Raw genomic sequence first — 109,357 nt, 5'->3', positions numbered from 1 at the left:
CACCACTGCCTGGGTGGAGGGCGGCTCGATCCAGGGGCCGCCTGGCCCGGCTGGCGGAGCGGGCCCGCGTGGCACCGGCTGGTTCGTCGGCACCGGTGCTCCGCCTGCCGTGATCGAGGGCTCACTTCCCGGCGACCTGTACCTCGACATGGCGACGGGCGATGTGTACTCCCTGGGCGAGGCGCCTGCTGGGATCCCGATCGGCGATCTGCCGGCACTCGGTGGCGCGTTTGAGGGCGGCTTCTACGCCGGCCTGTGGTCTGACAGCGCCGACGGCATCGCGACCCATGCACTGGTCGTGGCGCCGAAGTCTGGCGGCCAAACGTCCCTGGTCTGGCGCACCACCAACACCGCTGGCAGCGGCTACGCCAGCGAGTTCGACGGCTTCACCAATACCGAGGCCGCGCTGGCGGCCGGCGCTGCCCTCTACCCGGCAGCGGCCTGGGCGCGGGGGCTGGCGATCGGCGGCTACGACGACTGGTACGTGCCGTCGCGCTACGAGCTCATCGCGCTCTACCGCCAGTTCAAGCCCGGCGATGCGAGCGAGGCCTTCAACTCCGAGGAGCCGGGTGATGGCGTGAACCCCCACATGGTTCCGCCTGCTGGTGAATACGGCGCTGGAGGGTTCTTTGACTCCAACCCCAGCCAGACCAGCGTTCTCGCCTTCCGCGATGGCCAGGTGCAGGCCTTTGATGCTGCCACCTACGCCAGCTCCACGCAGGCCCCGACGGCGACCCAGATCCGCGGTGTGTTCTTCGACAACGGGATGCTGTTGGCCGGCAACAAGAACGTCTCCAGGCCGACCCGTGCGATCCGCCGGGTGGCTGTGATCCCTTGAGGCCCAGCTGATGGCGATGTGGGTTGAGAGGACGGCCAGCGCTCGCCGGCAGCAGCAGCTGACAGCAACCGTGGCGGCCGGGCCGGCGGTGACTCCCCTGCAGTTCACTGCCCTGGGCAGCGCCGGGCTGCTGCTGGAGGTGGCCTGCAGCGTGCCGGGCTGGCTGAGCTTCTACGTCTCGGATGCGGCCCGGCTGCTGGATGCCGGCCGGCCGATGGAGCAGGACCCGCAGCCCAGCTCCGGGGTGGTGGCCGATCTGCTGTTCACCGCAGGAGTGCCCCAGCTGCTGTTGCCGCCAGGGATCAGCTGGGCCAGCGCTGAGCTGGTCCCCAGCCCCCTGCTGCTGGCACTGCTGAGAACCACGCTCGCGGTGCCGGCCGAGGCCTCTTTGAGCGTCGATGCCCTGGTGCTGGCGGCCTGATGGCGATCACCTTCCGCGACCTGAGCCGCCGGGGCGATCTGGGCGATCCCCTCTACCCCCTGCTGATGGAGGTGCACGGCCACCTGCTCACCTGGATGGCGGCGGCCAATCTCCAGAACCCCCAGCAGCTGCTCGAGGTGGTGGTGGCCCCGGACGCGCAGGAGGGAGTGATCGGCTGGACGATCCGCGCCACCCTCGATGTGGAGGTCGAGGGTGCCCCGCTGCAGTTCATGCTCCAGTGGCTCACCTCCCTCTCGGCCCAGACCATCCGCCAGGCGGTGGGCCTGGCCAGCACCTGGGATCCAGAAGCCGGCTACGGCGCCCCCCACGGCCTGGTTGACGGGCCGCTCAACCAGTTCCGCACCGCCCGCTTCTACAGCTCCCTGCCGGTGATCGCCTATGCGGGCTGGAGCCTGGATCCGGGCCAGGAGTTCTTCTGCTTCTGCTTCAACCGCAGCACCGACACCCGCGGCCGCGGGATGGTGCTCTACATCGCCAAGGATGCGAACACCGGGCACTGGACCCTCTGCAGTGATCTGTTCGCGGGCAGCGATCACTCCGCCCACCTGCGGGAGATCTGCCTGTTCATTGGCTGGGCGGCCTCGATCCAGCAGTGGCGCACGGCGATGCAGCTCTACCGCTACAGCGGCGGCACGCTGCACGCCCTGCTGCCGCGCCCGCACTGGGTGCTGAACGCCGTTCACAGCACGGACCCGGCGCTGCTGAGCCCCCGCGTGATCCTCCCGCTGCTGCCGCCGCTGCCGCTTGCCAGCTACACCCGCACCTACAACGTGGGCGTGGTGCTGCGCACGGCGGATGGCGCCGAGTGGGTGCTGGTGAGCAACACCGGCCTGGCCCTCCGCTACAGGGACGGTTCTCCGGCGCTGCCATGACCCGCGTTCAGTGCACCCGGGGATGGCCTCTGCTCGAGTGGGACTGGTGCACGAACGCGCCTGATTCGGCTGGCTTCATGCTCGATCAACGCTTTGCGGCCTGGGCCGCTGCGGTGAATACCAACCCGGGCAAGGAGCAGCACCAGATCGAGGTGATCCGCGATCACAGCAGCTCCACGGATGGGCTGCGCCATGGCTTCGTGTGGAAGCTCGGCCACCCGGATTCAGCCCAGGTCTTTGGTTTCCACAACATCACGGCAGAGCCCAATCGCTTCTCATCGGGCCGTTACTTCGCGCGCTTCTGGAGTGACTACACCAACGACACCAGCAATGGTGGCTATGGGTCTGTGAGCACTGGCAACACGAATGCCTGTCTGCAGCATTGGGGGCAGAACATGACGCTGCATCTCAACTACGGCCCATCGGTTGATACCGACATTCGGATCATTGCCGAGGACGATCCGGGCGCTGAATTCTTCCTGCTGTGCATCTACCAAACGGCGGAGGTGCTCATCGTGCTGGTGCATTGGAGCGAGGCGCTGCAGGCCTGGGTGTCGCATCGGATGCAGCGCGGCAACAGCAGCGTCCAGTCCTCCTCCGTTCGCAATGGAGTCGTGACTGTCAATCCTGCGGTTCTCACCCTGTTCGACCAGCTCCAGTCGACGGAGCTGGGAGCCTGCAACTACCTGATGCACCCCGGCTACCTCCGCTTTGGGTTCAGCGCCAATGTCTTGAACACAATCTCTCCGCTCTACAGCCGTTGGCCGTTGACGCTGCTGCCGGAGCCGTTCTGGGTTGGCTATGTCGATCAATACGGCGGCCACCGCAGGCGGTTTGTGCTGCCTGAGCTGCCGAGCGGCCTGTATCAACTGGTGGGCAGATCCACTGCGACGTTTCCTGTTCACGGCTGGGATCTTTGGTACGAGGCACCAGAGCCGGCCTCGGTGGTGGTGCCACCGGGCTGGTTTCCTCTTGAGGAGCCGTTAATGGCATGGCATGAAACACCAGTGGGTGAGCCCCTCGATCTGTTCCGTGCCCCGTATGCGGAGCAGCCGGAGATCTTCACGATCAGCGGCGCGACGATTGAGGGTCTGCACGAGTTCGACGTTGATGTGCTCGGCGCCGCTGGTGTGCTCCAGAACCCCCTCTACCGCAGGCAGCTGCAGGCCGCTGGCGGAGGAGGTGGCGGCGGCGGGGGAGGGGGCAGCAGCCGCCCGGCCACTGGCGTGCTCTATCCCCGAAGGCCTGATTGATGCCCCGCAGCGAGGGGGCCATCAACTACGGGCCCGGCACCTACGAATGGCTCTCGGCGGAGCCGGGCACCACCGGCCGCCGGGTCACTGATGCCGTCCATGCCTTTGTGGCTGCGATCGCGGGCAACCCGGTGCAGCAGGACTACCCGCTGCAGGTGCTGCGCGATCACGACAGCTCCGCCGCGGCCGGCGCCTTCGGGATCGTGCTGTCCCTCGGCCACCCGCAGGATCCAGCGGTCTTTGGCGTTCACACGATGCCCAGCGGCACTGGTGCGGTGTTCACGCTTGACGGGCGCTGGTTCATCTGCCCTGCTGCCGACTACCTGGACGACGCCAGCAACGGTGGCTATGGCACAGCGCCGAACCTGCTGACCTACCGGATGCGGACCTGGAGCTACCGCTACGGCTCCTATTCGGGTGACAACGGCAACGGCTCCTTGTCGGTGGCGTTCGACACCACCCCCGGCACCGAGTTCCTGCTGCTCCGCCACCACCTCGTCAACAGTTCTGTGATCGTGCTGTTCTTTGATCAGGTGACGCAGCGCTGGGTGGTGATGCTGCGCGACAGCGGCGGCACCCTCGCCTGCGGCATGGTGCGCAATGGCGAGTCCCTGGTCGGTGATTACACCCCTCAGCGCTATGGCCAGCGCGGCCGCTACATCAACCACCCGGTGCTGCTGTGTTTCCCGCCCGCGGCCGATGGTGTGTTCGACCGCTTCCAGCTCTCACCTGTGATCGTCTGCCAGGGGCCGCTGTGGATCGGCCGCCTGTTCAACCTCAGCACCTGCCTGATTACCAGCGATCAGGGGGTGACGTTCTACGTCCTCAATGAGCAGGGCACGGATCATCCGATGCTGTTCTATGAGGCCGATCCCGAGCCGCAGCAGCTGGACGGCTTTGGCACCTGGGCGGCCACCTTCCCCTGGACGCCCTGGGCCTCCACGGCAGAGCTGCTCAGGGCTGAGCCGATGGTCGAGCACTTCATCGGCGGCGCCAACCCGATCGATGAGGTGAGCGAGTGGGCGCCCATCAGCCGCGGCCTGTTCGGCGCCCTGAACCATCCACTGGTGAGCCAGAGCCCCTTGCTCTCTGGCGGCGGTGACGGCGACGGCGGGGGCTCCAGCCGCCCTGGCGCTGGTGTGCTGTGGCCGAGGCGAGCATGAGCTGCGGCCTGGTGCGCCTGCGCTGTGAGCGCCGCTTTGGCGCCCTTGCGGGTGAGATCCCGTTCTGGCCCCAGCCCGACCACCGGCTGTTCGATGTGCCGCCGCACCTGGCGGCACCGATCGCGGCCTGGTTCCGGCTGCGGGGTTGGGAGGTGATCGAGGAGCCCAACTGAGTGCCGGGCTCGATCGCCCTGCCCCAGGCAAGGGATCTGGCCCGGCTGGTGCTGGCGCTGTTTGTCCTGCTTGGCTTCCTGCCGCTGCTGATGGTCGCGGTCGGCCTGACCCTGCAGCCCGGGGCCCTGCTCGGGCAGGCCCGGTCGGTGCGGCCAGCGCCTGCTCTTCCCCCGCCACCAGCTCGCCCTGCTGCAGCCAGCCGCAGCGAGCGCCAGCAGCTGCGATCACAGCTCACGGCTGCGCGGCATCGGCTGGCCCGGTTGCGCGCGCAGCGCGAGCACTGGGCCTTCATGGTGGAGCGCATGCAGGCCGGCGGTCGCCGGCCGCACTCGCGCACCCTCCACAACCTGGACCGGCGATCAGCGGACGTGGTGCGTGCGTGGCGGGAGCTGCGCGAGCTGGAGCGCCGAGCTGCAATGCGGCACGGCTGATGGGCGATCAGTACCAGCCGTGCTCCCAATGCGCTTCCTGGTAGGCCCGCCGCTCCCTGTGCTCCTCTGAGCGGGGCTGGGTGCCGTAGCTGCGCAGATAGGCGCTGGTGATCGGCCCCGACCATCCGGGCTCCTGGCCGTGCTCGCGGTCGAGCTCGCCGCGCAGTTGATCGACGATGGCCTGTAGCTGCTCTGGATCCATGGGGAGTGGGTGGTGGTGGTGACGGCCGGGATCAGGGCTCCCGGCGGGCCCGCCCCTGCGGGGCCCTGGGCCTCAGGCGGCGATGGCCTCGGCCTCAGCCGCCGCGGCCTCGGGCTCCCGATCGGGGGCCGGCGCCTCTGGGCAGATCAGATCGACCGCACGCCGCGCCTCGCTGATCACCTGCAGCAGCACCCTGGGGGACTCGCGCAGGGCGGCGATCCAGTGCTCCAGATAGGCCGCGTGATTGCTGAGCTCACAGCCGATCTGCAGGCGCTGGCCGATCAGCACGCTGCCCAGCTCGGCCACCAGCTCCTCGCGGGCATAGAGCCTGGACCCGAAGCTGCCGGAGAGATCGCGCTTGAGCCGCGACTCGTGGCCGGTGGAGTGGATGCATTCGTGGGCCCAGGTGGCATAGAGCGCCGCGGCCCCGTGGAAGCTCTGCCGCTCGGGGAGCTTGATGGCATCGAGGCTCGGGCTGTAGCAGGCCCGCTCACCGCCCCAGCCCACCGGCACGGGCCAGGCCTGCAGCACCTGCTCGGCAGTGGCGATCGGCTCGATGGCCGGCCGCTCTGTGGCCTCGGGCATGCGGGCCGCGATCAGCCCCGCGAGCGCCTCGCCCTCCAGATCGCAGGCATTGAACACCGGCACCGGGCGATAGCTGGCCCAGCTGTGCAGCACCTTCTCGCCGCCCTCGCTCTCCTCCTCGCGGGAGTGCAGCTGGGGCCGGAGGATGCGCACCGACTTGGTGCCCTTGCGGGGAACGATGCCGAGCTTCCTGGCGTCGGCGAAGCCGCACCAGAAGGGCAGGGAGGCACCGCGCATGGCCATCCCCAGCTCCAGCAGGATCGGATTGCCGCCGCGATAGGCCCGGCCGGTGAGGAAATTGATGTGGACGCCACCGCCGTGGCAATCCCAGGGCTTGCGCCAGGGCGTGACACCGGCCTCGAGGAGCTCGATCAGATCGCGCACCATCGCCTCCTCGGGCGAGGGGCCATCGAACTTCTTGCGGCGGCGGGTGGTGGTGGATGCGGCCATGGGACAGGGCGCAAAGGACGCCGAAGTGACCGCGCGGGTGAGCGCAAGGGCGGTGGAGCGCAGCGGAGCCGCTTGCGCAGCCCTTGCGCCACCCCGCGCACACTGAGGCAACCTGCGCGCCCAACCCCCAGGACTCAGGGAGCCCGCCAGGGCGATCAAATGCCCGTCAAGTGCCCGTCAAGTACGGCGGCCGCCGATGGCCCGCCAGGGCCTCAGCGCTGCTGCTCTGCGAGCCAGTGGAGAGCGGAGCGAATCACCTCGGCGTGGCAGGGCAGCGGCGCGCACCAGCACAACAGCTCCAGCCGGCCGGCCTGGGCCCGGCCCAGCAGCCGCTCCAGCTCGCGGCGCTGGATCGAGCCCGGCTCCTGCAGCCGGCGCCAGAGCCAGCGCCGATAGCGGGCAATCACCTGAGCGCGGCTGCCATGGCGGCCGAGCTGGAAGGGATTGCCGAGCGGGCTGGGCCGGCCCACATAGGCCTGGCCGGGCAGGGCATCAGAAGGCTGGCCGCGCCGTGCCTTGCCGATCGTGATCTCCATGGCGCCTCCGCCGGGGAACGGCCCGACCCCGCCGCCGTGGTGGCGATGCTGAGGGCTGGCCCCGGTGGATGAGCTGGAGAACGATCCGCAGCGGGGCGCGGCTGCTCTGACCCTGCCCGGAGAGGCCGGGTCGGCCGGCAGGTGCTTCCGCTGGGGTGGTGTCGCGTGAGCCGCTTGAGCGGTGCGCAAGGCGCAGCCCGGAGGGCCGAGCGGCCAGCCAGCCGCGGAAGCGGCGACCCCGCGCAGCGGGGGCACGCCCTCCGATTGGGCCGGTTTTGCGCGGATTTTGCGCGGAACCGGATTGGCCAATCCCTGAGAAGTCAGTCGGGGCGACAGGATTCGAACCTGCGACCTAGTGCTCCCAAAGCACCCGCGCTACCAAGCTGCGCCACGCCCCGATCGCGCCCAGCATACGGACGGAAAGATTCGGTAAGACCTTTGGCCTCCAGCGGTCATGGCTCTGTCACACCGGTTCGCTTGTGTTGGATCACCCCCTCAGAGGGGCGTTCCTCACGCAGCTCGAACCATGACCATCCTCAACACCAAGCAGGCGAAAACTGGCCAGCGGCGGCGCCTGCCCGCCGCCCGTGTGGCTCTGGCCGCCGGGATGCTGCTCAGCCTCCTGGCGCCCGCCCAGGCCCAGGCCTTCGGCGGCGGTTGGCAGCCCGGTTACCAGCGCCTGCCGGTGCGTCACCAGGCGCCGGTTTACGTGCCCCAGCAGCGGGTGATCTATGACGACCCCACCATCAATGCCTATGGCGGCCAGCGCGTGGTCTACGGCGTGGACGAACGGGCCAGGCGCTGCAACCAGGGCCGTCTGGTAGGTGGCCTGATGGGCGGCGGTGCCGGCTATGTGCTCGCCAAGGGCAACGACCGGGTGTGGGCCACTCCCCTCGGTGCCCTGCTCGGCTCCCAGATGGGCTGCAACGCTGTTCAGGGCAACGCGCCCCTGCCCTGGTAGCGCTCAGGGCGCCACGGCGATGCAGTCGATCTCCACCCGGGCCCCCTTCGGCAGGGCCGCCACCTGCACACAGGCCCGGGCCGGTGCCACCCCCGCACCGAAGCGCTCGGCGTAGATCGCGTTGACCCTGGCGAAATCCGCCAGGTCCACGAGAAACACCGTGGTGCGCACCACCTGAGCTGCCGACACGCCCGCCTCCGCCAGCACGGCCTCGAGATTGTCGAGCACCTGGCGGGTTTCGGCCTCCACATCCCCTTCTCCCACCATCAAGCCGGTGCTGGGATCGAGGGCGATCTGGCCGGAGCAGAACACCAGTCCGCCGGCCTTCACGGCCTGGTTGTAGGGGCCCACCGGCGCCGGTGCAGCGGTGGTGTTCACGGCCCGGGGGCCTGAGCTTGCAGGCATCGGCTGGAGCGGTGTGTGGCTGGCTGGGCTGAGCCTATGCCCGCCAGTTGTCCTTGCTGTGGCACAGCCGGGCCAGCTCGGCGGCATCGGCGGCCCGCATGAACAGATTGGTGCTCCGCTCCAGGCCGATGCTGCTGGGCACGGTGGCCTGGCCGGCGGCCCGCTCAGCCAGCACCGCGCTCAGCCGGCGGGCGATCGCCCCGTCCTCCGGGGCGATCGCCGCCGCCCAGCGCAGGTTGGCTTCCGTGTATTCATGGGCGCACCACACGCGGGTGCTCTCCGGCAGGGCCCCCAGCCGCTGCAGGGAACTGTGCATCTGGGCCGGGCTGCCCTCGAACAGCCGCCCGCAGCCCCCAACGAACAGCGTGTCGCCACAGAACAGATGGCCGCTCTGCGGGAGCCAGTAGGCGATGTGGGCGCGGGTGTGGCCGGGCACGTCGATCACCTCCACCGGCTCTCCCAGCACCTCCAGGTGTTCGCCGCCGGCTACGCCCCAGGTCTGCAGGGGAATGCGCTCGCCATCGGCCGCCGCGGCGATCACCGCCGCCTTGGGCCAGCGCCGGAGCAGCCCGGGGGCGCCGCCGATGTGATCGCTGTGGTGGTGGGTGTGCAGGATCGCCTCCAGCTCCAGCTGGCGCTCCTCAAGGGCGGCCACCACCGGCTCGGCCACGGCAGGGTCCACCACGGCGGCCCGGTTGCCGCGTTGCAGCACCATCACGTAGTTGTCGTGCAGCACCGGGATCAGCCACACCGCCAGTGGTGGGCGGGGGTGCGGCTCGTGATGCGACGTTCTCATCGTTACAGTCCGCTCAGCGGTCCAGTTCCATGTTCACCGCTCCCGCCCCCGCATGAGCGCACCGGCTCCAGCTCCGGCCCCCATCACCGTGGCCCTGGCCAAAGGGGCCCTGCTTCGCCACACAGTGCAACGTTTCGCCGCCGCCGGGCTCGATTTCGCGGCGGTGCTCGAGCCCGACAACCGTCAGCTGATGGTGCCGAGCCGTTGCGGCCGCGCCCGGGCTCTGCTGGTGCGCAATGCCGATGTGCCGGTGTACGTGGCCTACGGCCAGGCCCAGCTGGGGGTGGTGGGCTACGACGTGCTGCGCGAGCACCAACTGCCGGTGGCCCAGCTCGTTGACCTGGGCTTCGGCGGCTGCCGCATGAGTGTGGCGGTGAAGGCCAGCAGCCCCTACCGCAGGGCCGCCGACCTGCCTGCCCACTGCCGCATCGCCAGCAAGTTCACCCGCTGCGCTGAGGCGTTCTTCGAGGCCCTCGACCTGCCGGTGGAGCTGATCCACCTGGCCGGCTCGGTGGAGCTGGGGCCGATCACCGGCATGAGCGAGGCGATCGTGGATCTGGTGGCCACCGGCCGCACCCTGGAGGAGAACGGACTCATCGCCATCGAAGACCTGTTCCATTCCACCGCCCGCCTGGTGGCCCATCCCCTGGCCCTGCGCCTCGACGACGGCCGGCTGCAGGCGATCGTTGATCGGGTGGCCGCCGCCGGTGTCGTCCCGGCCGCCTCAAGGGCCGTGCCTGCGGCCCTGAGCGCCTGATGGCCACCCTCGATCGCCAGCGCCTGCTGCGGCTGCTCCCCTACGTGGCCGGCGACCGCAAGCGTCTGCTGCTCACCATGCTGCTGCTGATCCCGGTGGCGGCGGCGGCGGCGGTGCAGCCGCTGCTGGTGGGCCAGGCGATCTCGGTGCTGCGCGGGGAGCCCACCCTGCCCTGGCTGCAGGGCCTGGCGGTGCCGGCTGCCCTGCGCCTGCTGGTGCTGACGCTGCTGGCGGCGGTGCTGGTGCGTCTTGGCCTCCAGGGCGTGCAGACCTTCAACGTGCAGGCCGTGGGTCAGCGGCTCACCGCCCGCATCCGCGACGACCTGTTCGCCCATGCCATGGCGCTGTCGCTGCGCTTCCACGACCGCACCCCGGTGGGCAAGTTGCTCACCCGGCTCACCAGTGACGTGGACGCCCTGGCCGAGGTGTTCGGCAGCGGCGCCGTGGGGGTGCTGGCCGACCTGGTGACCCTGGCGGTGATCGCCGTCACCATGCTGTTGATCGAGTGGCGTCTGGGCCTGTTGCTGCTCGCCGCCCAGGTGCCGGTGGTGCTGGGCATGCTCTGGCTGCAGCGGCGCTACCGCCGGGCCAACTACCGGGTCCGCGAGGAGCTCAGTCAGCTCAACGCCGACCTGCAGGAGAACCTCCAGGGGCTGGAGGTGGTGCAGATGTTCCGCCGCGAAGCCGAGAACAGCGCCCGCTTCGCTCACACCACCGACCGCTACCGCAAGGCGGTGACCGGAACGATCTTCTACGACAGCGCCATCTCCGCCTACATCGAGTGGGTGGCCCTGGTGGCGGTGGCCGCCGTGCTGGCCCTGGGGGGCACCATGGTCACCGCCGGTGCCCTCGGCCTGGGCACGCTCACTACCTTCATCCTTTTCTCCCAGCGCCTGTTCGATCCCCTGCGCCAGTTGGCGGAGCGCTTCACCCAGATCCAGGGGGGGCTGACGGCGGTGGAGCGGATCGGGGAGCTGCTGGAGCAGCCGATCGAGATCCACGACCTGCCCCGGGAGCAGCGCTCGGCCCTGGCCCTGCGCACCGGCGCTGAGCGCCGCAGTGCCGGCGAGGTGATCTTCGAGAACGTGTCCTTCTCCTATCGCCCCGACGAGCCAATCCTCACCGATCTCTGCTTCCGGATCGCCCCCGGGGAACACGTGGCCCTGGTGGGTCCAACCGGCTCCGGCAAGACCACGGTGATCCGCCTGCTCTGCCGGCTCTATGAGCCCCAGCAGGGGCGGATCCTGCTCGATGGCGTCGACATCCGCGAGCTGCCGATCGACACCCTGCGCCGCCGCCTGGGGGTGGTGCTCCAGGACACCTTCCTGTTCAGCGGCACCGTGGCCGACAACCTGCGCCTCGACGCCGCCATCCCCAGCGACGCCCTGCGCCGTCTCTGCAGCGAGCTGGGGCTCTCCCCCCTGCTGGCCCGGCTGCCCGACGGCCTGGCCACCGAGCTGCGCGAGCGTGGGGCCAACCTCTCCTCCGGCGAACGCCAGCTGCTGGCGGTGGCCCGGGTGGCGATCCGTGATCCCTCGGTGCTGGTGATGGATGAGGCCACCGCCTTCATGGATCCCTCCACCGAGGCCACCCTGCAGGCGGATCTGGAGCGCTTGCTGCAGCAGCGCACCGCCGTGGTGATCGCCCACCGCCTGGCCACCGTGGAGGCCGCCGACCGCATCCTGGTGCTGCGCCGCGGCCGCCTGATCGAGCAGGGCAACCACCTCCAGCTGCGGGCTGCCGGTGGCCTCTACGCCCAGTTGGCCGACCTGCAGGAGCGGGGTCTGGCGGCACTCTGATCGGCCCTGCCGGGCTGCGATCAGCGCTCCAGCTCTCCCGCTGCGGTGGCTGCCGGCAGCTCCTCCAGCCAGCTGGTGAGGGTGTCCGCCAGCCGCGCCGGCATCTGCAGCATCGGCAGATGGCCCGCTCCCTCCAGCACGGTCACCTGGTGCCGCGGTGCGTAGCCCGCCAGATGGCGCACGTAGCGCGGCTCCATCACGGTGTCTCGGCTGCCGGCGATCCACAGACTCGGCACGGTGAGCCCGGCGGTGATCCGCGGCAGGGCGCTCACGGCGCTGCGGCGCATGCTGCAGGCCAGCAGGCCGCGGGCGGCGTGCAGGTCGGCGAGCAGCGGGCTGCGCAGGGCGTCGCTGCCGGGCACCTGCAGCAGCCAGCGCGGTCGCCAGCGCAACACCAGGCAGCCGCCCCGTCGCACCCGTGCGAACGGCCGCGGCTGATACACCCCCCCGCCGGTGCCGATCTGCACCACCCCTGCCAGCTGGTCGCCCAGTTGCCGTGCCGCGTGCAGGCCGATCGTGCCCCCCAGGGAATGGCCCACCAGCACCACCGGCCCCTGGTGGCGGTGCCGGCACTCCCGCGCCACCCAGGCGCCGTAGCTGGCCAGGCTGGGCTGCAGGCCCCGAGGCCGCGGGCTGCCGCCGAACCCCGGCAGGTCCGGGGCCCAGAGCTGCCAGCGCGGTGCCAGCTCCCTGGCCAGCGGCTGCCACAGCCGCCCGGACAGCAGCCAGCCATGCAACCCCACCAGCAGCGGCCGCTGGGTACTGGGAGCGTCGCGGGCGGGGCTGTCCATCAGTCAGGATCGTGCCACCCCGTCTGCACAGGCGTGCCCCCGGTGGACCTGCTCAGCGATCTCTACGGGCCCGGCCATCGCCTCTGCGAGACGCCCAACCAGGAGTTGAGCCTGGTGCTGAGCAGGGAGCGGGCCATTGATCTGTTCGAGCTCGAGCAGCTCTGCGATGCCGTGGGCTGGAGTCGCCGCCCGCTGCGGCGGGTGCGCAAGGCCCTGCAGCACAGCCTGCTGCGGGTGGGTCTGTGGCGCCATGATCCGCGCGTGCCCCGGCTGGTGGGCTTTGCCCGCTGCACCGGCGATGGGGTGGTCGAGGCCACCGTGTGGGATGTGGCCGTCCATCCCCACTACCAGGGGGCCGGGCTCGGCCGCTCCCTGATGGCCTACGTGCTCGATCAGTTGCGCGAGCTGGAGGTGGAGCGGGTGAGCCTGTTCGCCGACCCGGGGGTGGTGGGGTTCTACCAGAACCAGGGCTGGGAGCTGGAGCCCCTGCAGCGCCGCTGTGCCTTCTGGTACGCCCCCTGACCCCGCCGGCCTGTGGAGCCCTTAATCAGCGGCCGTAGTAGCGCCGCTCCAGCAGCTCCAGCGGTTCACCACGGCGCCAGGCACGGCGCAGGCGGGCATTGGTCAGGGTGGTGCGCCAGACCCCCAGCCGCCGCCAGCGGCTCCCGTCCACCTGCAGATCTGCCCCGAGGCTGCGCAGCCGGGCCTGCCGGCGCAGGCGCTGGACCAGCTCCAGATCCTCCATCAGCGGCAGTGGCCGCATCCCGCCCACGGCGTCGTAGAGGTCGCGGCTGAGCAGCAGGCCCTGATCGCCGTAGGGCAGCTGCAGCCAGCGGCTGCGCAGTGCTGTCCCCAGTTCCACCAGCCGCAGGGCGGGGTTGCGGCCCTCGATGGCCAGATCGAAATACCAGGCCCGGGCCGGCGCAGCGGCGGGTTGAACGCTGTGGGCTCCGATCGCGCGGGCGATGCGGGCGCTCCAGTGCCGCGGCAGGCGCACGTCGGCATGGAGAAGCATCAGCCAGGCACCCCGCGCCTCGGCGGCGCCCAGGGCCAGCTGCCGGCCCCGTCCCGGGGTGCAGCGCAGCAGCCGGGCACCGGCCAGCCGGGCCACCAGGGCGGTGGCGTCCCTGCTGCCGCCATCCACCACCAGCACCTCCCGCACCAGTGCGGGCTGCTCCGCCAGCTGGGCCAGCAGAGCCGGCAGGCGGGCGCTCTCGTTGCGGGCGGCGATCACCACGCTCAGCCCATCCATCCGACTTCAGCGCCAGCTGGCCAGGTCGGCCGGCCAGTCGAGGTCGTGGCGGCAGCTGAGCCACTCGGGCTCCAGCCCCAGCCGGGCCGCCGTGCGGCTGGTGTGCTCCAGTACCCCGCCGCTGCCCCAGGGGATGCCGCTGAACAGCGCCGGCCAGGAGCCGCGCAGGCCGATCAGCCAGTAGCCCCCGTCTGCGGCCGGACCCAGCACCAGCGGTGCCCTGTCCAGGGCCCGGAAGGCCCGTTCCAGTTCAGCGGCCTCCAGCAGCGGCAGATCGCTGCCCACCAGCACCACCTGCCGGGCCCCCCGGCGCCTGGCAGCCAGCAGCTGGCGCTGCAGGCGCAGGCCCAGGCTGCCGCCGCCCTGGGCCACGGCCCGGTCGCAGCCCAGGGCGGTGCCCCAGCGCCGCCGGGCCCGCGGCCCCAGCCCCTGCACCGCCAGCACCAGGCCAAAGGCCAGGCGCCGCTGCGCCTGCCGGGCCACGGCGCAGGTGTGCAGGCACAACCCCTCCTGCACGGCCGCGGCTCGGCGCCTGCCGATACCGGCAGCCAGGCGGCTCTTGCAGCGGCCGGGGGCGGGCCAGCGCGCCATCACCACCAGCTCCCGGGTGCTGCTCAACCCTGGCGTGGCAGTTCGGCGGGCTTCACGGTGAGGGTGCGGCTCTCGTTACCGCGGCGCACCACGATCTCCAGATCCTCGCCCACCCGCACCTTGTCCACGCCCAGCTGCACCTCGGAGGGGTTGCGCACCGCGTCGCCGCCCACCTTTTCGATCAGGTCGCAGGATCGGATGCCACCCCGGTCGGCCGGGCTGTCGGGCATCACGTCCACCACCACCACCCCATTCACCTCGGGCAGGCGGCACTCGTCGGTGCTGGCGTTGATCTCGCGGGCCAGCTGGGGCGTGATCGCCTGCAGCCGCACACCGATGTAGGGGTGACTGGCGTAGCCCCGCTCGAGGATCTGGGCAGCGATCTGGCGGGCCACATCGATCGGGATCGCGAAGCTCAGGCCGGCGCCGGGAGCCTGGCGGATGGCGGTGTTGATGCCGATCACCTGGCCGCGGTCATTGATCAGCGGACCGCCGCTGTTGCCTGGATTCACGGCGGCGTCGGTTTGGATGTAGGGCACCCGCTGGCCCTCACCCACGGCATTGGTGCGCTGGATGGCGCTGATGATCCCGGCGGTCACGGTGTTGTCGAGGCCGAGGGGGTTGCCGATGGCGATCGCCCATTCACCCGGCCGCACGCGGCTGGAGTCCCCCAGCGGCGCCACGGGCAGCTTGCTGGCCACCACCTTCACCAACCCCACGTCGGTGAGCGGGTCGGTGCCCAGCACCTTGCCGCTGAAGCTGCGGCCATCGGGAAGGGTGATCGACACATCACTGGCGCCCTCCACCACGTGGGCGTTGGTGAGGATCACCCCGTCGGAGCGGGTGATGAAGCCCGAACCCTGGCCCTGCTGTTGCTGAATCGTGGGCCCGCGGCCGAAGAGGCCGCCGAGGGGATTGATCACCCGCTTTGTGGTGTCGATCCGCACCACGGCCGGCCCCACCTTCTCCACAGCCTCCACGATCACGTTGCTGCTGGCCTGCAGCGGCGCCGCCGGTGGCGCGTCGCTGATGCGCACCGTCTCGCCGCCGTTCTCTCCCGGCAGGCGCGGCAGGCCGGGGATGGTGCGGCCGCCGCAGCCGGCCAGCAACGCCACTGCGGCGATCAGGCCGGCGAGGCCGGCGCTGCGGGAGCAGGGAGCGGTGCGTGGCATGGGGGAGGGTGGCGAGCGGCAGCTGCGCGGGCATTCCGCTTTATTAAAGACGGTGCGGTGGGTTGGCTCTGCGTAGAGTTCGCGACCGGAGAGGCGTGGGATCGGTGCAGCAGGACGACCAGCTGTGGCACCAGATTCAGCAGACGCTCCAGGCCAACCTCAGCAAGCCCACCTTCGAAACCTGGATCCGGCCGGCACGCTGCCTGGGCTTCGATGGCCAGCGGCTGGCGCTCGAGGCCCCCAACAGCTTTGCCTGCGGGTGGCTGCGCAAGAATTACCTCGGCACCATTGAGGCGGCTGCGGGACAGATCACCGGCACCGCGGTGCAGGTGGAGGTGTCGGCGGCCATTGGCGACGACACGCTGCTGGCCCCGGCATCCATCGCGCCCGCAGCCCGCGGCGCGTCGCCGACCGGCTCCCGCTCCCAGTCCGTGGCGCCACCGCGCCCGGTGGGATCCGGGTTGAACCCGCGCTACGTGTTCAACCGCTTCGTGGTGGGCCCCAACAGCCGCATGGCCCATGCGGCGGCCCTGGCGGTGGCCGAAGCGCCGGGCAGGGAGTTCAACCCCCTGTTCGTGTGCGGTGGCGTGGGTCTGGGCAAGACCCACCTGATGCAGGCGATCGGCCACTACCGGCTGGAGATCGACCCCGAGGCGCGGGTGTTTTATGTGTCCACCGAGAGCTTCACCAACGACCTGATCCAGGCGATCCGCAAGGACGCCATGCAGAGCTTCCGCGACCGCTACCGCGCCGCCGATCTCATCCTGGTGGATGACATCCAGTTCATTGAGGGCAAGGAATACACCCAGGAGGAGTTCTTCCATACCTTCAATGCCCTGCATGAGGCCGGCCGGCAGATCGTGATCGCCTCCGACCGCCCCCCCAGCCAGATTCCCCGCTTGCAGGAGCGCCTGATCTCGCGCTTCTCCATGGGCCTGATCGCCGACATCCAGGTCCCTGACCTGGAAACCCGCATGGCGATCCTGCACAAGAAAGCGGAGCAGGAACAGATGCGTTTGCCGCGGGAGCTGATCCAGTTCATCGCCGGTCGCTTCACCTCCAACATCCGCGAACTGGAGGGGGCGCTCACCCGGGCGGTGGCCTTCGCTTCGATCACCGGCCTGCCGATGACGGTGGAGTCGGTGGCGCCGATGCTCGATCCGGCCGGTGGCGATGTGGAGGTGAAACCGGATCAGGTGCTGGCCAAGGTGTCAGAGGTGTTCGGCGTGGGGGCCGATGAGATGCGCAGTCCCAGCCGCAAGCGGGCCGTGAGCCAGGCCCGCCAGGTGGGCATGTACCTGATGCGCCAGAACACCAACCTGTCCCTGCCGCGCATTGGCGAGGTGTTCGGCGGCAAGGATCACTCCACGGTGATGTACGCGGTGGAGCAGATCGAGAAGAAGGTCCACACTGATCCAGTGCTTGCCCGCCAGGTGCAGCAGGTGCGTGACCTGCTGCAGATCGACTGCCGCCGCCGGCGCTGACCTACTGGCGGCTGATCCCGTGGCGGCTGATCAGTTGCAGCCCTGCACGGAGATGCGGTAGCTGAAGCCTGTCGCTTCCGGGTTCTTGCTGGCACCCACCTTGAAGTTCATCTGGCTGGCCTGCTTGCCGGGCACGGCCAGGAAGGGGCCGAACATCTTGCCGGTGCCGGTCGGCGGGCTCATCTCCTGATCAATGACCTTCAAGCTCGTCCCATCAGTGAATTTCATGAATCCCTCCACCGGATAGGTGGCGTTGGGATCGGATGAGTTGGCTGTGAAGAAAAACTTGTATCTGCTGTAGGGCTGATCAACGATGAAATCGGTGTTCCAGTTGGTCTGGCCAAGCAGCATGCCCATGGGCATCACCTTCGGCCGTTCAACACGCTTGGACACGATGTTGCTCTCCCTGTCGCCACCGATCGGCCGCAGAAAGGTGCAGGTTTCAGCACGCGCGGCAGTGGTGCCCGCCAGGGGCAGGCCACAGGCCAGGGCGAGAGCCGCCAGCTGTGATCGGGTCAGCAGAGATCTGCAGAAGGACGCCAGAGGCATGGGCTCGATTAATTGTTCACGGCGAGCCTAGATCAGCGGTCTGGCGGGATCGAGGCCCTCCACTTCACCCTGGAACACCCGGCTGGCGGTGATGTCCTCCGCTTCGATCGTCATCAGATCGAGCTTGGTCACCGCAGAGCCCATGCGGCTGAACAGACGGTTGGCCTGGCGCATGCGGGCCCGATCGATGGCATTGCGGATCGAGCGGGCGTTGGCGAAGAAGGGCAGCTGCATGCGCCGCTGGATGTAGTCGCCGAAGGCGAATCGGGCCTCGTCGCTGAAGCGGTAATTTTCAGCCGCCAGAATCAGCTGGGCGATGGCCAGCAGCTCCTCGGCGCTGTAGTCGGGGAAGTCGATGTGGTTGGCAACCCGCGAGGAGAGGCCAGGATTGCTCTGGTAGAACACATCCATGCGCTCCTTGTAGCCGGCAAAGATCACCACCAGATCGTCGCGGTTGCTTTCCATCACCTGCAGCAGGATCTCGATCGCCTCGGCTCCATAGTCGCGCTCGTTCTCCGGCCGGTAGAGGTAATAGGCCTCGTCGATGAACAGCACCCCGCCCATCGCCCGTTTGAGCATCTCCCGGGTCTTGGGGGCGGTGTGGCCGATGTACTGCCCCACCAGGTCATCGCGGGTGGCCGTGACCACATGGCCCTGGCGCACGTAGCCCAGCCCGTGCAGGATCTTGCTCATGCGCTCGGCCACTGTGGTCTTGCCAGTGCCGGGCCGTCCCGTGAACGACATGTGCAGACTGGGCGGCGCCGTTTCCAGCCCCACCAGCTCGCGGGCCCGGTTCACCACCAGCAGGGCGGCAATCTCGCGGATGCGGGCCTTCACCGGTTTGAGCCCCACCAGCTCACGATCAAGCTGATCGAGCACCGCCTGCACCCCCGCTCTCTCGTACTCCGCCCGCAGATCCACCGCCCCGTCGGGCCTGGATTGGGGCCCTGGGGCTTCTGTCATGGTCGCGGGGCGCTGGCCGCCAGGGCGTCGATGGCGGCCGCGAAATCGTGCTCCAGCGTTCCCACCCCCTCGCCCTCGGCCTCGGGCCGCAGGGTGAGGTTCACGTAGGTGCGGCCGAAGCTGATGTCGGGGAAGCGCTGCTCGCTCTCACAGAGCGCGTTGAGGCGCTCGAGGAAGCTGCGGGTGCCGGCGTAATCGCTGAACTCCAGGCGCCGCTCCAGCCACTCGGCCTGCTCGGGCTTGGGGCGGGGGGTCCACGGCTGCTCCATGGGTCGACCCTAGGCCCTCACTGGCCGATCGCCGTCCAGGCAGTCGGTACGGGCCACGGCCAAACGCGCCGCCCAGGCCTCGGCGTGGGCCCGGTTGGCCTGCCGCTGGGTGGGCTCGCCGGCATCGAGGGGGTGGGGCATGGTGCCGTCGATGGCGGCGTTGGTGACGCAGAACATCGATTTCTGAAAGCTGCGGCAGATCTTCACCCGCACGTCACCGTCGCCCCGGCTGCGCTGGCGGTACCACTGGTGCAGGGGTTCCGGTAGGTGGCGGAGCATGTCCTGCATCAGCAGGCTGGGGGGAATCCCGGCTCCCATGGTGGGCAGGGGATCGGCGTAGAGGGCCCCGTAGGCGAAGCGTCCCTGATCGGTGGAGATCTGGCGGGCCTGGGCGTTGAAGCTCACGGTGCCGAAGAACGGCATGCCCCGCAGGAACACCGCCTCCACGTAGGGAACCGCCACATCCACCAGGAAGCTGAGGCCGGCCTCGGGCGGCAGCACCCAGTGCGGCTGGCTGCCGATCTCCACGGCATAGGTGATCGGATTGGCGGCGGCGGCCACCAGCCCATCCTTGATGAATGCCACCACTGCCGGGATCGAGCGCACGCGGCCGTCGCGCTCGGCGCTGGCCAGATCCAGGAACAGATCGCTCATCACCCGCCAGAACTGGCCGAGGGCGTGGGTGGTGGCGGCGCTGCGGATCAGCTCTGGCAGGAAGCTCGGAGCCAGGGGATGGAGCAGGCCCAGCAGAGGATCCCGGCGGCACTTGCAGGCGATGATCGCCTTACAGGAGGCGGTGAAGGCATCACTGTCGAGATAGGCGTCGAGCCCGCCGGTGCCATGCCAGAGCATGGCCTTCATGCAGTATTCGGCATATTCGAAATTGATGCGGTCGTGGTTGAGATAGCGCCAGATCTTTCCCGGTGTGATCTCCCCGTTGAAATACTTGAACACCGGAAATGGATTGAGGAACTGACGCTCCGCCTGATAGATCAGGTTGATGCTGTAGGCATCCAGCACCTCCCCATAGCTCTCCAGCACTCCCACCACCTCCAGCAGGTGATCGGGGGAGTCGGCCAGCAGGGTCTCACCGCTGAGCAGGCGCTGCACCAGCTCTTCGGCCGGCGGCATGCCGCCGTCGATGGTGAGTTCGGCGGGCATCACCGGCATCAGCTCGCACCCCCCTCGCCGATGGCCGCCAGCAGCACCGGCAATTGCGCCATGGCGGTGCTGGTGGCTTCACTGAGATAGCCCAGGGTGGATGGCAGCAGGCCCAGAACCACCACTCCCGCCGCCAGGGCCATGGCCGGCACCGTTTCGCGCGTGGCCACGCTGGGCAGCTGGATGTCCAGCCGGGCGTGGCGCAGGGGATCATCCACCGGCGTGATCGCCAGCCGGCCGAAGAAGGCCCGGTTCACCAGCAGCAGGAAGTACACGGCGGTGAGACCGGAGCCCACCATGCACAGCAGGGTGGCCAGGGGGAAGGCATTGAGGCTGCCGCGGAACACGAGAAATTCGGAGATGAAGCCCGCCATTCCAGGGAGCCCGGCACTGGCCATCACCGCCAGGATCATCAGGCTGCCGGTGAGGGGCAGGCCGCGCTCCGGGTTCAGCAATCCCCGCAGCACATCGAGATCGCGGCTGCCGGTTTTGCGGTACACGGTGCCCACCAGCAGGAACAGCAGGGCCGAGATCAGGCCGTGGCTCACCATCTGGAATGTGGCCCCCAGCAGCGCCACCGGCGTGGCGGCGGCTGCGGCCAGCAGCACGTAGCCCATGTGCCCCACCGAGCTGTAGGCCACCATCCGCTTCATGTCGCGCTGGGCGATGGCGGCCAGGGAGCCGAACAGCACCGACACCGCCGCCCAGATGGCCAGTGCCGGGGCCAGCCTGGCCCAGGCTTCGGGAAACAGCCCCATGCCGAAGCGCAGCAGGCCGTAGGTGCCGAGCTTGAGCAGCACGCCGGCCAGCAGCACCGACACCGGGGTGGAGGCCTGGGTGTGGGCATCCGGCAGCCAGGTGTGGAACGGCACCAGTGGCATCTTGATGCCGAAGCCCACCAGCAGTGCCCCGAGCAACACCAGCTGGCTGCCCATCGCCAGTCGCTCGCTGGTGACGGGCGTGAGGCTGAAATCCACGCTGCCGGTGAGCAGGGCCAGACCCAGGAAGGCACCCAGGATCAGCATCCCGGAGATGGCCGTGAAGATCAGAAACTTGGTGGCCGCGTAGGACCTACCGGCACCCCCCCAGATCGAGATCAGCAGCCACAGGGGAATCAGCTCCAGTTCATAGAAGAGGAAGAACAGCAGCAGGTTGTCGGCCAGGAAGGCCCCATTCACCGCCGCGCTGATCAGCAGCAGCAGTGAGAAGTAGATGCGCGGCCGGCGGCTGAACTCCCGCGTGCACACCACCGACACCAGGGTCAGAGCACCGTTGATGAGCACCAGCGGCAGCGACAGACCATCGACCCCGAGGCGATAGTCGAGGCCGATGCCCGGCACCCAGCTGTGGATCTCGCGCAGTTGCAGCTCCGGATCACTGGGATCGAAGGGCACCAGCACCAGCAGGCTGGTGAGGATCTGCAGCACCATCACCACGATCGCCACGCGGCGCAGCTGCTCCGGCAGCGGTGTGCCGGGCCAGAGGATGGTGGCCAGGCTGCCCGCCAGGGGAATGGCCAGCAGCAGCGACAGCAGGGGTAGGTCGGCCAGGTTCATCTCAGCACCTCCGGCGGGGCCGCAGCGAGCCCGTTGGGGAGCAGCTCCGGAAGGCCGCCCCACCAGCTGAGGCCTGTGAGTAGCAGCACGATCGCCACCACCACCGTGAGCACGTACGACTGCAACTGGCCGCTGACGCTGAGCCGCAGGCTCTCGGCGCTCTGCAGGGACAGTCGGCCGACGCCGTTCACCAGGCCGTTCACGAGCCGCTGATCCACCCAGTCGGTGAAGCGGGCTGCCCCGGCCACGAAGGCCACCACCGTGGCTGTGTAGAAACGCTCGGTGTAGAAGTCGTAGGAGAGCAGGTTCTGCAGCGAGCGCAGGGGATCGGCGATCGGTCGGGCGCGGAAACGATTGAGGGGGATCAGCACCCCCACCAGCACCCCCACCAGTCCGCTGGCCGCCACGGCCAGGCCCACGGGCAGGGAGAAGGCGGCGATGCCGGGCACCGGATCGATGCGCTGCATCAGCAGTGGCGTGAGCAGCACGATCACGCTGAGGCTCACCATCGGCAGGGCCATCAGCCAGTTCACCTCCGGGGTGCGGCGCGTCTTGGGCATCGCCGCCCCCAGGAACAGGGAGCGGAACACGCGGGTGAGGTTGGCCGCAGTGAGCAGGTTGGTGAGCAGGAACACCCCCGCGAACGGCAGGGCAGCGGGGCTCAGGGCCTCCACCATCTGGCCGTAGCACCAGTAGCAGCCCAGCGGCAGCAGGCCCACCAGCCCCGCTGCCGCCACCAGGTAGGCGCTGAGGGTGGCGGGCATGCGTCGGCCGATGCCGCCCAGCTCGGTGAGGTCCTGGCAGTTGGTGGTGGCGATCACCCCCCCCACGCTCATGAACAACAGGGCCTTGGCCAGCCCGTGGCAGAGCAGCAGCAACAGGGCGATGGCCGGCTGCTGCAGGGCGATGGCCACGAACACCAGCCCCATGTAGGAGGTGGTGGAGTACGAGAAGGCGCGCTTGAGATCCACCTGGGCGATGGCCACCAGGGCGCCGGCCAGGGCGCTGATCGTGCCCACCACCAGCAGCACGTCGTTGGCGATCAGCGAGAGCTGCAGCAGCGGCATCAGCTTCATCAGCACCAGGGCGCCGGCCGTCACCACCACCGAGTTGCGCAGAATCGAGGCCGGGTTGGGCCCCTCCATCGCCTCATCCAGCCAGAGATGCATGGGGAACTGGGCACATTTGCCCATCGGCCCTGCGATCAGCCCAAGACCCAGCAAGGTGCCGGCCAGGGGGCTGACGCTGCCGTTCAGGCGCGCGTCAGCCATCCAGCTGTAGAGGTCGGTGAATTCCATTGAGCCTGCCCAGGACGCCAGAGCCACCACGCTCATCAGCAGCAGCACGTCGCCGACGCGCTTGGTGAGAAAGGCGTCGCGGGCGGCGGTGACCACCAGGGGCTGGGCATACCAGAAGCCCACCAGCAGATAGGTGGAGAGGGTGAGCATCTCCAGCAGGAAGTAGCTCAGGAACAGGTTGCTGCTCAGCACCACCCCGGAGAGTGCCCCTTCGAAGAATCCCAGCAGGCCGAAGAAACGGGCCAGAGCCCACTCCTTGTCCATGTAGCCGAGGGCGAACACCTGGGCCAGCAGGCTCATGAACGTCACCAGCTCCAGGGCCGCCAGGGTGTAGAGCGAGAGGTCGAGGCCGATGCGCAGGTTGAGATCGGCCACCGCGAACCAGGACAGGCTGATGTGGTGGGGACCGCTCAGCCAGACGTCGCGCAGGGCCAGGCTGCCGTGCAGCACCGCCAGCAGGGTGACGACGATGTTGAGGTAGGCGGCAGGCCGCTGGCCGTTGCGGCGGAACAGGCCGCAGGCCCAGGGCAGGGCCAGCAGCAGCCCGCTGAAGCCGTACAGCGGGATCAGCCAGGCCAGCTGCAGCGACAGGGGCAGTGGGACAGGCAAGGGCAGGAGCCGAGAATGTGGTGGTGGATACGGGTTTGGGGCCGGACTCTAGGGGCGTGCCCCTTGGCCAGGCTGGCTTTTGGCCCGTTGGCCCTAAAACGTTGCCCGCTCCAGATGGTGCGCGCGCCAGCCCCCCAGGCTCTGCAGCCAGCCCGCCAGGTCCTCGGCATGGTGCTGCTCGTCAGTCCAGAGCTGGCGGAAGAAGGCCTCACTGTCCCGGTCACCGACCAGCAGGCAGAAGCGCACGGCCTCGGCATACAGGTTCACCAGCTCCTCCTCCAGAACCATGTTCTGACGCAGCAGAGCCTCCAGGTCACGGCCATGGCCGGGTGGCCGCAGCTGGGACGAGCCGGGGGCCACGCCCAGGGCCAGCATCCGCTTCACGATCGTTTCGGCATGGCGCATCTCCTGCACCGTTTCCTGGCGGAAGCGCTGTGCGGCGTCGGCGTCTCCCCAGCCCTCCACCAGGGAGGCCTGGGTCATGTACTGCTGAACGGCGCTGAGTTCGAGGCTGAGGGCACGTCCGAGATAGCCGAGGACGCGCGGATGCGCGGCGTCCATGGGCATCAGAGACGACGGGTGGTGCCGCTGGGGCGCAGGGCCGGTTCAAGTTCAGTGTGGGGCCGGGCAATGATGTGGGCCGCCACCAGGCCGTCGCCCACCCGTTCGCAGGCATCGGCACCGGCGCGCACGGCGGCGTTGACCGCACCGGTCTCCCCACGCACCAGCACGGTCACATAGCCGCCGCCCACGAATTCACGAGCCACCAGGGCGACCTCAGCAGCCTTGGTCATGGCGTCGGCGGCCTCGATCGCCGGCACGAGGCCGCGGGTTTCGATCATGCCCAGGGCGATTCCCCTCACGGCCGGCTCCTCACTGCGGGCCGCTGCCGCCGCCTGGCTGGAGCCCCCGCTGCCCCCTGCGCTACGCCCCCTGCCGCCCGTGCGGCCGCTGGCCGTTGCGGGGGTTGCCCTCCTGGTGGTGGTGCGGCTGGCCGCGGGACGCGAGGCTGCGCTGCGGGTGCTGCTGCTGCGGGCGCTGCCGGCGGCGGGAAGGGCCCGCGCCGCGCTGCCGGCGCTGCCGCTGGCTGCAGGCGTCGCCGGGGCCTGGGCGGGAACCGGGGTCGCCGGGGCTGCCTCCGGGCTGGCCCCCGCAGGGGTGGATTCGGCGGGCCGCACGCTGGAGGAGGGGCGGGGACTGGTGGCCATGGCGAGGGAGGAAAGACGGGGGAGGACGGGAGGCTCAGGCGGGCGGACACCCGGGGGGAGCAGGGGGGTGCTAGATGGCGATCTCTAGCCGTCGGGCTCCCAGAAATCGATGATTCCGCCGATCGTCAGATCGGTGAGCACGGCGGGATCAGGGCAGGCGAAGCGGGCGGCGGAGCCGCTGGCGGTGAACACCCAGTTGCCGGGTGCGGCACCCACCGGATCCACGGCCACACTCATCTTGCCCTTGTTGTTGCGCAGCACCCGCAGGTTGCAGTGGTTGAGGCCGCCCACCCGTTCGGTGCACACCAGCGATGTGATCACCTGCATGATCTCCATCACCCCCCACCTCCGCCGAGGCGCTCTGCGTCAGTCTTGGCCGATTCGGGATCCCAGTGATCGATGATGCCCACAATCGTCAGATCACTGGGATACGACTTGCTGCCCGCCGCTTCCCGGGCCGCGGAACTTCCCACACAGATCACCCAGTCGCCGGGAATCGCTCCCACGGCATCCACCGCCACTTTCTGGGTGCTGCCATCAAGCACCACCTGCAGGTGCTTGTGCTGGAAATCGGAGATGCGGTTTGTGGACACCAGGGGTTTCACCACCTTGCAGATCAGCATTTCAGTGCCCTCCTCCGGTTGCGAACGTGATTGTGGAACCGATCGTCTCGGCCGGGATGTGACGGTCCTGGTCGCGCACGGTGAGCAGGGCGTGCAGGAGGCCCTGCTCGAACAGATCGCCGTAGCGGATCTCGATTGCGGCCTGTACCCGCTCGCAGTGACGGATCGCTCGCTCACGGGCCCCTGGCACCTGGCCGTGGTAGTCGAAGCGCACCACCACCGGCACCGGCAGGCCCCTGGTGACATTCAGCCCCTTGAAGATCTTCACGCCCACATCCAGATCAGGGGCCCCCTCTTCGACGGTGTCCATGTAGGCGAAATAGGTGAGGTTGCGCAGATGGATCTCCTTGAAGCCGATGCCCACGCCGATGAAGCGCTCGGCATGGCCCTCGTCGCTGTAATGCCCACCGTGGTAGCGGCGCACGTAGTCGATCTGCGAGATGTTGTTCTCCAGTAGCCGGCTCACGAGCTTCACCATGCCGGGATCGGGGCTGGCGGCGGCGTTCTCCAGCACCATGGCGGCGATGCGCTCGCGGGCGGCATCGGGATCCAGGCCCCTGGTGGTGTCGTAGACATCGGCCGCATCCAGCCAGCGATCCAGATGGGTGCTGCCATCCATCCCGGGCACATGCACCCGGATGGCGTCGGTGTCGGTGTCGATCCCCATCAGCAGCAGATCCACCGAGGCGCCGCAGCAGAAGCTGTTCTCCACCGCCTCCTGAAAGTCATGCAGGCGGGCCAGGCCGCAGGAGGCCGCCAGGGTGTCGTCGCTGCCGTGGGCGGCACAGCCCTCGTGGCTGGGATCGAGGGAACTGAAGTGGTACAGCACCACCTTCAGGTAGCGGGTGGGCTCGTGGGCGGGGTTGGGCACCCCTTCCCGGTAGCGGTTGTGCTCGGTCTTCACCCAGCGGTTCACCGTGGTCTCCACGTCAAACAGGGCACCGGCGTGGGGACGGCGGCGCACCGAGCTGAAGGGCAGCCGCAGGGCATAGGCGATGGCATGGGCCAGCCGGCCATCGGCGCAGGGGGTGATGTCGAGCAGATGGAAGCCGCAGGAGAGCAGGAAGGCGTTGAAGGTGTCGGCTGGCTCCCGGCCGGGCTGGCCGCTGAGCGGATCGCTGGCAAAGAATTCGGCGCTGGTGTGTTCGTAGGCCTCGAACACACACCAGGCGAACAGGGTGCGCATGTCCAGCTGACTCACCCAGGCAGCCTCCAGTACCGGTGGCGGCAGTTCGTGTCCGAGTTCCGCCCGCGCCAGCTCCTGGGCGCGCTCCTCGAAGTGATCCTCGTGCTGGAGAGCGGCGATCTGCTTGAGCACGGGCACGATGCGATCAAAGCGGTGCTTCACCTGCTCGTCGTAGCCGCGCAGGGCGGCGTTGGCGGCCGCGTTCGTGAGCGGGTGGTGCTCCCTCCCCTCACCACCGAGCGCGTCGCGCCGGCTGATGGGCGGCCTGGCGCCGATCCCGTTGACCTGGGGGCGGCTGGCGCGGGCCCGCCGCAGGGGTTGGTTGCGCGCCGGCGTGAGAGGACTGAGGCTGCGGGCCTGCTGATAGGCGGCCCGCGCCCTTGTGCCGCGCAGCACCGGCGCGTCCGCACTGCCGTCCAGACTTGCGGCCCCATCCGTGGAGGCCTGAGCCGGATTGGTTTCGGCCGCAGCCCCAGGACGCCGACGGGGCGCCGTGGGTGCAAGGGGGCGGGTGGCTGCAGCCGGACGGCGGGTCATGCTCGGCTCAGCCGCGGGCGCCGCCGGAGACCGTGATCAGGGATCCGGTGCTGGTGTTGCCGCTGGAGCCGGTGACCCGGCTCACGGGTTCCGGCACGTCCTCGTTGCGCTTGGACTGGAAGCCGGGCACGGCAGTCATCGGGCCGGTGCGGCTGGGGTTGCGCCGGCGGGCTGACGCCCCCTCGGTGCCGGTGACGTGATCGCCCCGATCCCAGTCATTACCTGTGATCTTCAGGCCGCTGGAGATCCCTTCACCGGTGACCCGTGAGGTGGGCCGGCCAGGGGCGGCCTCCGCTTCGCCGCCCGTGGGCGTGGCCATGGCGATCGGACCACGGGAGATCCTGGCGGCACGGTGATCAAAGCGAAACTGCTCGGTGCCCGTCACCTTGCCGCCAGCCAGGTCGAAGGGGCCGGTGACCCGGTTGCCCTGTTCATAGCTGGTGCCGGTGACGCCACCCCCCCGCTCACGGGAGATCTGGGCGACCCGCGCCGGCGACTTCACACTGAAGTGCTGCCAGGGCTGACTGCCATCGAGCGACTGGGGGAAGTCGGCATCGCCGAGGGCTGCGGCACCGCAGGCCAGTTGCTGCTGGTCGGCGCCCACGTAGGGGGTTCCGCTCACGTTCTCGCAAGCGCCCCGTTCAGCACCGGTCATCACCCCGCCGATGCCGGGTTGGATGCCGCTCATGCGGCTGCCGCCCCGCACCGGTGTGCGTTCGCGGATGCTGCGCACAGCGCTGGTGCTGCAGTAATCGGAGGCCTGCTCCAGGCCGGCATAGGGAGTGCCGGTGACCACCTTGCAGGTGCCGGGTTCATCGCCGGTGACCTTGCTGCTGCGACCGGTGCGGGTGCCGCTCACCACCTGGGCCTTGTTGGTCACGCTGAAGCCCACCTTGGGGGCCTCGGGAGCCGGTTTGGCGCCGCAGAAACCTTCGTACTGCTGGCTGCCGATGTACTCGTCACCGGTGATGTTGCGGCAGCTGCCCGGCTCATTGCCGGTCACCCGCTCACTGCGGCCCACCGCGGTGCCGGTGACGCTGGTGCCGCGCAGGGTCTGCAGGGTCTCCACCTTTGCGGGCGCCTGGCCGGCGATCAGGGGATCAGCGCCGAGGTACTGATCCCCCGTGAGCTGCAGGCCGGAGCCGGGTTCATCCCCCGTGACCCGCGGCGAGCGGCCCACCATCACCCCCGACACCGCCTGACCGCCAAGGGTTTCGCTGCGGCCCACCTTGCGCGGCGGGGATGACACCGTGCCGCAATAGGTGGCCGACTGGTTGGCGGAGATGTATTCGGTGCCGGTGATCGTCTTGCAGGTGCCGGGCTCATCGCCGGTCACCTTGTCGGAGCGCCCCACCTCGTTGCCGGTGACCCGGTTGCCGTGGCTGGTGGCGCTGACGCGCACCTTGTCCGGCTGGCGGGCGGGAGCTTCGCTCTGGCAGAAGGTCTGGAACACTTCGGCGCCGAGGTATTCGGTGCCGGTGATCGGCCGACAGGTGGCGGCCTCGTTGCCGGTGGTCTTCAGCGAACGGTTGGCCTGGGTGCCGGTCACCACCTGACCACCTGTGGTTTCACTCACACCCACCTTCCAGTGGGCGTCTGCGGCGGCGGCCTGACGGGCGCCGTTGCGGTTGGGGCCGGTGGGCCGGACTGGGCCGCCGCGGGCGCTGCCGGCACTGCCCACCTTGCTTTTGAGCTCCCGCAGCTTCTGGCCCAGTTCCCGGGTGCTGAGGTCGGGGTGGTTCTGCCGGGCCACCGCAGCTGCGGCGCCATTGCCGGGCAGGGCAGCCGATTTGCCCCGTTTTGACAGGGCTTCCCGCCTGGCCATCACCAGGGAGCGACTGGGGTTGTGCCGGGCCGGGACCCGGCGCTGCTGGTTGCGCCGCTCGAGGCCGCTGTGGCCGCCATGGCTCAGCGATCCCAGGCTCAGCGTCGGGCGGGCTGTTTCGGCCTGGGAGGCGCTGGTGCCGGTCGTGGGCTGGGCGGCTGCAGCGGCGGGAGCTGCGGCCGGGGTGGGCGTGCGCACCACATCGGCGCGGTTGCGGTCCCGGGAGGTGTTGGCCCGCTTGCCGTTGCGGCTCATGGCTTCCCGCCGGGTCAGGGCCAGGTCGCGGCAGGGGTTGCTGACCCGCCGGACGTTGCTGCGGGGCTGGGGGCTGGGGGTGGCGGCCATGGCGCTCAGCGGTTGGGGAGCGCGGGCGCGTTCCGGTGAAGGACGGGAGGCGGCGGGGAGCGGCGACGGGCTTGCCGTCATCTCGGTGCGGCTGGCACGGGCATCGGCGGCGCTGCGCACCCTGCCGGCGGAGGAGCTGTAGCGGCTGACGGCCTTCTTGCCCGCTGTGGTGAGGGCCCGGCGGCGCTCGAGTGCTGCTTCACGGCTGGATGTGCTGGCCATGGGCGCCCGTCTGGTGGAGATCTGGTGGATGGGGAGGGGTCCCGGCCGAGGCCGGGACCCGGAGTGATCAGAGGCGGATCGGAGTGAAGATCCTGAGCCCTGGTTTCAGTGCTCAGCTCTGAGGGCTCAGCGGCCTTCGAACACCACGAAGCAGGAACCCTGGCTCTGGGTGTAGGCGTCGTATCCCACCAGGCGCACGTGGTGGTCGGGATAGGCGCGGTGGCAGGCCTCCAGCTCACTCACGATCACACCGAGATCCTTCTCACCGAAGAAGGGCAGCTTCCAGTACGACCAGTAGGTCGACATCGAGCGGCTGGGGTGAACGTGCTCAACCAGGGGCGTCCAACCCTGGGCGATGATGTAGGCGATCTGGTCGTAGATCTCGTCCTGGGTCATCGGCGGGAGGAAGCCGAAGGTCTCCAGGGTGGCGACTGTTTGATAGTCACCCACGGTGCTCTTGAAGGGCATGGGGATCCTTGAGGAATGGAATGAATGAAGCCGGATGTCTGTGGATCACCGCTGGCCGGGACGAGGCTCAACGCCGTCGTCCCGTTCCATTGGTGCAGGCGATCACTGCACGTCGAGCTTGTCGACGGTGTCGAATTCGAACTTGATCTCCTTCCAGGTTTCGAGGGCGATCGCCAGTTCGGGGCTGTGCTTCGCGGCTTCCATGAGGATGTCGCGTGACTCCTTCTCGATCTCTCGGCCGGCGTTGCGGGCCTTCACGCAGGCTTCCAGCGCCACCCGGTTGGCAGCGGCGCCGGCGGCGGAGCCCCAGGGGTGGCCGTGGGTGCCACCACCGAACTGGAGCACGGAATCGTCACCGAAGATCGCCACCAGGGCAGGCATGTGCCACACGTGGATGCCGCCGGAGGCGACGGCGAACACGCCGGGCATCGAGCCCCAGTCCTGATCGAAGAAGTTGCCGCGGCTGCGGTCTTCAGGCACGAACGACTCGCGCAGCTGATCGATGAAGCCCAGGGTGGTCTGACGATCCCCTTCCAGCTTGCCCACCACCGTGCCGGTGTGCAGCTGGTCGCCGCCGGAGAGGCGCAGGCACTTGGCCAGCACCCGGAAGTGGATGCCGTGCTTGGGATGGCGGTCGATCACCGCGTGCATGGCGCGGTGGATGTGCAGGAGCATGCCGTTCTTGCGGCACCACTTCGCCAGACCGGTGTTGGCGGTGAAGCCACCGGTGATGTAGTCATGCATGATGATCGGCTGTCCGAGTTCCTTGGCGAACTCGGCCCGCTCGTACATGTCCTCAGGAGTGGCGGCGGTGCAGTTGAGGTAGTGCCCCTTCTTCTCGCCGGTTTCCTGTTCAGCCAGCTTCACGGCTTCGGCCACGAACTCGAAACGGTTCTGCCAGCGCTGGAATGGCTGGGAGTTGATGTTCTCGTCGTCCTTGGTGAAGTCGAGACCACCGCGGAGGCACTCATACACAACCCGGCCGTAGTTCTTGCCGCTCAGGCCGAGCTTTGGCTTGATCGTGCAGCCCAGCAGCGGACGGCCGTACTTGTTCATGCGGTCGCGCTCGACGGCAATGCCGTTCGGCGGACCCATGCAGGTCTTGATGAAGGCCACGGGGAAGCGGATGTCCTCCAGGCGCAGGTGGCGCAGGGCCTTGAAGCCGAAGACGTTGCCCACCAGGGAGGTGAGCACGTTGGTGATCGAGCCTTCCTCGAACAGGTCGAGGGGGTAGGCGATGAAGGCATAGAAGGCTTCCTTGTCGCCAGGAACGTCTTCAATGCGGTAGCAGCGGCCCTTGTAGAAGTCGAGGTCGGTGAGGAGCTCGGACCACACAGTGGACCAGGTGCCGGTGGAGGATTCAGCAGCCACAGCGGCGGCGACCTCTTCCTTGGGCACACCTTCCTGGCCGGTGCACTTGAAGCAGGCCAGCAGGTCGGTGTCGAGGGGGACGTAATCAGGAGTCCAATACGTGTCGCGGTACTCCTTAACCCCGGCGTCGTACTTCTTGCTCATGGGGATGGTGCGATTGGGTCGGGAACGGGAATGACAGAGGGTCTGGCCTGAACGGGCGTTTCAGGCCCCGGCGGATTCAGGCCTCAGACGACTCAGTCCTTGGAACCGACGAAACCGGCGCTGCTGCCCAGGGCAGGCTCCACTTCGCGGTGAGGACGGGCAATGATGTGGGCGGCCACCAGGCCGTCGCCCACGCGCTCGCAGGCATCGGCGCCGGCGCGCACCGCGGCGTTCACGGCACCGGTTTCACCGCGTACCATCACGGTGACGTAGCCGCCACCGACGAACTCGCGGGCGATCAGGCGCACCTCGGCGGCCTTGGTCATGGCGTCGGCCGCTTCGATGGCCGGCACCAGACCGCGGGTTTCGATCATGCCGAGGGCGATGCCCATGGTTTCGTTAGCCATGTCCTGCTCCGGATGGAGGGGGGGAGGGGGTCGAGGTAACCCTCGGTCTCGGCGTGACCCCCCGTCAAGCCATGGGAGCTGTCAAGTCCATCACCGTTTTCGAGGTCATTGATAAGCAGAGCCGATCAGTGCCACACAAATCGTTAGCGAATGCTTGGGCGCCAGCGTGTGTGGGCCCTGAGACACAATGGCCTCCGTTGCAGGTTGCTGATGCCGGTGTTGGTCATCGCCAGTGGCAACCCCCACAAGGTGGCCGAGCTGGGAGCGATGTTTGAGGGTGTGAATCTCCAGGTGCGTCAGCAGCCCAGGGGCCTGGAGATCGAGGAGACGGGCCGTACCTACGCTGAAAACGCCCGGCTGAAGGCCGAAACCGTGGCTGCTCTCACGGGCCAGTGGGCCTTGGCCGACGACTCCGGCCTGGAGGTGGATGCCCTCGGCGGCGCCCCGGGCATTTATTCGGCTCGCTACGCCCCCAGCGACCGTGAACGCCTCCACCGGCTCCTCGCTGAACTGGGTGATTCGCTCTACCGCGGCGGCCGCTTCGTGACCGCCATGGCCCTGGCCGAACCCGGCGGCACCACGGTGCTGGAGTCGGAAGGGGTGTGCCATGGACTGGTGCTGCACGAACCCGATGGCGTCGGCGCCGGTTACGACCCGATCTTCCACGTGCGAGCGGCAGGCAGCAGCTACGCCCGCATGGGTCAGCACCTCAGAAACCGCCTCGGCAGTCGCGGCAAGGCCGCCCGCCAGCTGGCCCCCGGCCTGCGCCGCCTGCTGCACTTGGAGGGCTGAGCATCGGCTCAGCCCAGGGCGGTGGCGTTGATGTGGTGGATGGCTCGCATGGCCGCCGCCGCCGCTTCCTCCACGTCACCCTCGCGGCCTGCGAGGGTGAGTCGGCCGAAGGCACCCACCGCCTTCACATCCACCACCGTGATGTTGGAGGCCTTCTCGGCCTCGTTGGCGGCGATCAGCACGTAGCCGGCCGGCTCGGTCTCGAGGATGAACATGCTCATCCCCGCCTGGATCATCGAGCCCCTGCGGTTCTGCCGGTTGATCAGCACGGCGTGGTCGGGGGTGATCGCCCGGATGATCTCGGTCCAGCTCACCTCGCAGCGGCTGCGCTGCTGCACCGTGTTGCCGATCGCCTCGAGCACCACATCGCCCGAGTGGAGCACATTGCTCTGGTCGCGGTGGTAGAGCGCCAGGGAGCCGAAGGCCCTTTCCACGATCATCTGGCCGAGCCGCACCGTGCTGGCCTTGAGCGCGATGTCGGTGACACGGTGCACCGCCATCCCCGGCGCCACCTCCAGCCACAGGCAGGCGTCGCCGGGGATGGGCAGGAACCCCTGGCTCACGGTGCCCATGTAGGCGGCCAGCTGGGGCTGGAGCGAATCGAGGAACACATAGGTGCGCAGCTCGATCGACTGCACGTGGCTGTCCAGCCGCGCCAGCCGGATGCCCTCGCTGTCGGTGGTGATCACGCAGCTGGCCCCGTCGCTGCGGGCACCGATCACGGTGCCGGTGATCTGGGGTCCGCTGGAGAGGGAGGAACCAGACCGCTCCAGGCCCCTGCGCCGCCGGATCGCCAGGTCCTCTCGTGAACGGCTGGGCGAAGGCAAGTGGAGGGTGGCAGTGGGCGAGGGTGGGCGGAGTCAGTGGTGCCTGGGCAGACCTGCCCTGGCGCGGATCTTACCGTCCGACCTGGTTTCCCCCTTGCTCCTGCCGCCATAGCCGGTAGCGTCGCGGCAGCGGCTGGCGGAGCACCATGGTCACGCAAACCCTCCCCCACGACTTCGGTCTCCCGCCGATGGCCGACTGGCTTGCCGAGGCCAGTGCCCGTGGCATCAAGCCTGAACAGGCCCTGGCCCTGATCGGCTTCGGTCTGTTCCAGAGGCTGCGCAGTTCCGGCGACACCCCCGACTGGTTCTGGACTGAAGCCGAGGACGGCGGCAGTGCCGATCTCGCCTCCCTGCGCCAGCGGCTGGAGCTCACCCGCCTGGCGATTCAGACGGGCGCGCCCCTGAGCACCGCTGAGGTCACGGCTCTGCTGGGCGCCCGCCCGGGCAGCGCGGTGGTCGAGCGCGGTGGCCTGCGCGCCCGCCGCCTCAGCCGCAATGTCTGGAAGCTGAGCCAGGCTGAGGACTCCCACGACGGCGACGACGGCCGGGATGGAGGCTTTGGAGGTGGTTTCGGCAGTGGATTCCGTCGCCACCTCTGAGCCATAGCCTCTGATCGGATCCCTCTGGGACCTCCGCCTGGCGTTCAGCTCAGGCCCACCAGCTGCATGGAGGTGTCCCATACCTTGGCGGCGGTGTCGGGATTGCTGGCCTTCTCCGAGAGTTGCTGGCTGAACTGTTTGCCGTCTTTTTTCTGGCGGTTGCCCCAGCTCCAGTGCACCCCTGAGACGGCGAACTCAGGGTCAGCCACCACCTGGGCCACCCGCTCTCCGGCCAGGCTCTGGGTGACGTAGCCGCCGGTGATCGTCTTCTGGAACCAGGGGAACACCTTCTGGAAGAGCCGCGGGGTGTTGCGGAACAGGGGTGAGTCGGCCACGCAGCCGGGATACAGGGAGCTGAACACGATGCCCGTGCCCCCATGCAGCCGGCGGTGAAGCTCCTGGCTGGTGATCATGTTGCAGAGCTTGCTGTCCTTGTAGGCCTTGCCGGGCTTGAACGGCTTGCCGTCGGCCATGGCGATCGGGGCGTGGAAGCCGGCGGCGAAGCCACTGAGATCACCCAGGTCCGCCGGAGCGGGGATGGGGATCTTGCCGCCCAGTTCCTTGGAATTGGCCGTCACGGTGCCCAGGATCACCAGCCGCCTGGAGGGATGGCTGGATTGCTGCAGTTTCGGCAGCAGCATCTGGATCAACAGGAAGTGCCCCAGGTGGTTGGTGGCCATCGAGAGCTCATAGCCCTGGGGAGAGCGCTCGGGCTGTTTCAGCCGCGGTTTGTACACCGCTGCGTTCACCACCAGGGCATCGAGGTCGCCGCCGATCGAGTCGACCAGGGTTTCCACCCCGGCGCGCACGCTGTCGAGATCGCCCAGATCGATGCGCAGATGGTGCAGCTGGCTGTGGGGAATGCCGAGGCTGTCGGCGGCCGCTCCGGCCCTCACCGGGTCGCGGTTGGCCGTGATCACGGTCCAGCCCCGTGCCGTCAGGGCCCTGGTGGCATGGAGCCCGACCCCCGAGGTGGTGCCGGTGATCAGCACCGTGCCTGGGGAAGCTTCACCGGAAGCGGATGGGGCCATGGAGCGCGGAGCGTTGAGGCTGCAGCCCAACCTACGGAGGAGCCGTGGTCAACTCCGCCTGCAACGGGCTCCGCTCAACACAGAGAAAGACGTTGGCTCCCTCCCCCCCTCGACCGTCAGTCCGCCTCGCCGGGATCCTGGACGGGCTGGGCTGCGACGGCAGGGGACGCTTCGACAGCGGGCTGCTTCCACACCACCCGCAGGCGGTCTGGGGCGATCCACTGATTCTGCTCGCGGATCAGGCGCTGTTCTCCGTCCACGGTGAACAGCGCATCGAAGCGATCCCGCGCCCGGGCCAGCTTGCCCTGCTCGAGCTGGAGCACTGCCGCCAGCTCGCCCTGGCGATCCATGCGCTCCTGGTAGGCGCCGGCCAGCCGCACCAGGCTGATGCCCGCCACCGCCACCAGCCCCAGCTTCACCGTGAGACCGATCAGGCTGCAGATCAGGTCGCGGCGCTCGCTGGAGAGACTGGCGGCGGCCCCGGCTTCAATCAGAGCGGGGCGAGCCGTGAGGGCGGGACTCGCCGGCTCGCTGGAGCCCGCCGGCCAGGGTTGGACCGGGGAGGCAGGGGCCCCGGTGGAGGATCGCCGTTGAGTGGCCCGCAAGGCACTGGAAGACGGAGTTCCCCACGCTTCTAGCGCTCCGGGGCGGCTCTGCCAAGGGGACCGCGCCTGATGCAGGAGCGTGATCAGGCCTTGAACAGGCTGACGCTCAGGCGCACCGCCAGCACCCCGGCGTGGGCAGCGACCACCAGGGCGATCAGAATCTGGGTCTGGCTGAGGGTGGAGACCATGGGGGGCGATGAACAGGAGACCGGCACCATTCTTCGGCCCCACCCCGCTACGGTCCACCTCCGGCTGCGGCCCTGTCACAGCTCTTGATGCTGTGGCAGGGCCTGGGTCTCCAGTCCCTGCAGGTCCCATCCCGCACTGCCCTCCTCCCGTTTTGCCATCCGTCCGCCGTGTCCGCTGAATGCGACCCGTCCTCTGCGGATCGATCCCTGCGTGTTCCCGCCGCGGCGATCCGCAGCCTCGATCTCTCCCCCCTGGCCGGCTGGGCCGCCCTGGCACCGGCTGATCTGCTGAACGCCGCCGGCACACTGGAGCTTCAGTACGACTGGCCGCGGGCGGATGACGATCCCCGCGAACTCTCCGAGATCCCGGAACCGCGCCTCTGGACCCTGCGGGCCGATGCGCACCACCCCTGGCTGCCGTTGCTGATCGAGCGGAGCAGCGGGCAGCTCACCCGCCATGTGGCCATGCTCCTGCCCCATGGCTTCAGCCGCAGCGAAGGCATCCGTTTCGCTCCCGAGGCCCTGGAGCTGTGGCTCACCCACCGCCTCTACCTGCTGGATCACTGGTCTGCCGGGAACGGCCTCAACTGCCGCCAGGGACTGGCGCAGATGGCGGCAGTGCTGGGCCTGGAGCTGGATGCCAGTTTCTGGCAGCAGCTCGATGGGCCCGATGGCTGAAGGCCAACCCGCGGGCCCGCCGCACAGCTGGACGCGCGTGCTGCCGCTGGCCTGCCTCGGGGGCAGCTGGCAGATGGCCATCGATGCCTGGCTGCTGGAGCAGGGACAGCCGGCGCTGCGGCTCTACCGCTGGCCGCGGCCCTGCCTTTCGGTGGGGCGTCACCAGAGGCGCCTGCCAGCGCATTGGCTGGAGCTGGCCGCCAGGGGCGCCATCGAGCTGGTGCGCCGGCCCACGGGCGGTGCCGCAGTGCTGCATGGTGGTGATCTCGCCTATGCCCTGGTCTGGCCAGACCCTCCTCCGAACCGCCCCCAGGCCTATCGCCAGGCCTGCCGCTGGTTGCAGGTGGCCTTTGAGTCCTTCGGCCAGCCCCTGCGGTTCGGCGATCAGCCCGCCACCCTGGCGGCGGCAAGCTGCTTCGCCACCTCCACGGCGGCCGACCTGGTGCAGGGCAGTGGCAGCAAGCGCATCGGCAGCGCCCAGCTCTGGCGGGCGGGCTGCCTGTTGCAGCACGGGTCGATTCAGCTGGCTCCCGATCCCGGGCTCTGGCTGCAGCTGTTCGGCAGCCTGCCGCCTGAGTGGCCGACGCTGCCGGGCGGGGAAGCCCAGATCGAAGCCGCGCTGATGGCGGCGGCAGCCCGCTGGTTACCCCTGCCGCCCCTGCGCCAGCAGCCCTGCAGCGCCGCCGAGCTGGCGGCCATCGCCGCCGGGCTGGCTCAGACGCGTGTCGTACCCGCTGTGCTTGCGTCGCCTGCGGCCGGTGCCTCCTGCACTTCGCCGGAGGCCAGCATGGAGCGCACCACCTGCGGCAGGGCCAAGCCCAGGGGGTAGGTGTTGTGACGGCGGGCCGTCTCCAGCAGCGGGGCCGGCAGCTTGAGGCCCAGCTTGCCCAGCACCGCTTCACCGAGCCCGGGGCGATCGATGGTGCCGCTGGGCAGCCCGGCCGGACTCAGCACCAGCAGGCGGTCGCTGTTGTTGTCCTCCAGTCGCTGCACGGCCTGCCACAGCGGGGCGTCATCGGTGATCGAAGTGAGACTGTCGAGGGGCTTGAGGTGATCGCCCACCCGGTCATGGTCCCAGCGCTGCACCGGCAGGTCCTGCAGGGCGGTGTCGTCGATCAGCCCCCGCCAGCGCCCCTGGTCGCACACCAACAGCCAGTCGGCCGGGCCCACCGGGCTCGGTTCCTTGATGCGGGCGTAGCTGAGCTGGCGCAGGCTGTCGCTGGCTTCCAGCACCCGGAAGCGGCGGCCGGCCGCATCCTTCACCTGCAGGCTGGTGAGGGCGCTCTGGAGGCTCAGCAGTTGCTGCTGATTGCGCACCGCCCCGAGGCCGAACCAGCCCAGCAGGATCAGCCAGGCTCCGCTCAGGCCGCCACCGCGCAGCAGCACCAGGGTGCCCATGCCGATGGCCAGGTAGGCCAGCAGACGGCCGCTGGCGTTGGCCACCTCCACCCCCCGCCGCTGGCTGCCGCTGATCTGCCACACCAGCGCCTTGACGATCAGGCCGCCGTCGAGGGGGAGTCCGGGCAGCAGGTTGAACAGGGCCAGGATGAGGTTGAGGGTGCCCAGTTCCCTCACCATCGCCCCGAGCAGTGGCGAGAGGTGGGCGGCTGCATGGGTGCTGGCCAGCAGGCCGATCCCGAGGGCCAGGCTCACCGCCGGCCCCGCCGCCGCCACCAGCAGGGCGCCGATGGCCGTGCTGGATTCCCGCTCCACGCTGGCCACACCGCCGAGCAGGAACAGGGTGATGCTGCGCACCTTCACCCCCTGGCTGAGGGCCACCAGCGAATGGCCCAGTTCATGCAGCAGCACGGACACGAACAGGAGCACGGCCGTGGCCAGCCCCAGGGCCCAGAGCGCGGCCGTGCCGCCTCCGGCTGGCAGGTCGGCCGCGTCCAGGTTGAGGCTGTAGTACTGCTGGAAGGCCAGGGTGGCCACTGCCAGGATCACGAACCAGCTGGGATGGATGCGCAGGGGGATGCCGCGGATCTTGAACAGTTGCCAGCCTTCTCCCACGCGGTGCCCCTTGATGCTTGGCGGTGTTGACGATGGGCGGTGGTTCCCCGTGCAGGGCGATCCATCCGCACACTGATCCTAGAAACGGCACGCAGTGCCCACGAACTCTGGTGCCCACCTCGCCCCTGCTGAAGATCTGCGGCCTGCGCCAACCGCTTCAGGCGGCTGAGGTGGCCGCTCTCGGTGTCGATGCCATCGGCGTGATCGCCGTGGCCAGCTCCCCTCGGTACCTGGCCGGGCAAGATCGGCCGGGGCTGTTCGCGGCGGTGCAGGCGGCGGCACCGGCCTGCCAGCGGGTGCTGGTGGTGGCCGATCCCGGTGCCGAGCTGTTGCCGGAACTGGATCCGGCCCGCGGGCATCAGGTGATTCAGCTGCACGGCGAGGAATCGCCCCACACCTGCCGCCACCTGCGGCAGCGGCTGGGCTGCCAGGTGTGGAAAGCGCTGCGCCTGCGCAGCCCCGGGGATCTGCAGCGGGCCGAGGCCTATGCCGATGCCGTGGACGCACTGTTGCTTGACGCCTGGGTTCCCGACCAGCTCGGCGGCACTGGCCATGCCGTGCCGCTTGAGTGGTTGCAGGGCTGGCAGGCGCCGCTGCCCTGGTGGCTGGCTGGAGGCGTGCGGGCCGACCGGGTGGCCGCACTGCTGCAGCGGGTGCAGCCAACCGGATTGGATGTCTCCAGCGGGGTGGAGCGCAGCCCGGGCGACAAGGATCTGGAGCGGGTGCGTGAGCTGCTCGCATGCCTGCCGAGGCGCGAGCCGCAGGAGATCAGGTGGTGAGCAGGGCGGTCTGTTGCTTCACCAGTTCGAAGAATTCGGCCTTGAGGCTGGGATCGCGGCGGAAATCGCCTCGCACCACCGAATTCACCATGCTGGTTTGGGGTTCCTTCACCCCACGCCACTTCATGCAGTAGTGCTGGGCTTTCACCAGGATGGCGAGACCCTGGGGCTCACACAGCCTCTCAATCTCATCGGCCAGGATCATCACGGCCTCTTCCTGGATGTGGGGCCTGGAGAATACCCAGTCGGCCACACGGGTGAATTTGGAAAGGCCTATTACCCGGGAGCCTGGCTTGATGCCGATCCAGCAGTTGCCGAGGATGGGCACCAGGTGGTGAGAGCAGGCAGAACGCACGGTGATCGGCCCCACAGTGTAGATCTCGTCAAGCTTTTTTACGTTGGGGAAGCTTGCAATCTTGGGCTGTTCGTGGTAGCGACCCTTGAAAACCTCATGGAGGTACATCCGCGCAACCCGCTCGGCCGTCTCCTCGGTGTTGTGGTCGTTGTCGATGTCGATCACGAGGCTGCGCAGCAGCTCCCGCACCTTGCCGGCCACCTCGATCTCCAGCTGGTCGAGCTCGCCGTCAAGCAGGTGATCGGCAATGTTGTCGTTGGCGAGGTAGGGAACATCAGCCGCGTCAAGCCGATCGCGGATGCGCAGGCTCACAGGACGGGGAGCAGCGTCGGGCATGGTTTCAGCGGAGCTGAAACTGGAGGGGAGGATGGACGTCATGATAGAACTCAGAGCGCGCCAGCGGCGGGCATGAGGGTGAGATCTTCCACCACCTGAGTGGCGGGTTGTTCAGCCAGGAAGAGCAGGGCATCGGCAACTCGCCCCGCATCAAGCATGGCATGCCGATCAAAGGAACTGTCGACTGTTTCGCTATCCCAGAGGGGCGTATTTACCGCACCGAGGGTGAGGGTACTCACGCGGATGCCGTGGCTGCGTTCCTCAGCCGCCAGACAGCGGCTGAAGGACGACAGCGCAGCCTTGCTGACGCAATAGGCTCCCCAGTTGGGAAAAGCGTTGTGAGCGGCGTGGCTGCTCACATTGATGATGTGCCCGCCACCCTGGGTCCGCAGACTTGGGATCAGGGCTTGGCACACCTGAAACACAGCCGTGAGGTTGAGCTGCATGAGGGTGAGCCACTGGCCGAGTGGCATCGCCGCCAGGCTTCCGGTGTAGGCCATGCCGGCGTTGTTGATCACCACGTTCGGCGTGCCACCCTGCCGAACAAGGGAGAGCAGCGCTGGTTGGACGGCTTCGGGATCACTGAGGTCGGCACCGACACCTGCGACAGCACAGCCGCTGGTGGTGAGGTCGTCGCAGAGCTGGGTGAGGTCGCTGGAGGGCCTGGCGAGGAGCATGAGCTGATAGCCGGCAGTCGCGAAGCGACGAGCCGTGGCGGCACCGATACCTCGTGAGGCTCCAGTGATCAGGGCGGTGGGCAAACGGAATCGGGCGGAAAGCAGGAACCGCGCAAGGCGCTGATCCCAGTGAGAACCTTAAGAGGTGAGGGCGGTGTCTGGGGTTGCCTCCTCAGCGAATCGACCGATGCGCCGGTATTTCTGATAGCGGCCTTCGAGCAGTTCCGTCTCACTGCAGCGGTCCAGCTGCTCCAGCTGCTCCAGCAGGGCGGTCTTGAGGGTATCGGCGGCATCCAGGGGTGCCCAGTGATTGCCACCGGAGGGTTCGGGCAGCACCTGATCCACGATTCCCAGCTGCAGAAGGTCGGCGCCGGTGATCTTCAGGGCCTCGGCCGCCACCGAGGCCTGGGCGGCATCCCGCCAGAGGATCGAGGCGCAGGCTTCCGGGCTGGCCACCGTGTACACGCTGTGCTCAAACATCAGCAGCCGGTCGGCCACGCCGATGCCCAGGGCTCCTCCGGAGCCCCCTTCGCCGATCACCGTGGCCACGATCGGCACCCGAAGCCGGAACATCTCGCGCAGGTTCTTGGCGATGGCCTCACCTTGCCCCTGCTCCTCAGCCAGCACACCGGCGTAGGCACCAGGGGTGTCAATGAAGCTGAAGATCGGCAGCCGGAAGCGTTCGGCATGGTCCATCAGCCGCATCGCCTTGCGGTATCCCCCGGGGGAGGCCATGCCGAAGTTGCGAGCCACGTTCTCCTTGGTGTCTCGGCCCTTCTGATGGCCAAGCAGCATCACGCCGCGCTCACCGATCCGGCCGATGCCTCCCACCAGGGCCTGATCGTCACCGCCGCAGCGATCGCCGTGCAGTTCGATGAACTCATCGCAGATCACCTGGATGTAATCCAGGGTGCTGGGCCTCTGGGGATGGCGCGCCACCTGGATCTTCTGGGAGGGGCTGAGCGAGTCGAAGATCTCCTTGCGCCGCCGCGTGGCCAGGGTCTCCAGTTGCAGCAGCTGCTGGCTCACATCCACTTCGGAGTCGCGGGCGAGCTGGCGGATCTGCTCGATCTGCTCCTCCAGTTCCACGAGTGGCTTTTCAAAATCCAGCAGGGCGCGACGTGCCATGGCGTGGAAGCAGGCGGGAGAACGGGTTGTGTGGCGCTGGGGCGGCCGGGGCTGAGGGCCTCAGGCGCCGGCGAGCACCGGCGCTGAGTGATCGGCCGGCTCCAGCTCCAACACCTTGAAACCATGGCGCAGGGAGGCTGCACCGATCCGGTCCATGGCCTCGAGGCTGATGTTGTTGCGGCCCCAGCTGAAATTGGTGTGGATCTTCTCGAAGTCGAGGAGGATGGCCTCGGCGAAGCAGGCAAACATCTGCCGCTGGGGAACAGCCATCTCGGCCAGCTCCATCATCTGCCAGCCGATGTCCTGCCAGAACTCCACAATGCCGCCCTTGAGCACATGCACACCCGGTGCGGCGGCCTTGGTATCCAGATTCTTGGGGTAACCGCCGTCGATCATCAGGCAGGGCTTGGGCAGCCTGGCGCTGTCGATCTCCAGGCTCTGGGGCAGGCTGGCGACCCACACCACCACGTCGGCCTCAGCCAGCGCCTCATCGAGGCCCAGAACACGCCCTTCGCCCAGGCTTTCGCGCAGTTCGGCCAGGGGCTGGGGCCGCCGCGCCACCAGCAGCAGTTCGCCCACCCCCCGGCGCTGCAGCCAGCGGCACACGGCGCTGCCGATGTCACCGGTGGCACCCACCACAGCCACCCTGGCCCGGGCGAGCTCGATGCCAAGCCGGGGAGCATTGGTTTCAACCTGCTGGCAGATCACCCAGGCGGTGTGGGTGTTGCCCGTGGTGAACCGCTGCCAGTCGAGTTCCACGGCACTCACCCGCTGTTCGCGCAGCAGGTTCATGTCCTCAAAAATGATTGAGGTGAACCCCCCCAGTGCTGTGATGTCGATGCCGGAGCGCTGAGCCAGTTCCATGGCCTTGAGCACCTTGCGCTTGGCCGTCTTGAACCGCCGCAGCATCTCGGGCACAAACACCGAATCGATGTAGGCGCCCTGGATGGTCTGGCCCGTGCGGCTGGTGATCTCGATGCGCTCCACCAGCTGGGGCGGTGCTGCACACCACATGTCGAGGTCGCCGTCGGCGAAGGCGTCGAATCCCAGGGTCCGGGCCTTGTAGCGGGCCTCCTCAAAACTGGTGGAGTGACCGATCAGCCCGAACATGCGGCAGGTTGGCAGGTGTGGCGGACGCTACATCCTCCCACGGCCTGCCAGCCAAACCAGGCGAACCGGATCAGGCGGTGAGGGCTGAGGCCGCCATGCGGGCGATCTCCCGGCTGGTCAGGCCGATATCCATCAGGGTTTCCTGGTAACAGCTGAGGAAGTCGGCCATCAGATCTTCCTGCTCCATGTGCAGCACGGCGGCATCGGCCGACACCTGCTCCAGCATGCGGCGCACCAGGGGCAGATTGTCGCGGTTGGCCTGCATCAGCTCCTCGCGCACGGTCTCGAGGTTGGCCTTGAGCCACTCCTGTCCGTAGTTGAGGTGGGTGTACTCATCCTTCACCACGCCTTCGGTGATCTTGCGGGCGAAGGGATCAGCTACGGGGATGTAGATGTGGTAGGCGGAGATGGCGAAGGCTTCAATCAGGATGGCCTGAATCAGCAGGCAGGTGGTGACCTTGCCTGCGGCCAGGGCCTGCTGGAAGTTGTTGTGCAGGGGAGCGAAGAACTCCCTGGCGAAGTCCATGTCGGCCGTCACGCCCAGGTTCTTGGCGCAGGCGGTGAAGCCTTTCTTGTGCTTGAGCTCCATGCGGGCCAGGCCGGCCAGCTCCTCGGCCTGGTCGCTGAGCAAGGTTCCCAGGGCGATGTAGTTGTCGTGGGCTTCCTGTTCGCCCTCGAGCACGATCGCGTTGATGCGGCTGTAGGCGTCCTTGTAGCTGGCGGTGGTGAAGTCAGGCAGAGCCGACTGCTCGTCAGCGGAGCTGGGGCCACCGCTCTGGGCTGTGTCCTGATTCGCGGTGGGGGTGGCCGCGTTGGGGGTGTTGGAGGACAGCATCACCATGGTGGACGCAGCAGCGTGTACAGATCATCGGACTGTAACCAGCGTCATCCGGGTTCAGGCGGTGCCGGGGTGCGGATCGCACAACCGGGTGGCCAGTCGCTGGCCAGCAGGGTGTCGAAGCGCTGTCTCCAGCCCTGCACCAGCCGCTCGGCCAGGGCGCGGCCCAGGGAGGCATCGGAGCCGCGGGCATCCCCCACCACGCCGCTGCGGCTGAGGTCGGCCATCAACCAGGCACACGGTGCCGCCCCCTCCAGACTCCAGCCCGAAGGGACCGCCGCCGGCTGTCCGTCGCAGGGGCGCTGCGGGCCCACCAGCTCCGCTGCCAGGTGCATCATCAGGCTGGTCTCCGCCAGACCGGCGTGGAGACCTCCCTGTCGCTCCGAGGCCGGCAGCAGTTCAGCCAGGCCGGCAATGCCGCTCCACAGGAAACAGGGCAGCACCCCGAGGGCGGGCACCTGCTGGCGCAGCTCCCGCGCGGCGGTCTGCAGCAGGGCGATCTGACCACCGTGGGCGTTGAACAGCACCAGCCGCTGAAAGCCGCAGTCGGCCAGCTGCCGGCCGACGCTGCACACCGTCTGGATCAGCAGCTCCGGCGGCAGGCTGAGGCTGCCGGGAAAGCCCAGGTGTTCGGGTGAGAAACCGATCGCCTGCAGGGGCAAGCGCCAGATCGGTTGGTGCTCAGCCAGCTCCTCGAGCACCGCATCCAGCAGCTGCTCGGCGAACAGGCCATCGGTGGCCAGGGGCAGCTGGGGGCCGTGCTGCTCCACCGCCCCCCAGGGCCACACCACGGTGCTTCCCGGGCGTTGTGCCGCCTCCTGCACCTGGGGCCAGGCAAGGCGGGCGAGCTGGCGCTGAGGCGGCATGGGGTTCAGATCCGATCTCTACAGTGTGCGGTCCCCAGTCCGAGGTGCCGATGGCAGGATCCGGCAAGCAACCGCCCTCGTCCTCCGCTCGCCCGGTGCCTCCCGGTCCCTCCCGTCCCCAGGCATCGGCCCCTGTGCGCAGGCCGCCCCAGGTGCTGATGATCAAGAAGGACGACTCCGCGGCCGCAGAGGCGCAGCCCGCGGCCGCGACCGCGACCGCCCCCGAGGCGACGCCCGCGCCAGCGCCGTCTGCCCCAGCCGCCCCCCCGGCTCGCGCCCCAGGGGGCTCCGACGAGGAACGCTTCGGCATGGGGTCGCTCGAGGGCCTGTCGATGGCCGACCTGATGGGCCCCGAGCCTGGCCGCGGCCGCTCCCGCTCGGCCGGCAGTGCCCCTCAGGCCGCGGCCGGGGTGTCCCGCAGCGTCGACGACTTTGACTTTGACGAGGAGGCCTTCCTGGCCGCCCTCGAGGAACAGGACTTTGTGGGCAGTGCCGGTGAGGTGGTGCGCGGCACGGTGGTGGGCTTGGAAGGCGACGGGGTGTATGTGGACATCGGCGGCAAGGCCCCCGGTTTCATGCCCAAGAAGGAGAGCGGGCTGGGGGTGATCACCAACCTCAAGGAGCGCTTCCCGATGGGGCTGGAGGTGGAGGTGCTCGTCACCCGCGAGCAGAACGCCGATGGCATGGTCACGGTGAGTGCCAGGGCCCTGGCCCTGCGCCAGAGCTGGGAGACCGTGCGGACCATGGAGAAGGAGGGCAAGGTGGTGCAGGTGAAGGTGAATGGCTTCAACCGCGGTGGGGTGACCTGCGACCTGGAGGGGCTGCGTGGATTTGTGCCCCGCTCCCAGCTGGTCGATGGTGACAACCACGAGGCCCTGGTGGGCCGAACCCTTGGGGTCACCTTCCTGGAGGTCAATGCCGAGGCCCGCAAGCTGGTGCTCTCGGAGAAGCGTGCTGCCGGCGCTGCCCGGTTTGCCGAGCTGGAGGTGGGGCAGCTCGTGGAGGGCGTGGTGGTGGCCGTCAAGCCCTACGGGTTGTTTGTGGATCTGGGGGGCGTGAGCGGCCTGTTGCATCAGAGCTGCATCACCGGCGGCCAGCTGCGCTCCCTGCGTGAGGTGTTCGACCAGGGGGATCGCCTCCAGGCCCTGGTCACCAGCCTCGACCCGGGCCGGGGTCGCATCGCCCTCAATACCGCCCTGCTGGAGGGAGAACCCGGAGAGCTGCTGGTGGATCGCCAGACGGTGATGGCGGAGGCGGCCGATCGGGCCCATCGCGCCCGCTCGCTGCTCCGCCAGCAGGAGCAGCAGGCCGGATGATGGCGACCCCCGTGACTGGCCAGGCCCTGGCACCGGACTGGGAGCTCGATTTCTATTCCCGGCCGATCCTCGACCCCGACGGCAAGAAACGCTGGGAACTGCTGATCTGCTCCACCCCTGTGGTGGGGCCGGACGGTCGCCAGCTGGGTGCGGAGTTCCGCTGGCTGCGGGCCTGTCCCGCCACCAGCGTCAATTCGATCTGGCTGCGCGAGGCCCTCGAGCAGGCCCTTGCCGAGGCCGAGGCAGCCGGACTGGGGATGCCGCGCCGGCTGCGCTGCTGGCGGGCGTCGATGCGCACCATGGTGCAGCGTGCGGCGGAGGGCCTGGGTTTGGAGTTGGTGCCCAGCCGCCGCACCTACGCCCTGGTGAACTGGCTGCAGGAGCGCGAACGGGAAGTTTATCCCGGTGAAGAGGGCTTTCTGGCCGGGCCGCTGGCACCACCGCCGGCCGCGATCCGGCCGGTGCCCGTGCCCCTGCCGGAAGCGGCCCGCGGTCAGAGCTGGACTTGGGCCAGCCTGCCCCTGGAGGTGCTGGCGGGCGCGGGTGGCTGGGAGGCGGGGTTCGCCTCTCTGGTGCCCCTGCCCGAGGGGGCCGATCCGCAGGCCCTGGTGCCGGGGATTCGCCTGTTCGGGGCGGGGCGGGCCCTGGCCATCGCCGGTTGGCTGGCGGGCCTGGAGCCGGTGCGGCTGGAGATTGAGGCCGACAGACTGGTGCTGGAAGCCGGTCTGGAGGATCGCTGGCTGCTCGGCGGCCTCTCCAGAGAGGAGGCCGAAGCCGCCAACGTCGCCTTTGCCGCCGCCCGCGAGCAGGTGGGCGGCCTGCAGTTTCTGGCCGTGCAGGGAAGTGAGAGCGACCAGCGCTTCGAGGGCCTCTGGCTGCTGCGCGATCTCCCCGACGCCTGACCATGGCTGAGGCCGCTGATCCACCCTTCGACCGCCCCGATGTGGGCTTCAACGACCTCCCGGGCTGGACCTGGGTGGGCTGCTACGGCGGCTATTACCTGCAGGCCGAGTTGCTGGCGGGGTTTGAGCACGGCTTCTTCACCCGCCAGTGGCAGGGGCGGGAGCCGGAGGTGCTGGCCGGCTATCTCAGCGCCGGGGTGAGTGTGCACCGGCCCTCGCAGGTGCACGGCAACGCCGTGCTGCCCGCCTCCGCCGCCCGGCTGGCCCCCTGGCCCCAGGCCGATGGCCTCTGCAGCGATGGCGGCGGCCAGAGCCTGTGGGTGTGCGGGGCCGACTGCACACCTGTGTTGCTGGCCGACCCGGTGCGCGGGGCCGTGGCCGCCTGCCATGCGGGCTGGCGCGGGGTTGCCGGCGCCATCCTGTCTGCGGCGGTGGAGGCCCTGGAGGCGGCGGGCAGCCGCCGAGCCGATCTCTGCGTGGCCTTGGGTCCGGCTGTGAGCGGCGCCCGCTACCAGGTGGAGCGACCGGTGAGCGAGCAGGTGGCCGCCGCCCTTCCCGGCGGTGGTGGCAAGGCGGCCCTGCGCCGGGCCGGTGCCCTCTTCGAGGACCCCGATCCCGACCGCGAGCGGCTCGACATCCGTGTCGCCGCAAGGCTGCAGCTGCTGCAGCTGGGGCTGGCGGAGGAGCGCATCAGCGTCTGTCCCCTGTGCACCGTGTCGGAACCGGAGCTGTTCCACTCCTGGCGACGGGATCAGGTGAAGGCGGTGCAGTGGAGTGGCATCGTCTCCCAGGCCTGAGGGTCGGCGGCCATGGCGGGTGGACTGGCCCGCTGGCCCGGGTGGTCGTCGAGGCGCAGATCACGCCGGAACCACAGCACCTGCACGGCTTGGTGCGAACGATCAATGCAGATCAGTGGGGTCAGCTGCCACGGCCCACTGCGCCAGCCGCTCGGCCACCTTGATGCCATCGATCGCCGCTGACAGGATGCCGCCGGCGTAGCCGGCTCCCTCGCCCGCAGGGAACAGTCCAGGTGTGTTCAGCGACTGCAGGCTGGTGGCATCCCGCGGCAGCCGGATCGGTGAGGAGGTGCGCGTCTCCACGCCCGTGAGCACCGCATCCCCACGGCAGAAGCCCGGGATCCGCCGCTCGAAGGCGGGCAGGGCTTCGCGCAGGGCCGCCACCACGAAGGGGGGCAGGCAGGGGCCCAGATCGCTGAACACCACCCCGGGCTGGTACGAGGGAGCCACGCTGATCGCCGCGGCGGGGCCGGGCCCAGCGGTGCTGGGCCGGCCGGCCAGAAAGTCGTCCAGCCGCTGGGCCGGGGCCCGGAGGCTGCGGCCGCCGGCCTCGAAGGCCTGCCGCTCCCAGTGCCGCTGGAAGGCCACCCCCGCCAGGGGATCGGCGGGTTCGCTGCCGTAGGGCTCCAGGTCGGCCAGCTCCACATTCACCACCAGAGCGCTGTTGGCGTTGCGCTCGTTGCGTGAGTGCTGACTCATGCCATTGGTGACCACGGCCTCCGGCTCCGACGTGGCCCCAACCACCAGCCCGCCGGGGCACATGCAAAAGCTGTAGACGCTGCGGCCGCTGAGCCCAGGCCCGCAGCAGTGGTGCACGAGCTTGTATTCGGCGGCCCCCAGCCGGGGATGGCCCGCCTGCTCCCCCCAACGGGCGCGATCGATCAGGGGCTGGGGATGCTCGATGCGCAGGCCCACTGCGAACGGCTTGACCTGCATCGCCACCCCCGCCTGCCGCAGCCAGCTGAAGGTGTCGCGGGCGCTGTGGCCCACCGCCAGCACCACCGCTACAGCGGGCAGGCGCCGGCCATCGGCCAGCTGCACCGCGCCCACTAGGCGGCTGGCGGGATCGAGCTCCAGGCCGCTCACCCGGCAGCCGAACCACACCTCACCGCCGAGGCTCTCGATGCGGCTGCGCAGGCCGCGCACCACCGTGGCCAGCTTGAAGGTGCCGATGTGGGGCCGGTGCAGGGTGAGGATCTCCGGATTGGCCCCGGCTTCCACCAGTTCTTCCAGCACCCGCCGCACGTAGGCCTTGGCTTCGCTCACCTGGCTGTAGAGCTTGCCGTCGGAGAAGGTGCCGGCACCGCCCTCGCCGAACTGGGCGTTCGACTCTGGATTCAACGGGCGCTGCCCCTTCCAGAAGCCGAAGGTGTCGGCGCTGCGCTGTTTCACCGGCTGGCCCCGCTCCAGCAGCAGGGGGCGCAGGCCCATGCGCGCCAGCATCAGCGCGGCGAAGTAGCCGCAGGGGCCGGCTCCCACCACCACAGGTCTGGGCATCGGCGCCTGCGCCGGCGCCAGCTCAAGCGGCAGCTGATGGCGCTCATCGGGGCTGGAGCGCAGGTGGGGGTCGGTGCCGGAGCGGCCCCGCAGCCGGGCCTCGGCGGCGGGATCGAGCTCCAGATCCAGGCTGTACACCAGTTGGATCGCACCGGCCTTGCGGGCATCGACGCTGCGTTTCACCAACCGCTGGCGGTGCAGCTGCTCCGGCCGCAGGCGCAGCCGCCGGCAGATGGCCGCCGCCAGGTCGGCTTCGGCGTGGTCGAGGGGCAGCTTCAGCTCGCTCAGCCGCAGCACGGGGGGTCTCCAACGGTGAGCGGTGGGGAATTCATTTCAGCAGCCACCGCTGCCCTCCCGGCTCTGCCAGGGTTGGTCTGCGTCTGCGGGGGCCCTGTGTCTCTCACCCACTGCCCCCTCTGCATGCTGCTGGCGGTGGTCAGTGCCGCCCGCGGCCTGAGCCACGGCCTGCAGGTTTGGCAGCTGCTGGCGGGCCGCAGCCTGGCGGGCCGTAGCCTGGCGGGCCGCAGCCGCCCCTCCCTGGCCGCCGCCTGACGCCGCCCGCCCGCTGATGGTCACCCTGGTTCCCTCGTCGCTGTTCTGATGGTTGCCGCCACCTACTTCGGTGCCAACGGCTGGTTGCTCGACTTCGACGGCCTGCGCGTGCTCGTCGACCCCTGGCTGTGCGGCGACCTGGTGTTTCCGCCCGGCCGCTGGCTGTTTGCCGCCAGCCTGCCCAGGCCCTGGCCCGTGCCCCCCGACCTCGACCTGCTGCTGCTCACCCAGGGACTGCCCGACCACTGCCATCCCCCCAGCCTGGAGCTGCTCGACCGTGACCTGCCGGTGGTGGGTTCCGCCACGGCCGCCAGCCGGGTACGGGAACTGGGCTTCCGCCACGTCACCGCGCTGAGCCCGGGCCAGAGCCACCAGCTGGGGGCGCTCAGGATCCTGGCCACGGCCGGCGCGCCCGTGCCCCAGGTGGAGAACGGCTACCGCCTCGACCATCCCGGCGGCAGCCTCTACCTCGAACCCCACGGCTATCTCGATCCCGATCTGCCGGCCGATCCCCTCGACGCGGTGATCACCCCGGTGGTGGATCTCTCCCTGCCCCTGGCCGGGGCCTTCGTGCGCGGCCGCCAGGTGCTGCCCCAGTTGCTGGAGCGCTTCCATCCCTCGCTGGTGCTGGCCAGCACCGCCGGTGGCGAGGCCCGCTACGAAGGCCTGCTCACCCGCGCGCTGAGCCAGCAGGGCAGCACCGAGGACGCGGCCGCTGTGGCCGCCGCTGGCGGGTCCGCTGGCCGTGCCTCTGCCCGTCTCATCGATCCAGTGCCCGGGCAGGCCTACCGGATCGCCGCCTGAGGCTGCTTCAGCAGGCGTTCCTCCAGCTTCGCCACGGCGATGCGGGTGGAGATCACCGCATCGGGATTGAGGCTGATGGAATCAATGCCTTCGGCCAGCAGGAATTCAGCGAAGTCCGGATGGTCGCTGGGGGCCTGGCCGCAGATGCCCACCTTGCGGCCGCAGCGCCGGGCCGTGGCGATGGCCATGGAGATCATCGCCTTGACGGCGGCATTGCGCTCGTCAAACAGGTCGGCCACCAGGGCTGAATCGCGGTCCAGGCCCAGGGTGAGCTGGGTGAGGTCGTTGGAGCCGATCGAGAAGCCGTCGAAGCGCTCGGCGAAGGCCTCGGCGCCGATCACATTGCTGGGCAGTTCACACATCACGTACACCTCCAGCCCGGCGCGCCCCCGCTCCAGCCCGTGGCGGGCCATCTCCGCCAGCACCTTGTCGCCCTCCTCGGGTGTGCGGCAGAAGGGCACCATGGGGATCACGTTGACCAGTCCCATCCGCTCGCGTACGCGCTTGAGGGCCTGGCACTCCAGAGCAAACGCCTCGCGGAAGGCCGGGGCGTAATACCTGGAGGCCCCCCGCCAGCCGAGCATCGGGTTCTCTTCGCTGGGTTCGAAGTGGCGCCCGCCCAGCAACTTGGCGTACTCGTTGCTCTTGAAGTCGGAGAAGCGCAGGATCACCGGCCTGGGGAAGAATGCGGCGGCGATCCGCCCCATCCCCTGGGCCAGCAGATCCACGTAGTACTCCGCCGGGGTGTCGTAACCGCGGGTGAGTTCGGCGATGGCGTGCCGCTCGCTGGCGTCGCGCACCCGCCCGGGCTCCAGCAGGGCCAGGGGGTGGACGCGGATGTGATTGGCGATGATGAATTCCAGCCGGGCCAGGCCCACGCCGTCGCAGGGGATGGCGGCCAGCTTGAAGGCCTCCTCCGGATTGCCCACGTTCATCAGGATGCGGGTGCGGGTGTCGGGCAGGTCGCCGAGTTCCTGCTCCTCCAGCCGGAAGGGCAGCTCGCCGCGGTACACGCGGCCCTCATCGCCTTCGCAGCAGCTGGCGGTGATCAGATCGCCATCGGTGATGCACTCGGTGGCATCCCCGGCGCCCACGATCGCGGTGATCCCCATCTCGCGGGCGATGATCGCCGCGTGGCAGGTGCGTCCACCCTGGTTGGTGATCACCCCGCTGGCGCGCTTGAGGATCGGCTCCCAGTCGGGATCGGTGCGCTCGGTCACCAGCAGATCGCCCGGTTGGAAGCGCTGGATCTCGCCGGGGTCGCGGATGATCCGGGCCCGGCCGCTGCTCACGGACGCGCCGATGGCCCGGCCGCGCGCGATCGGCTGCTCCTGGTGGGGTTCCAGGTGCCAGCTGCGCAGCACCGTGGCCGAACGCCGTGACTCCACGGTCTCGGGCCGGGCCTGGAGGATGAACAGCTCTCCGCTCTGGCCGTCCTTGGCCCACTCGATGTCCATCGGTGTGGGGCTGCCGCGGCGCAGGCTGTAGTGACGCTCGATCGTGCAGGCCCAGCGGGCCAGCTGCAGGGCCTCAGCGTTGCTGATGGCGAAGCGCCCCTGCTCCTCGAGGGGCACCGGCACATTGCGGGTGGCCCCCTGCCCGGGCTCGTGGTGCCGGCGGCCGCCTTCGCTGGCTTCGGCATAGACCATGCGGATCGCCTTGCTGCCCAGCCGCCGATGGATGATCGGCTCGAAGCCCTGCTCCAGAGTGGGCTTGAAGATCAGGACTTCATCGGGGTTCACCGTGCCCTGCACCACGTTCTCGCCGAGGCCATAGGCGGCGGTGATCAGCACCGCGTCGCGGAAGCCGGTTTCGGTGTCAATGCTGAACATCACCCCGGAGGCGGCCAGGTCGGCGCGCACCATCCGCTGCACGCCGATCGAGAGGGCCACGTCAAAGTGATCGAAGCCGTTCATCTGGCGGTAGGAGATCGCCCGGTCGGTGAACAGGGAGGCGAAGCAGCGCCGGCAGGCCGCCAGCAGGGCCGCCTCGCCCTGCACGTTCAGAAACGTTTCCTGCTGGCCGGCGAAGGAGGCATCGGGCAGGTCTTCCGCGGTGGCACTGGAACGCACCGCCACCGACAGCTGGGCCCCGTCCGCCAACCCGCTGCCGGCGGCCAGCTGGCGGTAGGCCGTCAGGATCTGCTCCTGCAGGTCGTCCGGCAGTGGAGCGTTCAGCAGCAGGGAGCGGGCCGAGGCGCCGGCCGACTGCAGGGCGGCGATGTCGTCGCCGTCGAGGCCGTCGAGCAGCTCATGCAGCCTCTCGCCCAGGCCGCTGTCCGCGATGAAGTGGCGGTAGGCCTCGGCGGTGGTGGCGAAGCCATCCGGCACACGCACGCCCTTGCTGCCGAGTTCCCGGATCATCTCCCCCAGCGACGCGTTCTTGCCGCCCACCCGGTCGATGGCCTCGATACCCACGGCGCTGAAGGGCAGCACCAGAGGGCTGGACCCGGAGCTCTGGAGTGTGGACATGCTCAGGCGGCGACCATCCCCACTCTTGCCGCGCCGTGCCCCGGGTGGCCGCAACTGTGAACGGCACGACGCACTGGGACAGACCGGAGACAGGTGGCACAGTGGGCAAGCGCCAATCCACTGAAATCAGTGTCCCGTCTCTCCCAATTCCTGATCGCATCAGCATCCTTGGCTTTAGCAGCCTCTATCTCGCTCGAGCCAGCCCAAGCCCAGACAGGCGCAGCGTCAAGGCCTGCAACAAGAGACGATCTTGCAAAATACTCCCAGATGGGCGCCTTTTCCTCTTGCTCCATGGCAATTGATCAGAAAGTGCCACTAGAAAAGACAATTGGCCCAAATATTAACATGGTTGTAGTTGTTCTTCGAGAAGTTCATGGCTCAATGATATCGGGAGTTGGAGATGGCAAGCTCAGCGATACTCAACTGGTTAACGGTGTTGGTATCGATACGATTGCGAGAGTGAAAGCTCTCTGTTACCAGAATCTAAGTGCTAGTGATAAGAAATTTATTGACGAGAATCTTGCAAATATTGAAAAGCAGGTAAGATCATTGCAGTCAAAGTAATGACAAGCACTTTTTGTGGATTGTGGACTTTTGAGAGTTAAGCATCCCTTGCCACGGTAAAAACTTGATCAATCCTATTGAGTGAAGGTTGCTTGGTTGCCGAAATCTACTGCTGTCAGGGGAGATAGCAGCTAGAATCAGGTCTCTTGCCGAGGTTTCTCTTGACGCTTGGCCGCCCGATGCCTCCGCTGGTCATCAGCGAGGACGTGATTCAGTAACTCCAGGCCCTTGCCTGGTCACGATCTTTGCCCCATTCGATCGTGCAGCGAGCCCAGATCGTGCTGGCCTGCGGACTTTTTGCTTTGCAATGGCTCCCGTTTGTTTCGCAAATCATACTCTTTATTTGGCAATTAAGTCTGGTCTAGAAAATGACTTTAAAAACAAGATTATTCGATATGAAGGAACGCTTCTGATTAAAACTATCCTGAACAGCTGCTGTGCTGTGCTGTGTTGTTACTGGCTATCTGCGGCAGAGCCGCATAGCTGCTTGAAATACCGCGGCGTCCTCCCTAATGCTTCTCCAAGGCTGTCCATCCCCTTTGGCGTCAAAAGTCTGATCAATACAATCTATTTTTACCCTAAGAACTTTCTGCCTAGTAGAAGCAGGAGTATTAATGTAAACGGGAGGAGTGGTCACACAGCTCACATTGCCGAAACCGGTGTTGTAGCAATTTGTTTGCCCGCCGCCGACGTGTGTGCTACTGGCGGGTGTATTGAAGGTGAATATCATGTCCAACTCTACATACCTCTGGCTGATAATCTGCGCCGTTGCCTTTGAGCCTAGGACAGAAAGTGCTAATCCAGCGGCGATCACAGCTGGCAGTGACTTATTGAACAGATTCATGGTCTTAGCTCTCCTATGCGCGAGAACGCTTCTTCGTAATCACGGTTAAGACAATGTAAGCGTAGTAAGGTGATTTGAATGAATTAATATCTTCTAAATTCAAGGTCAGATCCGCATGCGTATCTATAAAGCCTTCTTGCAAAATATTCCGACCAGCCATGCCAACTAGCGCCGCCACCGCACTGACCGGTCATGGTCGCCCCGTCTGATAGGTCGACAACTGAGAAAAATGGTGGGTCTATGCAAACCCTGAGAGGCCCATCGGTTCGACAGGTGTTAGCAATGCCAAGATGGGGAAAGAATGCAAAAGAGATAGTTGTTAGTATAGCAAGGCTCTTGTAAGGCAATCGTTGAATTGCCTGCTCTTTATTGCGGCCCATACAGGAAAGTACTGCTTTGCTCTCAGTAGTTCTTTTTAGCCAGGATGCGAGCCGAGTAGGTCTCCTGTAATGTTCTGAAACAAACTATTCTCCGGGCGCTATGCGTGGCCAATGCGTTTGTGTGAACAGGGAGTGGCTGGTGATATGAGTAACAAAAGTGAAGTCGTTTGCTGATTCTGCTGGATGAAAGCTTTGGATTAGTTTTCTTAACGGTTATCACCTTTCTCGGCTGGCTGTTCGGGCAGCAGCTGGGCCAGCAGCCCCCCGCCGATCAGCACACCCCCGAGGCTGAGGGCCAGGCTGCGGTTGGCGGCGGCGGCTCCGTCACCGCCCCAGGCGGCGGCGGCCAGGAAGGCCCCCCCGAGCAGCAGGCAGGGCACGAGCACGATGCCCTTGGCGGTGCGGTTGATGCCCATGTCAGTCGCTGCTCGGGTCTCCAGCCTGGCGGTCGCTGCAGGCCAGCTGATCGGCGTCCGCCAGTGGTGTGGCCAGCCCCTCGGCCATCAGCGCCGCGCCCAGATCTAGGGCCGGCCGGCCGCGCTCGGGCTGGGTGCGCACCCGGGCCAGCAGCACCCCATCGCGCTGGCCCACCGGCCGCAGGTTCACCCGCGTGCCCCGGGGGGCCTGCTGGCGCAGCCAGGCCGTGGCCGCGGCTTCCTGGGCAGGCTCCACGCCCACACAGGCCAGCACCACGGCGTAGCTGCGGTTGCTGTCACCCACCTGCAGCAGGGTGGCGCCACGCACTTGCCGCACCTCGGCGGCGGCGACGGCGGCGGGACCCAGCAGCAGGGGCGGCAGCACCATCAGAGCGATCAGCATGGCCCCCAGCAGCTGTGGCAGCAGGCGTGGCAGCAGGGCAAAGACGGGGTTCAGAGCTTGGCCCCGCAATTGGGACAGAAGAGGTGGCTGCTGGCGGTGTTGGTGCCGCAGTGGCCGCAGGTGCGCGTGGTGTCGATCGCCAGCTCCGGGTGGCTGGGCAGCCCCACCATCTGGGCGTTGCTGGCGCCGGGGGGCACCATCGGGTAGCAGTTCTCGTTGCGGCGCACCTTCACATCGATGAAGGCCGGACCGGGGTGGTCGAGGGCGTCGCGCAGTTGCTGATGCAGGCTGGCGCGGTCGCTGATCAGCACCCCCCGAACCCCGAACGATTCGGCCAGACGCTCGAAGTCGGGCATGCCGCTGGTCATCTCCGAGGCCGAGTAGCGCTCGCCGTAGAAGCTCTCCTGCCACTGCCGCACCATCCCCTGCCAGCCGTTGTTGATCACCACCACCTTCACGGGCAGGCCGTACTGGGCCAGGGTGCCCAGTTCCTGGATGTTCATCAGGATGCTGGCGTCGCCCGCCACGCAGATCACCTGCTCAGCGGGGAAGGCCGTCTGCACCCCCATGGCGGCCGGCAGGCCGAAGCCCATCGTGCCGAGGCCGGCGGAACTGATCCAGCGCCGCGGCCCGTTGTGCAGGAACTGGGCGGCCCACATCTGGTGTTGCCCCACATCGGTGGTGTAGAAGGCGTCGGGCGCCAGCTCCCGCAGGGCCACCACCACCTCCTGGGGAGCGATCTCACCCTCCGCCGCCGGCACCACCAGGGGGTAGTGGTGCTTCCAGGAGGCGATGCGCTCCAGCCAGGCCTCGGTGCGACCCTCGGGGCTGTCGCCGCTGCTGGCGGCGAGCAGGGCCTCGACGGCCTGCTTCACATCGCCCACCACCGGCACTTCTGGCACGCGGGTCTTGCCCACCTCCGCGGCGTCGATGTCGATGTGGATCACCTGGGCCCGGGGGGCGAAACCGTCCAGGCGGCCGGTGACGCGGTCGTCGAAGCGGGCGCCGGTGGCGATCAGCAGGTCACAGTCGGTGACCGCGAAGTTGGCGTAGGCGGTGCCGTGCATCCCCAGCATCCCCAGGGCCAGGGGGAGCTTTTCATCGAAGGCACCCTTGCCCATCAAGGTGGTGGTGACCGGCAGCTGGAACCGCTCCGCCAGCTGCAGGATGGCCTCGTGGGCGCCGCTGCTGATCGCCCCGCCCCCCACGTAGAGCAGGGGCCGGCGCGCCTGGCGGATCAGTTCGAGGGCCGCCTGGATCGCCTCGGCAGCCGGTGGTGTCGGCAGCCGGAAGCCCTTGGGCACCGACGAGCCCGGCGCCACCGGCAGGTAGTCGAACTCCTCGAGGCCCACATCCTTGGGCACGTCGATCAACACCGGGCCCGGCCGGCCGCTGGCGGCGATCAGGAAGGCCTCGGCCACGATCCGGCCGATGTCGCGGGGATCACGCACCACCCAGGAGTGCTTCACGATCGGCAGGGTGATGCCGAAGATGTCGGTTTCCTGGAAGGCGTCCGTGCCGATGGAGGCCCGCGGCACCTGGCCGCTGATCACCACCATCGGCACCGAATCCATGTGGGCGGTGGCGATGCCGGTGACCAGGTTGGTGGCACCTGGGCCGGAGGTGCCGAAACACACGCCCACCTGGCCGGTGGCGCGGGCGTAGGCGTCGGCGGCGTGGGTGCCGCCCTGCTCGTGGCGCACCAGGATGTGCTTCAGCCAGCCCCGGGCTTCGGCCTTGTGCAGTTCGTCGTAGATGGGCAGGATCGCCCCACCCGGGTAGCCGAAGATGTGCTTCACCCCGTGCAGGCGCAGGGCGTCCATCAGGGCATAGCCGCCATTGACGCGCTGGCTCTGGCCGACGCCGGCCGCGGTGGTGGCCACGCCCAGCGCACGGTCAGGGGCGGTCGTCTGGGCGGCAGAGGTGAGGGGCGAAAGCGTCACGGCTGCGGCGGCCAAGCACCCTGGCCAGGTTGGATGTCAGGCCAACACTAGGGGTTGAGCGCGCGTCTGGGGTTCAGCTGAGGCTCGGCAACAGGCGCCTCAGACGGCGCCGCCGCGGGCCCGGGCCATCGCCCGCAGCACCAGGGCCGGGTCAACCCATTCGTTGCGGAAGCGCATGCCCCAGTGCAGGTGTGGGCCGGTGCTGCGGCCGCTGACCCCCACGTGGCCGATCAGTTCGCCGGTGCGCAGCCGCTGGCCGGCGCTGATCGCCACCGGACCGCTGCGGTAGACCCCGCCGGAGACCGAGCCGGAGAGGTGGCAGTAGATGTGCTCGTACTCGCCGGAGCGGATCACCAGCCCGAGGCCGCAGGTGCCGTCGTTGATCACGCTCTCCACAACACCGCCCCACCAGTTGCGGATCGGCGAGTGCATGGGGGCGGCGATGTCCAGGCCGTAGTGGGGCTCAACCGCACCCCAGGGGCCGGTGCGGGTGCCGAAGTGGCTGGTGTAGCCGGCGAAGTTCACAACCGGAAACGTGCCGCGGCTCCACACGCTGCTGGCCTGCGCGGGCTGGGGGTCGAGAATGCCGCCCTGCAGGGCGATGGCGACGGCACCCGCCGCTCCCAGACAGGCGCCCAGCAGGAGGTGACGGCTGCGACGGCCCGCTGGCGTGGACCCCGCTGGCATGGACCCCGCGGGCATGGACTCCGCAGGCATGGAGTCAGAGCAGACCCAGCGCATGGAGGGGCCCCCGACCACTGATCAACTCGAGCAGAAAAGCAGAAAATCCCACCATCGCCAAGCGACCGTTCCACACTTCGGAGCTGTTGTTCCAGCCCCAGGCCCAGCGGTCCTGGGGGTAGAGCTTCACCTTGGTGGCCAGAGAGGCGGCCTGATCGAGGTTCACCTCCGGGCCCTCCAATGCCTGCTGCACCAGCTGGGCCAGGCCTTCGATGAAGGAGGGGGTGGTGTCGAGGGCAGGCACCCGGCGGAAGTTGGTGATCCCCGCCTCGGTGGCGATCTCGCGGTACTCGATGTCGATCTCCTCGAGGGTTTCGATGTGTTCGCTCACGAAGCTGATCGGCACCACCACCAGGTCCTTCACCCCTTGCTGCCCGAGTTCCTGCAGGGCTTCATCGGTGTAGGGCCGCAGCCACTCCACCGGACCCACCCGGCTCTGGTAGGCCAGGGTGTGGGGATTGGCGTGGCCGAGGTCGCGCTCCAGGCGCTCGATGATCAGCCGGCTGCAGTCCTCGATTTCCCGCTGGTAGGGATCGCCTGCTTCCTCCACGTAGCTCTTGGGCACCCCGTGGGCGCTGAAGAACACGTGGGCCGTGGCGGGGTCGGGGCAGGCCTGGATTTCGCGGGCGATCAGCTCCGCCATGGCGCCGATGTAACCGGGATCGTCGTGGTAGCTGCGGATGCAGCGGATCGGCAGGGCGGCGAAGGCGGGATCGGCCTGGCGCAGGCGCTGCAATTCCCGGAAGCTGGAGCCGCTGGTGCTGATCGAGAAGTGGGGGTAGAGGGGCAGCACCACCACTTCATCGACGGCGTCGGCCTTGATGTCGGCTACCGCCGATTCGGTGAACGGGTGCCAGTAGCGCATCGCCACGTAGCTGGTGGCTTCGATGCCCCGCTGGCGCAGCACGCTCTGCAACTCCCGTGCCTGCTGCTCGGTGATGCGCCGCAGGGGGGAGCCGCCACCGATGGAGCGGTAGGCCTCCTGGGATTTACCCGCTCGCAGGCTGCTGATCAGCCAGGCCAGTGGTTTCTGCAGCGCCGGGTTCGGCAGCCGGATGATTTCCGGATCCGAAAAGAGGTTGTACAGAAAGGGGCCGACGTCCTGGATCCGCTCCGGACCCCCGAGGTTCAGCAGCAGCACGCCCACTTTGGCCATGCCTTCCTTGGCCATCCCTGCTTCCGTACGGCGCACCAACCGAGAGCGTAACGCTGCCGCCCTGGCACTAGCACCGCTGCGCACCCATCGATACCTTCGGGCTTCTTCCACCTGTTGGGCGATCGCGGCCACCCCCGCCACAGCTGACGCCATCGACGCCGCCCTGGCCGAGTACAACGCCCGTCTGGCGGCGATCGGCATCGCCCTGAGGATTGAGCGCCGGGGCGGCAGGCTGGCGCTGCGGGGTCCGCTGCCCTGCCGCCACGGCGGCGACACCCGGCCGGTGCAGCGCCTCAGCCTCGGCCTGCCCGCCACCGTGGCGGGGCTGGAGCAGGCCCGCCAGCGGCTGAGGGACGTGTTGCGCCAGCTGGAGCAGGGCAGCTTCCACTGGCCGGGCGGCCGGTCGCAACCGGCCGCCCGGCCGGCCGCCCTCGGCGCGTCGCTCTCCGGCAGCCTGGATCTCTCGGCGCTGCTGGGTGGCTTCGAGCAGGCCTTCTTCCAGGACCCCCAGCGACGCCGCAACGCCGCCGGCAGCCGCAGCACCTGGAGCGCCGCCTACCGGCCCTATCTGCGGCGGCTGCTGAGCCTCGCCGCGACCGGCCAGCTCGTTGCCGTTGGTGTTGGCGGTGGCGAGGAGCCCTGGGGCCGCCTGCTGGAGCGGGTGCTGGAAAGCTACGAGCCCGGCAGCAGCAGCCGCCAGCAATGCGGCATCGCCCTGGCGGCCCTGGCCCGGCACATCGGGCTGTCGCTGCCTCCAGGCTGGGCCGCCCGCGCCGGGGGCTACGGCCTGCACGCCGCCCGCTTCCGCCAGCTGCCGAGCGACGCCACGATCCTGCAGTTGCTGGAGCTGATCCCCAATCCCTCCTGGCGGCTGGCCTACGGGCTGATGGCCACCTACGGCCTGCGCAACCACGAGGTGTTTTTCTCGGATCTCTCGAGCCTGGCCGCCGGCGGCGACCGGGTGATCCGGGTGCTCCCCACCAGCAAGACCGGCGAGCATCAGGTGTGGCCCTTCCAACCCGCCTGGGTGGAGCAGTTCGGGCTGGAGCGGCTGGGGGGCTGCCCGCAGCTGCTGCCGGCGGTGTGCACCGATCTGCGCCGCACCACCCTGCAGCAGGTGGGGCGCCGGGTGGCGGAGCAGTTCCGCCGCTACCAGCTGCCGATCACCCCCTACGACCTGCGCCATGCCTGGGCCGTGCGCACCATTCACATCGGCCTGCCCGACACGGTGGCGGCCCGGATGATGGGCCACTCGGTGGCGATCCACACCCGCACCTATCACCACTGGATCACCCGCCGCGACCAGCAGCAGGCCGTGGACGCCGCCCTGGCCCGGCAGCGGTCGGCGTGAGGCCGCCAGAGTGCGCTCAATCCGAGGAGCGTTGCCCATGAGTCCGTTGCCGCAGATCGAGACAGCCGCAGCCACAGCCGCCAGCACGGGAGCTTCCGCCCAGGAACTCGACCAGATCGCGGCAGAGCTCGGCCCCGGCGGTGAACTGGCCCCCGAGCGCGACCAGGAGGCCTACCGCCGCCGCATGGCCCGCCGCCGCGACGTGCAACAGCAGCGCGTCGGTGAACGCAACCTGGAAAAGGGCCTGGTGCTGGTGTTCACCGGCGACGGCAAGGGCAAGACCACCGCGGCGCTGGGGTTGGTGCTGCGCAGCCTCGGCCACGGCGAGCGGGTGGCGGTGGTGCAGTTCATCAAGGGGGGCTGGCAACCCGGCGAGGCCAGGGCCCTGGAGCTGTTCGGCGATGCCCTGGCCTGGCACGCCCTGGGGGAGGGGTTCACCTGGGAGACCCAGAACCGGGAGCGGGACCGCGCCCTGGTGCAGTCCGCCTGGCAGCGCTCCTGCGATTACCTCGCCGATCCCCTTCGCCATCTGGTGGTGCTCGATGAGGTGAATGTGGCCCTCAAACTCGGCTATCTGGCGGTGGAGCAGGTGCTGGAGGGCCTGGCCCTCAGGCCCCCCCTCACCCACGTGGCCCTCACCGGCCGTGGCGCCCCCTCGGCCCTGCTGGAGCGGGCCGATCTGGTGACGGAGATGAAGCTGGTACGCCATCCCTTCCGCGAGCAGGGAGTGAAGGCCCAGCGCGGCATCGAGTTCTGAGGGCCTCCGGCGGCGCCATTGCTACGGTGCCGCAGATCAACAGGGGTCGATGGGGTTCAAGCGCGTGCTCCTCAAGCTCAGCGGCGAAGCGCTGATGGGTGAGCAGGGCTATGGCATCGACCCGGCGATCGTGCAGTCGATTGCGGCTGATGTGGCCGCCTGCGTGGCCGACGGCACCCAGCTGGCGATCGTGGTGGGCGGGGGAAATATCTTCCGCGGCCTCAAGGGCAGTGCCGCCGGCATGGATCGGGCCACCGCCGACTACGTGGGCATGCTGGCCACGGTGATGAATGCCATCACCCTGCAGGATGGCTTGGAGCGGGTCGGGGTGCCCACCCGGGTGCAGAGCGCCATCTCCATGCAGGAGGTGGCCGAGCCCTACATCCGTCGTCGGGCGATCCGCCACATGGAGAAAGGCCGGGTGGTGATCTTCGCTGCCGGCACCGGCAACCCCTTCTTCACCACCGACACCACCGCCGCCCTGCGGGCCGCGGAGATCAATGCCGACGTGGTGTTCAAGGCCACCAAGGTGGATGGGGTCTACGACCGCGACCCGGCCAAGCACGCCGACGCCCGCCGCTACGAGACCCTCTCGTTCCTGGAGGTGCTCAGCGGTGAGCTGGAGGTGATGGACGGCGCCGCCATTGCCCTCTGCAAGGACAACGCCATCCCCATCGTGGTGTTTGATCTGTTCGGTCCCGGCAACATTGGCCGGGCCGTGCGCGGTGAGCCGATCGGCACCCGCATTCACCCCTGAGCCACAGTCGAAGCCCCTGTCTCTGAGCCACCGTTTTGAGTTCCGTCATGGATCTGGAAGCCGCGATGCGCAAGTCGGTGGACGCCGCCTTGCGCACCTTCAACACCATCCGCACCGGGCGGGCCAACGCCTCCCTGCTGGACAAGATCAGCGTGGAGTACTACGGCGCCGAGACGCCGCTGAAGTCGCTGGCCAGCCTCACCACCCCCGACTCCCAGACGATCCAGATCCAGCCCTTCGATCAGAGCTCCCTGGGCCTGATCGAGAAGGCGATTGCCACGAGTGATCTGGGCCTCACCTGCAACAACGACGGCAAGGTGATCCGCATCAACATCCCTCCCCTCACCGAGGACCGCCGCAAGGAGCTCTGCAAGATCGCCGCCCGCTACGCCGAAGAGGGCAAGGTGGCCCTGCGCAACAACCGCCGTGACGGCATCGATCGCATCAAGAAGCGCGAGAAGGACGGCGAGCTCTCCGAAGACCAGAGCCGCGATGAACAGGACCACGTGCAGAAGCTCACCGACCGCTTCATCGCCGAGCTCGAGAAGCACCTGAGCGAGAAGGAGGCAGAGATCCTCAAGGTTTGAGCACCACAGCTGGTCAGTGGGAGGTGATCGTGGTGGGGGCCGGGGCGGCCGGGGCCGCGGCCGCCGCCCACCTGGCCCGGGCCGGGCGCCGCGTGCTGGTGGTCGACCGAGCCGCGTCCTTCCCCCGCGCCAAGGCCTGTGGGGGCGGCATGGCGGCCTCGGTGCAGGCCTTGTTTCCCTTCGACCTCAGCCCGGTGGTGGAGGCGGTGATTGAGCGGGTGCGCTTCACCTGGGACCTGGGAGATCCGGTGGTGGCCGAACTGCCGGGCGCGGCGCCCTTCTGGATCGTGCAGCGCGCCAACCTCGATGCCTTTCTGGTGCAGCAGGCCAGCCTTGCCGGTGCCCGCTTCCTCCCCGGATGCCCGGTGCAGGGGCTGCAGCGCCGCGATGGCTGCTGGCGGCTGCAGCTGGCCCCTGGCGCCAGCGAACAGCCGGAGGGGGGGTGGCTGGAGACCCGGGCCGTGGTGATTGCCGATGGCTCCGGGTCGCGGCTGGCGGCATCGGTGGGGCTGGGACCCAGCCGACCCCGTTTCGCCACCACCATGTCGGTGGAGCTGGAGGGAGAGGTGATCGATCCGGCCACAGCCCATTTCGGCTTCGGGCTGGTGCCCAAGGGCTTCTGCTGGGCCTTTCCCCGCCGGGGGGGCATGAGCATCGGACTGGGCAGCTTCATCGGCCGGCCCGCCGATCCCGCCACGGCCCGCTCCGAGGCCGACGCCGTGCTGGCGCGCCTGCTGCCCAGTCTCGGCTTTGCCCCCGATGCCGGCCAGCGCACGGTCAATCGCCTGCGGGTGTGGGACGGCCACCATCCGCTCCATGGCGAGGGGGTGGTGGTGGCCGGTGATGCCGCTTCGCTCTGTGATCCCTTCCTGGCCGAAGGCCTGCGGCCAGCCCTGCTGAGCGGCTGCAGGGCCGCCACCGCCATCGACCTCTGGCTGGCGGGCGAGGCCCATGCCCTGGCGGGCTACAGCGAAGGGATGCGCCGCGACTGGGGCGAATCGATGGCCTGGGGACGGCGCATCGCCAGCGTGTTTTACCGGGTGCCGGGAGTGGGCTACCAGCTGGGCATCAAGCGACCCACCGCTCCCCAGCGCATTGCCCAGATCCTCTCGGGGGAGATGGGCTACGGCGACATCGCCCAGCGGGTGATCCGCCGGCTGCTGTTTCAGCGGGGCTGAGCGGCACTCAGCCGATGCGGGTGCAGTCTTTGAGTTTGCGCAGGCGCTGATCGATCGAGCCCAGGAGCTCAATCGCAAACATCGGTGATTCCTGCACGGCGAACAGGAATTTCTCCCGGTTCATCACCAGCAGTCGGCAGGCGGTGAGTGCTTTGGCATCGCCGTAGCGGCGGTGCTCGCTGGTCACCAGAGCCCCAGCTCCGAACACGTCCCCCGCATGGATCTGCTCATGGCCGGAATCGCTGTTCCAGCTCAGCTGCACCTCCCCCTCCAGCACCCCGAACATGCACGCCCCGCTCTCGCCGGAGCGGAAGATCAGCTCACCGGGCTGCACCGTGATCACTTCGCCCTCACTGGCCAGGGCGCGGATGGTGTCGAGTGCGTTCACGGCAGAGGGGGGACGGGGCGAATCACCCGACCAGTGTGGACCAGCCAGGTCAAGAGGCGATTAAGGCCGCGAGGTTGGGGCTGGCTCAGCTCCCGCTCACCGCCAGGGCAGCCCCCAGGCCGCCGCGCACGTCGTCGGGGGCGAGGCGGCCATCGTTGTCGGTGTCGAGGGCATCGAATACCGCGTCGCTGCCCAGCCATTCCTCGCGGGTGATGCAGCCGTCACCGTCGAGGTCGTTGAGCAGAAAGATCTCGTGCACGGCATGGCCGAAGGCGGCGCCGCCCTCGAGCACCGCCAGGCGATGGGCCAGTTGGGCCTCGAGGGTTTCGATCGCCTTGCAGAACCCCCGGATGCCCTCGTCGAGCTTCTCGGTGGCCATCGGGTCGGCGCCGTGCATGGAGCGGAAGCGCTCTTCATCGAGGTGGATCTGGGCTTCGGTGGGCCCCGGATCGAAGGGGTTGAGCTTGCGCTCCAGCACGCCCTCGGTGCTGTGGAGCTCGTTGAGCAGGGCCGGGGAGATCGTGAGCAGGTCGCAGCCGGCCAGTTCGATGATCTCCTCGGTGTTGCGGAAGCTGGCCCCCATCACCTCGGTTTTGTAGCCGTAGGTCTTGTAGTAGTTGAAGATCTGGGTCACCGAAACCACGCCCGGATCTTCCGGCCCCGGATAGCTCTCGCGTCCGCTGTTCTTCTTGTGCCAGTCGAGGATGCGGCCCACGAAGGGGGAGATCAGGGTGACGCCGGCCTCGGCGGCGGCCACAGCCTGGGCGAAGGAGAACAGCAGGGTGAGGTTGCAGTGGATGCCCTCCTGCTCCAGCTGTTCTGCGGCGCGGATGCCCTCCCAGGTGGATGCCACCTTGATCAGCACCCGATCGTTGCTGATACCGGCCTGGTTGTAGAGCTGGATCAGCCGCCGGGCCTTGGCGATCGTGGCCTCGCTGTCGAAGCTCAGGCGCGCATCCACCTCGGTGGATACCCGACCCGGCACGATCTTGAGGATCTCCTTGCCGAAGGTCACGCAGATCTCATCGAGGGCCTCGCGCACCACCGCATCGGCTCCGGCATCGGCGCCCATCTCAGTGCGCGACTCGCGCAGGGAGCGGTCGATCAGATCCTGGTAGGCGGGGATCTGGGCCGCGGCCAGGATCAGGGAGGGGTTGGTGGTGGCGTCGCGCGGTGTGAACTGCTTGATCGCGTCGATGTCGCCGGTATCGGCAACAACCACGGTCATGGCGGCGAGTTGATCGAGCAGGTTGGCCATCGCTGGCGTCATTCCCAGTTTCCCAAACGCTAGCCAGGAGACTTGCCGCTCCCCATCCTGGCGGCCGGCGCTTGCGCGAATGGCCACATGGCCAGGGGGCTTCAGGCCGGCGGCGTGGCGGGCCCAGCGGCTTTGGCGGGCTGGGCCACTGGACGGGAGGGGGGGATCTGCTCCAGCACCAGCAGGGCGTCGATGATCTGGCGGGCCACAGGGGCTGCCACGGTGGAGCCATAGGCGTTGCCGCCCTGGGGCTCGTCCAGCACCACCAGCACCACGAAGCGCGGCTCTTCGATCGGCAGCAAACCCACGAAACTGGTGATCAGAGCACCGGGGATGTACACGCCCCGGTCGGCCTTCTGGGCGGTGCCCGTCTTGCCGCCGATGCGGTAGCCCGGCACCTGGATGCCGAGGCTGTCGCTGTTGGCCACCGTTTGCTCCATCCACCCCAGCACGGTGCGCGTCACCTCCGGATCCAGCAGCTGGATGCCGGAATGGCCGGTGGTGCTGGCCAGGGCCTCGCCGGAGCGCAGGCCGCGGGTGATGTGGGGACTGACCAGACGGCCGCCATTCGCGAGCATGGCGTGCAGCTGGGCCAGCTTGAGGGGGGTGAGCGAGAAGCCCTGGCCGAAGGCCGCCACCGCCGGTTCGATGGCGTGGCCGGTGAACAGGCTGCGCGGCTTGAGTTCCCCGGCCACCGCGCCGGGGAGATCGGTGTCGGGCCTGGTGTCGATGCCGATCTTCTCGAGCCACTCCCAGAAGCGCTCCCGCTTCACCTGGGCCATGGCATTCACCATGCCCACGTTGCTGGATACCTCCAGCACCGTGGCGAAGTCGATCACGCCATTGCCCTGGCGGTTGTGGTTGAAGATCGGCCAGCCGCCGATGCTCAGCTGCCCCGGGTCATTGACCGTGCCCTTCGGGTCGATCGCCTTCTCCTGCAGGGCGATGGCCAGGTTGATGGGCTTGAAGGTGGATCCGGGTTCGTAGAGATCCTGCACCGACCACTCACGGAAGAGCCCCGGATTGAATTTCCAGAACTGGTTGGGGTCGTAGGTGGGATAGGAGGCCAGGGCAAGCATCTCGCCGTTGCGCACATCCATCACCAGAGCGGCGCCGCGCTTGGCCTTCCATTTGGCCACCTGGTTGGCCAGCGCCTGCTGGCTCACCTGCTGCAGGCGCGCATCCAGGGTCAGCTGCAGGCGCAGATCGTCGCCGTACAGGGAGCCGGCCGTGAGGCCCTCCGGCAGGGGCGTGCCGTCGGCGCCGCGCCGCATGCTGAGCGTGTTCTCCTGGCGTCGGAGGTCCCGGTCGCGGCTCTGCTCCAAACCCGCCTGCGGCACCCGCTCCAGGTTGAGGAAGCCCACCACGTTGGCGAACAGGCTGCCCTGGGGGTAGATGCGCTGGGGATAGCCCTCGAGGTCCAGGCCGCTGATGCCCAGCTGGCGGATGCGGTCGGCGGTTTCCGGATCGATGTCGGTGCCCAGCTTCACGCCGCTGGCCCGGCCGACCATGCGCTCGTGGAGCAGCGCGGCCGGCTGGGCGAGAACGGGAGCCAGTCGTGCGGACACATCCTCGCGGCTGCGCAGCTTCTGGGGGTCGTCACCCGGAAAGTTGAAGTAGCGGGGGTGGGCCCAGAGGGTGAAGCGCTCCTCGTCGAGGGCCACAAGGCGGCCGTTGCGATCCACGATGGTGCGGCGCTTGCCGAGGGGCGTCTGCGACTGGGTCTGAATCGCCCGCGCCTTGGCCTCCAGGTTGGCGGTGTCGATCACCTGCAGCCAGGCCAGACGGCCGGCAAGACCCACCAGGCCGAGGCAGAGCAGGCCGTAGACGGCCAGCAGCCGTCCGGGGCTGAGACGCTCAATGGACACCACCCGATGTTGGCGGGACGTTCCCGGGCGCTGTTCGGGGAGCGGCCGGCGGGAGCGTTGCAGCGATGTGGGGGCCATGGATCCCGCCAATGGGTAACGACTCAGTAGCCGGAGGCGGCCGGATCCCAGCTCAGCGAGGCCAGCGGCAGGGCAGCGGATGCTTGGGGCGGCGCCGGTGGTGGCGGCATGAAGATCAGCCTGTCGCTGCTGGTGGGTACCAGCTGGCCCGGCTTGCCCGCTGGCTTGAGGTGGTGGCGCTCCAGCTGGGCGGCCGATTCCTGCAGGCGATGCTCGAGCACTTGAGAGGATTCAAGGGCCTTAAAGCTCTGGCCCCATTCGTTCTGCCAGTGCAGCGTAAGGCCGCTGAGGGCGAGCATGGAGAGGCCGAGCCCAGCCAGGGTGCCGTCGGCGGCCCGGTGCAGGCCCATCAGCCAAGGGGCCCGGCGGCCGGCTGCACGACCGCTGAGCGAACCGTGGATCAGTTGCAGTGACCGATGGGCCGGAAGGCTGTCGGCGGCCGGCCCTGGGAATTTGGAGGCGACCACGGGGAGAGCCGAACGCTTTGCAAGTGAACCACCCGTCCAGCCCCTCAGCAAGGCTTCTACGGGGCTTTCACATCGCCAGCAGCAACAGATTGGTGAAGGTGAAGCCGTTCCAGAGGCTGTGCATCAGCACGCAGGGCCCCAGCCGCCCGCTGCGCAGCCGCAACCAGCCCAGGCCTACCCCCAGAACCACCAGGGGCAGCAGTTCCCCGACGCTCAGATGGGCGAGGCCGAACACCAGGGCACTGACCAGCACGCCCGCCGTGCCCCCCCAGCGGCTTCCAAGAGCCGGCAGCAGCACCCCGCGGAACAGGGTCTCCTCAAACAGGGGCGCCAGCACCATCGCGGTGAACCCGAAGCACAGCAGTGCAACCGGGTCGCGGGCGGTGAGCACCAGCTCCAGCAGGGGGTTGCTGCCCCCCGGATCCCCCAGCAGGCGGTTCACCATCCAGCCCGAGAAGGCCACCAGGGGCAGCACCATCAGCACATGGCCCAGGGCAGCGGTGCTGGCCGAACCGGCGGGTCGCCAGCGCCATTGCAGCCAGCCGTTTGCGGGTTGTTGTCTGGCCAGGGGGCGCAACTGGGCGGCAAGGATCAGCAGGGGAGGCACCATCAACCCCAGGTAGAGCAGGAGCACCTGCAGGCCCTGCTGCCGCACCGGCGTGGCGTCCAGGGGGGCGAGCAGGGGCCGCAGCGCCGGCGCCAGCAGCAGCGGCACGCTCAGCTCGCCCAGTACCACGAAGCCGCCGGCGATCAGCAGGGTCACATCCACAAGATCGAGCGGCGGACCCACCAGCGCCGGGGTCGCCATGGCGCGGTGGCGAATCAGCAGCCAGGCCGGCCGCAGCAGCAGACCCAGCCCGAGCAGCAGCAGCAGCCCCGGCAGCCAGCTCACCGCCAGCAGCCGCGCCAGGGCGCGGCCTTGCCGATGGGGGTCGCCGCAGTCAGGCCGTCCTGGCTCCAGCGCCTGGCAGAGCAGCTGGCTGGTGAGGGGGCTGAGATCCTCCTGCCAGGGGTCTGTCAGAGCGGCGATTCGTGGCGGCTGGGCCGCGAGGGGCAATGGGCCGCTCTCGAGCATGGCCACGAGCGCGTGCCGCGCGGGGGGCACCTGGGCGCGCAGCCGCTCCAGCAGGGGGGCGCTGCGTTCAGGCTGCTGGCCGCGGAGCTGCAGCAGGGCCAGTTGCAGGAGCTGGTCGGGGCTGCCGGGACCGGGGTCGGCAGCCAGGGACTGCTCCAGCTGGATGGTCAGCTGCTCCAGGCTGTCGGGCCCGGCGAGCAGTGGTTTCAGCCGCTCCGGCAGGGCCGGTGCCGCCAGCACCTGGAGCTGCCGCTGACGCAGCTCCAGGGCGTTGCCCACCGAGGGGCGCTCCAGGCTCTGGAGCAGGCCGTTGATCCACAGCAGGCCGCAGAGCAGCAGGCTGAGGACGGCCAGGAGCTGCTTCCAGCGCGGAGGAGCGGCGGTCGAAGGGGGCAAGCGCAGCGGGGGAAGGGAGGCAATGGCCTGGATTCTCCCCCCTGCCGGACGGCTCCGTGGACCCGCCGGACCCTTGAGACTTGCTCCCATACGATGCCAAGGTGCAGCCCTGGGTCCGTGTCCCTCCGGATTGTGCTGGTCCGCCATGGGCTCAGCAGCTTCAACGTCGAGCACCGGATTCAAGGCCGCGACGATCTCTCATCACTCACCGAGGAGGGCGTACAGCAAGCCCTTGCCGCCGGTGCGGCCCTGGCCGATCTGCCCTTTGATGCCGCCTACAGCTCCCCGCTCCAGCGGGCCCGCGCCACGGCTGGCCATCTGCTCAACGCCCAAGGCCGGGGTCTCAGCTCCGTGGTTGAGGACGACCTGCTGGAGATTGACCTGGAACCCTGGAGCGGGCTGCTCCGCCGCGAGCTGCGCGAGCGCTTCCCGAGCCAGGAGGCCGTCTGGCGCACCGCTCCCCACACCCTGGAGCTGCGGCGCAGCGACGGCAGCACTTACGCCCCCCTGCCGGAGCTGATGGTCCAGGCGGCGCGCTTCCGCGCCCTGCTGCTGGAGCGCCACGGGATGGCGCTGGAGGGCGGCGATCAGAGCGTCCTTGTGGTGGCCCACAACGCGATCCTGCGCTGCCTGATGCTCACCCTTCTGGGTCTCGACGCCAGCGGCTTCCGGCGGCTGCGGGTGGACAACGGCTCGATTTCGGTCCTCAACCTCACTTGCGGGCCGGGCGCCGAGCCGACCGTGCAGGTGGAGTCTCTCAACGGCACTGCCCACCTCGGGGAGCCCCTGCCGCCGCGGGGAGGCGGAGCCCGTCTGCTTCTCGTGCGCCATGGGGAGACCGACTGGAACCGTCAGGGCCGCTTCCAGGGGCAGATCGACATCCCCCTCAATGCCAACGGGCTGGCCCAGGCCGACGCCGCGGGCTCGTTCCTGGCGTCGGTGAGCATTCATCGCGCCTACACCAGTTCGATGGCCCGCCCCCGCCAGACCGCCGAACGGATCCTCGCCTCCCACCCGGGGGTGCCGCTCACCGCCACCAGCGGCCTGGTGGAGATCGGCCACGGCCTCTGGGAGGGGCGCCTGGAGCAGGAGATCGCCGAGGGCTGGCCCCAGCTGCTGGCCGACTGGAAGCGGGCGCCGCAGACGGTGCAGATGCCCGAGGGGGAGACCATCCACGACGTGTGGCAGCGCTCCCTGGCCACCTGGAGCACGATCGCGGCCAGCCTCGATGCCGCCGAAACGGCGCTGGTGGTGGCCCACGACGCCGTTAACAAGACAATCCTTTGTGCCCTGCTGGGGCTCACCCCCGCCGACATCTGGATGATCAAGCAGGGCAATGGCGGTGTGACCGTGATCGACTATCCCCAGGGAGCCGCCGGCACGGCGGTGGTGGCGGCCCTGAATCTCACCTCCCACCTCGGTGGCGTGCTCGACCGCACCGCCGCCGGAGCCCTCTAGGCCGGTGCTGTCCCCCCCGCTCTGGCTGCGCCAGGTTCAGTTGCTCACCGGTCCTGGTGAGGCCCTGCAGCGCCTGGATGCCCTGATCGATGGCGAGGGCCGTCTGCAGGCCTGGGGTGAGCCGGCCGTCCGCCGTGCCGGTGAGCTGGGTCTGGAGCCGCTGGCCGCCGATGGCTGGCTGCTCGCCCCCACTCTGGTAGACCCCCACAGCGTGCTTGAGCAGCCCTTTGCGGGCACGGCCGAGACTCTCGACAGCCTGGCCCGAGCCGCGGCCGCCGGCGGCTACGGCACCGTGGCGCTGCTGCCCTGGGCCCGGCCCTGGCGGGACCGGCCCGAGCGCCTGCAGGGCCTGACCTGGCCCGCGCCCCTCCGGCTGGTGCTGTGGGGCAGCTTCAGCCTGGAGGGCGCCGATGCCGAGCTGGCCCCCCACCGCGATCAGCTGGCGGCAGGGGCGATCGGGGTGGCGGCCGGCGAGCAGGCCCCGCCGCTGCCCCTGCTGGAACGGGGGCTGCTGCTGGGGGAGCTGGCCGATCGGCCGGTGCTGGTGCCCCCGCGCAGCGCCGCACTCTGCGCCGGTGGGTTTGTGCGCGAGGCGGTGGAGACCCTGCGGGCGGGCTGGCCACCGGATTCGGTGCTCAGCGAGATCCTGCCCCTGCAGTCGCTGCTGGCCCTTGCCGCTGCCCGCCCGGACAGCCGCCTCACCGTGATGAACCTCTCCACCGCCGCCGCCGTGGAGCAGCTGCGTGCCCGCCCCGCCGCCCTGCCCTGCACGGTGAGCTGGTGGCACCTGGTGGCCGACAGCGGCAGCCTCTCCCCCGCCGAGGTGGGCTGGCGCCTGGTGCCCTCCCTGGGGGCCCCCCGCGACCGACAGGCCCTGCGGGCGGCGGCGATGGAGGGGCTGATCAGCGCCGTGGCCGTGCACCATCTGCCCCTCGATGCGGAGGAGCAGTTGTTGCCCCTGGATCAACGCCGGCCCGGTCTCGCCGGCCACGGCGCCCGTCACGGTCTGGTGCTGCCGCTGCTGTGGCAGGAGCTGGTGGAGGGCCAGGGCTGCGGGGTTGAGCAGCTCTGGCAGCTGCTCAGCTGGGGGGGCTCGACCGTTCTTGGCCTGCCCCCGGATCGCCTGGAGGCCGGCAGCCGTCGCTGGCTGCTGTTCGATCCCGGCTACGCGTGGAGCTGGAGCGGAGCCGCGTCGCTGTCGCTGGCGGCGAACCAGCCCCGGTTGGGTCAGCGCATCCGCGGGGCGGTGGTGGCCACTGGCCTCACAGACCCGGCGAGCTGGCGGTTGACGGCTCGCTCCTGATCGGCACCAGGCTGCCGACCTGGTCGAAGGGGTAGAAGCGCCAGAAGGCGCGGCCGATGATCTCCTTGCGGGGGATGAATGGGCCTCCTGGCCAGAAGCGCCCGTCCCAGCTGTTGGCGCGGTTGTCGCCCAGGGCCAGCACGTGGTCGGGAGGCACCACGGCGTTGATGGTTCGGCACGGACCCATCCCCTGGGCGTCCACCGGGCAGAGGTTCTGCACGTAGGGCTCATCGAGCCGGCGGCCATTGATGCTGATCTGGCCGAGGGGATCCACCACCACCCGCTCGCCGGGCAGGGCCACCACCCGTTTGATGTAGGCGTCGCAGGCGGGGCTGGCCAGGCCTGGCAGGTTGCCCACCACGGGCAGGTTCACCAGCAGACAGCGCAGCGGGTTCTGGTCGCTGCTGCCGGCCAGCACCGGATCGAAGCGATGGGGTGAGCGGAACACCACGATCTCGCCGCGCTGCGGCGGCTGTCTCCGGTACGTGAGCTTTTCCACCAGCAGACGGTCCTGGATCTGCAGGGCCGGCAGCATGGATCCGGAGGGGATGTAGCGGGCCTCCACCAGCACATGGCGGATGCCCAGAGCCACCGCCAGGGTGATCACCACACTGCGCCAGAAGCCCCAGGCGCTCTCGCCCCGGTGGGAGGGCGCAGCGGACGCTGCGTCCTGCTCCCGCCCCAGCTCGGAGTCCTTCAGATGGGGTTCAGGCAACGGCACGGTCTTCTCCAGGGGCCACCGCCGGCAACGGCGGCCAGGGCAGATTAGGCAGGCCTCCACCACGCCCCTGCCGATGGTCCGCCCCCGCTGGCAGCGCCCCCGTCCTCCCTCGCGCAGTGGGCTGGAGCGCAGCTGGGGCCGCTTTGTGGCGGTATGGGCGAGCCTCAACCTGGTGTGGGTGGCCTTCGATCTCACCTATGTGGCCGTGCGGCCGTTCTGGCTGCAGCGCAATCTCCAGCTGATTCCCGGCGTGCCGCTCACCGTGCCCCTGCAGGTGCTGCCCGACATCACTCCCTGGGTGGATCCGATCAAGGGAATCGAGCCCCACCGGGAGACCCAGGCCTATCTGGATCAGTTCGAGCGTCTCGATGCCGCCCTGGCCGGGGCCGCGGTTCCGTTCAGTGCCGAGCAGCGGCGTCTGCTGGAGCAGCAGGTGGAGCTCACGAACCAGATGATCGACACCAATCCCTTCCAGGGGTCGGACCAGAGCGGCACGCTGGAGAAGATCAAGAACCGCCTGCGTGACCGGGCCGACCAGGACTCCTCCAAGCAGGCCGCCGCCCAGCTGCTCAGCCCGGCCTGGCTGGAGCAGCGGCCCTGGCAGCAGGAGCGGCTCTTCTGGCGTGATCAGGTGCTGCCGCTGGTGCAAACCAATTACTGGCGCTCGATCGAGGAAAACGCCCAGCCCACCAATCAGGCCTGGCGCATCGATCTGCTGCTGTTCCAGTGGGTGTTCCTCCTCGACATCCTGCTGCGGGTGGTGCGGCTGCGCCGCCGCATCCCCGGCCTGGGCTGGCGGGATGCCCTGCTGCGGCGCTGGATCGACCTGCCGCTGCTGCTGCCCTTCTGGCGCTGGTTGCGGATCGTGCCGGTGGTGGAGCGGCTGCAGACCTCCCGGCTCGTGAACTTCGAGCCCCTGCGTGCGGTGGTGAGCCGTGGCGTGGTGGCGCTGCTGGCCCTGGAACTGTTCGAGGTGCTGGCCCTGCAGCTGATTGATGGCGTGCAGGGCCTGGTGCGCTCGCCGCGCTGGCCGCAGCGCATCCGCTCCCTGCGCAGCCATCAGGCGGTGATCCGCAGCGAGGATGAGCGCCAGCTGCTGGAACTGCTGCGCATCTGGGGGCCGCTGCTGCTCTCGGAGGTGGCCCCGCGCCTGGCTCCCGAACTGCAAAGCCTGCTGGGCTACAGCCTGCGCCAGAGCCTCGATCGCACCGTGGTGCCGCCACCCCTGCGGCAACTGAAGCCCCTGCTGCAGCTGGAATCCGGCCTCAGCAGCCAGCTGGCGGGGGGCATGGTGGACAGCCTGCTGGACCTCTCGCGCAGCACCGGCAAGCGGCTGGGCCGCACCGATGACGCCCAGCTGGAGATGCTGCAGCGCTGCATTGATCGCTTCTGGGATGAACTGGCCCTGAGCCTGGAAACCGGGCCGGCCCTGGAGCGCTCCCAGGAGCTCATCTGCGCCTTGATCGAGGGGCTGAAGAGCACGTACCTCAGTCAGATCAGTCGTGCCCGCATCACCTCCCTGATCGAGGAACTCGATCAGCTGATGGTCTCTGTGTCGCCATCAGGGGAGCCGGGGGGATGAGGGCGACTCACTCCAGCAGCAGCTGCTGCCACTCCTCGGGGCGGAAGCCGATGAGCACCCGGCCCTCCGCGGTGAGCAGAAAGGGACGACGGATCAGCCTGCCGTCGGCGGCGAGGGCCGCCAGCGCCTGATCGTCGTCCATGGCCTGAACGGTTGCCGGGCCGAGGGTCCGGTAGCTCTGGCCGCTGGTGTTCAACAGGCGTTTGCGGCCCAGCTGCGCCAGCGCCAGGCCCAGCTCCTCACGACTGGGGGGCTGAAGCGTGATGTCGATGGGATCAACCGCCAGGTGGTGGGCCTGCAACCAGGCAATGGCCTTGCGGCAGGTGCTGCAGCGGGAATAGCTGTAGAGCTTCACGGCCCCAGAACCACCGCCGCCCGGGTCACTTGCGGCCCACCAGCGCCTTGATCGCCCCCATCAGGCTGTTGGATCCCTTGCCCACGCCCTCCTCCGGGCGGGTGCGCACCGTGACGTCTCCATTGACGCTGGTGCGGCAGCTGAGGCGGAAGTTGGCGGGGCGGTCGGCCAGGTATACCTCCTCAACGTCACTGCGGGGGGAGAGGTTCTGCATGCCCTCCACCACCTCCATCACGCAGGTGCCGCACTGGCCCAGCCCACCGCAGTTGTTGAGGTTGTTCAGCCCCTTGTAGGGGTTGATGCCGGCATCGAGGGCCGCCTTGCGCAGGTTTGCACCTTCGATGCATCCGACCTGCTGGCCTTCCTGTTCGAAACGGATGGTGGGCACGGCCAGCGGGGGATGAACACGGGTTTGAACTTAGGTCCTCACAGGGGTCGATGCCTAGCATCGCCGCCAGTTGTTGCGGGTCTGTGGGAGAACATCAACCAGCCGTTTCCGCTGAGCTCGGCTCCGGCCAGCTCAGCGAGTCCCAGGGCTACGACCTGGTGGTGCAGCAGCTGATTCCCGGCTACGCCAGCCTGGCCCGCCTCGCCGTGGCCCTGCTGGCGGCATCCCCGCGGGCGGGGGAGGCCGGGGCTGGGGTGCTGGTGGCTGGTTGTGGCACCGGGGCGGAGCTGGTGGAGGCCCGGGCCCAGCGTCCCGACTGGCGGATCACCGCCATCGACCCCTCCCTGGCGATGCTGGAGGCGGCCCAGCGTCGCCTGGGCAGCGAAGGGATTCGCTGGCAGCAGGCGCGGGTGGAGGACCTTGAGGCCGAGGCCTGCTTCGCCGGAGCGCTGTCGGTGCTGGTGCTGCAGGCGCTGCCGGATGACGGCACCAAGCTGGCCTTCCTCACCGCTCTGGCGCGCGGTCTGCAACCGGGGGGACAGCTGGTGCTGGTGGACCTGATGGCCCCCGAGCGCTCCCCTCTGCAGTCCCAGGTGCAGGCCGCCTGGCTCGGCTTTCAGCGGGCCAGTGGTCTGAGTGAGCGGCAGAGCCGGCAGGCGGCCCTCACCCAGGGGCTGCACCCGATCGGCGTGTCCCGGCTCACGGCGTTGGTGAATGCGGCTGGCTTCGGCGATCCCGCCCGCATCTTCCAGGCCCTGGGCTACGAAGGATTTCTGTTGCAGCGGCCCGCCTAGCGGGCGGCATCGATGCAGCGCTGCAGCAGGGCCGGCACCGCCTCCACGTCGAGCCAACCGAGGATTTCGGTGACCCGTCCTTCGATGCTCTTGTAGGTGCGGAAGAATTCGGCCACCTCCTCCAGCTGATCGTTGGCGATCTGGCGGATGGAGGTGACCCGGCGATTGGGGATATCGGCCTCTGCCATGCACAGCAACTTGCCGTCGTGGGCGCCGCGGTCGACCATGTCGAGGATGCCGATCGGCCGGGCCCGGATCAGGCAGCCCGCAAAGGTGGGCTCCTCCATGATCACCAGGGCATCCAGGGGGGATCCGTCCTCGGCCAGGGTGTTGGGCACGAAGCCGTAGTCGAACGGATAGCGCACCGAGGAGTGCAGGATCCGGTCGAGGGCCATGACGCCGGCGAGGGCGTCGTATTCATACTTATTGCGCGAGCCGGCGGGGATCTCCACCACCAGGTTCACGAGCCCGGGCGCTGGGGATGCCGGCAGCTGGCTCAGATCCATGGAGGGTTGGTGGATCCGGGGACGGGGGGCGGGCCACCAGCACGGTGGCCAGGGGGAGCAGGATGGCCACGACGCCGAGCACGCCGCCGATGGCATCCAGAAGGGTGAGCAGGCCCGGACTGTAGGGGTCGTCGTCGTTGGACTCTGCAGCTCCCGATTGGGGTTCGCCGCTGGATGGCCTCGCAGAAGGGGACAGCCCTGGAGCGGTGACCGGTTCAAAGGTGCTGGTCATGCAGTAGATGCCTGGCTGCCGCCGGATGGGGGCAGCCGTGATGGCATCGAAAATGCCGGAATTGTTCGGCGGGAAATAGATCCCCCCATTCTGGCACCATTTCCCCCCCGGCTCAGGCAGCGGGACGGTTGTGCTGCTCGAAACGGCTGCCGTTGGGTGCCCGCCTGAGGGGTTCATCCGGCCGCGGATCGCGCTGCGGCGGATCGAGGCGGTCGAGGCGCTGGCGGATTGCCTGCAGCTCGGCCAGGATTGCGCCGAGCAGCTGCTGGGTGGCCGTGGAGGGCGAATTGAGCACCTCCACGGTCACGTCCTTGATGCGCAGCACATCGCGGGCGAATCGGGCCACCTCGTCGGGGTGGAAGAGCAGCGGGTCTTTCTGGTCGCTGCGGTATTCGGGATTGAGCCGGCGGGGGTTGAAGGGCGGGTTGAGCTGGCGCGGATCGGTGTTGCTGTAGCGATACACCGAGGCCCTGGAGCGGTTGAGTGCCCTCTGCACCTCGTCGATGCCGATCAGGCCCGAGCCAGATTCGCCTGCTGTGCTGGGCTCGCCTCCGCCCAGGTCGGCGCGGGAGGGAGCGGGAGCGAGCGGATCTGCGGGCATGGGGGAACGGCCCAGGGGGTCGGCACTGCCTGGGCTGAAGACCATGAGACGCGAATGAGACAACTGGGAATTCAGGCTGAACTTAGCAGGTGCACCGCGCCCCTGATGTGTCTTCGGTGACCGCTCCCAGAGGCAGTGGTAGCTTCCGCCCACCCTCGTCGCAAGTGGCCATGCGCGTCTCCCGCCTGATGCTGGTGACGCTGCGGGATGATCCGGCCGAAGCCGAGATTCCCTCCCACAAACTGCTGCTGCGGGCCGGCTACATCCGCCGCCTGGCACCGGGGATCTTCGCCTATATGCCGCTGATGTGGCGGGTGCTGCGCAAGGTGTCCCGGGTGGTGCGCGAGGAGATGGATGCCGCCGGCGCCCTCGAAACCCTGCTGCCCCAGCTTCAGCCAGCCGAGCTCTGGCGCCGCAGCGGCCGCTGGGCTGGCTACACCGCCGGTGAGGGGATCATGTTTCACCTTGAAGACCGCCAGCAGCGGGAGCTGGGGCTGGGGCCCACCCATGAAGAAGTGGTGACCGCCCTGGCGGCCGATCTGCTGCGCTCCTACCGTCAGCTGCCGGTGAATCTTTATCAGATTCAGACCAAGTTCCGCGATGAAATCCGACCCCGCTTCGGCCTGATGCGGGGGAGGGAATTCATCATGAAGGATGCCTATTCCTTCCATGCCGATGAGGCTTCTCTGGCGGAGACCTATGGGGCCATGGACCTGGCCTACCGGCGCATCTTCGACCGCTGCGGGCTGCGCACCGTGGCCGTGGAGGCGGACAGCGGCGCCATCGGCGGCTCGGCCAGCCAGGAGTTCATGGTCACGGCTGATGCCGGGGAGGACCTGATCCTGGCCAGCGCCGACGGCCGCTATGCCGCCAACCAGGAACGGGCCCAGTCGCTGGCGGCTGAGGCCATCCCCCTGGCTGGGGGGGTGTTGGCCGGCGGAGCTGGCCAACCGCTGGCCACGCCCGCCCAGGCCACGATCGATGACCTCTGCGCCGGCCACGGCCTCGAGCCCAGTCAGGTGGTGAAGGTGCTGCTGTTGCTGGCCCGCCTTGAGGACGGCAGCGATCAGCCCCTGCTGGTGGCCCTGCGCGGTGATCAGCAGCTCAATGAGGTGAAACTCGCCAACGCCGTGACCACCCGGCTGGGCGCCAGCCATGGGGCCCTGCTGGAGCTCACCCCCCTTACCCCCACGCTGCTGGAGCGCCAGGGGCTGGCCCCCCTGCCCTTCGGTTTCCTCGGCCCCCAGCTCGGCGATGGCCTGCTGGCCGGCAGCGGCAGCTGGGCCCCCTGCTTCCTGCGGCTGGTGGACCACACGGCGGCTGAGCTGGAGTCCTTCGTGTGCGGGGCCAACCAGCCGGATCTGCATCTGCTGGGTGCCAGCTGGGCAGGCCTGGGCCTGAGCGTGGAGGGCCTCGATCTGCGTTCCGCCCAGCCCGGCGACCGCTGCTGCCACGACCCCCTCCAGCGGCTGGAGGCCAGCCGCGGCATCGAGGTGGGCCACATCTTTCAGCTCGGCCGCAAGTATTCCTCGGCGATGGAGGCCTGCTTCACCAGCGAGGCCGGCACCAGCGAGCCCTTCTGGATGGGCTGCTATGGCATCGGCGTGTCGCGGCTGGCCCAGGCGGCCGTGGAGCAGCACCACGACGCCAACGGCATCTGCTGGCCCCTGGCGATCGCCCCCTTCGAGGTGCTGCTGGTGCCCGCCAACGCCGCCGATCCTGTGCAGGCGGCCCTGGCCCAACGGCTGTACGGCGAGCTGCAGCAGGCCGGGGTGGAGGTGCTGCTCGACGATCGCGCCGAGCGCGCCGGGGTGAAGTTCAAGGATGGCGATCTGCTCGGCATTCCCTGGCGGGTGGTGGTCGGCCGCGGTGCGGGCGACGGCCGCATCGAGCTGGTGGAGCGCAGCCCAGCCCACAGCCAGGAGCTGCCGGCCGACGGTCTGCTTGCGCTGTTGCTGCCCCGCATCGAGCAGCAGCGCTGGGGGCTGCTCGAGGCCTGATGCGGGGCCATCCTTAAGATCCAATCCCCCGCGATCCTCCCCATGGCCAGAGCCCTCTCCGTCTCGCTCCAGCCGTGGCGAGAGTCGCTCCAGCGGTGGCATGGGCGCTGGGGGAGCGCCCTGGCGGCCCTGGCCCTGGTGGGCTGTCTGCTGCTCGGCGCCTGCAGCAGCAGCACCTCCAGCCTCAGCGGCAACTACGTGGACGACACCGTGGCCGTGGCTGACAGCCTGATCGCCACCATCGCCCTCGCGCCCGACGACCCGGGCCGCAGCGAGGCGGAGACCCGCGCCCGCAGCCTGATCAACGACTACACGGCCCGCTACCGTCCGCGGTCCGCCGTGAATGGTCTGGCCTCTTTCACCACCATGCAGACGGCCGTGAACTCCCTGGCCGGTCACTACGCCAACTACCCCAACAGGCCTCTGCCCGACGCCCTGCGCGAACGCCTGACCAAGGAGCTGCAGAAGGCTGAGCGGGGTGTGACGCGGGGAGCCTGAAGCCCCGAACCCGCCAGTGGAGGCGGCCGGCCTTTACGGATTCCCCTGCAGGATGAGAGGCTCTTCGCTTGTGCTCAAAAGCGGCTTCCGGCCGCCGTGTCCTTGGCCAACGTCGTCGTCATCGGTGCACAGTGGGGTGACGAGGGCAAAGGCAAGATCACCGATCTTCTGAGCCGATCCGCCGATGTGGTGGTGCGCTACCAGGGTGGGGTGAATGCCGGCCACACCATCGTGGTGGATGGGCGGGTGTTGAAGCTGCACCTGATCCCATCCGGGATTCTCTATTCCGACACCATCTGCCTGATCGGCTCGGGCACGGTGGTGGACCCCAAGGTGATGCTCGGCGAGCTCGACATGCTCCAGGAGCTGGGCATCGAGGTGGGTGGCCTCAAGCTGGCCTCCACCGCCCACGTCACGATGCCCTACCACCGCCTGCTGGATCAGGCGATGGAGCAGCGCCGGGGCTCGCGGCGCATCGGCACCACCGGCCGGGGGATCGGACCCACCTATGCCGATAAATCCGAACGCAACGGCATCCGCATCATCGACATTCTCGATGAGGGGCGCCTGCGGGATCGCCTGGCCGGGGTGCTGGCCGAGAAGAACGAGATCCTCACCAAGCTCTACGGCCTCGAACCGCTCGATTTCGAGGCGGTGGTGGCCGAATACGTGAACTACGGCCTGCGCCTGGCCCCCCATGTGGTGGATTGCACCCGGGCCATTCACCAGGCCGCCAGGGCCCGTCAGAACATCCTGTTCGAAGGCGCCCAGGGCACCCTGCTCGACCTCGACCACGGCACCTATCCCTACGTCACCTCCTCCAACCCCGTGAGCGGCGGCGCCTGCATCGGTGCCGGGGTGGGCCCCACCCTGATCGATCGGGTGATCGGCGTGGCCAAGGCCTACACCACCCGGGTGGGGGAGGGGCCCTTCCCCACCGAGCTCGAGGGCAGCATCAACGACCACCTCTGCGACCGCGGCGGTGAGTACGGCACCACCACCGGCCGCCGCCGCCGCTGCGGCTGGTTCGACGGGGTGATCGGCCGCTATGCGGTGGAGGTGAACGGCCTCGACTGCCTGGCCATCACCAAGCTGGATGTGCTCGATGAGCTCGATGTCATCCAGGTGTGCGTGGCCTACGAGCTCGACGGCAGTCGCATCGAGTACTTCCCCAGCAGCGCCGAGGATTTCGCCCGCTGCCAGCCGATCTACGAAACCCTGCCGGGCTGGCAGACCTCCACGGCCCACTGCCGCCGCCTGGAGGAGTTGCCGGCCACGGCCATGAGCTATCTGCGTTTCCTCGCCGAGCTGATGGAGGTGCCGATCGCGATTGTGTCGCTCGGTGCCGGCCGCGACCAGACGATCGTGGTGGAGGATCCCATTCACGGCCCCAAGCGGGCCCTGCTGAGCGCCTGATGTCCCCATCCCGATCGCCTGTGGGCCTGGATCACCGCCTCGATGTCGTCGCCATCGGCAACGCCATCGTCGATGTGCTCGTGCAGGCCGAGGATCGCTTCCTCGACGACCACGGCCTCAGCAAGGGCGCCATGGCCCTGGTGGATGAGGACCAGGCCCAGCGGCTCTACGGGAGCCTGGGTGCGGGTCTGGAGACCTCCGGCGGTTCAGCGGCCAACACCGTGGCGGGCATCGCCCAGCTGGGCGGCCGGGCCGGTTTCATCGGCCGCGTGCGGGACGACCAGCTCGGCGCCATCTTCAGCCACGACATCCGCGCGGTGGGCGCCCGCTACGACACGCCACCAGCCACGGCCGGGGCCTCCACGGCCCGCTGCCTGATCCTGGTGACGCCGGATGCCCAGCGCACCATGTGCACCTATCTCGGTGCTTCGGTGGGCCTGGATCCGGCCGATCTGGATCTGGAGATGGTGGCCCGGGCCCGGGTGCTCTACCTGGAGGGCTACCTCTGGGACAGCGAGGCGGCCAAGCGCGCCTTCATCGCCGCCGCCGAGGTGGCCCGGGCCCAAGGTGGCGAGGTGGCCCTGAGCCTCTCCGACGCCTTCTGTGTGGAGCGCCACCGCGAGAGCTTTCTGGAGCTGGTGGATGGCCACGTCGATCTGCTGTTCGCCAACGAGGTGGAGATCACCGCCCTCTACCGCGTCAACAGCTTTGCCGAGGCCGTGGAGCAGGTGCGCGGCCGCTGCCGGGTGGCGGCGCTGACCCGCAGTGAATCGGGTTCGCTGGTGCTCGGCGGTGGTGACAGCCACCTGATCGAGCCGGTGACCCTGGGTCCGCTGGTGGACACCACCGGTGCCGGTGACCTCTACGCCGCCGGCTTCCTGCATGCCTACACCCGGGGGCTGGATCTGCAGACCTGCGGCCGGCTGGGCTCCCTGTGTGCCGGTCAGGTGGTGACCCAGCTCGGGCCCCGCTCTCAGGTGGATCTGCGCGAGCTGGCCCGGCGTCAGCTGGGGTTGGCGTGGGAGCCACTCTCCAGCAGCCAGGCGCCGTAGTCGGCGCTGCAGCGGGCCGGCCAGTGGATCCATTCCGGCGTGCTGTAGCTGTGCAGCTCCCGCACCGCCGCCTCCAGAGCCCCGAAGTGGTGAGCAAGGGTCTTGATCAGCAGCTGCACCTCTGCGCTGCGCTCCAGTTGTCCATCCCAGTGGTAGAGCGACAGCACCGGACGCAGGGCCACGCAGGCCGCCAGGCGTCGCTCCAGCAGCACCCGGGCCAGGGCTTCGGCACGCTCCTGGTCGGCCTCGGTGGTGAGCACCAGCACCAGTTCAGCATCCGCGGGCATGGCGGCTGTGGGCTTCAGTCCACCCAGGCTGCCAGTCGCTGCAGCAGGGCGGCCTGGCCGAGGGCGAGGGCCGTTGGGCTGCGCCCTGGCTGGCTCAGCAGCAGCAGGCGGCAGCCGTGGGCCGCCGCGAGGCGGCGCCAGAGGGATTCCGTGGGCGGCCCGGAGGCCCGCGCCAGGACTGCCTCAATGCGCCAGCGCCGCAGCAGCGCCGCCTCCACCGCCCCCGCCGGCAGCTCCGGTCCCGGCCGCGGGTGCAGGGGGGCCAGCTGTTCGGGGTGCAGGCCCGCCGCCAGAGCCTGGCGCAGGGCCTCCGGAGCGGGCAGCACCCGGGCGTGGTGCAGGGCGGCCGGGCTGCAGCGCAGCGCCTGGCCCAGCTGCCGCGAGCCGATCGCCAGCAGCAGCCGTGTGCCGGCCAGGGGCACGGCCCGCAGCGCGTTCAGATCCACCAGCTCAACCACCCCGGCAGCGGCCGGCGCTGGTGTGAGGGTGCGCTCGAGGCGGAGCAGCGGCACCCCGGCGGCGGCGCTGCCACGCTCCAGCTCCCCGTGGACCGTGCTGGCGAAAGGGTGGGTGGCATCCACCACAGCGGCGAAGGGCTCGCCCCGGCAGCGGGCCTCCAGCAGTGCCCGGGTGAGGTTGCCCTCGCCGGCCAGCATCCCCACCCGCAGCTCCAGGCCGGGATCGGGGCTGTAGGCCCGGGCGGCGGTGGCCGTGACCACGCTCACCCGCAGCCGCCAGCCCTGGGCCAGCAGCTGGCTCGCCAGGGTCGGTCCCTCGCCTGTGCCGGTGAACAGCCACAGCCGCCGGATTCTCTGCTGAGCCGGGGTGTCGTGCATCAGGATGGGCGGCGTTGCGAGGGTCAGCGGCTGTGAATCACTGTCTTCTGGAGGTCGACGTGCTGGAGGCGCCCCAGGTGCGTTACACCCAGGACAACCAGACGCCGGTGGCTGAGATGCTGGTGCAGGTGGAGGGGTTGCGTCCCGATGATCCCCCCGGCCAGCTCAAGGTTGTGGGCTGGGGCAACCTCGCCCAGGATCTGCAGAACCGGGTGCAGCCCGGCCAGCGCCTGGTGCTGGAGGGCCGGTTGCGCATGAGCACCATGACCCGTCAGGACGGCATCAAGGAGAAGCGGGCTGAATTCACGCTCGCGCGCCTGCACCCGCTGGCGCCGGGGGGCTCCCCGCAGCCCGTCGGTGCCAGCGCTGGAGCCCCGGCCGCCAGTGCGCCGGCCCCCACCCGGGCAACGGCCCCGAGGGCCGTGGAGGCCGCCGCACCCAGCTGGAACACGGCACCGCTGGTGCCCGATCTGGCGGAGGGCGACGACGACATTCCCTTCTGAGCGGCTGTGCAGGCGAGCTGATCTGCCGAAAGGTCGGCCCTCAGTCCTGCGCTTCGGGGCGTTCGCCCACCCGGTCGAGCAGTTCGCCCAGCTCCCGCTCCAGTGCGGCCAGGTCGAGTCGCCAGCGGGGCCAGGCGCCGCTGTCGATGTGGCGCAACAGCCACAGGCGGTCGGCCTGAAGCTGGCGTACCAGCTCGGCCACGCTGGGCGCCGGTTCCGCGCTCGCGTCGGACATGGACATACAGGAAGATGGCCACCATGCAAGCACTTCTCTCTCCGGGCAGCCTGGTGACGATCGCCGGTGCGTCGCTCTCGGTGATCGGCTGGTTGGGCTACGCCAGCGGCAATCCCAACCTCAGCCTGCCGACGATCTTCTACGGCATCCCGATCCTGCTGGGCGGGCTGGCCCTGAAGTCGTCGGAGCTGCCGCCGGCTGAGCGGCTCACACCACCCGAGCGCTTCCGGGAGCTGCGCGAGCGCCCCGAGAGCGAGCCGCTGCGCAAGCTGCTGGCCGATGTGCTGCGCTGGCGCTACGGCCAGAAGGCCCATCTCGAGAGCTCGCTGGAGGTGCTCAAGCTCTGGGACGAGGACAACCCGCCCGAGCTGCTCAGCGTGGAGGAGCTGGATCAGGGCGGGCGCTACGGCCTGCGCCTGCGCTTTCGCTGTGGCGCGGTGCCCTACGAGCGCTGGCAGGAGCGGTGCGATCGCCTCGGCCGCTTCTTCGGTGCGGGCCTCAGCGCCGAGCTGGAGTCGCGCCCCCCTGGCGGCCTGCAGCTCACCCTGCTCTCTGGCGCCGCCGCCCCGGCCTGACTCCCCAACGGCCATCCCGCCCAGCTCCCAGCGCCGATCCCTGCGCCCAGCATCAACCCGATCGCCAGCCATCGCCTTGAGCCCCGATCCCGCCATCAGCCATACCGATGCCCTGCGCGTGTCGGTGCTCAGTGAGGCCCTGCCCTACATCCAGCGCTTCTCCGGCCGCCGGGTGGTGGTGAAGTATGGCGGGGCGGCGATGGCCAGGGCCGATCTGCGCGATGCGGTGTATCGCGATCTGGTGCTGCTCGCCTCGGTGGGGGTGCGGCCGGTGGTGGTGCACGGCGGCGGCCCTGAGATCAACGACTGGCTGGGGCGGCTCAACATCCAGCCCGAATTCCGCTCCGGCCTGCGGGTCACCACTCCGGAAACCATGGATGTGGTGGAAATGGTGCTGGTGGGCCGCGTCAACAAGCACATCGTGAACGGACTCAACACCGTGGGCGGCCGGGCCGTGGGGCTGTGCGGCAGCGATGGCTCCCTGGTGGTGGCCCGCCCCTACGACGACGGCAACCACGGCCTGGTGGGCGACGTGCAGGCGGTGGATCCAGCCTTGCTCTATCCCCTGCTGGAGGCCGGCTACATCCCGGTGATCTCCAGTGTGGCCGCCGATCGCGACGGCCAGGCCCACAACATCAACGCCGACACGGTGGCCGGTGAGCTGGCCGCCGCCCTGCAGGCCGAGAAGCTGATCCTGCTCACCGACACCCCCGGCATCCTGCGCGACCGCGACGATCCCGGTTCGCTGATCCGCCAGCTGAGCCTGGCCGGTGCCCGCGAGCTGATCGCCGGGGGGGTGGTGGAGGGGGGCATGACCCCCAAGACCGAATGCTGCATTCGCGCCCTGGCCCAGGGGGTGGGGGCTGCCCACATCGTTGACGGCCGCGTGCCCCACGCCCTGCTGCTGGAGGTGTTCACCGATGCCGGCATCGGCACGATGGTGGTGGGCAGTGACCGGCAGCTGCGCAGCTGAGAGCCCACGATCCCTTGAGCGAGTCTTCCCCCGACCCCTTTGCCCCCGCCTGCCGGGCCCTCGATCGCGGTGACTACGGCCAGGTGCTGAGCCTGCTCGAGCCGCTCGAGCGCCGCTACCCGCCCACCACCGCCGAGGGCGGCCGGCTGCAATTGCTGCGGGCCACGGCCTGGATGGGCCGGGGTGACAGCGCGGCGGCCCTGGCCTGCTGTCGTCAGGCCAGGTGCTGTGCCGATGCCACCCTGCGCCAGCAGGCCGGCGAGCTGCTGGAGGTGCTGGAGGCCCCGGCGCTCAGCCGTCCGCGCGAGTGGTCGCTGACCCTGCCGGAGCTGGGGGGGGTGGAGCCGATCAGTGGCAGCTTTCTGCAGCGCTCGCGCCGTGCCGGCGCCTCCGGCCCCCCGGACCCGCCGCCGCCGCCTGTGGGTCCTACCAGGGCACCCCTGGGCCTGGCGGTGCTGGTGGCGATCCTGCTCCTGCTCACGCTGCTGCTGGGCGGTTGCGTGCAGGTGGGCGTGGAGCTCCACTTCGGCGCGCCCGGCCGGTTACAGCTGGTGGAGCAGCTCAGTCCCAGCCAGGGCCAGCCCCCCGGCCCCTGGCAACGTCAGTTTGCCGGGGCGCTGCGGGAGCTGGGCCTGCGCCCTCTGCCAGCCTCCGGCCAGGGACCCGGCGTGGAGCGGCTGGAGGGGGCGATGCAACCGGCCGCCGCCACCCTGGACACTCTCGCGGCCAGTGTCCAGCTGGCGGCACGGCTGGCGGGGGTGTCTCTGCCGCCACCGCAGCTGCACTGGCAGGAGCGCAACTGGCTGCTGGGGGTGCGCCAGGAGTTGGTGCTGGAGCTGGATCTGCGGGCAGCAGCGGGAGTCCCCGGGGTGGACCTGAGCCTCGACCTTCAGCCCCTGCGCCAGCGGGCCGTGCGCCGCTCCCTGCCGGAGCCGGTGCAGGTGCTGCCCAGCCAGCGCGGCCGGAGCGGCCCGCGCCTGCACTGGCCCCTGCGCCTGGGCGAGCGCAATCGGCTGGAGCTGCGCTGCTGGCGCTGGAGCCCCCTGGGGCTGGGCGCCCTGGCGATTGCCTTCGCGCTCGCCCTGGTGCTGGTGCTTGCCGGCCTGCGTCAGCGGCTGGGCTTCGGCTGGCCCCAGCTGCCGGCCTGAACCGGCTGCTCTGGGCAGCCGGTTGCTCAGAGCATCTGGGGATCGGGATCGATGGCCAGGGCAACGGCAGCCGGCAGCATCCGCCGCAGCTCCGCCTCCGGCGGCAGGGGCAGGGCTGTGGCGGCGGGTCCATGCAGCAGCAGCTGCCAGCGGCTGCGGCCCGCAACCCGGGCCACCGGCGCCGGTGCGGGGCCGATCACGCTCCAGCCCTGCAGCTGCGCCGCCGGCAGGATCCGCTCCGCCACGGCGCTGGCGGCGGTGGCGGTGGCGGCGGCACTGGGGCCGCTGAAGCGCAGCAGACAGGCCCGGCTGAAGGGCACCAGGGAGCCGTGGCGCCGCAGCTCGCCTTCCTCCGCCAGAAAGCGGTCGTAGCGGCCATCCACCAGATGGCGGATCACCGGGTGGTCGGGGCTGTAGGTCTGCACGAGCACCTCCCCGGGGCGTTCGCCCCGGCCCGCCCGGCCCGCCAGCTGCAGCAGCAGCTGCAGGCTCTGTTCTGCGGCCCGCAGATCCGGCCGATGCAGCAGGCCGTCGGCGGCCAGCACCGCCGCCAGGGTCACCCGGGGCAGGTCCATGCCCTTGGCGAGCATCTGGGTGCCCACCAGCACATCGGCCTGGCCGGAGGCGAAGCGCTCCAGCAGGCGGCGGTGGCCATCGCGGCCGCGGGTGGTGTCGCGGTCGAAGCGCAGCACCCGCAGCCCCTCCAGCTCCCGCTCCAGCTGCTCCAGTACCCGCTGGGTTCCGGCGCCGAAGGGCTTGAAGGCGGTGGAGCCGCAGTGGCCGCAGCGCTCCCCCAGCTCGGAGCGGTGGTCGCACCAGTGGCAGCGCAGCCACTCCCGCCCCCCCCGGCTGCGGTGCACCGTCATCGCCACATCGCAGTGGGGGCAGAGCACCGCCTCACCGCAGCTGCGGCAGCTCATGAAGGCGTGGTAGCCGCGGCGCGGCACCAGCACCACGGCCTGTTCCCCCTGCTCGCGCAGCACCGCCAGGCGATCCATCAGCGGCCGGCTGAGCAGCCGTCGGTGCCCTTCGGCCAGCTCCTGGCGCATGTCCACCACCCGCACCGGCGGCAGGGGACGGCCGCCGATGCGCTGGGGCAGCCGCAGCAGGCGGGTGTCGGCCTGCGGGCCGTGGCAGGCCTGCCAGCTTTCCAGCGATGGCGTGGCACTGCCGAGCAGCAGGCGGGCGCCACTGAGCTGAGCCCGCCGTCTGGCCACATCGCGAGCGTGATAGCAGGGCATCGGGCTCTCCTGCTTGTACGAGCTGTCGTGCTCCTCGTCGAGCACGATCAACCCCAGCTCCGGCAGCGGCAGGAACACGGCCGAACGGGTGCCCACGGCCAGCAGCGGGTCTCCGCGCAGGCAGCGGCGCCAGGTGGCCACGCGCTCGCCATCGCCCAGGCCGCTGTGGAACTCCACCACCCGCTCACCGAAGCGTTCGCGGCAGCGGTCGAGCAGCTGGGGAATCAGGCCGATCTCGGGCGCCAGGATCAGGGCACTGCGCCGGCGCTCCAGGCACCGGCTCGCCGCCTGCAGGTACACCTCCGTCTTGCCCGCACCGGTGACGCCCCAGAGCAGCAGGCTCTGGCCGGGCGGGGCCGCCTCAATCGCCTCCAGTGCCTGGCGCTGGGCGTCGGTGAGCTGACGGGGGGCAACGGCCGCCGGGCTCGCGCTGGCCGCTGGGCCCGGGTCGGCGCCCCGCTCGCGGCACACCAGGCCCCGTCGTTCCAGGGCCTGCAGCACCGAGCGGCTGAAGCCGTCCTGGCCGCACAGCTGCCGCAGGGGCAAGGGGGCTGCTGCCTGGCGCAGGTGGTTGAGCAGCTGCCGCTGGCGATCGCTGAGCCCCTCCGCGCTCGGGCCGGGGGGCTGGGGGGAGGGGCGCACAAACCAGATCGGCACCCGGGGGCCGCCACCGGCCTGCCGGCGCTGCCCCAGCCATCCTGAAGGCAGGGCACTTTTAAGAGTTTTGAAGCGGCTGGTGTGGCAGTCCTCCGCCACGGCCGTGATCAGCTGCTGCCAGCCGTCATCCACGGCCGCCGCCTGCAGTTGCCGCAGCACCGGTTGCAGCCGCCGCCCCTCGAGCTCCGGTGGCGGCGCGCTCAACAGCTCCACCACCAGTCCGCCGTGGCGCCTGCCCTGCAGATGCACCTCCACCAGGTCGCCGATGGCCAGTGGCAGCCCGGCACTGTTGGCGTAGGTGAACACCTGCCCCTCACGCCCTGCCTCCAGCCAGATCTGCAGCCAGCCAGGGGTGGGTTTACTTGCGGAGCTCACCTCGAGTTCATAGGATTGGCGGGTTGGGCAGCTCTAGGGCTGCCGTCGGAACCCAACAGAGTTCCGTCCAGAGGGAAGACTTGAAGAGTCCGCCAAGGTTTTGCTGTTCACGGCACTGCTGTTCGAGGCATTGCTGTCCACGGCTACCCCAACCTGCGATCCGGCTCCGGTCTGCGACCACCCCTGTCGACCCTGTTGCGGCCTCGGCCAACCCGGTTTCCCATACCCCATTTTCGGCTTGCCTCTCCGGCCTGTTTACCGCGCCGTCGTCGTTCCCTGCGGCAGCATGACGCGCTGAACAGCTCTGACCGTCCCCGGCCCACTCCAGCCGGGTGACGCCTTCCCGTGTCAGCCCCGCCGCCTGCTCCGGTCGTCCTCTCCGGCGATCCTCCCTGCCTGTCTTTCCGTTCTGTTGTCCCGTTCCGCGATGAGCCCAGCCGCCGCCAAGTCCAAGCCTGCTGTCGAAATCCTGAAGGTGGCCACGGCCGCTGGTGAAGAGATGGCCGTGGCGGCGACCTCCACCCCCGCCACCAGCCAGGGCGGCAGCGCCCTCGCCAAGGCCGGCAAGGGCGCCGCTGCCAAGGCCAAGGCCGCGCCTGCCAAAACTGCCTCTGCCAAGACACCGGCTGCGAAGACCGCAGCTGCGAAGACTGCGGCTGCCAAGTCGAAACCTGCCAAGACCGCAGCCGCAGGCAGCGGCAAGCCCAGGGCCAAGGCGGGCGCCGATCTGCAGCAGGCGGCCGACCAGCTGCTGGCAGCTGCCGAGACAGCCGGCGACGCCAAGAACAGCGAGGCCGCCGGCAAGGCCAGCACGGATGCCAAGCCCACTGCGGCGGCCAAGGACAGCAAGGCTCTGCCCGGGGTCAAGGTGGGGCCCAAGGGGGTCTACACCGAAGACTCGATCCGAGTCTATCTCCAGGAGATCGGCCGCATCCGCCTGCTGCGGCCCGATGAGGAGATCGAACTGGCGCGCAAGATCGCCGATCTGCTGTATCTGGAGGAACTGGCGGCCCAGTTCGAGAGCGACCATGGCCGCCAGCCCGACAACAAGGAATGGGCGGTGCTGGTGGAGATGCCGCCGATCAAGTTCCGCCGCCGCCTGATGCTGGGCCGCCGAGCCAAGGAAAAGATGGTGCAGTCGAACCTGCGCCTGGTGGTGTCGATCGCCAAGAAGTACATGAACCGGGGCCTGAGCTTTCAGGACCTGATTCAGGAGGGCTCCCTGGGCCTGATCCGCGCGGCCGAGAAGTTCGACCATGAGAAGGGCTATAAGTTTTCCACCTACGCCACCTGGTGGATCCGTCAGGCGATCACCCGCGCCATCGCTGATCAGAGCCGCACCATCCGCCTGCCGGTGCACCTCTACGAGACGATCTCGCGGATCAAGAAAACCACCAAGACCCTCTCCCAGGAGTTTGGCCGCAAGCCCACGGAGGAGGAGATCGCCGAATCGATGGAGATGACCATCGAAAAGCTGCGCTTCATCGCCAAGAGCGCCCAGTTGCCGATCTCCCTGGAAACCCCCATCGGCAAGGAGGAGGATTCGCGCCTAGGCGACTTCATCGAGGCCGACATCGAGAACCCCGAGCAGGATGTGGCCAAGAACCTGCTGCGCGAAGACCTCGAAGGCGTGCTGTCCACCCTCAGCCCGCGCGAGCGCGACGTGCTGCGGCTGCGCTATGGCCTCGATGACGGCCGCATGAAGACCCTCGAGGAGATCGGCCAGATCTTCGATGTCACCCGCGAACGCATCCGCCAGATCGAAGCCAAGGCCCTGCGCAAGCTGCGCCACCCCAACCGCAACGGCGTGCTCAAGGAGTACATCAAGTGACCCTGGATGGACTGCGCGGTCTGCGCAGTGCTCCCGAGCTCGATGGAGCCGGCCGCACTGCCCTGCTGGCCGAGCTGCGCTCACGGCTGCGTGGCTGTGAGTGGTTCACGCTGGGGGTGATGGCCCCCAGTGCCTCGGCTGCGCTGCAGTGTCTGCGGCAGCTGGAGGCAGCCCTGCACTGGCCCCCCCTGGAGCTGGATGGGGCCTGTGAGGACCCTGCCGCCATTGAGGGTCCTGTGTTTCTCAAGGGCAATCAGAGCAGCGGACGCTTCCTGCTGCGCCGCGAGACGGGCCTGGGGGAGGGACTGCTGATCACCGGCCACAGCCCGGTCGATCCGGCCGCCGAGGACACCTGGGGCCCGCTGCCGCTGGATCTGTTCGCCCTCCAGGCCCAGGCGATCCCTGCCGCAGGTTTGTGACAGCCGCGGCCGGGAGGGAGCAAGCGGCTCCTTAGGCTGACCCGCTGTGAACTGCCTGCCATGGCCCCCACCCTGCGCATTGCCTCCCGCCGCAGCCAGTTGGCCATGGTGCAGACCCACTGGGTGCGGGACGAACTGATCAGGGCCCATGCCGATCTGGAGATCTCGATCGAGGCCATGGCCACCCAGGGCGACAAGATCCTCGATGTGGCCCTGGCCAAGATCGGCGACAAGGGTCTGTTCACCAAGGAACTGGAGGCCCAGATGCTGGTGGACCGGGCCGACATTGCCGTCCACAGCCTCAAGGACCTGCCCACCAACCTGCCCGAGGGCCTGATGCTCGGCTGCATCACCGAGCGGGAGGATCCCGCCGATGCCCTGGTGGTGCATGCCAGACACAGCGACAAGACCCTGGCCACCCTGCCCGCCGGCTCGGTGGTGGGCACCAGCTCGCTGCGGCGTCTGGCCCAGCTGCGCCATCACTTCCCGCACCTCAGCTTCAAGGATGTGCGCGGCAACGTGATCACCCGGCTCGAGAAGCTGGATGGCGGTGAGTACGACTGCCTGATCCTGGCCGCCGCTGGGCTGGGGCGCCTGGGGCTGGGTGATCGCATCCACGAGCTGATCGACCCCTCCATCTCCCTGCACGCCGTGGGTCAGGGGGCCCTGGGCATCGAGTGCCGCGATGGCGACACGGCCGTGCTGGAGCAGATCAAGGTGCTGGAGCACACCCCCACAGCCCGGCGCTGCCTGGCCGAGCGGGCCTTCCTGCGGGAGCTGGAGGGTGGTTGCCAGGTGCCGATCGGCGTGAACACCCGCTTTGCCGAACCCGATCACAGCGGTGAGCTGATTCTCACAGGCATGGTGGCCAGCCTGGACGGCCTGCGCCTGCTGCGCGACGAGGTGCGCGGCCCCCAGGAGGATCCCGAGGTTCTCGGCATTGCCCTCGCCCAGCGGCTGCGGGGGCAGGGGGCAGGCCAGATCCTGGAGGAGATCTTTGCCAGCGTCCGGCCCCAGGCCTGAGCCCCAACGGCAGCCCCAGCCGCCGCCGCAGTTGCAGTCGGCGCCCCTGGCGGAGTGGGATCCCGGCAGTGTGCCCTTCCAGTGGAGCCTGTTGGCCTGGGCCGGCCTGGTGGGTTTGCTCACCGGGCTTGCGGTGGTGGCCTTCCACGAGCTGGTGGGGCTGATCAACAGTGCCCTGTTCGGTCCGCTGGTGGAGGGTCTGCTGAGCCTCGGCCGCGCCCCGCTGCCGCCGCCGCCGCCCGCCACGCCGCCCGCGCTACTGCCATCACTCCCCGAACAGACACCGCTCACGGCCCTGTTGCAGATCGGACTGGGCGGGCTGGGCTACCTGCCGCCGCCGCCCCCCGCGGCTGAGCTGCCGCCCGCGCCGCTGGCCGGCCTGCCCCGCTGGCTGCAGCTGTGGCCTGTGGTGGTGGTGCCCTGCCTGGGTGGGCTGGCGGTGGGTCTGTTGCGGCGCTGGCGTACCGATCCCGGGCCCGGTCTTCCCAGCCTGATGGCCATGGCCGATGGGGCCGTGCCTGCAGCACCCCAGTTGCCGTTCCAGCGCCTGCTGGCGGCCTCGCTGAGCCTGGGCAGCGGTGCCTCCCTGGGGCCGGAGGGCCCCAGCGTGGAGAGCGGTGGCAATCTTGGTCTGTGGCTGGCGCTGCGTGCCCGCCTGCCTCCCCAGAGCCAGAAGGCCCTGGTGGCCGCCGGGGTGGCGGCCGGGCTTGCGGCCGGCTTCAAGGCCCCGATCGCTGGGGTGTTCTTCGCCTTTGAGGGCAGCTTCAGCACGATCCAGGGCCGTCCCAGCCTGCGCGCGGTGCTGGTGGCGGCGGTGAGTGCCACCCTGGTGGTGCAGCTGCTGCTGGGCGAGGCGCCGATCCTGCGATTGCCGGCCTACGAGGTGCGCTCTCCCCTTGAGCTGCCCCTTTACCTCGGGCTCGGTGTGCTGGCCAGCGGTCTGTCGCTGCTGCTGCTCCACACCCTGGCCCTGGGCCGCAGCGCCCGCCTGCAGGGCTGGCTGGCAGACCTGCCGCCCGGCCTTGGCACGGCCCTGGGGGGAGCGGCCGTGGGGGTGGTGGCCCTGGCCTTTCCGCAGGTGCTGGGCGTGGGCTACGACACGATCGAGGCCCTGCTGGGCCGCGATGGCGGCGTCCCGCTGCTGGTGTTGCTGCTGCTGCTGGGGGCCAAGCTGCTGGCCACGGGGATCAGTGCGGCCACCGGTTTCGTGGGCGGAGGCTTCGCTCCGGCCCTGGTGCTGGGGGCGGTGCTGGGCAACTGCTACGGCCAGCTGCTGGGGGACGGCGGACTGGGTCTGCCGGTGGCGGAACCGCCCGCCTACGCGATGGTGGGCATGGCGGCGGTGCTCGCCGGCAGCGCCCGCGCACCGCTCACCGCCCTGCTGTTGCTGTTCGAGCTCACCCGCGACATCCGCATCGTGCTGCCGCTGATGGCCGCCGCCGGCCTCAGCGCCGTCCTGGTGGAGCGCCGGCAGGGCCTCAGCGACCCCGGCCTGCTGGGGCCGGATACGGCTGAGGAGCGCCGCCGCCGGCAGCTCGCCGCGGTGCCGCTGGAGGAGGCCCTCGACCCGGAGCAGCCGTTGGTGTTGCCGGCCGATTGCCCGGCCCCAGACGCCCTGGAGCGGTTGCTGGACACCCGGGGCCACTGCCTGCTGGTGAGCGAGGGTGCCCGGGTGGTGGGCCTGGTGACCCTGCCCGACCTTCAGCGCCTGCTCAGCGCCCGCAGCGAGCAGGCCCAAACCGGCGCTCTTGCCGACATCCAGCTGATCGACTGCCTGCGCAGCGAGCTGGTGTGGCTGCCGCTGGCCAGCCAGCTCGCCCGGCTCGAGGATCAGCTGCGCCCCAGCGGCCTGCGCCAGTTGCCGGTGTTCGAGCTGCCGGGGCTGAATCCACCGGCCCTGCCCCAGGGCCCTCCCGGCTCCGGGCTGCCGGTGGCGGCATTGCGTGGTCTGGCCAGTCGCGATGGCCTGGCCCGGGCCCTGGCCCGCCGCCTCAGCAGGGCTCGGGATTGAGGGCAGTGAAGTGGGAGGCGTGCAGCAGGGCCTCCGCCACCGGATCGGTCTGCTGCAGGCGGTCCACCAGCCGTTGCAGATCCAGCACCGAGAGCTCACCGTCGCTCGACCACTTCAGCACCGTGCTGGGGGTGGTGGAACCCTCGTGCTGGAGCTCCTGGTGTTGGCAGTGATGGGCGAAGTGGCCGTGATCGCTGGCCATGCCGGCGGTGAGGTGCGCGTTGGGTGCTCAAGTTAGGGGATGAAGATATCCCTAGCACCACATGGGCCCGAAGAGTGCAGAAAGTCTTCCGGGTTGGCCGTTGATCCGCGGCTGATCAGGGTTTGACGACCACGGGCGTGCCCACCTCCACCTGATCGAACAGCTGGCGCACGTGCGGGGTGAGCATGCGCACGCAGCCGTTGGACACCGCCGCCCGGGATGTGACAGTCCAGGACCAGGCATCCGGGGTGCCGTGGATGCCGAACTGGTTGAGGCCACTCTGCTTGAAGCCGATCCAGCGATCGCCCAGGGGCGCCTGGGGGCCCACCTTGTTGTTCACCTTGCCGCTGGAGGTGCTCTGGTAGATGGGGTTCACCACCTTGTTCTCCACCGTGAAACGCCCGGTGGGCGTGGGGGTGCGGGGGTCGCCGATGGCCACCGGCCAGCTGCCCAGCACCGTGCCGGCTTCCACCAGGGAAATCTGGCGCCGGCCCAGCTCCAGCACGATCTCGCGGGTGAGCACCGGCGGTGGGCCGGGGGTGACGGCCGTAGCAGCTGACTCCATCTCCTGGGGCGCCACGCCAGGCTCGCTGGAGGCCAGGGCGCCGCCGCAGGCGAGGGCCGCGCCGCCGAGCAGGGCTGCCAACAGCCAGGGGACTGGCCGGCGCCGACGGGATGGGTTTGGCATGGGGCGCGGAGCCATGGCGGTTGGGGGCGTGGAGGAGCGGCTCAGGTGCTGGGGCCGTTCACCAGTTTCGGGGCGATCTCGCTGTTGTAGCGGGCCTCGCACTCCTTGATCACCTTCACGGCCTCCTCGGCGTCGAAGAAGCCGTTCACCCGGCAGGTGCCTGGCTTCTTGAGGTCTTTGTAGTGCTCCCAGTAGTAGGTGGTTTCCTTCAGCCAATGCGCACCCAGCTGGGAGGCGCTGGTGATGTGGTCCATGCGCTTGTCATCGGCCAGCACGGCGATCACCTTGTCGTCCACTTCACCGCCGTCGTCGAACTTCATCACGCCGATGATGCGGGCCTCCACCAGGGAGCCGGGGATCAGGGGCTCGGTCACACCCACGATCTCGATGTCGAGGGGGTCGCCGTCCTCGTCCCAGGTGCGGGGGATGCAGCCGTAGGCAAACGGGTAGGCCAGCGACGAGTAGCCCACCCGATCGAGCTTGAGCTGGCCAGTTTCCGTGATCAGCTCGTATTTGTTGATCGTCATCGAGTTGAGCTCCACGATCGCGTTCAGCCTCAGCTCAGCTTCATCGGCGAAGGCCGGCAGCACGTGCAGGAGGTTGAGCATCGTGCGGCTGGGGGCGTGGTCGATGTTCGCCATGAAGGGCTGGACGGGCGGGGCGCATCCTACGGAGGGCATCGCCGCTCAACCTGCTTCCAGCAGCCGCTCGATCTTGTGCTCCAGGTAGCCAAGGAACGGGGCGGCGCTGAGGGGCCTGCCGCTCACCCGCTCCACCAGCTCGGCGCCGTTGACGCTGCGGCCCAGACCCCAGACGTGGCGGGCCAGCCAGGCCTGCAGCACCGCCTCTTCGCCAGCGGCCACCAGGGTTTCGATCGCTCCGATCTCCGCCTCCAGCGTCTCCGCCAGCTGGGCGCTGATCAGATGGCCCAGGGCGTAGGAGGGGAAATAGCCGAACAAACCTTCGGCCCAGTGGATGTCCTGCAGGCAGCCCTCGGCGTCGCTGGCTGGCTGGATGCCGAGCAGCTCCTGCATCCGCCGGTTCCAGGCGGCGGGCAGCTCGGCCACCGGCATCTCCTGCTCCAGCAGGGCCAGCTCCAGCTCGTAGCGCAGCACGATGTGCAGGCCGTAGCTGAGTTCGTCGGCCTCCACGCGGATCAACCCCGGCTGGAGGGGGTTGAGCTGCCGCCAGAACTGCGCCGCGTTGCCCCAGGGGTCGGCCCCCAGCCCATCGCGGAAGCGGGGATACCAGCGCTCGGCGCAGGCGCGGCCCCGGGCCACCCGGCACTCCCAGAACAGCGACTGGGATTCATGCACCCCCATCGAGGTGGCCTCCCCCAGGGGCCAGGGGAAGTAGTGGTCGTCTGAACGGGGCAGGCCCTGTTCGTAGAGGGAATGGCCCCACTCGTGGGCGGTGGCCAGGAAAGCGGAGAACGGTTGGCCCGGCACCACCCGGGTGGTGATGCGGTAGTCGGCCGGACCGAGGGTGCAGGAGAAGGGATGGGCGGAGCGGGAGCGCTGACAGCGGCTGGGGTCGTAGCCCCAGCTCTGCAGCAACTGGCTGCAGAGGCGTTCCTGCAGCTCTTCGGGCAGCTCCGCGGTGCTGCCGGCAGCGCCAGGGGGTGGGGCTGGGGCCAGCCGCTCCAGCAGCTTTGGAAGGACGGTCTTGAGCGGGGTGAACAGGGCATCCAGCTGGGCCTTGCTGATGTCGGGTTCGAACGGCTGGGCCAGGATCTCCCAGACGCTGCGGGCCACCGGCTCGGCTGCCGCCAGCTGGCTGGCCTGCTCGCGGCGCAGCTGCAGCAGCTCGCTCAGGCCCGGCGCGAAGGCCGCGAAGTCGTCGGCGCGGCGGGCCTCCTGCCAGAGGGCATTGCCGCGCGACTGGGCCAGGGCCAGAGCCTGCACCAGGGCCGGATCGAGGCAGCGCTGCCGCTCCAGGTCCAGCCGCAGCAGCTGCAGGTTGCGCCGCAGGGGGGGCGGGGCATCGCTGGGCAACGTGCTTTCGGCGGCGGCCAGTAGATCGGTGTATTCCGTGCTGCTCTGGCGCGCGTGCAGCTGGCTGGCCAGCAGGGCCAGCTGCTCGCCCCGCCAGGCCGCCCCGCCGGCCGGCATCACGGTGTTCTGGTCGTAGTAGAGGGCGCTGCTGATGGAGCCCAGCAGGCGCGTGTGGTGCAGGTGCCGCTGCAGGCGCACCAGGGCAGCTGGCTGCTCGGGCATGGGCGGAGGAGGGAGGGTTGTCTCAGCATCGCCAGAAGACCAGTGGCCTGAGGCTTCAGCTCTGAGCTCTGAGGGCATCAAAAAACCCCCGGCTGGAGGCCGGGGGCGGTGAGGGTGGATGCCGCTGCACCCGAGCCTTGAAGCTGCCGCTTCAGCACAGAGGGCTTCAGCCCAGAGCGGTTCAGCCCAGACCGATCTGGCCGAGGATGCTCTGGCCGGTGAGCAGTTCGGTGGCCAGACCGATCACGAAGCCCATCATGGCCAGGCGGCCGTTCCAGGTTTCAGCGAAGGCCACGAAACCAAAGCGGGAGGTGGAGTCAGTCATGGGTTCAGCGCGTTAAGAAACGTGATCAGATCTTAAGCGATTGTGAAGCGGGTGTTGGCCGCCGGCAGACGGCAGCCCAGCTGGATGGCGCCCTGATCGAGCAGCCGTCCCAGGCGCAGGGCGGTGGCCTCCTCCACCCGGGAGAAGCGGGGCTGCTGGGCCGTGATCCAGTTGAGTTCGCCGGGAGTGATCACTCCCGATGACAGGGACTCGAGGAAGAGTTCGCCGACCGTCATGACTGGTCCGTGCAGGAGTTGTTACGGAACGTTAACACTGCCTCTCATTCGCGCGGTTCAGGCTGAGCTGGGACCCCATTCGGTCCTGAAAGCGCCTGGGGCGCAGGACCTCTGCGTCTCCAGGTCGCGGTTAACACTTCGTCACACTAGGGTTGAAGTCGCCGAAAATCCCCCCACATGCTGTTCACCACGTTGTATCTGGTCTGTTTTGCGCTGCTGCTGGTGGGGGCCTTCTCGTTGATGAGCCAGGGCTTCCGCGTGGCCAACCAGCCGATGGGTGCTCCCTCCGATCGCCGCTTTCAGAGCGACGGCCCTCGGCGCCACCCTGAGGCTCCCGAGCCGGGCGAAATGGTGATGGTTGTGGATCTCAACCGCGAGCGCCTCGAGCAGCTCTACCAGAAGAGTTCCTGATCCTCTCCGCGCTGCCCCCGGAGCCGCAGCCGCCTTCGCCTTCAGTCAGCGCCGATCCTCCGTGGTGCAAGGCTGACGAGCGTTCAGCTGAGGGCCCCGAGGGTGCGCCGGAAGCGAGCCAGAGAGAGGCCAAAGAACCCCGAGCCGATCAGGGCCAGCCAGATGAACTGTGGCCACACCGCGGCCAGCCCGGCGGATCGGTAGAGGATCCCCTGGCCCAGGATCACGTAATGGGTGTTGGGTGCCACCAGCATGGCCAGCTGCACCCACACGGGCATGCTCTCTCGCGGGGTGATGGACCCCGAAAGCATCTGCAGGGGCAGCACCACCATCAGCAACGTGAGGCCGAAGCGGGGCATCGAGCGGGCCACCGTGGCCAGAAAGATGCCCATGGAGGTGGTGGCGAAGAGGTGCAGCGACGTGCCCGCCAGGAACAGGGGCAGTGAGCCGGCGATCGGCACCTGCAGCAGTCCCTGCACCACCAGCAGCAGCGAGGCGCTTGCGGCCAGCAGCACCACCAGCCCCATCGACCACACCTTGGCCAGCATGATTTCCAGGGGGGTGACGGGCATCACCAACAGATGCTCGAGCGTGCCCCGCTCGCGCTCGCGCAGCAGGGCCGCGCCGGTGAGCAGCAGCGAGAGCAGGGTGACCTGGTTGATCACCTGCATGATCGAGCCGAACCACACCCGACTCAGCTCCGGGTTGAAGCGGGCCCGGATCACCAGCTCCACCGCTTCGGTGGGGGCGGCGACCACCGCTCCGGGGGCGCGCCAGGCGCCTGGGCGTTCCACCTGGAAATCGCGCACCTCCCCCTGCACGATCCGCTGCACGTAGCCACTGCCGCTGAAGGCCTGGCCCATGCGCGTGGCATCCACCTGCAGCTGCAGCGACGGCTGGCGGCCGGCCAGCAGGTCGCGCTGGAAGTGCGGGGGGATGCGGAGGGCGAAGCTGTCGAGGCCGGCATCCAGGCGGCGGTCCATCTCCTTGGCGTCCACCAGCCGCGGCGCCTGGAAGTAGGGGGGCAGAAACGCGTCGCGCAGACGGGTGGAGAGCTGGGAGCGGTCTTCGTCGACGATGGCGATCGGGGTGTGCTGTAGCGTTTCGGGCGAGACCTTCGTGCCGGCGAACACCGACACCGTGAAGGCGAACAGGATCAGGCCCAGCAGGAAAGGGTCGCGGGCCAGGCTCCAGAACTCCTTGACGCCCAGGTCACGCACGTGATCCCAGCGCAGCCGGAGTTGGCCCATCGCTCAGGCCTCCTGGGGCCGCAGACAGAGCACGCTCAGCCCCAGCAACACCGGAATCGCCAGCAGCAGCGGCAGGAACGCTCCGGCCAGCCCATCGAAACCCAGGCCCTTGAGGAACGTGCCCTGGGTGATCGTGAGGAAGTGGGTGGTGGGGTAGACGCGGCTGATCCAGGCGCTGAGGCCGGTGAGGGAACTCACAGGATCGAACACCCCTGAGAAGGACAGGGCCGGCAGGATCGTGAGCACGGCCGTGCCGAAGATCGCCGAGATCTGGCTGGGCATGAATGACGACACCAGCAGCCCGAAGCCCGTGGCTGCCCCCACGTAGAGCCCGGCGGCAAGCGTGGCGGCGGCCAGGCTGCCGCGCAGCGGCACCCCCAGCACGGTGGTGGCCACCAGGGCCAGCAGCAGGAAGTTCACCAGCCCCAGGACTGCATAGGGCAACTGCTTGCCCAGCAGAAACTCCAGCCGCGTCAGCGGCGTGACGTAGAGGTTCACCACCGAGCCCAGCTCCTTCTCGCGCACCACCGAGAGGGCGGTGAGCATGGCCGGCAACAACAGCAGCAGCAGCGGGATCATCGTCGGCACCATGGCCGTGAGGCTGCGCAGCTCCGGGTTGTAGCGGAAGCGCGTCTCCACCTTCACAGGCTCGCCGCTCGGCCTGGCCCGTGCCCCCTCCCGCTCGCCCAGCTCCCTCAGCCACAGGCCATGCATGCCCTGCAGGTAGCCGCGGGCCGTTTCCGCCCGCTGGGGCATGGCGCCATCGATCCACACGCCGATCGACGCCGGACTGCTGCGCAGGATGGCCCGCCCGAAACGCGGCGGGAACTCCAGGGCCAGGCTGAGGCGTCCGCTTTCCAGGCGACGATCCAGATCCCGGTGATCGCGCAGGGGAGGAGTCGCGGAGAAGTAGCGCGAGCCCGCCAGGGTGTCCGCGTAATCGCGGCTGAGGCTGGTGCCGTCGTGGTCGAGCACCGCAAACGAAAGCTGCTCCACGTCGAAGCTGATCCCCAGCCCCATCACCACCATCAGCAGCAGGCTGCCCGCCAGGGCCAGCACCGCCCGCAGCGGATCGCGGCGCAGCTCCAGCGTCTCCCGCCCGGCGATGCTGGCCAGCCTCTGCAGGCTGAAGCCGCTGGCCTGCCCACGCCACCCGACTGCCATCGGTATCGACGCTGACGGGGTTGCGGCCGGTTCCCCTGCAGTGGCGTCGCTGGCGTCCCTGAGGATCGCCAGGAAGGCCTGCTCCAGGGAGCCGCCGCCCCGCTGCCGCGCCAGCTCCGCCGGGGTGGCGCTCACCAGCACGCGGCCGGCGTGCATCAGCGACAGCCGATCGCAGCGGGCTGCCTCGTTGACGAAGTGGGTGGAGATGAAGATCGTGACCTTCTCCTGGCGGGAGAGCTGGATCAGCTCCTGCCAGAACGCCTCGCGAGCCACCGGATCCACCCCTGAGGTGGGTTCATCGAGGATCAGCACCTCCGGCTGCTGGATCAGGGCCACCGCCAGCGCCAGCCGCTGGCGGTGGCCCTGGGGCAGGGCGGTGGGACGTGTGTCGGCCACGGCCAGCAGATCGAACCGCTCCAGCAGATCCCGCACCCGGGCCTGCCGCCCGGTGGCGGGAAGGCCGAACAGCCGGGCGTGCAGCATCAGGTTCTGGCGCACGCTCAGTTCGCCGTAGAGCGAAAAGGTCTGGGACACGTAGCCCACCCGGCGGCGGGTGTCGAGGTCGTCGGCGCGGACGGGCCGGCCCAGCAGCCAGGCCTGGCCACCGGAGGCCGGCAGCAGGCCCGTGAGCATCTTCATGGTGGTGGTTTTGCCGCAGCCGTTGGAGCCCACGAAGCCGAAGATTTCGCCGCGCTCGATGCGCAGGTCCACCCCGTCCACCGCCATGAACTCCCCGAACCGGCGGCTGAGGCCGCGGGCTGCGATCACCACCTCCGCCGCCCCCTGTCGCGCAGGGGGGATCAGCACGGGCCGGTGCCGTTGCCGCCGCTCGAGCGGCAGCAGGGCGATGAAGGCCTGCTCGAGGCTGGCGCTGGCGGTGCGGGCGAGCAGCTCAGCCGGACTGGCGTCGGCCAGTACCCGCCCGCCATCGAGGGCCAGCAGCCGATCGAAGTCGGCAGCCTCCTCCATGGTGGCCGTGGCCACGAGCACGGCCAGCGCCGGCTGGGCGTGGCGTATGCCGGCGATCAGCTGCCAGAACTGCTGCCGCGCCAGCGGATCCACGCCGGTGGTGGGCTCGTCGAGTAACAGCAGGTCGGGGTCGTGCACCAAGGCGCAGCACAGGCCCAGCTTCTGCTTCATTCCCCCCGAGAGCTGGCCGGCGCGTCGGTGGCGGAACGGGGCCAGCCCGGTGCTGGCCAGCAGGGCGGTGCAGCGCCGGTTTCGCTCCTGTCGCGCCAGCCCGAACAGGGCCGCGAAGCTGCGCAGGTTTTCCTCCACCGTGAGGCTGGCGTGGAGATGGCGACCCAGCCCCTGGGGCAGGTAGGCGATGCGCTGGCAGATGGCGCGCCGGTGTTCCCCTCGCGCCATGTCGCCGCCGAACACCTGCAGCTGGCCGCGCTGCAGGCGCCGGGCCCCGGCGATCAGGCCCAGCAGGCTGGATTTGCCCACGCCGTCGGGGCCGATCAGCCCCAGCAGCTCCCCTGCCCCCAGCTCGAAGCCCACGCCGTCCAGGGCCTGCCTGCGGCCGTAGCGCAGGGCCAGGTTGCTGCAGCGCACGACGGGCTGGCTCATGGCGCCGCCGGCGCGGGCAGGCGCACCTGCAGATGCCGGGGCCAGGGCACAGCCGGATCCAGCCGCACCCAGGCCACCCCCGGCAGGCCGCTCTTGGCGGCACTGGCGTAGCGCTGCACCAACGCCGGATCCACCTGAGCCTTGACGCGGAACATCAGCTTCTCCCGCTCGCTGCTGGTTTCCACCGTGCGGGGCGTGAACTGGGAGCCGCTGGCCACGTAGGTGATCCGGGCGGGGATCACCAGATCGGGAGCCGCATCCAGGATCAGGCGCGCCTCGGCGCCGAGCCGCAGCTGGCCCGCCTCCCGCGTGGGCAGGAAGAAGGTCATGTGCAGGTCGCTGAGGTCGAGCAGGTTCAGCACCCGACCTCCCGCGGCCAGCACCTCGCCCGGTTCGGCGATGCGGATCTGCACCCGGCCGCTGATCGGTGCGGTGAGCAGCGCCTCAGCGATGTCGCTCTGCAGCCGCTGAATCCGGGCCCGGGCGGCCTCCACGGCGGCCTCGGCGGCCAGCACCTCACCGGTCGCCGCCGCCACCGCCGCGCGGCCGGCGGCCGTATCGGCCTGGGCCTGGCTGAGGGCCGCCTCGGCGCCCGCCAGGCGGGAGCGGTCGTTGTCGAACACCTCGCGGGCCAGAGCTCCGGAGCGCACCAGCTGGCTGGAGCGCTGGAAGCGCAACTCGGCGAGGTCGCGCTCGGCCAGGCGCTGCTCGATCACCTGGCTCGCCGCGCGCCGCTGCGCCTGGCGCTGCTCCACCAGGCTGCGGGCCGTGGCGATGCGTGTCTGCTCCCGCAGCAGCTCGGCCCTGGCCTCCAGCAGCTGGGCCTCCAGGCTGGCGGTGTCCATGCGGGCCAGCACCTGGCCGGCCTGCACCGCGTCGCCCTCCTGCACCTCCACCCGCAGCAGGCGGCCGGCGCTGCGGGTGGCCACATCCACCTCCACGGCCTCCAGGCGGCCATTGCCGCTGGCGAACACCGGCGGACCCTGCTGGTTGCGCAGTCGCAGCCACAGGGCACCCGCCCCGACGAGCGTCAGCGCCAAGGCGATCACCAGAGCACGGTGGCGCTGGCCCATGGCTACGCGCCTCCCCGGGCAGTGCGGCTCATCCTGCCGGGGCGGCGAGGTGTTGTTCGAGGAACTGCAAGGATTAGTGCAGGTTGGCCGAGAAGCCCAGCAGACCCTGATCGCGCTGCTCCAATGGCATCCTGTCTTGGGCATCGAGCAGCCAGGTGCCCACGCTCTGTGTGAGGGGCCGCTGGTTGCCCATGCCGCCGGCACTGTTGAACAGGGATCCCGGTAGGGGCGGAAGGGCGACGATGTGGATGCTGTCTCCGGCCCTGACGCGCTGGGGAGCGCGGCGATCACCCCGTTAGCCGCACAGCACCTCGGTCAGGGTGCCGGGAAGCCGACGCCGGCGCACATCAGCAGCAGATTGGTCCAGGGACCGATGGGCGGCGTCAGGCCTTCCTCCACACCCATGGCGCAATGCAGCTCCGGGTCCATCTGCATCTGGCCTGTGGGCGGGCCGGTGAAGGCACAGAAGAGCTCCCGGCAGGCGGCGTTGCCGATGGCGATCACCTGCAGGCCGGCACGAGGGCCTGGGAGTATTCGAGGCTGTCAAAACCCCCCAGCTGTCCCATCAGGATCACCAGCCGCCGCAGGCCTCCACTGACAGCCAGGCAGGGGCGCAGCGCCTCCGGGACTATCCTCCTGTCTCTGTTCGCCTCGCCCTCCTCAGGTGTCTCTGCGTTCAGATCAGTTCCCAGTGCAGAGTCATGTGGATTGCCTCCTCCAGGCTGGCCTTCACCGGACAGCCCTCTGCCGCCCGCTGTAGAGCGTGCCTCTGGTTGACATCCAGGCCCCTCGGCAGGCTCACCCACACCTCTAGGGCGGCGATGCGCCGTGGCGGTTCACTGCTCATCGTTTTTGTCACCCGGGCAGCGGCCCCGTCCAGCGGCCAACCGTGGCGCTCCGCCACGATGCCCATCACCGTCAGCAGGCAAGTGGCCAGGGCAGTGGCCACCAGGTCGGTGGGTGAAAAGCACTCCCCTCGACCAGCGTTGTCGGTGGGAGGGTCGGTAGTGAGCACGCTGCCGGATGGTCCGTGTTCGGCGATACAGCGCATGCCGCCGTCGTAACGGCATAAAATAGTTGTCATGACCGGGATGGGGGAGCAAGCGGCCGCTCCGCTTCAGCAACTGGCATCGCTGTAGTGACCAATCTGAGAGCTCCAACAGCGTACTGAAGCTCAGTCATCAGCCAGCCAACTAGGCTTGAGTTCCCATGGAGAGGGTTGCCCGTTATTCGTGAGCCACTTACAGTAAACATGGGTCATCCGGAGTTCTTAGATGCCTGAGTGATTGCCAGAGCCATGTGAAGGCGAGCCTACCCGAAACAGCTTGAGGCCGAGGCCGGAGCCAGATTGAGAGTTGATAGCTGCTCTCCAAGACAAGCTAACAAAGAGCAGCTTATACTGGCTGCATTGCATCTCACGAACTGATCAACCAACACCTTCAGGCATTCATTCCTGCCGATCTCCCCCCGTCCAGTATCAACTATCCCTATCATTCTCTATGTTGAGTTCAATTGCTACGTGTTATTGGCCATGCTGAGATGCTGCTATTCACGAACGTTATCCAGTGGCTAGATCGGTCGATGGATAAGATAATGACCTTCATTCTAAGATGGCGAGTAACATCATTTCAATGGCGATGTCTCTAGGGAAGCTGTTCAAGCGATTAATCGGGAGGGCAAGAAAAGCCCTTCCTTCTGTGCATGTGAGGACTTGGGGCAGTGACCCAAGCGGACCTAATAATACGAGTGCTGTCATTAAGGCAATTGGACTTGCCAAACTAGCCACGCGGCCCGCGCCAGCCACGATTATCTTTCTTCACTATCATCCAAGTGAATTTTTTGCGCCTGGATATATTCAGCTGATTCAGTCCGCCCAAGCCTGCGGTTATCGGGTTTTAGTCGTTTCAAGTGCGAGGCCCAGTCGTGCCAAGAAACACCTAGGTGATTTTGAGTGTGTCTACATCCAACGAGAAAACATAGGGTATGACTTTGGAGCCCTCAGAGATGCCAGAGAGTCTCTCGCGAAGCATGGGCTCTTAACTGATACTCGTTATGTTATTATCAATAGCAGTCTCATTAATATTGCCAGTAAAGGCTTTGGCCACGACCCAATCCTAGATCGCCTCGCGGAGCCAGAGAATGATATTGATCTCCTGGGGGTGACATCTTCTTTTGAGCAGCGTACTTATCATATTCAGAGCTATTTCTATAGCTTTTCGGCGCGGCTATTCTGCTCGTCAGATCTTGACAACTACTTGAAGCGATACTGGTTAGGCCTTTCCGTGCAACAATCGAAGATGAAAGCCCGTGACTACGCCATCAAGAACGGTGAGCTTGGGCTTTGCAGTTTTGTCCTCAAAAATGGTTATAGTGCCACGTCACTATTTGAACATTTACATCTTCCATGTACAGATACATTCGCTGCCATGGAGTCGCTGCGGATGGATATTCAAGATAACATTAGTAAGAAATGCTTCCCAGATTCTCTTCCTGGTTCCTGGGCTGGATCGATACATCCGTCGTTTATGACGGAATGGTGGTCTAAGCCTGGACTACAAGCGAATATGTCCCAGGCATGTTGGGCTCTCCTTCTTTTGAATAGATTTATGTTTATAAAGAGAGAGTTGTTAGAGAATTATCAGCCCCATAATCACTGCCATGCCAGATCTGCCTGCTCTATGCTAATGCCTGTACTCAGGTCGCTTGAAGTTGAGATACCAAGCTGGTCGGATCTCCATGTTTTAAATCGCCTAGTCTTTGCTTCCAGGCCATAGCAGCTCTTCCATTCTCTTTCAAGCCAATTGAACTACAGTCGCACCCATCATTGCAATGTAATGTTTGATTGTGTCCGCAGGGATCCTATCCTATGCATTCAAATTATTCCTGGAGTTATGCTTTGACAGCATCTCTTCCGGAGCAGGAAATGGTCTGGTGACTGGATTCATCGAGAGATAGAGTCTTGGGCTTTCTTCTTGGTGCCAATGTTCCCAGGAATGTCGATACTCTGATCGGCTCTTGCAGTCCCCAAGAAAACTATCGGTATAGGATTCCCTGGCTGTCGTAAGACTATAGTTATTAGCTGCCGCTAGCACCAAAGGCTTTCGAAGAATACCCACTGAATCATGCCCATAAAGAGAACGGATACGGAATAGATATTCCGTATCGGCAGAATATCTGACTTCATCATAAAAACCAATCGTAGCGACAATTTCGTGTCGGTACATCATTGTTGCAAGTCCACCATGGAGAAAGTCGCCCCCCCTTTTATTGTGATAAATGATTTCGCCGTTCTCTTTGATGCGCAGCCATTGACTGATGACAGCCACTCTATTCGCGTCCTGTTCAAGAAACTCAGCTTGAAGGCTCAATCGTAATGGATGGCAAAAGTCATCGGCATCATGAGTTGTGATAAAAGTGCCAGATGCCCTGGATAGAGCTATATTTCGACAGGCGTAGGCTCCCCTATTCTCTGTAAGCAGTATTGGTATGATTCTCTGGTCAGACTGTGCAAACTTCCTGATTATAGTCTGCGTTTGATCGGTGCTGCTGTCATCAACAATTAGCAGCTCAAAGTCCGTATAAACCTGATTCAGTAAAGACTGGATTGCGTAGGCTATTGTGTATTCCGCATTGTATGCGGACATGATGATACTGATTTGCGTGCCAGGCCGTGATGATTCTCGACGAGCAATGCTAGTTTCAATGTTCAGTAATTCTAGGATATGCATTGGTGTTGCATTCGCTGAACTTATTCTCGTGACAGCAAGCTCTTGAGCAGGTGTTGAAAAGAGGTTCAGATATCTAGTCATCAGGTGTGTCCATCTGTCTATATCTCGTTGTCGACTATGCCAATTGGCCTCCAATGGAACTGCAAAGCATGGGTTCCTAAAACCATGTATTATCTCTAAAAGCAGTTCCATGCAATCTCTGTCTATAATCGGTATTAACATGCTCACCAGTCTCACGTCAAGAGATTCTCTTGAATGTCGGCGTGTTCGAAACAGCCTGTCTTGGCTGGATAGATTCTTGTATTCTCTGATGAGCTCTGTTCTGCAACGGGCGAGACAATACTGGTACTCAGCGCATTCTGAATGTCGTTCTATAAGCCAGTCAAATATAATATAAGCCCGAACAGACTCTCCTGACTCCATCAGTCTTTTCCCGTGGCTGCAGAGCCTTATTTTTTTCAGCTGCCTCCAGGAGAGTGGCTTATAACTGTTGCTATCTAGTATCATTCTGGTGTTCATTCTACCTTTGACACTGTATCAAATTAAAATGCAAAACAAGACCTGTGGTCGCTATCATGGGTAATTGACTCAGCTACCATAGGCCACAAGGCTGGCCAAGTCTGGCCTTCCTTCATGTTGAGACTTGCCGATGAACTCTTCCTTGTAAGGAGTTTAGGGATGGCCTGGTTGACTCTAGTCGGCCCCACGCCATTCCAATGAGGAGTAGCCACAAAGATCATCCCAGAAGTCAGAACAATAGCCCATTCTTTCGGTGGGGATAGATGGAAGCCCGCGAGCTGAAATCAGTGCCAGGATGTTGCCGTATAGAACATTATTCTTTGCACTTCTGCCTTCTGGGCGTATGCATCGGCTGCCCAGAACATACATGGCTTCGGATATGCGAGACTTTTCTCTTTGGCCTCCTTTCAAGGCCTCTATGTACCTCAGAACTAGCAAAGCAATTCTTGATGCAGCTATATTCTCTCGATTGATAACTGGTATTTCCCTGGCTTTTCGTTTGATGTTAAGCTTCGTATAGGCGGGTATGATTGTAATTCTTTGAATGCAGCCTTGGATAGCATGCCAAGTATAGCTCTCTTGGCGCTCAAGGATCGGCTTCATGACCGCAGCCCAGCCGCCAATCCGGATAAAGTTTGTCATGGCATTCCAGCAGGCATAGGTATGCAGATGCTCTTCGGGTAACTGGTTTATCCAGTCTAGTCCTTGAGTCACTGTCTCCTCAAGGCTCTCGTAAGCTTGGGAATAGAGCCTGTGATGGATCCTTACCATGTAGCAAGATGCGGTAAGTGCCACCTTGTCCCTCCTGTTGTTTCGGGGAGCGTATTGGCTGTAAAGGCCTACCGCTTCCTCAAGCCTGGCCACGTTTCTCTCGGCAGCCGAATCCACGGGCCTGCAAGTATTGAAAAAGGTATAGCAGCTGTTGATCAGTACATAAATCTCGAGATGAGCAGGAAGCCTTGTCTCCGCCAGGATTCTCTCCATACCATGCAGAGCCAGCTCAGGCTTTCTAGGCCTGGTTGTTCTGGTGATAAGCTGATTCAGAGACGTGAAGAACTGTCGAGAGGAACTGTATGACCGGATGGCTCGATCAATATAGGAATCCAGTTCCCTCTGCGATTGTATGTTCGCAGGATTACCAGCGTTCATGAAGGCTTTCCCTTGTTGCTTGATGAGGATAGAGAGGGTGGTTTGGGCAGGTGGGCTTCATTGGCTGAGTTTTGCACACTTGAATTCTGCTCCCGGATTGTAGGCGATCTATTCTGCGATGCCTTCGACCACGATTCCTTTCCCCAGCCCCCTTGATTTTTGCACAACCTCTTGATCGCTTGCCAGCGCTGGATGTGCAATGCACACCAGTCGCTTAAGGAACCTCTGGGCAACGAGCCCTGAAAGAGAGGCCAAGGTTCCAATTTGCTCGGAATGAACAATTTTTGGCGGATCTGAGCCTCGATTGGCCTGATTTCACCTTTCTGGGAGCCGAAACTTGC

General features: G+C 68.3%; 116 protein-coding genes and 1 tRNA gene (1 of these 117 cut by a window edge). 46 read left to right on the top strand and 71 right to left on the bottom strand.

What is annotated here, in order from left to right; genetic code table 11:
• The 7 genes from KBY96_RS07700 to KBY96_RS07670 all read left to right on the top strand — a co-directional run.
• Positions 1–838: the 3' portion of a hypothetical protein gene (locus KBY96_RS07700; protein WP_254978771.1), read on the top strand. It extends 122 nt beyond the left edge of the window; only the last 838 of its 960 coding nucleotides appear in the window; the start codon falls outside the window, past its left edge; the stop codon is at positions 836–838.
• 10 nt (positions 839–848) lie between these two features.
• Complete coding sequence (locus KBY96_RS07695) at positions 849–1,259, top strand: hypothetical protein (RefSeq protein WP_254978770.1); 411 nt, start codon at positions 849–851, stop codon at positions 1,257–1,259.
• On the top strand, positions 1,259–2,152 hold the full coding sequence (locus KBY96_RS07690; RefSeq protein WP_254978769.1) for a hypothetical protein: 894 nt from the start codon (positions 1,259–1,261) through the stop codon (positions 2,150–2,152). Before KBY96_RS07695 ends, KBY96_RS07690 begins: the two co-directional genes overlap by 1 nt.
• 77 nt (positions 2,153–2,229) lie before the next feature.
• A complete protein-coding gene (locus KBY96_RS07685; protein WP_254978768.1) occupies positions 2,230–3,405 on the top strand; it encodes a hypothetical protein in 1,176 nt (391 codons plus the stop codon).
• A complete protein-coding gene (locus KBY96_RS07680; protein WP_254978767.1) occupies positions 3,405–4,568 on the top strand; it encodes a hypothetical protein in 1,164 nt (387 codons plus the stop codon). The genes KBY96_RS07685 and KBY96_RS07680 overlap by 1 nt, the downstream gene beginning before the upstream one ends.
• Positions 4,565–4,741: a hypothetical protein gene (locus KBY96_RS07675; protein ID WP_254978766.1), complete on the top strand. Its 177-nt coding sequence runs from the start codon at positions 4,565–4,567 to the stop codon at positions 4,739–4,741. Before KBY96_RS07680 ends, KBY96_RS07675 begins: the two co-directional genes overlap by 4 nt.
• Positions 4,742–5,173 (top strand): hypothetical protein, encoded by a 432-nt coding sequence (locus KBY96_RS07670; protein WP_254978765.1) that lies wholly within the window; start codon positions 4,742–4,744, stop codon positions 5,171–5,173. It abuts the gene before it with no gap.
• 7 nt (positions 5,174–5,180) lie between these two features.
• Here the strand turns inward: KBY96_RS07670 and KBY96_RS07665 are convergent, their stop codons facing one another.
• The 4 genes from KBY96_RS07665 to KBY96_RS07650 all read right to left on the bottom strand — a co-directional run bounded on the left by KBY96_RS07665 (position 5,181) and on the right by KBY96_RS07650 (position 7,344).
• Positions 5,181–5,375, bottom strand: coding sequence for a hypothetical protein (locus tag KBY96_RS07665; RefSeq protein ID WP_254978764.1), 195 nt, complete (start codon positions 5,373–5,375; stop codon positions 5,181–5,183).
• A 72-nt stretch (positions 5,376–5,447) separates the two neighbouring features.
• The gene (locus KBY96_RS07660; RefSeq protein ID WP_254978763.1) at positions 5,448–6,410 is read right to left on the bottom strand and encodes an ArdC family protein; all 963 of its coding nucleotides are present in this window, start codon (positions 6,408–6,410) and stop codon (positions 5,448–5,450) included.
• 212 nt (positions 6,411–6,622) lie between these two features.
• The gene (locus KBY96_RS07655) at positions 6,623–6,946 is read right to left on the bottom strand and encodes a DUF4326 domain-containing protein (RefSeq protein WP_254978762.1); all 324 of its coding nucleotides are present in this window, start codon (positions 6,944–6,946) and stop codon (positions 6,623–6,625) included.
• A gap of 324 nt (positions 6,947–7,270) precedes the next feature.
• Positions 7,271–7,344: transfer RNA gene (locus KBY96_RS07650), tRNA-Pro, on the bottom strand.
• A gap of 128 nt (positions 7,345–7,472) precedes the next feature.
• Between KBY96_RS07650 and KBY96_RS07645 the strand changes: the two genes are divergently transcribed.
• Positions 7,473–7,907 (top strand): glycine zipper 2TM domain-containing protein, encoded by a 435-nt coding sequence (locus tag KBY96_RS07645; RefSeq protein WP_254978761.1) that lies wholly within the window; start codon positions 7,473–7,475, stop codon positions 7,905–7,907.
• 3 nt (positions 7,908–7,910) lie between these two features.
• Here KBY96_RS07645 and KBY96_RS07640 read toward each other — a convergent pair whose 3' ends face one another.
• Together KBY96_RS07640 and gloB are read right to left on the bottom strand one after the other, a co-directional pair.
• Positions 7,911–8,312, bottom strand: coding sequence for a Rid family detoxifying hydrolase (locus tag KBY96_RS07640; RefSeq protein WP_254978760.1), 402 nt, complete (start codon positions 8,310–8,312; stop codon positions 7,911–7,913).
• 34 nt (positions 8,313–8,346) lie between these two features.
• The gene (gene gloB / locus KBY96_RS07635) at positions 8,347–9,108 is read right to left on the bottom strand and encodes a hydroxyacylglutathione hydrolase (RefSeq protein WP_254978759.1); all 762 of its coding nucleotides are present in this window, start codon (positions 9,106–9,108) and stop codon (positions 8,347–8,349) included.
• A gap of 52 nt (positions 9,109–9,160) precedes the next feature.
• Here gloB and hisG point away from each other — a divergent pair, with 52 nt between their 5' ends.
• Both hisG and KBY96_RS07625 read left to right on the top strand, forming a co-directional pair.
• The gene (gene hisG, locus KBY96_RS07630; protein ID WP_254978758.1) at positions 9,161–9,865 is read left to right on the top strand and encodes an ATP phosphoribosyltransferase; all 705 of its coding nucleotides are present in this window, start codon (positions 9,161–9,163) and stop codon (positions 9,863–9,865) included.
• Positions 9,865–11,664: an ABC transporter ATP-binding protein gene (locus KBY96_RS07625; protein WP_254978757.1), complete on the top strand. Its 1,800-nt coding sequence runs from the start codon at positions 9,865–9,867 to the stop codon at positions 11,662–11,664. Before hisG ends, KBY96_RS07625 begins: the two co-directional genes overlap by 1 nt.
• Positions 11,665–11,684: 20 nt before the next feature.
• On the opposite strand, the gene KBY96_RS07620 is transcribed toward KBY96_RS07625, so the two are convergent.
• A complete protein-coding gene (locus KBY96_RS07620; RefSeq protein WP_254978756.1) occupies positions 11,685–12,455 on the bottom strand; it encodes an alpha/beta fold hydrolase in 771 nt (256 codons plus the stop codon).
• A 33-nt stretch (positions 12,456–12,488) separates the two neighbouring features.
• On the opposite strand from KBY96_RS07620, the gene KBY96_RS07615 reads away from it, so the two are divergent.
• Positions 12,489–12,977, top strand: a complete 489-nt coding sequence (locus tag KBY96_RS07615) for a GNAT family N-acetyltransferase (protein ID WP_254978755.1) — start codon at positions 12,489–12,491, stop codon at positions 12,975–12,977.
• A 25-nt stretch (positions 12,978–13,002) separates the two neighbouring features.
• Here the strand turns inward: KBY96_RS07615 and KBY96_RS07610 are convergent, their stop codons facing one another.
• Genes KBY96_RS07610 through KBY96_RS07600 form a run of 3 tightly spaced genes read right to left on the bottom strand, consistent with a single transcriptional unit; the run spans position 13,003 to position 15,470 of the window.
• Positions 13,003–13,707: a TIGR04283 family arsenosugar biosynthesis glycosyltransferase gene (locus KBY96_RS07610; RefSeq protein ID WP_254978754.1), complete on the bottom strand. Its 705-nt coding sequence runs from the start codon at positions 13,705–13,707 to the stop codon at positions 13,003–13,005.
• 6 nt (positions 13,708–13,713) lie between these two features.
• Positions 13,714–14,325: a TIGR04282 family arsenosugar biosynthesis glycosyltransferase gene (locus KBY96_RS07605; protein WP_254978753.1), complete on the bottom strand. Its 612-nt coding sequence runs from the start codon at positions 14,323–14,325 to the stop codon at positions 13,714–13,716.
• Positions 14,322–15,470, bottom strand: a complete 1,149-nt coding sequence (locus tag KBY96_RS07600; protein WP_254978752.1) for a trypsin-like peptidase domain-containing protein — start codon at positions 15,468–15,470, stop codon at positions 14,322–14,324. Before KBY96_RS07600 ends, KBY96_RS07605 begins: the two co-directional genes overlap by 4 nt.
• 104 nt (positions 15,471–15,574) lie before the next feature.
• Here KBY96_RS07600 and dnaA point away from each other — a divergent pair, with 104 nt between their 5' ends.
• The gene (gene dnaA, locus KBY96_RS07595) at positions 15,575–16,954 is read left to right on the top strand and encodes a chromosomal replication initiator protein DnaA (protein ID WP_254978839.1); all 1,380 of its coding nucleotides are present in this window, start codon (positions 15,575–15,577) and stop codon (positions 16,952–16,954) included.
• A 30-nt stretch (positions 16,955–16,984) separates the two neighbouring features.
• Here dnaA and KBY96_RS07590 read toward each other — a convergent pair whose 3' ends face one another.
• From KBY96_RS07590 to KBY96_RS07520, 15 genes are all read right to left on the bottom strand, one after another.
• Positions 16,985–17,347 (bottom strand): hypothetical protein, encoded by a 363-nt coding sequence (locus tag KBY96_RS07590; protein WP_396122296.1) that lies wholly within the window; start codon positions 17,345–17,347, stop codon positions 16,985–16,987.
• A 183-nt stretch (positions 17,348–17,530) separates the two neighbouring features.
• On the bottom strand, positions 17,531–18,466 hold the full coding sequence (gene cbbX / locus KBY96_RS07585) for a CbbX protein (protein WP_254978751.1): 936 nt from the start codon (positions 18,464–18,466) through the stop codon (positions 17,531–17,533).
• Entirely contained in the window at positions 18,463–18,735 is a 273-nt protein-coding gene (locus KBY96_RS07580; protein ID WP_254978750.1) for a 4a-hydroxytetrahydrobiopterin dehydratase, read from the bottom strand. Before KBY96_RS07580 ends, cbbX begins: the two co-directional genes overlap by 4 nt.
• A gap of 9 nt (positions 18,736–18,744) precedes the next feature.
• Positions 18,745–19,905: a CO2 hydration protein gene (locus KBY96_RS07575; RefSeq protein ID WP_254978749.1), complete on the bottom strand. Its 1,161-nt coding sequence runs from the start codon at positions 19,903–19,905 to the stop codon at positions 18,745–18,747.
• On the bottom strand, positions 19,905–21,452 hold the full coding sequence (locus KBY96_RS07570) for an NADH-quinone oxidoreductase subunit M (protein ID WP_254978748.1): 1,548 nt from the start codon (positions 21,450–21,452) through the stop codon (positions 19,905–19,907). Before KBY96_RS07570 ends, KBY96_RS07575 begins: the two co-directional genes overlap by 1 nt.
• The gene (locus KBY96_RS07565) at positions 21,449–23,359 is read right to left on the bottom strand and encodes an NAD(P)H-quinone oxidoreductase subunit F (RefSeq protein WP_254978747.1); all 1,911 of its coding nucleotides are present in this window, start codon (positions 23,357–23,359) and stop codon (positions 21,449–21,451) included. Before KBY96_RS07565 ends, KBY96_RS07570 begins: the two co-directional genes overlap by 4 nt.
• A 93-nt stretch (positions 23,360–23,452) precedes the next feature.
• A complete protein-coding gene (locus KBY96_RS07560) occupies positions 23,453–23,920 on the bottom strand; it encodes a bacterioferritin (protein WP_254978746.1) in 468 nt (155 codons plus the stop codon).
• A gap of 5 nt (positions 23,921–23,925) precedes the next feature.
• A complete protein-coding gene (locus tag KBY96_RS16395) occupies positions 23,926–24,567 on the bottom strand; it encodes a BMC domain-containing protein (protein ID WP_315859480.1) in 642 nt (213 codons plus the stop codon).
• Positions 24,568–24,651: 84 nt separating this feature from the next.
• On the bottom strand, positions 24,652–24,903 hold the full coding sequence (locus tag KBY96_RS07550) for a carboxysome peptide B (RefSeq protein WP_254978745.1): 252 nt from the start codon (positions 24,901–24,903) through the stop codon (positions 24,652–24,654).
• Positions 24,903–25,190 carry a carboxysome peptide A gene (locus KBY96_RS07545; RefSeq protein WP_254978744.1) on the bottom strand — a complete coding sequence of 96 codons (288 nt, stop codon included), beginning with the start codon at positions 25,188–25,190 and terminating at the stop codon, positions 24,903–24,905. The genes KBY96_RS07550 and KBY96_RS07545 overlap by 1 nt, the downstream gene beginning before the upstream one ends.
• A gap of 1 nt (position 25,191) precedes the next feature.
• Positions 25,192–26,913, bottom strand: coding sequence for a carboxysome shell carbonic anhydrase (locus KBY96_RS07540; protein WP_254978743.1), 1,722 nt, complete (start codon positions 26,911–26,913; stop codon positions 25,192–25,194).
• Positions 26,914–26,920: 7 nt separating this feature from the next.
• Positions 26,921–29,305: a CsoS2 family carboxysome shell protein gene (locus KBY96_RS07535; protein WP_254978742.1), complete on the bottom strand. Its 2,385-nt coding sequence runs from the start codon at positions 29,303–29,305 to the stop codon at positions 26,921–26,923.
• A 126-nt stretch (positions 29,306–29,431) separates the two neighbouring features.
• The gene (locus KBY96_RS07530) at positions 29,432–29,773 is read right to left on the bottom strand and encodes a ribulose bisphosphate carboxylase small subunit (RefSeq protein WP_254978741.1); all 342 of its coding nucleotides are present in this window, start codon (positions 29,771–29,773) and stop codon (positions 29,432–29,434) included.
• 102 nt (positions 29,774–29,875) lie between these two features.
• Positions 29,876–31,288 carry a form I ribulose bisphosphate carboxylase large subunit gene (locus KBY96_RS07525; RefSeq protein WP_254978740.1) on the bottom strand — a complete coding sequence of 471 codons (1,413 nt, stop codon included), beginning with the start codon at positions 31,286–31,288 and terminating at the stop codon, positions 29,876–29,878.
• Between the two features lie 92 nt (positions 31,289–31,380).
• The gene (locus KBY96_RS07520; protein ID WP_254978739.1) at positions 31,381–31,695 is read right to left on the bottom strand and encodes a BMC domain-containing protein; all 315 of its coding nucleotides are present in this window, start codon (positions 31,693–31,695) and stop codon (positions 31,381–31,383) included.
• 210 nt (positions 31,696–31,905) lie between these two features.
• On the opposite strand from KBY96_RS07520, the gene KBY96_RS07515 reads away from it, so the two are divergent.
• Positions 31,906–32,487, top strand: a complete 582-nt coding sequence (locus KBY96_RS07515; RefSeq protein ID WP_254978738.1) for a non-canonical purine NTP pyrophosphatase — start codon at positions 31,906–31,908, stop codon at positions 32,485–32,487.
• 8 nt (positions 32,488–32,495) lie between these two features.
• Here KBY96_RS07515 and KBY96_RS07510 read toward each other — a convergent pair whose 3' ends face one another.
• Entirely contained in the window at positions 32,496–33,278 is a 783-nt protein-coding gene (locus tag KBY96_RS07510) for a BMC domain-containing protein (protein WP_254978836.1), read from the bottom strand.
• 224 nt (positions 33,279–33,502) lie between these two features.
• Here KBY96_RS07510 and KBY96_RS07505 point away from each other — a divergent pair, with 224 nt between their 5' ends.
• Positions 33,503–33,913: a hypothetical protein gene (locus KBY96_RS07505; RefSeq protein WP_254978835.1), complete on the top strand. Its 411-nt coding sequence runs from the start codon at positions 33,503–33,505 to the stop codon at positions 33,911–33,913.
• A 44-nt stretch (positions 33,914–33,957) separates the two neighbouring features.
• On the opposite strand, the gene KBY96_RS07500 is transcribed toward KBY96_RS07505, so the two are convergent.
• From KBY96_RS07500 to psaM, 3 genes are all read right to left on the bottom strand, one after another.
• Positions 33,958–34,944, bottom strand: coding sequence for a protochlorophyllide reductase (locus KBY96_RS07500; protein WP_254978737.1), 987 nt, complete (start codon positions 34,942–34,944; stop codon positions 33,958–33,960).
• A 116-nt stretch (positions 34,945–35,060) separates the two neighbouring features.
• The gene (locus KBY96_RS07495) at positions 35,061–35,549 is read right to left on the bottom strand and encodes a hypothetical protein (protein WP_254978736.1); all 489 of its coding nucleotides are present in this window, start codon (positions 35,547–35,549) and stop codon (positions 35,061–35,063) included.
• Between the two features lie 83 nt (positions 35,550–35,632).
• Positions 35,633–35,737, bottom strand: coding sequence for a photosystem I reaction center subunit XII (gene psaM / locus KBY96_RS07490; RefSeq protein ID WP_254978735.1), 105 nt, complete (start codon positions 35,735–35,737; stop codon positions 35,633–35,635).
• 168 nt (positions 35,738–35,905) lie between these two features.
• Here psaM and KBY96_RS07485 point away from each other — a divergent pair, with 168 nt between their 5' ends.
• Both KBY96_RS07485 and KBY96_RS07480 read left to right on the top strand, forming a co-directional pair.
• A complete protein-coding gene (locus KBY96_RS07485; protein ID WP_396122295.1) occupies positions 35,906–36,415 on the top strand; it encodes a CRR6 family NdhI maturation factor in 510 nt (169 codons plus the stop codon).
• Positions 36,408–37,244, top strand: a complete 837-nt coding sequence (locus KBY96_RS07480; protein ID WP_254978734.1) for a lipoate--protein ligase family protein — start codon at positions 36,408–36,410, stop codon at positions 37,242–37,244. The genes KBY96_RS07485 and KBY96_RS07480 overlap by 8 nt, the downstream gene beginning before the upstream one ends.
• On the opposite strand, the gene KBY96_RS07475 is transcribed toward KBY96_RS07480, so the two are convergent.
• Entirely contained in the window at positions 37,130–38,428 is a 1,299-nt protein-coding gene (locus tag KBY96_RS07475; protein ID WP_254978733.1) for a site-2 protease family protein, read from the bottom strand. The two genes, KBY96_RS07480 and KBY96_RS07475, sit on opposite strands and share 115 nt — an antisense overlap.
• A gap of 110 nt (positions 38,429–38,538) precedes the next feature.
• Between KBY96_RS07475 and KBY96_RS07470 the strand changes: the two genes are divergently transcribed.
• Positions 38,539–39,207 carry a phosphoribosylanthranilate isomerase gene (locus tag KBY96_RS07470; RefSeq protein WP_254978732.1) on the top strand — a complete coding sequence of 223 codons (669 nt, stop codon included), beginning with the start codon at positions 38,539–38,541 and terminating at the stop codon, positions 39,205–39,207.
• On the opposite strand, the gene folE is transcribed toward KBY96_RS07470, so the two are convergent.
• From folE to KBY96_RS07440, 6 genes are all read right to left on the bottom strand, one after another.
• Positions 39,197–39,940, bottom strand: coding sequence for a GTP cyclohydrolase I (gene folE / locus KBY96_RS07465; protein WP_396122294.1), 744 nt, complete (start codon positions 39,938–39,940; stop codon positions 39,197–39,199). The genes KBY96_RS07470 and folE overlap by 11 nt on opposite strands.
• Before the next feature lie 8 nt (positions 39,941–39,948).
• Positions 39,949–40,659, bottom strand: coding sequence for an SDR family oxidoreductase (locus KBY96_RS07460; protein ID WP_254978731.1), 711 nt, complete (start codon positions 40,657–40,659; stop codon positions 39,949–39,951).
• Between the two features lie 54 nt (positions 40,660–40,713).
• Entirely contained in the window at positions 40,714–41,703 is a 990-nt protein-coding gene (locus KBY96_RS07455; protein ID WP_254978730.1) for an acetyl-CoA carboxylase carboxyltransferase subunit alpha, read from the bottom strand.
• A 60-nt stretch (positions 41,704–41,763) separates the two neighbouring features.
• Complete coding sequence (locus KBY96_RS07450; protein ID WP_254978729.1) at positions 41,764–42,813, bottom strand: long-chain acyl-[acyl-carrier-protein] reductase; 1,050 nt, start codon at positions 42,811–42,813, stop codon at positions 41,764–41,766.
• Between the two features lie 70 nt (positions 42,814–42,883).
• Positions 42,884–43,648 carry an aldehyde oxygenase (deformylating) gene (locus tag KBY96_RS07445; protein ID WP_254978728.1) on the bottom strand — a complete coding sequence of 255 codons (765 nt, stop codon included), beginning with the start codon at positions 43,646–43,648 and terminating at the stop codon, positions 42,884–42,886.
• Positions 43,649–43,698: 50 nt separating this feature from the next.
• Positions 43,699–44,517 carry a creatininase family protein gene (locus tag KBY96_RS07440; RefSeq protein ID WP_254978727.1) on the bottom strand — a complete coding sequence of 273 codons (819 nt, stop codon included), beginning with the start codon at positions 44,515–44,517 and terminating at the stop codon, positions 43,699–43,701.
• A 50-nt stretch (positions 44,518–44,567) separates the two neighbouring features.
• Here KBY96_RS07440 and KBY96_RS07435 point away from each other — a divergent pair, with 50 nt between their 5' ends.
• From KBY96_RS07435 to pgeF, 3 genes are read left to right on the top strand one after another with little or no spacing between them, the layout of a single operon-like run.
• On the top strand, positions 44,568–45,833 hold the full coding sequence (locus tag KBY96_RS07435; protein WP_396122293.1) for a S1 RNA-binding domain-containing protein: 1,266 nt from the start codon (positions 44,568–44,570) through the stop codon (positions 45,831–45,833).
• Positions 45,833–46,735, top strand: coding sequence for a Tab2 family RNA-binding protein (locus KBY96_RS07430; protein WP_396122292.1), 903 nt, complete (start codon positions 45,833–45,835; stop codon positions 46,733–46,735). Before KBY96_RS07435 ends, KBY96_RS07430 begins: the two co-directional genes overlap by 1 nt.
• Before the next feature lie 2 nt (positions 46,736–46,737).
• Positions 46,738–47,532: a peptidoglycan editing factor PgeF gene (pgeF, locus tag KBY96_RS07425; protein ID WP_254978725.1), complete on the top strand. Its 795-nt coding sequence runs from the start codon at positions 46,738–46,740 to the stop codon at positions 47,530–47,532.
• Positions 47,533–47,634: 102 nt separating this feature from the next.
• Here pgeF and KBY96_RS07420 read toward each other — a convergent pair whose 3' ends face one another.
• Entirely contained in the window at positions 47,635–49,326 is a 1,692-nt protein-coding gene (locus KBY96_RS07420; protein ID WP_254978724.1) for an NAD(P)/FAD-dependent oxidoreductase, read from the bottom strand.
• A gap of 96 nt (positions 49,327–49,422) precedes the next feature.
• On the opposite strand from KBY96_RS07420, the gene KBY96_RS07415 reads away from it, so the two are divergent.
• Positions 49,423–49,581 (top strand): hypothetical protein, encoded by a 159-nt coding sequence (locus KBY96_RS07415; RefSeq protein ID WP_254978723.1) that lies wholly within the window; start codon positions 49,423–49,425, stop codon positions 49,579–49,581.
• Between the two features lie 45 nt (positions 49,582–49,626).
• Positions 49,627–50,385: an MBL fold metallo-hydrolase gene (locus tag KBY96_RS07410; protein WP_254978831.1), complete on the top strand. Its 759-nt coding sequence runs from the start codon at positions 49,627–49,629 to the stop codon at positions 50,383–50,385.
• On the opposite strand, the gene ppsA is transcribed toward KBY96_RS07410, so the two are convergent.
• Positions 50,367–52,856, bottom strand: coding sequence for a phosphoenolpyruvate synthase (gene ppsA / locus KBY96_RS07405; RefSeq protein ID WP_254978722.1), 2,490 nt, complete (start codon positions 52,854–52,856; stop codon positions 50,367–50,369). The two genes, KBY96_RS07410 and ppsA, sit on opposite strands and share 19 nt — an antisense overlap.
• 129 nt (positions 52,857–52,985) lie before the next feature.
• On the opposite strand from ppsA, the gene KBY96_RS07400 reads away from it, so the two are divergent.
• Positions 52,986–53,420 carry a hypothetical protein gene (locus KBY96_RS07400; RefSeq protein ID WP_254978721.1) on the top strand — a complete coding sequence of 145 codons (435 nt, stop codon included), beginning with the start codon at positions 52,986–52,988 and terminating at the stop codon, positions 53,418–53,420.
• Between the two features lie 1,430 nt (positions 53,421–54,850).
• Here KBY96_RS07400 and KBY96_RS07395 read toward each other — a convergent pair.
• The 5 genes from KBY96_RS07395 to hemH all read right to left on the bottom strand — a co-directional run bounded on the left by KBY96_RS07395 (position 54,851) and on the right by hemH (position 59,303).
• Entirely contained in the window at positions 54,851–55,060 is a 210-nt protein-coding gene (locus KBY96_RS07395; protein ID WP_254978720.1) for a GIVxVP protein, read from the bottom strand.
• A gap of 1 nt (position 55,061) precedes the next feature.
• On the bottom strand, positions 55,062–55,463 hold the full coding sequence (locus KBY96_RS07390; RefSeq protein ID WP_254978719.1) for a hypothetical protein: 402 nt from the start codon (positions 55,461–55,463) through the stop codon (positions 55,062–55,064).
• Between the two features lie 50 nt (positions 55,464–55,513).
• Entirely contained in the window at positions 55,514–57,286 is a 1,773-nt protein-coding gene (gene ilvB / locus KBY96_RS07385) for a biosynthetic-type acetolactate synthase large subunit (protein ID WP_396122297.1), read from the bottom strand.
• 219 nt (positions 57,287–57,505) lie between these two features.
• On the bottom strand, positions 57,506–58,093 hold the full coding sequence (locus KBY96_RS07380) for a M23 family metallopeptidase (protein WP_254978718.1): 588 nt from the start codon (positions 58,091–58,093) through the stop codon (positions 57,506–57,508).
• Between the two features lie 34 nt (positions 58,094–58,127).
• Positions 58,128–59,303 carry a ferrochelatase gene (gene hemH / locus KBY96_RS07375; protein WP_254978829.1) on the bottom strand — a complete coding sequence of 392 codons (1,176 nt, stop codon included), beginning with the start codon at positions 59,301–59,303 and terminating at the stop codon, positions 58,128–58,130.
• On the opposite strand from hemH, the gene KBY96_RS07370 reads away from it, so the two are divergent.
• From KBY96_RS07370 to KBY96_RS07350, 5 genes are read left to right on the top strand one after another with little or no spacing between them, the layout of a single operon-like run.
• The gene (locus tag KBY96_RS07370; RefSeq protein ID WP_315859479.1) at positions 59,302–60,654 is read left to right on the top strand and encodes a site-specific integrase; all 1,353 of its coding nucleotides are present in this window, start codon (positions 59,302–59,304) and stop codon (positions 60,652–60,654) included. The two genes, hemH and KBY96_RS07370, sit on opposite strands and share 2 nt — an antisense overlap.
• A gap of 37 nt (positions 60,655–60,691) precedes the next feature.
• Complete coding sequence (gene cobO / locus KBY96_RS07365) at positions 60,692–61,411, top strand: cob(I)yrinic acid a,c-diamide adenosyltransferase (protein WP_254978717.1); 720 nt, start codon at positions 60,692–60,694, stop codon at positions 61,409–61,411.
• A 49-nt stretch (positions 61,412–61,460) separates the two neighbouring features.
• The gene (gene pyrH / locus KBY96_RS07360) at positions 61,461–62,168 is read left to right on the top strand and encodes a UMP kinase (RefSeq protein WP_254978716.1); all 708 of its coding nucleotides are present in this window, start codon (positions 61,461–61,463) and stop codon (positions 62,166–62,168) included.
• A gap of 47 nt (positions 62,169–62,215) precedes the next feature.
• The gene (frr, locus tag KBY96_RS07355) at positions 62,216–62,755 is read left to right on the top strand and encodes a ribosome recycling factor (protein ID WP_254978715.1); all 540 of its coding nucleotides are present in this window, start codon (positions 62,216–62,218) and stop codon (positions 62,753–62,755) included.
• Positions 62,752–63,933, top strand: a complete 1,182-nt coding sequence (locus tag KBY96_RS07350) for an NAD(P)/FAD-dependent oxidoreductase (protein ID WP_254978714.1) — start codon at positions 62,752–62,754, stop codon at positions 63,931–63,933. The genes frr and KBY96_RS07350 overlap by 4 nt, the downstream gene beginning before the upstream one ends.
• Positions 63,934–63,940: 7 nt before the next feature.
• On the opposite strand, the gene KBY96_RS07345 is transcribed toward KBY96_RS07350, so the two are convergent.
• From KBY96_RS07345 to KBY96_RS07325, 5 genes are all read right to left on the bottom strand, one after another.
• A complete protein-coding gene (locus tag KBY96_RS07345) occupies positions 63,941–64,321 on the bottom strand; it encodes a Crp/Fnr family transcriptional regulator (RefSeq protein ID WP_254978713.1) in 381 nt (126 codons plus the stop codon).
• An 85-nt stretch (positions 64,322–64,406) separates the two neighbouring features.
• The gene (locus tag KBY96_RS07340; RefSeq protein WP_254978712.1) at positions 64,407–65,579 is read right to left on the bottom strand and encodes a transaldolase; all 1,173 of its coding nucleotides are present in this window, start codon (positions 65,577–65,579) and stop codon (positions 64,407–64,409) included.
• A 101-nt stretch (positions 65,580–65,680) separates the two neighbouring features.
• Positions 65,681–67,525: a penicillin-binding protein 2 gene (locus KBY96_RS07335; protein WP_254978711.1), complete on the bottom strand. Its 1,845-nt coding sequence runs from the start codon at positions 67,523–67,525 to the stop codon at positions 65,681–65,683.
• Between the two features lie 23 nt (positions 67,526–67,548).
• Positions 67,549–67,992: a hypothetical protein gene (locus tag KBY96_RS07330; RefSeq protein WP_254978710.1), complete on the bottom strand. Its 444-nt coding sequence runs from the start codon at positions 67,990–67,992 to the stop codon at positions 67,549–67,551.
• 67 nt (positions 67,993–68,059) lie between these two features.
• Positions 68,060–69,463: a CPBP family intramembrane glutamic endopeptidase gene (locus KBY96_RS07325; RefSeq protein ID WP_254978709.1), complete on the bottom strand. Its 1,404-nt coding sequence runs from the start codon at positions 69,461–69,463 to the stop codon at positions 68,060–68,062.
• 117 nt (positions 69,464–69,580) lie between these two features.
• Here KBY96_RS07325 and KBY96_RS07320 point away from each other — a divergent pair, with 117 nt between their 5' ends.
• Positions 69,581–70,921, top strand: a complete 1,341-nt coding sequence (locus KBY96_RS07320; RefSeq protein WP_254978708.1) for a histidine phosphatase family protein — start codon at positions 69,581–69,583, stop codon at positions 70,919–70,921.
• Positions 70,922–70,925: 4 nt separating this feature from the next.
• Complete coding sequence (locus KBY96_RS07315) at positions 70,926–72,224, top strand: dihydroorotase (protein ID WP_315859478.1); 1,299 nt, start codon at positions 70,926–70,928, stop codon at positions 72,222–72,224.
• Here KBY96_RS07315 and lepB read toward each other — a convergent pair.
• Positions 72,184–72,939, bottom strand: coding sequence for a signal peptidase I (gene lepB / locus KBY96_RS07310; protein WP_396122291.1), 756 nt, complete (start codon positions 72,937–72,939; stop codon positions 72,184–72,186). The two genes, KBY96_RS07315 and lepB, sit on opposite strands and share 41 nt — an antisense overlap.
• A 79-nt stretch (positions 72,940–73,018) precedes the next feature.
• On the opposite strand from lepB, the gene KBY96_RS07305 reads away from it, so the two are divergent.
• Complete coding sequence (locus tag KBY96_RS07305) at positions 73,019–74,527, top strand: hypothetical protein (RefSeq protein ID WP_254978707.1); 1,509 nt, start codon at positions 73,019–73,021, stop codon at positions 74,525–74,527.
• Positions 74,528–74,534: 7 nt separating this feature from the next.
• On the opposite strand, the gene KBY96_RS07300 is transcribed toward KBY96_RS07305, so the two are convergent.
• Together KBY96_RS07300 and KBY96_RS07295 are read right to left on the bottom strand one after the other, a co-directional pair.
• Positions 74,535–74,882, bottom strand: a complete 348-nt coding sequence (locus KBY96_RS07300; protein ID WP_254978706.1) for a Spx/MgsR family RNA polymerase-binding regulatory protein — start codon at positions 74,880–74,882, stop codon at positions 74,535–74,537.
• 25 nt (positions 74,883–74,907) lie between these two features.
• Positions 74,908–75,270, bottom strand: a complete 363-nt coding sequence (locus KBY96_RS07295; protein ID WP_254978705.1) for a 2Fe-2S iron-sulfur cluster-binding protein — start codon at positions 75,268–75,270, stop codon at positions 74,908–74,910.
• Between the two features lie 83 nt (positions 75,271–75,353).
• Here KBY96_RS07295 and KBY96_RS07290 point away from each other — a divergent pair, with 83 nt between their 5' ends.
• Positions 75,354–76,064, top strand: a complete 711-nt coding sequence (locus KBY96_RS07290) for a class I SAM-dependent methyltransferase (RefSeq protein WP_254978704.1) — start codon at positions 75,354–75,356, stop codon at positions 76,062–76,064.
• On the opposite strand, the gene KBY96_RS07285 is transcribed toward KBY96_RS07290, so the two are convergent.
• A complete protein-coding gene (locus KBY96_RS07285; RefSeq protein WP_254978703.1) occupies positions 76,061–76,570 on the bottom strand; it encodes an inorganic diphosphatase in 510 nt (169 codons plus the stop codon). The two genes, KBY96_RS07290 and KBY96_RS07285, sit on opposite strands and share 4 nt — an antisense overlap.
• A 344-nt stretch (positions 76,571–76,914) precedes the next feature.
• Positions 76,915–77,403 (bottom strand): resolvase, encoded by a 489-nt coding sequence (locus KBY96_RS07280; protein WP_254978702.1) that lies wholly within the window; start codon positions 77,401–77,403, stop codon positions 76,915–76,917.
• A gap of 170 nt (positions 77,404–77,573) precedes the next feature.
• On the opposite strand from KBY96_RS07280, the gene KBY96_RS07275 reads away from it, so the two are divergent.
• From KBY96_RS07275 to KBY96_RS07260, 4 genes are all read left to right on the top strand, one after another.
• A complete protein-coding gene (locus KBY96_RS07275) occupies positions 77,574–79,403 on the top strand; it encodes a proline--tRNA ligase (RefSeq protein WP_254978701.1) in 1,830 nt (609 codons plus the stop codon).
• Positions 79,404–79,445: 42 nt separating this feature from the next.
• Positions 79,446–79,901 (top strand): photosystem II protein Psb27, encoded by a 456-nt coding sequence (gene psb27 / locus KBY96_RS07270; protein ID WP_254978700.1) that lies wholly within the window; start codon positions 79,446–79,448, stop codon positions 79,899–79,901.
• A gap of 96 nt (positions 79,902–79,997) precedes the next feature.
• On the top strand, positions 79,998–81,317 hold the full coding sequence (locus KBY96_RS07265; RefSeq protein ID WP_254978699.1) for an adenylosuccinate synthase: 1,320 nt from the start codon (positions 79,998–80,000) through the stop codon (positions 81,315–81,317).
• Positions 81,317–82,369 (top strand): adenosine kinase, encoded by a 1,053-nt coding sequence (locus tag KBY96_RS07260; RefSeq protein WP_254978698.1) that lies wholly within the window; start codon positions 81,317–81,319, stop codon positions 82,367–82,369. Before KBY96_RS07265 ends, KBY96_RS07260 begins: the two co-directional genes overlap by 1 nt.
• Here the strand turns inward: KBY96_RS07260 and cutA are convergent.
• Positions 82,321–82,656 (bottom strand): divalent-cation tolerance protein CutA, encoded by a 336-nt coding sequence (gene cutA, locus KBY96_RS07255; RefSeq protein ID WP_254978697.1) that lies wholly within the window; start codon positions 82,654–82,656, stop codon positions 82,321–82,323. The two genes, KBY96_RS07260 and cutA, sit on opposite strands and share 49 nt — an antisense overlap.
• 14 nt (positions 82,657–82,670) lie before the next feature.
• A complete protein-coding gene (locus KBY96_RS07250) occupies positions 82,671–83,492 on the bottom strand; it encodes a precorrin-6A/cobalt-precorrin-6A reductase (RefSeq protein WP_254978696.1) in 822 nt (273 codons plus the stop codon).
• A 32-nt stretch (positions 83,493–83,524) separates the two neighbouring features.
• Here KBY96_RS07250 and KBY96_RS07245 point away from each other — a divergent pair, with 32 nt between their 5' ends.
• Entirely contained in the window at positions 83,525–83,995 is a 471-nt protein-coding gene (locus KBY96_RS07245) for a single-stranded DNA-binding protein (RefSeq protein ID WP_254978695.1), read from the top strand.
• Positions 83,996–84,035: 40 nt separating this feature from the next.
• Here KBY96_RS07245 and KBY96_RS07240 read toward each other — a convergent pair whose 3' ends face one another.
• Positions 84,036–84,230, bottom strand: coding sequence for a hypothetical protein (locus KBY96_RS07240; RefSeq protein WP_254978694.1), 195 nt, complete (start codon positions 84,228–84,230; stop codon positions 84,036–84,038).
• A gap of 23 nt (positions 84,231–84,253) precedes the next feature.
• Here KBY96_RS07240 and KBY96_RS07235 point away from each other — a divergent pair, with 23 nt between their 5' ends.
• The 3 genes from KBY96_RS07235 to KBY96_RS07225 all read left to right on the top strand — a co-directional run bounded on the left by KBY96_RS07235 (position 84,254) and on the right by KBY96_RS07225 (position 86,926).
• Positions 84,254–84,805: a DUF2854 domain-containing protein gene (locus KBY96_RS07235; RefSeq protein WP_254978693.1), complete on the top strand. Its 552-nt coding sequence runs from the start codon at positions 84,254–84,256 to the stop codon at positions 84,803–84,805.
• Positions 84,806–84,881: 76 nt separating this feature from the next.
• Positions 84,882–85,778, top strand: coding sequence for an acetylglutamate kinase (gene argB, locus KBY96_RS07230; RefSeq protein ID WP_254978692.1), 897 nt, complete (start codon positions 84,882–84,884; stop codon positions 85,776–85,778).
• Between the two features lie 14 nt (positions 85,779–85,792).
• A complete protein-coding gene (locus KBY96_RS07225) occupies positions 85,793–86,926 on the top strand; it encodes a DUF3153 domain-containing protein (protein ID WP_254978691.1) in 1,134 nt (377 codons plus the stop codon).
• Between the two features lie 26 nt (positions 86,927–86,952).
• Here the strand turns inward: KBY96_RS07225 and priA are convergent, their stop codons facing one another.
• Positions 86,953–89,199: a primosomal protein N' gene (gene priA, locus KBY96_RS07220; RefSeq protein WP_254978690.1), complete on the bottom strand. Its 2,247-nt coding sequence runs from the start codon at positions 89,197–89,199 to the stop codon at positions 86,953–86,955.
• Positions 89,200–89,626: 427 nt separating this feature from the next.
• Between priA and rpoD the strand changes: the two genes are divergently transcribed.
• The 4 genes from rpoD to KBY96_RS07200 are packed head-to-tail and all read left to right on the top strand — an operon-like array spanning position 89,627 to position 94,483.
• On the top strand, positions 89,627–91,030 hold the full coding sequence (gene rpoD, locus KBY96_RS07215) for an RNA polymerase sigma factor RpoD (protein ID WP_254978689.1): 1,404 nt from the start codon (positions 89,627–89,629) through the stop codon (positions 91,028–91,030).
• The gene (locus KBY96_RS07210) at positions 91,027–91,449 is read left to right on the top strand and encodes a DUF1824 family protein (RefSeq protein ID WP_254978688.1); all 423 of its coding nucleotides are present in this window, start codon (positions 91,027–91,029) and stop codon (positions 91,447–91,449) included. The genes rpoD and KBY96_RS07210 overlap by 4 nt, the downstream gene beginning before the upstream one ends.
• 60 nt (positions 91,450–91,509) lie before the next feature.
• On the top strand, positions 91,510–92,472 hold the full coding sequence (gene hemC / locus KBY96_RS07205) for a hydroxymethylbilane synthase (RefSeq protein WP_254978687.1): 963 nt from the start codon (positions 91,510–91,512) through the stop codon (positions 92,470–92,472).
• 31 nt (positions 92,473–92,503) lie between these two features.
• Entirely contained in the window at positions 92,504–94,483 is a 1,980-nt protein-coding gene (locus KBY96_RS07200; RefSeq protein ID WP_254978686.1) for a chloride channel protein, read from the top strand.
• Here the strand turns inward: KBY96_RS07200 and KBY96_RS07195 are convergent.
• The 6 genes from KBY96_RS07195 to KBY96_RS07170 all read right to left on the bottom strand — a co-directional run bounded on the left by KBY96_RS07195 (position 94,464) and on the right by KBY96_RS07170 (position 98,150).
• Positions 94,464–94,685 (bottom strand): hypothetical protein, encoded by a 222-nt coding sequence (locus KBY96_RS07195; protein ID WP_254978685.1) that lies wholly within the window; start codon positions 94,683–94,685, stop codon positions 94,464–94,466. The genes KBY96_RS07200 and KBY96_RS07195 overlap by 20 nt on opposite strands.
• Before the next feature lie 115 nt (positions 94,686–94,800).
• A complete protein-coding gene (locus KBY96_RS07190) occupies positions 94,801–95,373 on the bottom strand; it encodes a L,D-transpeptidase (RefSeq protein ID WP_396122290.1) in 573 nt (190 codons plus the stop codon).
• A 41-nt stretch (positions 95,374–95,414) separates the two neighbouring features.
• Positions 95,415–96,014 (bottom strand): inorganic diphosphatase, encoded by a 600-nt coding sequence (locus KBY96_RS07185; RefSeq protein ID WP_254978684.1) that lies wholly within the window; start codon positions 96,012–96,014, stop codon positions 95,415–95,417.
• A 45-nt stretch (positions 96,015–96,059) separates the two neighbouring features.
• Positions 96,060–97,589, bottom strand: a complete 1,530-nt coding sequence (locus KBY96_RS07180) for a carboxypeptidase M32 (protein WP_254978683.1) — start codon at positions 97,587–97,589, stop codon at positions 96,060–96,062.
• Positions 97,590–97,770: 181 nt separating this feature from the next.
• Positions 97,771–97,914, bottom strand: a complete 144-nt coding sequence (locus KBY96_RS07175) for a chlorophyll a/b-binding protein (protein WP_254978682.1) — start codon at positions 97,912–97,914, stop codon at positions 97,771–97,773.
• Positions 97,915–97,946: 32 nt separating this feature from the next.
• A complete protein-coding gene (locus KBY96_RS07170) occupies positions 97,947–98,150 on the bottom strand; it encodes a hypothetical protein (protein ID WP_254978681.1) in 204 nt (67 codons plus the stop codon).
• A gap of 177 nt (positions 98,151–98,327) precedes the next feature.
• On the opposite strand from KBY96_RS07170, the gene KBY96_RS07165 reads away from it, so the two are divergent.
• Complete coding sequence (locus KBY96_RS07165; protein ID WP_254978680.1) at positions 98,328–98,561, top strand: hypothetical protein; 234 nt, start codon at positions 98,328–98,330, stop codon at positions 98,559–98,561.
• Between the two features lie 83 nt (positions 98,562–98,644).
• Here KBY96_RS07165 and KBY96_RS07160 read toward each other — a convergent pair whose 3' ends face one another.
• From KBY96_RS07160 to KBY96_RS07140, 5 genes are all read right to left on the bottom strand, one after another.
• The gene (locus tag KBY96_RS07160; RefSeq protein WP_254978679.1) at positions 98,645–99,811 is read right to left on the bottom strand and encodes an ABC transporter permease; all 1,167 of its coding nucleotides are present in this window, start codon (positions 99,809–99,811) and stop codon (positions 98,645–98,647) included.
• Between the two features lie 3 nt (positions 99,812–99,814).
• The gene (gene rbbA / locus KBY96_RS07155) at positions 99,815–102,547 is read right to left on the bottom strand and encodes a ribosome-associated ATPase/putative transporter RbbA (protein ID WP_254978678.1); all 2,733 of its coding nucleotides are present in this window, start codon (positions 102,545–102,547) and stop codon (positions 99,815–99,817) included.
• Positions 102,544–103,620, bottom strand: a complete 1,077-nt coding sequence (locus KBY96_RS07150) for an HlyD family secretion protein (protein WP_254978677.1) — start codon at positions 103,618–103,620, stop codon at positions 102,544–102,546. Before KBY96_RS07150 ends, rbbA begins: the two co-directional genes overlap by 4 nt.
• Before the next feature lie 315 nt (positions 103,621–103,935).
• Positions 103,936–104,124, bottom strand: a complete 189-nt coding sequence (locus tag KBY96_RS16390) for a hypothetical protein (RefSeq protein ID WP_315859477.1) — start codon at positions 104,122–104,124, stop codon at positions 103,936–103,938.
• Positions 104,125–104,296: 172 nt separating this feature from the next.
• Positions 104,297–104,704 (bottom strand): OsmC family protein, encoded by a 408-nt coding sequence (locus KBY96_RS07140; RefSeq protein ID WP_254978676.1) that lies wholly within the window; start codon positions 104,702–104,704, stop codon positions 104,297–104,299.
• Between the two features lie 526 nt (positions 104,705–105,230).
• Between KBY96_RS07140 and KBY96_RS07135 the strand changes: the two genes are divergently transcribed.
• A complete protein-coding gene (locus tag KBY96_RS07135) occupies positions 105,231–106,394 on the top strand; it encodes a rhamnan synthesis F family protein (protein ID WP_254978675.1) in 1,164 nt (387 codons plus the stop codon).
• A gap of 90 nt (positions 106,395–106,484) precedes the next feature.
• Here the strand turns inward: KBY96_RS07135 and KBY96_RS07130 are convergent, their stop codons facing one another.
• The 3 genes from KBY96_RS07130 to KBY96_RS07120 all read right to left on the bottom strand — a co-directional run.
• Entirely contained in the window at positions 106,485–107,429 is a 945-nt protein-coding gene (locus KBY96_RS07130) for a glycosyltransferase family A protein (protein WP_254978674.1), read from the bottom strand.
• Between the two features lie 612 nt (positions 107,430–108,041).
• A complete protein-coding gene (locus KBY96_RS07125) occupies positions 108,042–108,851 on the bottom strand; it encodes a hypothetical protein (RefSeq protein ID WP_254978673.1) in 810 nt (269 codons plus the stop codon).
• Between the two features lie 161 nt (positions 108,852–109,012).
• Positions 109,013–109,357: hypothetical protein (locus tag KBY96_RS07120; RefSeq protein ID WP_254978672.1), on the bottom strand; the 345-nt coding region annotated here is incomplete at its 5' end.

This window comes from Cyanobium sp. ATX 6A2 (assembly GCF_024346355.1).
Taxonomy (GTDB): Bacteria; Cyanobacteriota; Cyanobacteriia; order PCC-6307; family Cyanobiaceae; genus NIES-981.
Note: the sequence above shows the minus strand (reverse complement) of the source record. Positions and strands in the feature narration are given on the sequence as shown.

Coding starts and splice junctions, on each gene's coding strand:
- gloB (WP_254978759.1), bottom strand. CDS start 9,108: ATGAGAACGTCGCATCACGAGCCGCACCCCCGCCCACCACTGGCGGTG.
- cobO (WP_254978717.1), top strand. CDS start 60,692: ATGAGTCCGTTGCCGCAGATCGAGACAGCCGCAGCCACAGCCGCCAGC.
- rbbA (WP_254978678.1), bottom strand. CDS start 102,547: ATGAGCCAGCCCGTCGTGCGCTGCAGCAACCTGGCCCTGCGCTACGGC.
- KBY96_RS07150 (WP_254978677.1), bottom strand. CDS start 103,620: ATGGGCCAGCGCCACCGTGCTCTGGTGATCGCCTTGGCGCTGACGCTC.
- hemC (WP_254978687.1), top strand. CDS start 91,510: ATGGCCCCCACCCTGCGCATTGCCTCCCGCCGCAGCCAGTTGGCCATG.
- KBY96_RS07545 (WP_254978744.1), bottom strand. CDS start 25,190: ATGCTGATCTGCAAGGTGGTGAAACCCCTGGTGTCCACAAACCGCATC.
- KBY96_RS07185 (WP_254978684.1), bottom strand. CDS start 96,014: ATGGCGAACATCGACCACGCCCCCAGCCGCACGATGCTCAACCTCCTG.
- psb27 (WP_254978700.1), top strand. CDS start 79,446: ATGGCCAGAGCCCTCTCCGTCTCGCTCCAGCCGTGGCGAGAGTCGCTC.
- cbbX (WP_254978751.1), bottom strand. CDS start 18,466: ATGACAGAAGCCCCAGGGCCCCAATCCAGGCCCGACGGGGCGGTGGAT.
- KBY96_RS07625 (WP_254978757.1), top strand. CDS start 9,865: ATGGCCACCCTCGATCGCCAGCGCCTGCTGCGGCTGCTCCCCTACGTG.
- KBY96_RS07305 (WP_254978707.1), top strand. CDS start 73,019: ATGGTCCGCCCCCGCTGGCAGCGCCCCCGTCCTCCCTCGCGCAGTGGG.
- KBY96_RS07685 (WP_254978768.1), top strand. CDS start 2,230: ATGCTCGATCAACGCTTTGCGGCCTGGGCCGCTGCGGTGAATACCAAC.
- frr (WP_254978715.1), top strand. CDS start 62,216: ATGGATCTGGAAGCCGCGATGCGCAAGTCGGTGGACGCCGCCTTGCGC.
- KBY96_RS07520 (WP_254978739.1), bottom strand. CDS start 31,695: ATGGCTAACGAAACCATGGGCATCGCCCTCGGCATGATCGAAACCCGC.
- KBY96_RS07640 (WP_254978760.1), bottom strand. CDS start 8,312: ATGCCTGCAAGCTCAGGCCCCCGGGCCGTGAACACCACCGCTGCACCG.
- KBY96_RS07430 (WP_396122292.1), top strand. CDS start 45,833: ATGGCGACCCCCGTGACTGGCCAGGCCCTGGCACCGGACTGGGAGCTC.
- KBY96_RS07690 (WP_254978769.1), top strand. CDS start 1,259: ATGGCGATCACCTTCCGCGACCTGAGCCGCCGGGGCGATCTGGGCGAT.
- KBY96_RS07135 (WP_254978675.1), top strand. CDS start 105,231: ATGGCGAGTAACATCATTTCAATGGCGATGTCTCTAGGGAAGCTGTTC.
- KBY96_RS07575 (WP_254978749.1), bottom strand. CDS start 19,905: ATGCCGGTGATGCCCGCCGAACTCACCATCGACGGCGGCATGCCGCCG.
- KBY96_RS07695 (WP_254978770.1), top strand. CDS start 849: ATGGCGATGTGGGTTGAGAGGACGGCCAGCGCTCGCCGGCAGCAGCAG.
- KBY96_RS07125 (WP_254978673.1), bottom strand. CDS start 108,851: ATGGAGAGAATCCTGGCGGAGACAAGGCTTCCTGCTCATCTCGAGATT.
- KBY96_RS07275 (WP_254978701.1), top strand. CDS start 77,574: ATGCGCGTCTCCCGCCTGATGCTGGTGACGCTGCGGGATGATCCGGCC.
- KBY96_RS07500 (WP_254978737.1), bottom strand. CDS start 34,944: ATGGCCCCATCCGCTTCCGGTGAAGCTTCCCCAGGCACGGTGCTGATC.
- KBY96_RS07395 (WP_254978720.1), bottom strand. CDS start 55,060: ATGGGCATCAACCGCACCGCCAAGGGCATCGTGCTCGTGCCCTGCCTG.
- KBY96_RS07505 (WP_254978835.1), top strand. CDS start 33,503: ATGGCCGACTGGCTTGCCGAGGCCAGTGCCCGTGGCATCAAGCCTGAA.
- KBY96_RS07445 (WP_254978728.1), bottom strand. CDS start 43,648: ATGCTGTCCTCCAACACCCCCAACGCGGCCACCCCCACCGCGAATCAG.
- KBY96_RS07235 (WP_254978693.1), top strand. CDS start 84,254: ATGCAAGCACTTCTCTCTCCGGGCAGCCTGGTGACGATCGCCGGTGCG.
- KBY96_RS07435 (WP_396122293.1), top strand. CDS start 44,568: ATGGCAGGATCCGGCAAGCAACCGCCCTCGTCCTCCGCTCGCCCGGTG.
- KBY96_RS07530 (WP_254978741.1), bottom strand. CDS start 29,773: ATGCCCTTCAAGAGCACCGTGGGTGACTATCAAACAGTCGCCACCCTG.
- KBY96_RS07335 (WP_254978711.1), bottom strand. CDS start 67,525: ATGGCCCCCACATCGCTGCAACGCTCCCGCCGGCCGCTCCCCGAACAG.
- KBY96_RS07440 (WP_254978727.1), bottom strand. CDS start 44,517: ATGCCGCCTCAGCGCCAGCTCGCCCGCCTTGCCTGGCCCCAGGTGCAG.
- KBY96_RS07675 (WP_254978766.1), top strand. CDS start 4,565: ATGAGCTGCGGCCTGGTGCGCCTGCGCTGTGAGCGCCGCTTTGGCGCC.
- KBY96_RS07580 (WP_254978750.1), bottom strand. CDS start 18,735: ATGGAGCAGCCGTGGACCCCCCGCCCCAAGCCCGAGCAGGCCGAGTGG.
- ilvB (WP_396122297.1), bottom strand. CDS start 57,286: ATGGACGCCCTGCGCCTGCACGGGGTGAAGCACATCTTCGGCTACCCG.
- KBY96_RS07170 (WP_254978681.1), bottom strand. CDS start 98,150: ATGACGGTCGGCGAACTCTTCCTCGAGTCCCTGTCATCGGGAGTGATC.
- hemH (WP_254978829.1), bottom strand. CDS start 59,303: ATGGCCAAAGTGGGCGTGCTGCTGCTGAACCTCGGGGGTCCGGAGCGG.
- KBY96_RS07260 (WP_254978698.1), top strand. CDS start 81,317: ATGTCCCCATCCCGATCGCCTGTGGGCCTGGATCACCGCCTCGATGTC.
- KBY96_RS07525 (WP_254978740.1), bottom strand. CDS start 31,288: ATGAGCAAGAAGTACGACGCCGGGGTTAAGGAGTACCGCGACACGTAT.
- KBY96_RS07380 (WP_254978718.1), bottom strand. CDS start 58,093: ATGCCAGCGGGGTCCACGCCAGCGGGCCGTCGCAGCCGTCACCTCCTG.
- KBY96_RS07560 (WP_254978746.1), bottom strand. CDS start 23,920: ATGGACGCCGCGCATCCGCGCGTCCTCGGCTATCTCGGACGTGCCCTC.
- KBY96_RS07680 (WP_254978767.1), top strand. CDS start 3,405: ATGCCCCGCAGCGAGGGGGCCATCAACTACGGGCCCGGCACCTACGAA.
- KBY96_RS07455 (WP_254978730.1), bottom strand. CDS start 41,703: ATGGCACGTCGCGCCCTGCTGGATTTTGAAAAGCCACTCGTGGAACTG.
- KBY96_RS07180 (WP_254978683.1), bottom strand. CDS start 97,589: ATGCCCGAGCAGCCAGCTGCCCTGGTGCGCCTGCAGCGGCACCTGCAC.
- KBY96_RS07175 (WP_254978682.1), bottom strand. CDS start 97,914: ATGACTGACTCCACCTCCCGCTTTGGTTTCGTGGCCTTCGCTGAAACC.
- KBY96_RS07450 (WP_254978729.1), bottom strand. CDS start 42,813: ATGTTCGGGCTGATCGGTCACTCCACCAGTTTTGAGGAGGCCCGCTAC.
- KBY96_RS07285 (WP_254978703.1), bottom strand. CDS start 76,570: ATGGATCTGAGCCAGCTGCCGGCATCCCCAGCGCCCGGGCTCGTGAAC.
- KBY96_RS07570 (WP_254978748.1), bottom strand. CDS start 21,452: ATGAACCTGGCCGACCTACCCCTGCTGTCGCTGCTGCTGGCCATTCCC.
- KBY96_RS07165 (WP_254978680.1), top strand. CDS start 98,328: ATGCTGTTCACCACGTTGTATCTGGTCTGTTTTGCGCTGCTGCTGGTG.
- KBY96_RS07620 (WP_254978756.1), bottom strand. CDS start 12,455: ATGGACAGCCCCGCCCGCGACGCTCCCAGTACCCAGCGGCCGCTGCTG.
- hisG (WP_254978758.1), top strand. CDS start 9,161: ATGAGCGCACCGGCTCCAGCTCCGGCCCCCATCACCGTGGCCCTGGCC.
- KBY96_RS07480 (WP_254978734.1), top strand. CDS start 36,408: ATGGCTGAAGGCCAACCCGCGGGCCCGCCGCACAGCTGGACGCGCGTG.
- ppsA (WP_254978722.1), bottom strand. CDS start 52,856: ATGTCCACACTCCAGAGCTCCGGGTCCAGCCCTCTGGTGCTGCCCTTC.
- pyrH (WP_254978716.1), top strand. CDS start 61,461: ATGGGGTTCAAGCGCGTGCTCCTCAAGCTCAGCGGCGAAGCGCTGATG.
- cutA (WP_254978697.1), bottom strand. CDS start 82,656: ATGCCCGCGGATGCTGAACTGGTGCTGGTGCTCACCACCGAGGCCGAC.
- KBY96_RS07370 (WP_315859479.1), top strand. CDS start 59,302: ATGCCTTCCTTGGCCATCCCTGCTTCCGTACGGCGCACCAACCGAGAG.
- KBY96_RS07240 (WP_254978694.1), bottom strand. CDS start 84,230: ATGTCCGACGCGAGCGCGGAACCGGCGCCCAGCGTGGCCGAGCTGGTA.
- folE (WP_396122294.1), bottom strand. CDS start 39,940: ATGACGTCCATCCTCCCCTCCAGTTTCAGCTCCGCTGAAACCATGCCC.
- KBY96_RS07645 (WP_254978761.1), top strand. CDS start 7,473: ATGACCATCCTCAACACCAAGCAGGCGAAAACTGGCCAGCGGCGGCGC.
- KBY96_RS07195 (WP_254978685.1), bottom strand. CDS start 94,685: ATGGCCAGCGATCACGGCCACTTCGCCCATCACTGCCAACACCAGGAG.
- KBY96_RS07140 (WP_254978676.1), bottom strand. CDS start 104,704: ATGACAACTATTTTATGCCGTTACGACGGCGGCATGCGCTGTATCGCC.
- KBY96_RS07540 (WP_254978743.1), bottom strand. CDS start 26,913: ATGACCCGCCGTCCGGCTGCAGCCACCCGCCCCCTTGCACCCACGGCG.
- KBY96_RS07515 (WP_254978738.1), top strand. CDS start 31,906: ATGCCGGTGTTGGTCATCGCCAGTGGCAACCCCCACAAGGTGGCCGAG.
- KBY96_RS07130 (WP_254978674.1), bottom strand. CDS start 107,429: ATGACTAGATATCTGAACCTCTTTTCAACACCTGCTCAAGAGCTTGCT.
- KBY96_RS07390 (WP_254978719.1), bottom strand. CDS start 55,463: ATGCTGATCGCTCTGATGGTGCTGCCGCCCCTGCTGCTGGGTCCCGCC.
- KBY96_RS07550 (WP_254978745.1), bottom strand. CDS start 24,903: ATGGAGATCATGCAGGTGATCACATCGCTGGTGTGCACCGAACGGGTG.
- KBY96_RS07600 (WP_254978752.1), bottom strand. CDS start 15,470: ATGCCACGCACCGCTCCCTGCTCCCGCAGCGCCGGCCTCGCCGGCCTG.
- KBY96_RS07340 (WP_254978712.1), bottom strand. CDS start 65,579: ATGGCCAACCTGCTCGATCAACTCGCCGCCATGACCGTGGTTGTTGCC.
- KBY96_RS07250 (WP_254978696.1), bottom strand. CDS start 83,492: ATGCACGACACCCCGGCTCAGCAGAGAATCCGGCGGCTGTGGCTGTTC.
- KBY96_RS07655 (WP_254978762.1), bottom strand. CDS start 6,946: ATGGAGATCACGATCGGCAAGGCACGGCGCGGCCAGCCTTCTGATGCC.
- KBY96_RS16395 (WP_315859480.1), bottom strand. CDS start 24,567: ATGGCCACCAGTCCCCGCCCCTCCTCCAGCGTGCGGCCCGCCGAATCC.
- KBY96_RS07610 (WP_254978754.1), bottom strand. CDS start 13,707: ATGGATGGGCTGAGCGTGGTGATCGCCGCCCGCAACGAGAGCGCCCGC.
- pgeF (WP_254978725.1), top strand. CDS start 46,738: ATGGCTGAGGCCGCTGATCCACCCTTCGACCGCCCCGATGTGGGCTTC.
- KBY96_RS07660 (WP_254978763.1), bottom strand. CDS start 6,410: ATGGCCGCATCCACCACCACCCGCCGCCGCAAGAAGTTCGATGGCCCC.
- psaM (WP_254978735.1), bottom strand. CDS start 35,737: ATGGTCTCCACCCTCAGCCAGACCCAGATTCTGATCGCCCTGGTGGTC.
- KBY96_RS07160 (WP_254978679.1), bottom strand. CDS start 99,811: ATGGGCCAACTCCGGCTGCGCTGGGATCACGTGCGTGACCTGGGCGTC.
- KBY96_RS07190 (WP_396122290.1), bottom strand. CDS start 95,373: ATGCCAAACCCATCCCGTCGGCGCCGGCCAGTCCCCTGGCTGTTGGCA.
- KBY96_RS07280 (WP_254978702.1), bottom strand. CDS start 77,403: ATGCCCGCAGATCCGCTCGCTCCCGCTCCCTCCCGCGCCGACCTGGGC.
- rpoD (WP_254978689.1), top strand. CDS start 89,627: ATGAGCCCAGCCGCCGCCAAGTCCAAGCCTGCTGTCGAAATCCTGAAG.
- KBY96_RS07665 (WP_254978764.1), bottom strand. CDS start 5,375: ATGGATCCAGAGCAGCTACAGGCCATCGTCGATCAACTGCGCGGCGAG.
- KBY96_RS07535 (WP_254978742.1), bottom strand. CDS start 29,305: ATGGCCAGCACATCCAGCCGTGAAGCAGCACTCGAGCGCCGCCGGGCC.